The following is a 115,079-nucleotide window of genomic DNA, read 5'->3' on the forward strand; positions in this document are numbered from 1 at the left end:
TGACTGCCGCGGCATGCGGCCAGAATGGCGACGTTCCAGCCGATATGGCGAATATCACGGGCGCGCAGCCGCACTTCCCGCAAGAAATCCAGCAGCGCTGCGTCATCGTCGCGCACCCCGTCCAGACCCGCCATATAGCTGGCCAGCTCTTCCAGCGCGTGGCGGGCTGCGCGCATGTCCGCTTCCAGCTCGGTGCTGTCGAGGCCCGGGTAGATATGGTCGTTATTCCACTGTTGTTGATACATAGCTTCTCGCAAAGGCCTTTATCGGGAGGCGCAACAGACCTGCGGGCAGCAAGTCAGAGACCGGGCAACCCGAGGGCCAAAAAATGAAGAGAGGAAAAAGAGAAAATGGCCCGCAAGCTCGCTTATCCCTTGGCCGGGGCAAGACGGCTCACCAGCGTCATCACGGCAACCAGCAGCAGACCCGTCACCACACCGGCCACGGCGTTGAGCAGCGTCGGCGTCACCGCCGCCAGTACGGCCCCTACTGTTGGCAGGGTGGCGACAACTGCGGCTGCGCCTTCAATCAGGTGATGGGCAAAAGGCCAGCCATGCACCAGAATGCCACCACCCACCATAAACATGGCAATGGTGCCGACCAGTGCCAGCAGGTGCATCAGACGAGGAGCCGTCACCAGCAGTCCCTGCCCCACCGCGCGGCGCAAGGCGCTGCCATCGGTTTTTTGCAGCAGATGCAGACCGATGTCATCGAGCTTGACGATCAGCCCCACCAACCCGTATACCCCGATGGTCATCAGCAGGGCGATGCCCGCCACTACCGAGAGCTGCAGCGCGAGGCTTGCTCCCTGTACCGTGCCAAGGGCGATGACGATGATCTCGGCAGAGAGAATAAAATCGGTGCGGATCGCTCCCTTCACCTTCTGCTGCTCAAACGCGGCCAAATCATCGGGAATAGGAGCAGTGTGTGCCTCCCCCTCACTCGCCTCATGGGGCAGAAACTTGTGGGCCAGCTTCTCGGCCCCCTCAAAGCAGAGGTAAGCGCCTCCCAGCATCAAGAGAGGCGTGATAAGCCAGGGCACCAGGGCACTGATGGCGATGGCGGCGGGCACCAGAATCAGCTTGTTGCGAAATGACCCCTTGGCCACCGCCCACACCACCGGCAACTCCCGCTCGGCGCGCACCCCGGAGACCTGCTCCGCGTTGAGGGCCAGATCATCACCCAACACCCCGGCGGTCTTCTTGGCCGCCATCTTGGTCATCAGCGCCACGTCATCAAGCACGCTGGCGATATCATCGAGCAGGGCCAATAAACTGGTTCCGGCCATATCAAAGATTCCTTATATCAGTGAGAACAACCCCCGGGAGAGAGGTGTACGTCCCGATAACCACCAAGGTCAACAGGACCACCTCATGGCGATCGCAGGCCATCATCGGCCGAGCCAAAAATCCGGCGCTCGCCATCGGGGGTTACGTCTTTCGGGCAAAAGATGGCACAGTGTAACGAGAAGCCGCCGTTTCGGCAGCACCCCTGAGCCATTTGTTCCTGGTTCCCTCTGAATCACCTCAAGGAGTTCCCATGCAACCCTGGCAACCTCTGATCGATTTCTGGTTTGGCGACGAGGCCGATGATGTCCTGCGGGCCACACGGCAAGCCCCGCTCTGGTGGGGGAAAAGCAGCGAAATGGATGCCCTGCTGGCCAAGCAATTTGGCGCGCAAGCAGAGGCGGCCGCCAACGGGGAGCTGGCCGACTGGGCCGATCTGCACCACGGCAGGCTGGCGCTGATCCTGCTGCTCGACCAGCTGCCCCGCAATATCCAGCGCGGCACGCCTGCGGCCTTTGCCCAGGATCCGCTGGCAAGGGATCTCTGCCTGAAAGGGCTATCCATCGGGGCGGACAAATCCCTCTCACCACTGGAGCGGGTCTTCTTCTATCTGCCGCTGGAGCATGCCGAATCCCGCGAACAACAGGCCAGAAGTGTGGCCCTGTTCGAGGCACTCACTGCCGAGCAGGCTGGCACACCGGCGCAGGCGACCTTTGCCGGATTTGCCGACTTTGCCCGTCGTCATCAGGTGATCATCGAACGCTTTGGCCGCTTTCCCCACCGCAACGACATTCTGGGTCGCACCAGCACACCGGAAGAGGCGACATTTTTGCAGCAACCGGGCTCAGGCTTCTAAGCAAGCCATATAAAAAAATCCCCGCCAGCTGGCGGGGATAGCAGATGGATAACAACCGTCGGCGTTACTGAATGCGATAGCGGGATATCTGCTGGTGGATGCTCTCGGTGGTGACATTGAGCTCCTCGGCTGCGGCTGAGGTCTCCTCCGCTGTGCTGCTGGTTTGCTGCACGACCTGAGCAATCTGCTCCACCTGATGGGCAATCGACTCGGCGGCAGAGCTCTGCTCGCGGATGGCATTGGTGATCTCGCCCACCTGCTCCATCACCCGGTGCGACGCACTGCGGATCTCGGCAATAATGGCACCACTCTCTGTCGCCATGGTGACCCCCTGGCTCACCTTCTCCTCCACCAGATGCATGCGGGAGACCGTATTGTTCGACTCCTGCTGGATCGCCTCTACCGTGGCGGAGATCTCCTGGGTGGATTGGGCTGTGCGCTCAGCCAGTTTGCGCACTTCATCTGCCACCACCGCAAAGCCACGGCCGGACTCTCCGGCCCTCGCCGCCTCAATGGCCGCGTTCAAGGCCAGCAAGTTGGTCTGCCCCGCCACATCACGGATCACGTTGACCACACCGCCAATGCGCGAAATGCCCTCACCCAGCGCAATGACCTCGGCCGAGGCCTGCCGAATGGAGTCGGCGATCTCGTTGATGGCATGAACGGTGCGCTCGATGGTCCGGCCCCCCTCGGTCGCCAGTTGCCCCGACTCGTTGGTGATGCGGCTCGTCTCCTGAGTGCGCTGGGAGATATCTGTGATACTGACCGTCATCTCTTCCACACCGGCGGCAATCAGACTGGTAGCATCATTGGCCTGACTGGCCGAGCTGGCCAGGTGTTGCGCTGCCTGAGAGAGTGATTCGGCAGTGCTCTTGATCTGCAAGCTGCCGACGGAAAATTCGGTAAATGTCTGCTGCAGCGTATCGAGCAGCCGGTTGACCGCATTGAGGGTCAGGCCAATCTCATCCTGCTGTTTCACATCCGCTCTCAGGGTAAAGTTGAGGTCATGCTGGATCCGGGTCAGGGTATCCATGGCGGTGCGAAGGGGATTGGCCACCTGATTGAACAACCAGACAAACAGCCCCATCGTCAGTATGGTGGCACCACCGGCGATAAACAACAGGGTTTGCAGGCTGTTGTCGTAGTTCTCCTGGCCTTGCTTCTTGATCGCCAGTCCCAAATCCATATTGAAGTTGACGTGAAGCTCGATTGCCTTGGCAAACTGCTCAAACAGTCTAGAGGCCTCCGTCGCCAGCTCGTCTCTTGCTTCATCGTTCTTGTTTTGGCTGGAGAGCTGCAGAACCTTGTCTATCTCCTGATAATATTGCGCGATAATGCGTTGATCATCATCGGTCAGGCGCCGATCTTCATCATTGGAGAGCATCTCGGCTTTATATTTTTCCAGCAGCGAACTGATCTGTTTACGCTTATCGGCGATGTCCGTTTCGATCTGCTGCATCTTGCTATTGTCAGTGTTGAGGATATGAGTCTGTACATGCGAATGCAGCTCATAGAAATCGGCCTGTACTTCCTTAATCAGAGAAATACTGGGCACCGTATTATCCGTCACATAGCTCAAATCACGGTTGCCTGCCCCAAGGCGATTGATACTGAACCAACTGAGAAAGATGAGCGTCAGCATCACCAACAGAGCAATCAGTTGAAGTCGACGAGCAATATTCATAACCGTACACTCCAGATGGAAACTATCTAGCAGTGTAGACGAGCCATAAACAACAACGGCCCGCATTGGCGGGCCGTTGTTGTTTATTTTTCATGGCGTTGTGATCAGGCCTTGGCTGGCTCACTCTCGCCCAGCGCGACGGTTTCACCCAGACTGTCTTCGGTCTTGGCGACCACACTGGCGGCGATGGCGTTGCCCAGCACGTTGGTGGCTGAGCGGCCCATGTCGAGGAAGTGGTCGATCCCCAGCAGCAGCAGGATGCCCGCTTCCGGAATATGGAACTGATTCAGGGTGGCGGCAATCACCACCAGAGAGGCGCGCGGTACCCCGGCCATACCCTTGGAGGTGACCATCAGCAGCAGCAGCATGGTGATCTGCTGGGCCATGGAGAGCTCGATGCCATACGCCTGGGCGATGAACATTACCGCGAAGGTGCAGTACATCATGGAGCCGTCGAGGTTGAAGGAGTAACCCATCGGCAGCACGAAGCTGGCGATGCGCTTGTCACAACCGAACTTCTCCAGACGATCCAGGGTCTTCGGATAGGCGGCTTCAGAGCTGGCGGTCGAGAAGGCGAGCAGGATGGGTTCGCGGATCATCGCCAGCAGTTTGATGACGCGACCACGCAGGAATACGCTGCCCATGGCGATCAGCAGCAGCCAGAGACAGGCCAGCGCGATATAGAACTGAGCCATAAAGCTGCCATAGGTAACCAGAATACCCAGCCCCTCTTTGGCCACCATGGCGGCGATGGCGCCAAATACCGCGAACGGCGCAAAGTTCATCACGTAGCCGGTCACTTTCAGCATGATCTCGGCTGCGCTGGCCATCAACACCACTACCGGCTTGGCCAGATCGCCGAGCGCGGCGGCAGCCAGACCGAAGAAGAGGGAGAAGACCACGATCTGCAGGATCTCGTTGGTGGCCATCGCCTCGACCACGCTCTTGGGGATGGCGTGGGTCACAAAATCTTTCAGGGTAATGGCACCAGCAGCAATGCCCGAGCTGGCGGTGTCATTGGGCAGGGAGAGCGAGAGACCCACACCCGGCTGCATCAGGGTCACCATCACCAGACCCAGGCTCAGGGACATCAGGGAGGCCAGCATGAACCAGCCGAGGGTCTTGGCACCGATACGCCCCACGGTGCGGGTGTCGCCCATCTTGGCGATACCGACCACCAGGGTAGTGAAGACCAGGGGAGCGATGATCATCTTGATCAGGCGCAGGAAGATATCGGTCAGGATCGTGATGTTACTGGCGAAATCCGCAGCCTGATCTGCGGCAAACATCCGATAGCCCTGGCCGGTGAGGATGCCAAACATCATGGAGATGAGGATGGCGACCGTCAGTTTATTCATTTTCATGGGGGAGTCCCGGTTTTGATTGGTGCAAGCCGTAAACAGTGGCGTGGGAGCCACTACAGTCCGTTTTTGTGATCCGAGCCGTTGATTCCTGGCGGCTGGTATGCTGGGAGAATGCCTAAAAGCAGGGGGTAAATCTAGAGGCTTTATCCAGAATTTTATCCTGCCATTAGGTGTATGTGATATGGATCTTGCAAACCACCAATATTAATCACTGTTTATTTTGATTTCGGCGAGATATTTCGCATTCAGAGTTCGCTCATCGAGTGCCCGTGGCAACAGGCGAAAAGTGAGCAGCGCCGAGATGGTATGCTGCACCTGCATCTGGGCCATAAAGAGATCCGGCTCATCCTCGTCAAAGCCGAAGATCGGCCGTGATGGGGTCACCCTGACGGCATCGCGGTTAATGGTCAGCTCATCGACCTTGAGCCAGGAGTAACCCTCTGCCAGTGCCAGCTCCCCTGCCCGCTTGAGCACATATTTGCGGGCGGTCTCCCTGTCCACCAGATCGTTGCCGACAAACTCCAGTTGCCACTTGTCCGGGCCAAGCCGGGTCTGGGAAAAACCGGTCTGGCCGTTCCAGAACGACTTTTCACTCTCATAAGGGGTGGCGCAGCCCACCAGCAGCAGGGTGAGCATCAGCAGACAACAGGGTTTAGATACGGATGCAGACACGAGAGGCCCCGCCAGGCAAATGAGCAACAGAATCGTTACTACACCATAAAGCGCGGTAGCTGCACAATCCGCTCGCGCCAACAGCGACCAGCGTGCATCACCACTGGCTTCGCGCCTGTGCGGCAAATCGCAGGCAAAAGAAAAGGCCTTGTCGTTTGACAAGGCCTTTACCGGGGAATTTGGTCGGTGTGAGAGGATTCGAACCTCCGACCCTCTACACCCCATGCAGATGCGCTACCTGGCTGCGCTACACACCGACGGAGTCAGCTCGGCTGACGGGGGCAGAGTTTATGGAGATGACCCTGCCCTGTCAACAGGGAAACGCCGCCAATTCCTAAGCCATGGTGCGTTCGCCTGCTTTGCGAACAATCAGCGGTTAAAGGTCAGCCGCTTGCCCAGGATCTGGTCAGTCACCTGCCCGTTTTGCCAGGCGATCTGGCCGTTCACGAGCGTCATCTCCACCGTGCTGTGGAAGCGGTAGCCGTTGAAGGGCGACCAGCCACAGTGGTAGAGGATGTTGTCATCGTTGACCACATAGGGCTTGCCCAGATCCAACAGCACCAGATCGGCGAAGTAGCCCTCGCGGATATAACCGCGATCCTGCACCTGGAAGCGCTCGGCCACCGCATGGGAGGTCTTCTTGACGATAGTCTCCAAGGTAAACACGCCGTTGTGGTAGAGCTCCAGCAGCGCCTGCAAAGAGTGCTGCACCAGCGGCACACCGGACGGCGCCTTGAAGTAGCTGTTCTGCTTCTCTTCCCAGGTGTGGGGCGCGTGGTCGGTGGCGATGATGTCGAGCACATCGTTGCGTACCGCATCCAGCAGCGCCTGCTGGTCGGCAGCACTCTTCACCGCAGGGTTGCACTTGATCAGGCTGCCCTGAGTCTCGTAATCGGCTTCATTGAAGAAGAGGTGGTGAACGCACACCTCAGCGGTGATGTTCTTGTCCTTCAGTTCACTGAGATCGTGACTGGCGGTAAACAGCGACAGCTCCTTGGCCGAGGTCAGATGCAGCACGTGCAGCTTGGCACCGTATTTTTTCGCCAGCGCCACCGCCATGCTGGAGGATTTGTAGCACGCTTCGTCGCTGCGAATGCGGCCGTGCTCCCCCATCGGCACATTCTCGCCCCACTTGGCCCGCGCCGCCTCTTCGGCCTTGGCGATGGTCGGGGTGTCTTCGCAGTGGGTGACGATCATCACCGGACTTTCGCGGAAGATGGCCGCCAGGGTCTCCTGATTGTCCACCAGCATGTTGCCGGTCGAGGAGCCCATAAACACCTTGACCCCGCAGGACTGCTTGGGGTCGAGACGCTTGATCTCTTCAAGGTTGTCGTTGGTGGCACCGAGATAGAAGCTGTAGTTGGCGACGGAGGAGTTGGCGGCGATCTGGTATTTGGCTTCGAGGGCTTCGAGGGTGGTGGTCTGGGGATTGACGTTGGGCATTTCCATGAAACTGGTGGTGCCACCGGCGACGGCGGCGCGGGATTCGCTGGCGATGGTCCCCTTGTGGGTCAATCCCGGCTCCCGGAAGTGGACCTGATCATCGATCATTCCGGGGATGAGATGGCGACCTGCGGCATCGATCACCAGCGCATCGGGCGCCTCGATATCCGGGGCGATGCGGGCAATCCGTTCCCCCTCGATCAACACATCGGAGGCATAGATGCGGCCTTCGTTGACCAAGGTGGCATTCTTGATAAGCAGTTTGTTCATGGGGGGTTCCAGTTCCTTTGCCGATAATCGCGGGTCATAATAGCGCAAAACTGCCCTTTCTCTGTAGCAAGGCCTGACTGATGAAGTTATTTGTAAGAGATTTGACCGTGATCGACTCCAGCTACCTCTGCGAACGCCGCGGCATGGTGGGCGAGAGCTGGCTGGTAGATATCGAAATGAGCGGTGAGCTCAACGAAATGAGCATGCTGCTGGACTTTGGCCGGGTAAAGAAGCTGATCAAGTCGATCATTGATGAAGAGGTGGACCACAAGCTGCTGGTGCCGACCGAGTGCCCGCTGATCCACGTCGAGACACTGGATGGTGACGAAAGCACAGTGGATCTGCTGCGCCCGGGTCGCTCCATCCATCTACGCTGCCCATCCCAAGGCTTTGCCTTTATCCCGGCTCCGCAAGTTGATAAAGAGTCGGTGACCCGCTACCTGCTGGCGGTACTGGCCAAACGGCTGCCGGGCAATATCAAGGATCTCTCCCTGACCCTGCGTCAGGAGGCGATCACCGGTGCCTTCTACCACTACAGCCACGGCCTGAAAAAGCACGATGGCAACTGCCAGCGCATCGCCCACGGCCACCGCTCTCCCATCGAGATCCACGTCGATGGCGAGCGCGACCAGGAGATTGAGCTCAACTGGGCCGAACGCTGGGGCGATATCTACCTCGGCACCGAGGAGGACAAGGTGGCGCTGACCGAGCTCGCTTTGAGCCCCCGCGCCAATGCCCAGCTTGGCGAGCATCACTGCGGCTTCAAATATGTGGCGCCGCAAGGGCTGTTCCAGCTGGCCATCCCCAGCGCCGAGGTGGAGATGATCGACACCGACACCACGGTCGAGCTGCTGGCCTGCTATATCGCCCGCGAAGTGAAGAAGATGGTGGGCGACAAGTTTGTCAAGATTGTCGCCTATGAAGGGGTCGGCAAGGGTGCGATCGCCTACGCCTGATCCCCTTGTCACTACCGTAATAACAACAAGGCCCCGCATCTGCGGGGCCTTGTTGTTTCAACTCTCTACCATCAGGCACTGAGGCGGAAGCGCTTGACCAGGCTCTCCTGCTGCTCGGCAAGGGAGTCCAGCTGCTGGCTGGTCTCGGCTACCCGCTCAATCCCCTGATAGTTGAGATCCGAGATATCGGAGATGCGGTTGAGGTTGGTGGCGATATCGGCGCTGGTGGCCTGTTGCTGCTCGGCGGCAGAAGCGATCTGGCTCGACATGTCGCTGATCAGCACCACAATCCCCTGCACCTCCTCCATGGCATTGTTGGCATGAGAGCTCTGATCCACGCAGCTGTCCATCTCGCGAGAGCACTCCTGCATTACGGTCACGGCCTTGGCAACCCCCTGCTGCAGGTTCTCGATCATGGTCTGGATCTCGCTGGTGGACTGGGCGGTACGACCCGCCAGACTGCGCACCTCATCCGCCACCACCGCAAAACCGCGCCCCTGCTCGCCGGCCCGCGCCGCTTCGATGGCGGCGTTGAGGGCCAACAGGTTGGTCTGCTCGGCGATGCCGCGAATGACATCGAGGATGTTGCCGATCTGGCTGCTCATGGCACTCACATCACCAATCACCTTGCCGGTCTGTTGCAGCTTGCCCGCCAGTTGATGAGTGGTGGTGATATTGCCTGCCATCACCTTGCGTCCCATCTCGGAGGCCTTCTCCACATCCTGCACCCGCTCCAGGGTCTGGTTGGCAGCCTGCGCCACCTCCCGCACCGAGGCCTCCATCTGGGTCATGGCGGCGGCGACCGAGGCGGTCTCCTGCCGCTGTTTCTCCAGATCCGCCCGCACCGATTCGGTGGTGTGGCGATTGCCGTGGGCGGCATCGTTAAGCTGGGCAGACGCTTGTGAAAGCTGCGCCAGCACCTCCCCCATCTGGGCAATCAGCAGGTTGATCTGGCTGCCCAGCTGACCAAATTCATTCTTGCTCTGAAAACCGATGCGCTGGGTCATATCGCCCTGGGTTACTTCGGTCAGCACCCGCAGCAACTCCCTGAGCGGACGGCGAATTGCCTTGCCCAGGGTATAAGCCACCAGCATGGCGATCAGGATGGCGACGACGATGCTGGTTCCCTGGGTCAGAGTGCTCTGGCTCTGTGTGGCTTTGGCGTGCTGAATGCTCTGACTCATCAGCTGCTGACTCTGGCCGGTGATCCGCTCAAGCCGGTTCTGGATCTCGACGATCAGGGCGCTGGCCTGCTTGCTCTTCTCCCGCATCTGCTCCTGCTGCTTCATCAGCGCCAGATACTGGGAGAGCACGCCTTCGCTTGCGGTGGTGTCGCGCACAAAGCCGTGAACATAGTGGCCCATGTCGTTTTCGAAGTTCTTCAGCTCCCCCTGCAGATCCTTGATGGTGCTGTTGAACCCCTCGATCTGCATCTTGTTGCGCTTGAGCGCCCCTTCGATGGGGGCCGGAATGGTCTGATTGAGGGCGTCCATGGTGGAGAGTTCGATAGCAGAAAGCTTGGTGGTCAGGGTCTCGGAGAGCATCTTGATAAAGCTGTCGTCGATGGTGACCATCATGTCACCCAGACTCTTCTTGAACTGGGGCAGACTGACCTGAAACTGCCCCTTGGCCAGATTGACCTTGTGCAGTCGGGTGAGCAGCGCCTCGTGTTCGCCGGGCAGGGTATCGGTCAGTTGCAGGTAGCTGTCGACCTGCTGGCTGAGGCTGCTCATCTCCCCTTGCAGTTCGGGATGGTGGGCCACCTGCTGGCGCAAGACGTCGAGGCTCTTGCCCACCGCAGCCTTGGCCTGTTTCAGTTCGGCCACTTCGGCCGGCAGCTGTTTGGGATCCTGCTCGGTGAGCACATCCCCCAGCCACTTGTTGGCGCTGAGCAGGGTGATCTGGGTCTGACTGCTGGCAATCACCAGCGGCATAGACTGCTGGGTAACCTGCTCCAGTGCGTTCCCCAGAGTCTCCTGACTACGAAATGTGAGCAGTGAACTGGCCACCATCACGGCCACCAGGATCGCGAAGCCAAGGTAGACTCGCTGCAAGATGGAGAGATCCGACATTGTTTGTTTCATTATTGTCCCGCTGTATATGCAAAAGTCCCTTGCCTGAGTACCCCGTCCTTTTGATACCCTGCAGACCACCCTGAACAGGCGCTGCAGATGACGTCCCTCTGGCTATCGGTATTTTTAACAATAACTGAAGGGAATGGGACATCAGCTGTGTCAAATGTCGGCTTGTGTCACACTTGGCGTGCTGCTCGCCCCCCTTTCGGGAGCCGCTTGGGGTTCTAGTTCAATTTTCTGTTTCATATAAGGGAGTTAGCCATGGCGCAAGAAACCATTTTCAGCAAAATCATCCGTAAAGAGATCCCCGCCGACATCCTTTATCAAGACGATCTGGTCACCGCATTCCGGGATATCCAGCCCAAGGCCAAAACCCATATTCTGATCATCCCTAATGTGCTGATCCCCACCGTCAATGACGTGGAAGCCGAACATGAACTGGCCCTTGGCCGGATGTTCACCGTGGCCCGCAAGCTGGCAAGCGAGGAGGGCATCGCCGAAGATGGCTACCGCCTCATCATGAACTGCAACAGCCACGGCGGGCAGGAGGTCTACCACATCCACATGCATCTGGTCGGTGGCCAGCCGCTGGGACCGCTGCTCAGCCTGTAATGAATCGCCACGCCTCTACCTGCCGCAGCGCCCTGTTGCTCTGCGGCGCCCTGCTGTTGCTGGGAGGCTGCGCCTCCCGCTGGCAGGATATGTTCGTCTCCTACTCCGATCAGATGATGCCCCTGCGCAACCAGCTGCTGCTGGGCCACGCCGCCGAGGCGCTGCCCGAAGTGCGCGACTCCACCCTTGGGGATGACACCTTTGTGCTGGATCGGCTCGAACAGGGGCGCATTGCCTGGCTCGCCGGTCAGGATGCGGGCAGCAATCAGGCGTTCGCCGCCGCCGACAGCCGCCTTCAGTGGGAAGACAATCAGGCCGAATACCGGCTGAGCCACGGTCTGGATCAGGTGGGCAGTCTGCTCACCAACGACCAGTCGATGGCCTATCGTACTCCCGATTACGAACGCACCATGCTGCATCACTATCTGGCACTCAACTATCTGCAACGGGGTGATGCCGATGGCGCCCTAGTGGAGGTGCGCCGGGCCAATCAGGTGCAGGAGCAGGCGCTTAAACGGCGAGCCGATGAGGTGCGCAAGGCGAAGGATGAGAGCGAAGAGGCCGAAGCAGAAGGCGAGATGCGCCAGCTGATGTCGCGCGGCGCACCGGATCTCGACCGGTTGATCGGCAAGGTCAAAAACGGTTTTCAGAACGCCTACACCTTCTATTTTTCCGCCGTGCTCTATGAGGCGGCCGGGGATCTCAACGATGCCTGGGTCGACTATCAGCGCGGCTACCAGATAGCGCCGGACAACCGCAGCCTGCAAGATGCCTTGCTGCGTCTGGCGCGGCTGCGTGGCTCACCGGACGAGATCCGCGAGACCGAGAAAAAGATAGGCCGCAAAGCGCCGCCGCTTGCAAAAGATCAAGGCCAACTGGTGGTGCTGTTTGAAGATGGGCTGATCCCGGCACGGCGCGAACTGTTCCTGCCACTCCCCATCTCCACCTCCCGCGGCGATTTTCGCACCTTTACCGTCGCCATCCCCTATTACGATAATCGGGCCAGCGACACCGGCCCGCTGACGGTGGAAGTCGGCAAGCGGGTCGAGCAGACCAGCGAGCTGGTCAGGCTGGAAGCGCTGGCCGCCAAAGATCTGCAAGAGCGGCTGCCCGGCATGCTGACCCGCCAGGCGCTGCGACTGGTGACCAAGGAGCAGATGCGCCGCACCGCCGCCAAAGAGGGAGGGGATGTGGGCAATATTCTGGTGGGGATCTTCAACACCCTCTCGGAGCGGGCCGATACCCGCAGTTGGCTGACGCTGCCAGCTCAGGCATCGAGCTGGCAGGGAATGGTGCCGGCAGGTGACATCAATCTCACCCTGGGCGCGGGGGCAGCGCAGCGGCAATTGCCGCTCACCATCCACAAGGGACGCACCACCTTGGTCTGGGTACAGCGCCTCGGCGCCGGTCTGACCACCCGGGTGATGCCGCTCTGAGCAGACGGCGAAGAGAGATGAGCAAGACAATTAACCGGGCAGGCACACACGCGGCCCCACTCACCCCGATTAAGGAGAGCAAGATGAAAGCATACGGGTTGGCCCTCGGGCTCGCGCTACTGCTAAGCGGCTGCGCCACCAATACCTCCGGCATTGCGCTCTATGGCCCGGCGGGTGGCGCACCCACGCAGGAGCTGCACCAGAATGTCAATGTCACCCTGACCGAGCTGAGCCGCCGCCAGCAAAATGGCCTGCTGCAGGTCAATGTGGCCGCCGCCAGCACCCAGCGCGGCGATAACAAGCTGCAATATATCTTCTATTGGTATGATGAGGCCGGTCAGGAGGTCGCCAGCGATGGCCGCGGCTGGACCCCCATCAAGCTGCATGGCTATCAGACCCGCACCCTCTCGGCCCTGGCGCCCAGCCCGGCGGCGCAGGGTTACCGGATTTACGTACGCGAAGTGATTGAGGAATCCTACTGATGAAAATGAATCATGCCCTGCTGATATTGACCGGCGCGCTGCTGCTGGGCGGCTGCTCCAGCACCACCGTCAGCTATGGCGATCCGACCGAAACCGAAACCGTCACCGTCGATTATGGTTCCAGCGATCTGCAGGCCATCGCCGACAAGATGGCGGACTCCATGCTCGCCTCCCCTGCCACCAGCGAGATCACCGCCGGCGGCCGTCCGGTGATGTTCATGGACTCCATCCGCAACAAGACCTCCGAGCACATCGACACCGAGGCCATCACCGACACCATCCGCACCAAGCTGCTGCGCGCCGGCAAGTTCCGCTTCGTCGACATGAGCAAGGTGGCGGCGGTCAAGCAGCAGCTCGAATACCAGCAGAGCAGCGGCATGGTGGATCCTGCCTCCATGGTGCGCCTGGGCAAGCAGACCGGTGCCCGCTACATGGTTTATGGCAACCTCGCCAGCATCGTCAAGGACAATGGCAAGGTGAAGGATGTCTACTACCAGATGACCATGAACCTGATGGACCTGCAAAACGGCGAACTGCTGTGGGCCGATCAGAAAGAGATCCGCAAACAGGCGAAGAAATCCACCTTTGGCTGGTAACAGGCTCCCTCTGACGGGCAACTGTGCTCCGCTACTGGCCAGCCTGCCCGCCCCCTGGCGGGAGGGGCAGCTGGAACCACTCGGGTTAGGCCTGACCAACTGCAACTATCGACTGCGCCTCCCCTCGGGGCGCAGTTACTTTTTGCGTCAGGGCCACTCCGACCCGGTGCGCCTTGGTATCGACCGTCCCACCGAGTGGCAGCTTTATCAGGGGGCGATGGCCGAAGGGTTGGCGCTGCCTTGCCACTATGGCGATCCCGCCAGCGGTCTGATGCTGCTCGAATGGTGCGATGAGCCAAACTGGGTACACGCGGCGCCACCGGCAGTCGATCAGCCCCGTCTGCTGGCTGAGGTGCTGCGCAAGCTCCATCGCTTGCCGCTGCCTGCGGTGGTGATGGCGGTGCGAGCCCACGCCGCGGGCTATCGCGCCCGACTGGCCCACATTCCCTCCTGGCTGCCCGCCCTGGAGCGGGGCTTGCTCGCCAGCAGTGAGCCAAATGATTGCTGGCGCCCTTGCCACCATGATCTCAATCCGGCTAACTTGTTGGGAAGCAAACCCTGGGTCATCGACTGGGAGTATGGCGCGGCAGGTCACCCCGGCTTTGAGCTCGCCAGCATCCAGCGCACCCATGAGTGGCCCGCCGAGCGGCGCGACGAGCTGGAAGCGCACTATCTGCAGGCCCTGCCGCGCCACCAGTGGCCCGATTTTCAGAGCGAGGCATTTTTACCCTGGGTCGACTATATCGGCCTGCTCTGGGCCCTGCTGATGGCAGAGCAACAGCCCTCACTCGACTATGACACCCTGATCGCCATCAACCGGCAACGACTGGAGTAACAGATGATAAACAAGGTGCGCTGGCACAAGCCGAAAACCTGGGGTCTGCTGCTGATCGGCCTGCTGCTGACCGGCTGCTCCACCCGGGTGATCTACTACTGGCTCGATACCGCCATCATCTGGCAGCTGGATGACTACTTTGCCCTCTCCTATTCGCAGAAGGATCTGCTCAGCCGCGAAGTGAAGGGGCTGATGGCCTGGCACCGCCAGCACGAGCTGCCGCGCTACGCCAAGGATCTCGATGTACTGGCCAAGGCGGTGGCCAGCCCCATGACGCCGGAGCAGATCTCGACCAATCTCGATGCGGTGCAGCAGAGCCTGACCCGCACGCTGGAGAACACTATCCCCCGCGCGGTCAGGCTGGCGCGCACCCTGACCGACGAGCAGGTGGCCCGCTTTATGACCGATCGGGTCAAGCGGCAACAGGAGCGACAAAAGGACTTTGCCACTGAGCCCAAAGAGCAGATGCTGGCAGAGTTTCGCGACAAGATGAACAAGCGACTCGAGTTCTGGATTGGTGAGGTGAAACCGGCACAGGCGCCACTGGTGGCCCAGTGGGCCGAATGGCAATACGAGCTGATGCCCCCCTGGCTCGAGTTTCAGGAGTCCTGGACCCAGGAGCTGGACAGGCTGATGAAGCAGCGCCAGAGTCCCGACTTTACCCGTGAACTGACCGACCTGCTGGCCGAGGGGGATGGGCTGATGGATGGCCGCTTTACCGGCTATACCGAACAGTCGCGCCAGCGTACCGTCAACTGGCTGAGCGCCATGAGCCAGTCGCTGGATATCTCCCAGCGGGCTCATCTCTACTCCCTGCTCAAGGGTTATGCCCGCGACTTCAAGCAGATGAGCGGCAGCTGACAGCCAGCACCGAATGGTGCCATGCGCCCGGGGCAACCTTGTTCAAACCGGGCGCATGTGGTAGTTTGCCCTTTCTATTTATCGGGAATTAACTTTTTGCGCCTTATCGACAAAGTAAAACTGGTGCTGGTAACTCTGGTTATCGCCCTCACCCTGCTTTGTTCCATCGCCCGAATGGAAGGCCCGCTGCTACCCGCATCTCCCCAGAGTGAACAGCAGCAGACTCAGGTGTTCAATCAGCTTAGCGACAGCGATGATGGCATCATCAAGTTTGTCGGCAACCATCAGAATCACCTGCTGCGTCTCGAACAATCCCTGCGCAGTGACAACCAGCCCAAGAGTGTGGTCTACGAGCTGATCCAGAGCTGGTCGGCCCAAGCCATCCTGCTATTGCTGCTCGGCTGGCTGTTGCTGGCCACCCAGCTCTACCACAAGCAGCCCTTTCGCGATCCCTTCGCTACCATTCACCGCCACCGGCTGCAGCGCCAGTATCTGCAGTACCGCTTCACCCAGAGCTATCTGAGCGCCTGACCCCGAGGGGTTGGCACATCCACTGTTTGCTCATCTCCTCTTCCTGACGGATCCGGCAACTGCATGATCCGCATCTGATGCATCCCATTTTTTGCGCCTTGCCGAGCCTTGTTGCTATCGGCCCGGGCACCATTCTCCTGACAGAGGCTTGTTTGCCATGAGAAAGAGCAATCGCACCGTTCTCAACCGCATGAGCAAGTGGCAGTACGCACTGCTGCTGTTGATGCTGTTGACCTTTACCTTTTACTCCCTGCCCACCTTTTTTGAGCAGCCCTCCCTCGGCCTGCACGGACAGCAGCGCATGACGGCTCAGCAGCAGATGTTGCTGAGCGACAAACACCTGACCCCGATCAAGGTCATTGAGCAACCTGAGCGGGTCGAGCTGGTCTTTGCCAGTCAGGGCGAGCAGCAGCGAGCCAAGCAGTTGCTGGAGCAGCAAGGGGTCGACAGTGCCGCCCTGACCCTGGAGTTTCACTCCAACGCACCGGCCTGGATCACCCGCCTCGGCGCCGACCCCATCAAGCTGGGGCTCGATCTGCGTGGCGGCTCCCAGCTGCTGATCGGGGTGGACGTGGACTTTGTCATCGACAATCAGACCAAGAATCTGGTGGATACCCTGCGCACCCGCTTCCGTGAAGCCAACCTGCGCGGCGCCAGCGTCACGCGCAGCGCACAGGGCGCCGTAGCCGTCACCCTGCCGGAGGTGGCCGAACAGGAGAGCTGGCTCGCCATCATCAAGGAGAGTGCCGGTACCCGTCAGGATCAGTGGAAGCTGACCCGCTCCGGCAATGACCTGAAACTGGTACTGAGCGAGGCGGAGCGTACCCTGCTGGTCAACAACGCCGTGACCCAGAACCTGTCGATCCTGAAAAAACGGATCAATGAGCTCGGCATCGTCGAGGCCTCAGTGGTGCGTCAAGGTCAGGATGGCATCCGTATCGAACTGCCCGGAGTGCACAACCCCAAACAGGCGAAAGAGGTGATCGGCGCCACCGCCTCGCTGGCCTTCTACGAGGCCAAAGCCGACAGCCACTTCTATATCGCCGATCGCAACGGTCAGGCTGTTGGCATGGCGCGCAAGCCGGTACTGACCGGCGAGCACATCGTCGATGCCCGCGCCAATATGGGCGAGATGGGTCAACCCCAGGTCAATATCGTGCTCGACACCCTGGGTGGCAGCAAGATGAACCAGTTCAGCCGCCAGCATGTGGGCAAGCCGATGGCGACCGTCTTCACCGAGTACAAAACCAACGCCCAGGGCAAACTGCGCGCCCAGAGCGAGGTGATAAACGTCGCCACCATCCAGACCGCCCTTGGCAACCAGTTCCGTATCACCGGCATTGGCAGTCTGCCGGAAGCGCAAGAGCTGGCCATGCTGCTGCGTGCCGGCGCCCTCACCGCCCCGCTCAAGATCCTGGAAGAACGCAGTATTGGCCCGACGCTGGGGATGCAGAATATCGAGGCGGGCTTCACCGCGCTGGCTTTCGGCATGGCAGGCATGATGCTGTTCATGATGGCCTGGTACCGCAAGTTCGGCTGGGTTGCCATCACGGCGCTGGTCGCCAACCTGTTGATGCAGGTCGGCATGCTGGCAGTGCTGCCGGGCGCCGTGTTGACCCTGCCGGGGATCGCCGGTCTGGTGCTGACGGTGGGCATGGCGGTGGATACCCATGTGCTGATCTTCGAGCGGATCAGGGACCGTCTGCGAGAAGGGGGCTCACTGGCCAACGCCATCGACTTTGGCTATCGCTCCGCCTTCCACACCATTTTCGATGCCAATATCACTACGCTCATCTGCGCCGTGGTGCTCTATTCCATTGGCTCCGGGCCGCTGCAGGGCTTCTCCATCACCCTCATTCTGGGTCTGCTCTCCAGCATGATCACCGGGATCTGGGGGACGCGCGCCATCATCAATCCCCTCTGGGGACGCAGCAGCGAGCGCACGCTGAAGGTGTAACGGGACAGTTGTCCCTCTGATGAGCGGCTTTGGCTGCGCCATCGGCTATGGATATGGCCGGAGCGGCCAAAGCAGAACACTATTTTCCCGGCGTGTCGCGACACGTCGTGATGGGCCAACAGCCTGATGCTGGCTGGCCAAGGAGAGAATTATGTTGAGAATGATCGTTGCCATGGGGTTGACCCGTTGGCGTTATATCGGCCTGTGGGCTTCCATCCTGCTGACCGTGGCCAGCGTCGCCATCTTGCTGGTGAACGGCCTCACTCTGGGGCTCGATTTTACCGGCGGGATCCTGCTGGAGTTTCATATCCAGACCCTGAAAGAGGCCCATGAACTCAATGCCATGCTGGTCTCCCCGCTGGCGGGAGCCGTTGAGCTGAGCTCGGCCGGTATTCCCGGCGAGTGGCTGATCAAACTGCCCCCCCACGAACTGCCCTGGCCCGCGGCGGATCTCGCCACCATGCTGACCCAACAGCTGGGGATGCCGGTCGAGTTGCTGCGCACCACCATCGTCGGCCCTCAGGTGGGTGCCGAGCTGTTCCAGCAGGGGATGCTGGCCGTGCTGGTCGCTTCGCTGGCAATGTCGGCCTATCTGGCGTTTCGCTTCGAGTGGCGTCAGGCCATCGGCATCCTGCTCTCGGTGGTCCATGACGCCATCGTAGCGCTGGGGCTGCTGTCACTCTTTCAGATCGAATTCGATCTGAACATCATCGCCGGTTTGATGGCGGTGATCGGCTACTCCCTCAACGACAGCATCGTCATCTCAGACAGGCTGCGGGATCTGCTGAGCTCGCGTACCCAGATGGGGATCCACGAGTGCTCCGATGTGGCCATCAAGGCGACCTTCAGTCGCACCATGATCACTTCGGGCACCACCCTGTTTACCGTGGGCGCTCTGTTGCTGTTTGGCGGTGACGCTCTCTACGGCTTCTCCTTCACCCTGTTTGCCGGGATCCTGGTGGGCACCGTCTCCTCCATTACCGTCGCCTCGACCGTGCAGGAGCTGCTGGGCCTCACCCCGCAGGCCTACCAGAAGAAGAGCGAGGAGCCACTGGCCAACGCAGCCTGAACCTTGTTAACCAGGCCCGGCTTACCGGGTCTCAACAAACCGGGCCCCTGCCAACCATTGGCAGGGGCTTTTTCATCCCTCCTCTCGGTCTCTCGCCGTCCCTTTTGTTGCTCGGCTCGCTTCAATTGACAACTGACCATATTGAAAGCAATGACGGATCAACCCGTCATTTTTAATAACAAAAAGGTCATTTTATTACGTCAGAAACCATAAAATGTGACTGAAAGCACTTTCTTGAGGGCTCAAAGGAGGCAACATTGTAGTGATTTATCTACAAAGGGATATGAGATGTTGTTACAACCTGCCAATACAGCAAAATCCAGACAGTTGCTGAACGAGACCATGGCTTTGGTACTCGCAGGAGGGCGGGGTAGTCGCCTCAAACAGTTAACCGACAACCGTGCAAAACCTGCCGTTCATTTCGGCGGCAAATTCCGCATCATCGATTTCGTGCTCTCCAACTGCATCAACTCCGGCATTCGTCGGGTAGGTGTCGTGACCCAGTACAAATCCCACAGCCTGTTGCGCCATCTCCAATCGGGCTGGTCTTTCCTGCGCTACCAGATGAACGAGTTTATCGATCTGCTCCCTGCCCAGCAGCGGGTGGATGAGGTGAACTGGTATCGGGGTACCGCCGATGCGGTCTACCAGAATCTGGATATCATCCGCGATCACGCCCCCAAATATGTGGTGGTGCTGGCAGGCGATCACATCTACAAGATGGATTACGCCGCCATGCTGCTCGACCACGTCAATATGGGCGCCAAGGTGACCGTTGCCTGCATCGAGGTGCCACGCAGTGAAGCAAGCGCCTTCGGGGTAATGGCGGTGGATGATGATCGCAAGATCAATGCCTTCGTCGAAAAGCCTGCTAACCCGCCCGCCATGCCGGGCAAGGCCGACACCGCACTGGCCTCCATGGGCGTCTATATCTTCGATGCGGAGTATCTCTATCAGCTGCTGGAAGAGGACATTGCCAACGAGCAGTCCCATCACGATTTTGGCATGGACGTGATCCCCCGCGTGGTGAAAGAGGGCACCGCATTCGCTCACCCGTTTGGCATGTCCTGTGTCGGCTGCTGTCCGGATCGCCGCCCCTACTGGCGCGATGTGGGCACCGTGGACTCCTTCTGGGAAGCCAACATGGATCTCGCCTCCGTCACGCCGGAGCTCGATATCTACGATCAGGACTGGCCCATCTGGACTAGCCAGAACATGACTCCTCCCGCCAAGTTCGTGCAGGACCGAAACGGTCAGCACGGCATGACCATCAACTCCATGTTTGCCGGGGGCACCATCGTCAGTGGCTCTTTCATCCTGAGTTCGGTGCTCTTTACCAATGTGCGGGTCGACTCCTTCTGCACTCTGGATCAGGCCGTTATCTTCCCGGGTGTGGAGATTGGTGCCGGTTGCCGACTGCGCCGGGTGGTGATCGACAAGGGGTGCAAACTGCCGGAAGGCACGGTGATCGGTGAAAACGCCGATGAAGATGCACGTCGCTTCCACCGCTCCGAGCAGGGCATAGTGCTGGTCACCCAGGGGATGCTCACTCGCCTGAACAAAGAGCTGCAGGGAAAACAAAAGCGCTGATCCGCAGCCAGACGGGATCCCCCTTCCTACCGCAAAGGGAGCCATGATGGCTCCCTCTTTCTATGGCTGACCAGATAGCCACCTCACACCATCATTGCCATCGCGTTGCAGTCTCCCAGAGATACCATTTACTGTGGGTAAACAGCTGGGCAACGAAGCCTTTACGCCCTCAAGCCGTAAATATTATTTTACACAAAAGCCATTAACCCTCCGAAAAACCCTCTGTATTATTCCTGTTCGCGCTATATAGCAGCTCCTTTATCTGACTTTTTAGCGGTAAACCCACTAGTTTCACTTGATTGTTTGTTTTTCCTTGGTAAGGTGATGGCGGTTGCGTAACAAAGCAGGTACCAGTGTAAATATATGGGTACAACCGCTTTTGGCTTAATACAGTAGAGAGAATGAAATCATGCAAAGAGACCCCCTGAACAACATCCATATCCAGTCCGAACAAGTGATGATCACGCCTGCCCAGCTCAAGGAGAAGTTACCCATCTCCGACAAGGCGCTGGCATTCGTGCAAGGGGCCCGCAATACCATCGCCGATATCATTCACCGCCGCGATCACCGGCTGCTGGTGATCTGTGGTCCCTGCTCCATCCACGATATGGACGCCGCCAAAGAGTACGCAACCAGACTCAAAGCGCTGCATGATGCCTATCAGGACTCTCTCTACATTGTCATGCGGGTCTACTTTGAGAAGCCGCGCACCACGGTCGGCTGGAAAGGCTTTATCAACGACCCCAATCTGGATGGCACCTTCGATGTGGAGCTGGGGCTGCATCGTGCCCGCGAGCTGCTCTGCTGGCTGGCGGAGCTGGAGTTGCCGCTGGCCACAGAAGCGCTCGATCCCATCAGCCCGCAATACCTGGCGGAGCTCTTCTCCTGGTCGGCTATCGGCGCCCGTACCACCGAATCCCAGACCCACAGGGAGATGGCGTCCGGTCTCTCCATGCCGGTCGGCTTCAAGAACGGCACAGACGGCAACCTGGGGACCGCCATTAATGCGTTGCAGGCGGCCTCCTCCCCTCACGCCTTTATGGGGATCAACCAGCAGGGCCAGGTTGCGCTGCTGCAGACCCAGGGCAACCCGGATGGCCACGTGATCCTGCGCGGCGGCAAACATCCCAACTATGACTCGGTCAACGTGTCGCTGGCGGAAGAGGCGCTGGAGAAAGCGGGCCTGCTGCCGAGCCTTGTGGTGGATTGCAGCCACGGCAACTCCAGCAAGGATCACCGTTTGCAGCCCAAGGTAGCCGACAACGTCATCCACCAGATCCAGGAGGGCAACCGCTCCATCATCGGGGTTATGCTCGAATCCAACCTGTTTGAGGGTAACCAGTCCAGCGAGCAGCCCAAGCAGCAGATGCGCTACGGGGTCTCCATCACAGATGCCTGCATCGACTGGGACACCACCGCCACCCTGCTGGCCCGCTGCCACAAGCAGCTGGCTGACCCCCTCAAGGGCAGAACTGCACGATAAGCCGTGGTATCTTGTCGTAACCTATTGAACAATCTGGGTATCACCGCTGGTGGCATCAAACCGCTCATGCCGTGATACCTTGTTGCATCTTGATTTTCAGGGCGCCGCCGCTGCGGCGCCAGCAGGGACTGGATATGGCTGAAGAGTTGAATGTACTCAGGGACAAGATAGATGCGGTGGACAAGCAGCTGATCGATCTGCTGGCCGCCCGTCTGGCCCTGGTGGGAGAAGTGGGTGAGGTAAAGAGCCGCTACGGCCTGCCCATCTATGCACCGGATCGGGAAGCGAGCATGCTGGCCCGCCGCCGCGCCGAGGCCGAGCAGTTGGGAGTGCCCGGCGATCTCATCGAAGACGTACTGCGCCGGGTGATGCGCGAATCTTACGCCAGCGAGAAAGATACCGGCTTCAAATGCATAAAGCCGGACCTTGGCAAAGTGGTCATCATCGGTGGTCAGGGCCAGCTTGGCCGCTTGTTCGGCCATATGTTCAGCCTCTCAGGCTATCGGGTCGAGACGCTGGAACAAGCCGACTGGCCGCGCGCTGACGAGATCCTCGCCGGAGCCGGTCTGGTGATGGTGGCGGTGCCCATCGATATCACCTGCCAGATCATCGACCGCCTCAGCAACCTGCCCGCCCACTGCCTGCTGGTGGATGTCACCAGCGTGAAAGCGGCGCCGCTCGAACATATGCTGACGGTGCACCAAGGGCCGGTACTGGGACTGCACCCCATGTTCGGGCCGGATGTGGCGAGTCTCGCCAAGCAGGTGATCGTCTGTTGCCAGGGTCGTGACCCCGCCGCCAGCCAATGGCTGCTGGATCAGATGACCATCTGGGGCGCCCGCTTGCAACAGGTGGAAGCCAAGGCCCACGATGAGGCGATGACCCTCATTCAGGCACTGCGTCACTTCGCCACCTTTGCCTATGGCTGGCACCTCTCCCGGGAGCAGGCCAATCTGGATCGCCTGCTGAGTTTGAGCTCCCCCATCTACCGGCTGGAGCTGGCCATGGTGGGGCGGCTGTTTGCCAAGATCCCCACCTCTATGCCGACATCATTTTGTCGTCACCGCAGAATCTGGCGATGATCCGTCGCTACTACCAAAACTTCGGCGAAGCGCTGGGGCTGCTGGAGCGGGGGGACAGGGACGGTTTCATCGAGGCCTTCTCGCAAGTTTCCGGTTTCTTCGGCGAACACGCCGACCAGTTCCTGCGCGAAAGCCGCATGCTACTGGCCCAGGCCAACGACCGCCGCCAACACGGCTGATCCTGCAAAAGCAGTCACCGCTCATATCACCAAAAAGGGAAGATACTCAGGCATCTTCCCTTTTTTGTTTATTACCGATTTCAACGCTAACTCAGTCGCGAGCGGCGACACATCTCCTTTACGCCATACAGTCATTGCTCGCAGCAGCTTGGTTTGACCGTGAGTATCTGGCTGCCCTTGCAAGGGGCGGTGCTATTTGCGCGGATTGTGCGGATATTGAGGGGGCATACTTGGGATGTGATGCAGCACAGTAGGGGGAGATTGTGAGGTCAATCAGCGGTAGGTACGAGAGCAGTGCCCTCCCCATCGCAGGAAGCAGGAAGCAGGAAGCAGGAAGCAGGAAGCAGGAAGCAGGAAGCAGGAAGCAGGAGAGATTAATCGAGACAGATGGTTTGCCAAACATCACTTAACACAGCAATCCGGCGATTCATCATGGCGCCAATACGCTGTCGCCAAAAAGAAAATGGCCGAGATATCATCTCGGCCATTCGTAGCTTGGTCAAAGGCTCAAGCCACGATATTACTCTTGTTCAACTTATTAGAAGTTGTACTGCAGAGCAACAGTCCACTCGTCGTCTTGCTTGTCGATGCCCTGGATCTTGTACTCGGTGTAAGCTTTCAGCTTCGGAGTGAAGGCATACTGAACACCCAGCAGGGTCTCGTCAACCAGATCCTTGTAAGTAGAACCGGCAGCTTGAGCGTTAGCCTTGCCTTCTTTGAAGTTGTAGCCAGCCAGGAAGGTCCAAGCGTCTACGTTGTAAGAAGCAGCCAGCTCGTAACCACGGCCGTCATCTTTCATGCCCAAGCTCTTGTTCTTCACTTCGCCTTCAGTGTAAACACCAGCGAAGTAGAAACCATTGATAGCGTAGTGCGCGCCCACAGCCCACTCGTCTTTCTTACCAGTGTGGCCATTAACTTTGTTTTGCAGGTCAGAGTAGGCATAACCGGCATTAAAGCCCAGACCGAAGTCAAAGTCATAACCAGCAGCTACGCCGTAAGCTTTCTTACGCTTAACGTCTTTACCCCAAATAGCGTCTTCTTTGATCTTCTGACCAACGTCAGTGATTTTGACCGCTACGTCATCGTTGGTTTGGTAGGAAACTTTACCTTTGAAACCACCGAAGGTGTTGGAGTAGATGATTTGACCTTCTTGACGACCGTCATAGAAGTTACCGGCATCGCCCCACTCGTTGAAAATATCGGTCGGCTCGAGTACGTCGTAGAAAGCAGTGTCGGTCTGACCGAAGATGATTTTACCGTACTGGGAACCATCAAAACCGGCATAGATGTGACGCGGATCGATGTCGCTGGTATTGCTACCAGAGTTTTCAGCAGCTACTTGCCACTCGGTTTTAGCAATGGCAGACCAAGTGTTGTTCAGAGCAACTTTACCAGACCAGCCCAGACGGGTTGCACCAACCAGTTCTGCTGATTTGTCGTTAGCTTCGCCGTAGTAGTTAGCCTGAACACGGCCGTATACGTCGAAAGTGGTACCGTCTTTGTCATAGATCACTGCGGCGTTAGCGGCGGATGCAAACAGAGCCGGAATAGCAATAGCCAGAATTGTCTTTTTCATAGTTTCCAATGCCTACTGTAATTAAACACTAAGTTGTTGTTATTCCCTGTGTTAGCGATGTTCTTTGCATCACTATGCCGCCGAGACTAGCACCGGATTTTTTGAACCGCAATGAAAAAACTTGGAACTTTTTACGGAAACCATAGTCATGGAGGCAAAAATGTGAGCCAAGTCTCACCTGACGGCAAGACAAAAGGAAAACGTTTACAATGAATCCTGCTGATTATTTGGACTCAAATAGTCTATTTTGCATGCAAATGACGCTAACTACCTGATAAACAACCAAAGTGGTCTGATCAGCGTAAAACTGCCGTGATAATGGCTGTTGCCTCGACCTCACCAAGGGGTTGCGGGTATCCTTGTTCTTCGATTAACCCCTAACTGGCCTTCTCTTCATGCTCTCTACTCGCCTTAAAGCCACCATTCGTCAAACTTATCGCCAGATTTCGGATGGATTACCCGGTTTTGTGCCGCGCAAAGAGCAGAACTTTCTGGTGGCCGAGATAGCAAAAACCCTGACCGGCGAGTACGACAAACAGCGCCGTATTCTGGTGGCCGAAGCGGGCACCGGTATCGGCAAATCTCTTTCTTATGCGCAAGGAGCCATCCCGGTGGCGCGGCTCACCCAGAAGAAGCTGGTGATCTCCACCGCCACCGTGGCCCTGCAAGAGCAGCTGATCCACAAAGACCTCCCTTTTTACCATCGCCACAGCGAGCTGCCGTTTCGTTTTATGCTGGTCAAGGGGCGTCAGCGTTACTGCTGCGAACATCTGCTGGAACAGGCAGCCAGTGGCGCCGAGATGGCCAACTTCGAGCTCGACTTTGGCAGTCTGAGCAAGTCCAAACCATCTGACAGCGACAAAGATCGCTACCAGGCTCTGTGGCAGGCCTACACCAATGGCAAGTGGGACGGGGATCGGGACAACTGGCCGGAGCCCATTCCCGACACTTGCTGGGATCGCATCGCCGCCGACCGCCACACCTGCAACAAGGCGCTGAGCCATCACCAGCACTGCCCCTTTCATCGCGCCCGCAACGACATGGAGAGCGCCGATGTGCTGGTGGTGAACCATGCACTGCTGCTCTCCGATCTCACCATGGGCGGCGGCATCATTCTGCCCCCCCCCGATGAGTGCATCTATGTGCTGGATGAGGCCCATCACCTACCCACCATCGCCCGGGATCACGGCGCAGCATCGGCCAGCGTCAAAGGCTCGCGCCGCTGGCTGGAGAAGCTGGTACAAAGTGCAGGCAAGCTGGCGCGGACGCTTAATAAGGAGAGCCTGCTCGACCCCCAACTCAAACTGCAGGATGCACTGGCCTCCATCCAGCCCGACCTGAAGGCGGTCGAGCAGTGGCTCAGCGCCAACGATCGGCTGTTTGGCACGGAACCCCACTACCGCTTCGCCGAAGGGGTACTGCCGGATCCCCTGCCCATGCTGGCGGAGAATCTCAAGGAGTCGAGCAAGAAGGCGCTGCGAGCGCTGGATCGGATGCAAGGGGCCATCGGTGAAGCGCTGAAAGATGGCGAGATCCGCCGCAAGGAGGCCGAACCCCTGCTGGCAGAGAGCGGTTTTCATCTGCAGCGGCTGGAGAGTTTCTGCGCCCTGTGGGAGATGCTGGGGCGCCATGTGCCGACCGGTAAAACCCCACTCGCCCGCTGGATGGCCAAGAGCGATGACGGCGATATCTGGCTGCACGCCTCACCGATTGAGGTAGGCTATCTGCTGGAGGAGTGGCTCTGGTCGAAATGTCTGGGAGCCGTGCTGGTCTCCGCGACCCTCACCGCCCTCTCTTCCTTTAGCTATTTTCGCCATCAGGTGGGGCTCAAGGAGCACGACGGTACCCGCTATCTGCGCCTGCGCTCCCCCTTTGATTATCAGAGAGCCGAGCTCTATCTGCCCAAGATGGAGCACGAACCCAACTCGCCGGCCTTTACCAACGAACTCATCAGCGTGCTGCCACGCATTTTGGCGGGCAAGGAGGCGAGTCTGGTGCTCTTCTCCTCCTACCGCCAGATGAATGAGGTGGCTGTTGGCTTGCGAGCCAAGGGACTGTCACTGCTGGTGCAGGGGGAAGCCTCCCGCAATGCCCTGCTCACCCTGCACAAACAAAAGTGCGATGGCGGTCAGGCCAGCATCCTGTTTGGTACCGGCAGCTTCTCGGAGGGGCTGGATCTGCCGGGTCACTACCTTACCAATCTGGTGATCACCAAACTCCCCTTTGCCGTGCCCAACTCGCCGGTCGAGGAGGCCACCGCCGAGTGGGTGGAGCAGCGAGGCGGCAACCCTTTCCTGCAACTGACAGTGCCGGAGGCATCGCGCAAGCTTATCCAGGCCTGTGGCCGCCTCATCCGCAAAGAGGCAGATCGGGGGCGGGTCACCATTCTCGACCGGCGTCTGCTGACCAAGCGTTATGGCAAGGGGTTGCTCGACGCCCTCCCCCCGTTTACACGGCGGATCGAATAAATAAGTCGGTCGCTATTGACAAATAAACCAACAGCAGCGCGAACTTTGACCACCAGAAAGAGCCATTGCCGCAGTAGGCCAAACCTGTAAAAATGAGCCCCTGTTTTCAGTGGGCAATCGCCTGACTGTTCAAGGAGATGAAATGAAACTGACTGTTCTGGTACCGGCGCTGGCTGGTCTGTTGTGGGCCGGTAGCGCCCTTGCTGATGCCCAATTGGAAGTGACCACCCCGTATGTCGTCCAGCTGATCGATGGTCAATCCATCAACCCCAAGCTGCTCGACAAAACCAGCACCTTCCCCCTCTCTGCCGGCAAACACCAGTTGGTCGTCGCCTTTGAAGGCAACTACTCCAGCCGTAACGAAATCAAGCTGGTGACCGCCGAGCCGCTGGTGCTGAACTTCACTGCCGCCGACAATCAGCAGCTAGTGCTGGACTATAAAAAGCCCCGCAACGAAGCCGAAGCCAAGCAGTTTGTCAAAGATCAAAAAGTGGCGCTGAAAGACAAGGTCAGTGGTCAGCAAGTGAGCAGCGAGCAGTTCGTGATGCCGAAAGTAGAGGGCTTCCAGCTGACCCGTGACTATCAGCAAGAGCTGATCAACATGGGCAAAGCCTTCAACCAGCCCAAAGCAGTGGCCGTTTCTTCTGCTGCCGTGATGGCTGCCGCCAGCGCACCGGTTCAGGTTGCCCCCAGCAAGGCTCAAAGCAATCCGGAAGCGCTGACCCAGTTGCAAAACTGGTACAACCAGGCCGATGCGGAAACCCGCAAAGCCTTCCAGATCTGGGTTATCCAGCAGCAATAAGCCGGGCTGAGTGATTGACTGAAAGGGGAGCCAAGCTCCCCTTTTCCATTCCATATCCTGCGGTCTAACTCACGACGCGTCTTGATTTATGCGCTGCCACTTCCCCTTTATATAGGGAGTACATATATGGATTCATCTGCTGATTTCATATATAGAAAGCGCCACCTTGCCAGGGAGAATGGCACCATGTCGTTGCGCATTTTCTATCACCCCCTCTACTCCTCCCTGACGCTACCAGAGCGCCATCGCTTCCCGCTGGCCAAGTATCAAGGGCTGTTTGAACGCCTGCAGGTGCAGGGTTACCCCCTTGGCGAAGCGCCGGCCGCAACCTGTGAGCAAATCAGTCGCATTCACGATGCCGATTATGTCGCGGCGGCCCTGAGCGGCCAGCTTGAAGAGCGCGCCATCCGCAAGATCGGTTTTCCCTGGTCACCCATGCTGATGGAGCGCACCTTGCGCTCGGTGGGTGCCACTATTGCCGCCAGCCGCCATGCTCTAGAGCAGGGCTGCGGCTTGCAGATCTCCGGTGGCTACCACCACGCCCATCGGGATCACGGCAGCGGTTTTTGTCTGTTCAACGATCTGGTGATTGCTGCCCAGGCTTGCCTCGACGAGGGGCGCTGTGAACAGGTGCTGATCGTCGATCTCGATGTACATCAGGGAGATGGCAGTGCGACCCTGTGCGCCGGAAGGCGCGATATCATCACCCTCTCCCTCCATGGGGAGCACAACTTTCCCCATCACAAAGCCGCCTCTCACCTCGACTTTCCGCTGCCAAGCGGCATGACGGACGATGCCTATCTCACCACACTGCAACAGGCACTCTCGCTGGCACTGCGGCTCTATTCGCCGGATCTCATCCTCTATCAGGCGGGCGTCGATGTGCATCATGCCGACGAGCTTGGTTATCTCTCCTTGAGCGATGCAGGGGTTCGCCTGCGCGATGCCATGGTATTTGACTGTGCAATCAAGCATGGGTTGCCCATCGCGGCGGTGCCCGGTGGCGGCTATCGCCGCGACTGGCAGCAGCTGATCCCGCTTCATATGTCGCTGTTTGAGACGGCATGCCACCGTTTTGGCTGATGGCATGGCTTTATAGCGCGGACACCCCATCAGAAGTGGGCGGGCACTTCACCAGATAAAACAGAAGAGGCGACCCCTGGGGTCGCCTCTTCGTGTTTCGTCATCTGGGTCACACAAGCTCGCTCGTTGCCAGGCAAGCTCGGGACGCCTGAGTATAACTATTTCTGACGCTTGCGGGCGTACTTGCGACGGGCGCGGGCCTGACGCTCCTCTTCCCGCTCGGCCTTCTCTTTGGCTTTTTGCTCGGCTTCTGCGGCGGCTTCGACAATCTCGACGCTCACCATCTCCGGCGTCTCCAGCGAGATGCGGCCAAGCAAGCCGGAGCGGAACTCGTTGATCAGGATCTCGGACGCCTTGTGCAGGTCGGCCAGCCCCCCTTTACGCATAAACGCCCGCTGGCGGGCGATCATCTCCAGCAGTTCGATCTCGGTCTCGGGCAGCTCGTCAATCTGGTAGCGCGCCTTGATCCGCTCCGGATAGGCCTTGATGAAGTAATCGGTGGCGAACATGGCGATATCGGCATAGTCGAACACTGTGTCCTTGATGGCCGCTGTGATGGCCAGACGATAACCGCAGGAGGGCGGATTGAGCTTGGGCCAGAGGAAACCCGGGGTATCGGTCAGGATAACGTTGTTATCCAGCTTGATCCGCTGCTGGGACTTGGTCACCCCCGCCTCGTTGCCGGTGCGAGCGATGATGCGCCCCGCCAGGGTATTGATCAGAGTGGACTTGCCCACGTTGGGGATCCCCATGATCATCGCCCGCACGCCGCGTAGCTCAAAATTGCGCTCCGGCAGCATCTCGTGACAGAGAGTCAGCAGTTGCTTGATCTTCTCCGGTTCTTGTTGTGTCAACGGCAGCGCCTTGATCCCCTTCTCTTTTTCCATGTGCGCCACCCACAGATCGGTGATCGCCGGATCGGCCAGGTCCGCCTTGTTCAGCACCTTGATCACCGGGGTATCACCACGCAGCTCGGGCACCAGCGGGTTTTCGCTGGAGAAGGGGATGCGGGCATCGAGCATCTCGATGATCACATCGACCTGGGGCATGACCTCGGCAATCTCTTTGCGGGCCTTGTGCATGTGACCGGGGAACCAGTTGATGGACATATCCGTTACTCTCTGTGGGGGCTGCGGGCGCGCGCATGAAACAACAGGCGCTCTGCCGCGGGCATCGAACGAAGGGGGCGCATTTTACCTGCTGCGGGCCTCTTTTGACAGGTCATTCTAACCATCACCTCATCAAATCAGCAAACCGCCGAGGCGGAGCAACCTTGCCGGAAGCGACCGAACCAACTGGCTCAATTGATAGATAACACATTGATATAGTGTAACATTTTCATCACTTTTTCACACAACCGTCACCGATAGTCAGTAAAAGTGTCATCTGCCCCCTCTAGGCTGCGCTCAGGTTTTACAAGGAGCGAACCCCAATGAGAAAAATGGCAGGACTTGCAGTGATGATCGGCGCCGCCCTGGCTGCCGGCTGCAAATCAGACAATGACACGGTGGCGACCAAGCCCGCAGCCCAACCCACCAACGTCATCTTCTTCCTCGGTGACGGCATGGGCCTCAACACCCTGACGGCCGCCCGCATCTACGGTGTCGGCGAAGAGGGTGATCTCACCATCGATACCCTGCCAGAGACGGCCTTTATCAAGACCTTCTCCCACGATGCCCAGGTCACTGACTCGGCCCCCTCCATGGCGGCCTACATGACCGGGGTCAAGAGCAACAACGGCGTCATCAGCATGGACGGCGACGCCACCTATGAGAGCGACTGCAGCAAGAGCACCGGCAAGCCGGTGACAACCCTGCTGGAGCTGGCCAAAGCCGATGGCCGCGGTACCGGCGTGGTAACCAGTACCCGGGTAACCCACGCCACCCCTGCGGCTACCTATGCCCATATCTGCAACCGGGATCTGGAGGCAGATATCGCCGTCCAGCTGGTACCGGGCGGCAAAGGCTACAATAGCGCCCTCAAGGAGGGACTGGATGTGGTGCTCGGTGGCGGCAGCAGCTTCTTCCTGCCCAAAGCTGACAAGGGCAAGCGGGAGGATGGCCGCAACCTCATCAGCGAAATGCAGGCCAAGGGCTACCAGTTTGCCAGCAATCTGGATGAGCTGAACAAGGCCGATGCGGGCAAGCCGCTGCTGGGACTGTTTGGTTCCAGTCACATGAAATATGACCTGGACCGTCCCGCCAGCGAGCCGTCACTGGCCCAGATGACCCTGGCCGCCATCAAGCAGCTCAAGGGCAAAGAGAAGGGTTACTTCCTGATGGTGGAAGGGGGTCGCATCGACCACGCCCTGCACGACACCAACGCCAAGCGGGCGCTGCAGGACACCATCGCCTTCGACAACGCCATCAAAGCCGCCATCGACGAGGTGAAAAAGAGCGACCCCGAGCTGAAAAACACCCTGATCGTGGTCACCGCCGACCACGACCACACGCTCGTGCTCAACGGCTATGCCAAGCGCACCGGCAAGACCACCGCCGACAACCCCGGCGTACTCGGGCTGGTGAAGAACTACGAGACTGGCGAGCCAAGCAAGGATAGCGAGGGCATGCCCTACACCATCATAGGTTTTGGCAACGGCTACAACCGGGTGGATGGCCCGCGCAGCAGCGTCGCCCCGCTCGACGATGCCACCGTCTCCGCCAATGACTACCACCAGGAAGTGGTGGTCAAGGTAGGCGAGATCGGCAACGAGACCCACGGCGGCACCGATGTCTTCCTCGGCGCCATCGGCAAGGGGGCTGACAGCTTCCATGGCTCACTCGATAACACCGCCGTGTTCGGCAAGATCAAGGCTGCGGCCAAGCTGTAAGGAGCACTTTCATGAGCAAACAGATGAACACATCCATCAAGCACACGCTGGTCTGCGCCGCCCTGTTCAGTGCGCTGGGCGCAACCTCCCAGGCACAGGCCGGTGATGCCAAAAACGTCATTCTCTTTATCGGTGATGGCATGGGGCCTACCGTGCTCACCGCCACCCGCCTGTTCAAGGTGGGAGAAGAGGGCAATCTGGAGATGATGAAACTGCCGCGCAGTGCCCGCATCAAGACCTTCTCCAACGATGCCCAGACCACCGACTCGGCCCCCTCCATGGCGGCCTACACCACCGGGGTCAAGATGAACAACGAGGTGATCGCCATGAGCAGCGACACCAAAGCCGTCGCCCCCGGCAAAGACGTCAATGGCAACAAAACCGTCAACAATTGCAGCAGCGATAACGGTAAGCCCGTGCCCACCATTCTCGAACTGGCCAAGGCGGCAGGCAAATCGGTCGGGGCCGTCACCACCACCGAGCTGACCCACGCGACCCCAGCGGCTACCTACTCCCATATCTGCCATCGGGATGCCGCTTATGACATCGCCGCACAAGCTGTTCCGGGAGGAACTGGTTTCAATCAGGCGCTGGGGGATGGGGTCGATGTGCTGATGGGCGGTGGTGCCAACCACTGGACCCCCTACAGCGCCAACAACAAGGGCGGTCGCAATGACAACCGCGACCTGACCGCCGAGATGAAGGCGCAGGGATACAGCTATGTCACCACCCAAAGTGAACTGGCCAAGGTCACCAGTGGCAAGGTGCTCGGTCTGTTCAGCAGCAAATCCCACCTCGACTACGAGCTGGATCGGGTCGCCAAGGGGGCTGCCAATACCCAGCCGTCCCTCTCCGAAATGACCGCCAAGGCGATCGACCTGCTGAGCAAAAACAGTCAGGGTTACTTCCTGATGGTAGAAGGCGGCCGGATCGATCATGCCCTGCACGGCACCAATGCCAAGCGCTCGCTCACCGACGCGGTGGCACTGGATGAGGCGGTCAAGACGGCGCTGGGTAAAGTTGATCTCAGCAATACCCTGATCGTGGTCACAGCCGACCATGACCACACCATGACCATTAACGGCTACTCCGCCAAGGGCAATCCGGTGCTGGATCTGGTGAAAAATGGCGATGGCTCGACCCAGAACGATGCGGATGGCAAGCCCTTCACCACCCTGGTGTTCGGTAACGGCCCCAACCGCCCCGATGTGCGCCCGGTCCTCACCAGCGATCAGGTGATGGCCAATGACTACCTGCAGGAGACCGGCGTCAAACTGACATCGGAAACCCACGGCGGCGGCGATGTGATGCTGTTTGCCGATGGCGCCGGCAGCAACCGCTTCAAAGGCACGCTGGATAACACCAAGGTGTTTGGCAAACTGCGGGAGGCGCTCGGCCTGTAAGCAGCAGGGGCCCGGGTGCATCTGAGCAATTGACTCAGCGGCCCGGGCCCCGGCTCTTTCGAGCGACAGATGATGATGCGACTTTTGCTTTCGTTATGGCTGCTTGGCAGCACCCTCGCCTTTCCCCTGCATGCTGACGACACGCCCCCGGATCTCGCCGCCCGGATCAGCTATCACGACCGGAACACCGGCAGCGATGGCATCGCCAGAGAGAGTGTCTGGCAAGAGAAGTGGCTGCGGGTGGGCAATCAGGTGTGGAGCCAGCGGCTCATTCCCCTCCCCCTTGCCCGTGCCTATCACGCCACTCACGACGCCACACCCGGCCACAAGCACTTTACCCACCAGATGGCGGCCCGCTGGGTCAGCCGCAGTGATGAGGGTGAACTTCAGCTGCGCTATGCCGACAGCTGGCACAACCAGCTGGTTGAAGTGCCGGTGGAAGAGTATGGCCAGGTGGCCTTCAAGCCCGACTGGCCGCGGATCCGCCATCTCGTCAACCCCACGCTGATCGAGGGGATGACACCGCTGGATGAGGCCGCCCCCGAGCAGGCCCGCTGGTATGAAAAGCGCGAAGGGCAGCAACGAACCCGGATTCTCTGGTCGAGTCAGTGGCAGATCCCGCTGGTGGTCGAATCGGCCAGTCTCGACGGCTATCGCAGCTACCGGATGGAGGTGACCCTGCGCAAGCTGCCTGCTCAGCTCCCCTGGCAGCAACTCGCTGATTACGAAGTGCGCGATCTGCGGGATTTCTTCGACTGAGATCCCAACCCCTCAGCGGGCACAACGACAACGCAGGCAGGAATGTTACACTCTGCATATTCGACTCTGGCTCACGACCTTGATGCGCGCTCTCTGCCTGCCCTTTTTTGCCCTGCTGTTATTGCTGGTACACACCGGTGCCCAGGCTATTGTGCTGGTGGCGGCCGAGCTGCCCCCTTACGTCATTCAGTCCTCCCATGGTAAACCCAGCGGGGTGGGTATCGAGATCATGGAGGAAGCAGCCCGCCGTCTAGGCGAGCCGCTTACCATCGAGCTGATGCCACTTCCACGTGCACTGACCCAGACAATTCACCGTCCCGATGTATTGATGATACCGCCCGTGCGAAGCAGTCAGCGAGAGCACCTCTATCAGTGGGTAACGCCCATCCTCGATGAGCAGTTTTTGATCGTCAGCGATCGCCGGTTTCACCCAAAAGCACTGAAAAGCAGCGATTTGAAAAACCTTGATGTGGGCGTGCTGCGCTACTCGTTTGGTCAACACCTACTCAAACAACGCATCGGGATCCGGGGAGAGACAGTGGCAGATGAGCAACTAAACGCTCATAAACTCCATCGCGGTCGTATTGATGCCTGGGTCGCAGCATGGAATGTCATCCTGTATGCCCAACAACAAGACAAACGCTCATCACAACAGCTGGTTCGCGGGGAAGTGTTGATGAACACCCAACTGTTCCTGGCCGCTCACAAGGATTTCCCCTTCAAAGAGGCGCAGCGCTGGCAAGCCGTAATCGACGAGATGCGCCATGATGGCACACTGGCGCGGATCATCCGTCAGTACAACTATCAGGCTCCTGAGTAGTCACTCAATCACGGTTGCCAAGGCCGGCCAGAATGGTTATGGTAGCCCCATGAAAATACTCGCTATTTCCTCGCATTTGCTCACACCCTGCTGAGCCCCCGCCTCGCTCCTTCGGCCGCGAGTCGCTTGGGGGCATGGCATTTTCAATCGATTGAACCTGTTGAATCCATTTTTGTAACACCCAGTGTGATGGCAAACCTGCACCCGCCGGTATGGGCCTATCCGCTATTGATAAGGAATATCTTATGAAACAACCTCATCTGGTTATCTCCAGCCTTGATCTGGACCGTATTGAACAACTGCTCGGCAACCACCCGCAGCATCTGGCCCTGCAAGAGGAGCTGGACCGCGCCGAGATCCGTGAACCGGCCGACATGCCGCCGGACGTGGTCACCATGAACAGCAAGGTGCGCTTCAAGATGCAGAGCAGCGGCAACGAGTTCTGCCTCACCCTGGTCTATCCGCGCGATGCCAAGGGCGACGAGAGCAACATCTCGGTACTGGCGCCGGTAGGCAGCGCCCTGCTCGGCCTGAAAGTGGGCGACAGCATCGCCTGGCCGGGCCCGGCCGGTCGCACCATAGAGGTCGAAATTCTGGAAGTGGTCTATCAGCCGGAGCGCGCCGGCGAGCTGCACCGCTGAGTCCCCCGGGCTGGTCATCCCCCTGTTGATCAGCCCGCTTGCTCGCCCTTGCCAGCTGATCCCGATCAAGGTTTGCGCACCTTGCCCCCCGGTTTTTAGCCCCTTTTCCTGCTGCTGCTTGAGCCTGACTCGGGGGGCAGGTATCTTGTTGGCCGCGTCATGGTCATGACGCACCGAATTTCAGGCTGACATCATGATAAAAATTGCCCTCATCGACGATCACCAGATCGTCCGATCCGGTTTTGCCCAACTGCTCAATCTGGAGCCAGACCTGCAGGTGGTCGCCGAATTCGGCTCCGCCAGCGACGCCCTTGCCGGCCTGCCCGGCAGCGGGGCGCGCGTCTGCGTCTGCGACATCTCGATGCCCGACCAATCGGGGCTGGATCTGCTCAAGCAGCTCCCCTCCGGCCTGGCAGTAGTGATGCTCTCGGTACACGACAGCCCCGCCCTCATCGAGCAGGCACTGCAGACCGGTGCCAAGGGATTTCTCTCCAAGCGGTGCAGTCCGGACGAGCTGATCGCCGCCGTACGCACCGCCGCCCAGGGGGGGTGTTATCTGACGCCGGACATCGCCCAGAAACTGGCCAGCAGCAGCCGGGATCCCCTCACCAATCGGGAGCGGGAGATTGCCCAGTTGCTGGCGCAAGGGCTGGAGGTGAAGGCCATCGCCGAGCAGCTCGGTCTCTCCCCCAAAACGGTCCACGTCCATCGCGCCAACCTGATGGACAAGCTCAAGGTCAGCAACAACGTCGAGCTGGCCCACCGCATGCTGGATAGCTGGTGATCTCCCGTTTTGCCAGCTATGTCGCCATCGCGCTGGCGGCCTGCTTCATCTTTGCCGCCGGCTGGTTTTGCCTCTGGAGCATCAGCCTGCATCTGGCGGGTGGCCCGGCGCTGGCGGTGCTGCTGTTCCCTTTCGGTCTGCGCCTCGGCTTGCTGCTGCAAAGCCCGGGCCACTACTGGCCGCCGCTGTTGCTGTGCGAAGGACTGCTGCTCTACTGGCTCAATCTGGAGGTGGGGCTGCCCCACTGGCCTTGGCTGGTCGCGGGCAGTCTGCTGACCCTGCTACCGCTGCTGATTGCCCGTCGCCAACAGGTGCGCAACGACTGGCAGCAACTGTTGCTGCTGCTCGCCACCGTCACGGCGGCGGCGCTGCTGCAAGCCCTACTCTGGCATCTGGCGGGGGAAGATGGCCTCTCGGCACTGCTGCTCAGCCTCACCGGCGGGCTGACGCTGACCTCCACCTGCATGCTGATCTGGCACTACCTCACTCGCGCCACCTGGGTGCCGCTGGGGCCTGCGCTGGTGGATCAACCGGTGGAGTGGCGCTTTCGCCATCTGGTCTGGTATCTGCTGCTGTTCGTATTGAGCCTCTGGCTGCAACTGGGATTGCCCAACTCGCTGGTACGCTTTACCCCGTTTTGTCTGGCCATCCCCATCATCGCCATGGCGTGGCGCTACGGCTGGCAAGGGGCGCTGCTCGCCACCCTGATGAACACCATCGCCCTGCTGGCCAGTCAGGCCTGGCACGATCACCCCCTCGATCTGCTGCTCTCCCTGCTGGCCCAGAGCCTCACCGGCCTGCTGCTCGGCGCCGGGATCCAGCGCCAGCGCGAACTCAATCAGGCGCTGACCCGCCAGCTCGCCCATAATCGCCAACTCACCGAGCGGCTGCTGGAGACCGAGGAGAGTATCCGCAAGGAGGTGGCGCGCGAGCTGCACGACGACATCGGCCAGACCATCACCGCCATTCGTACCCAAGCCGGGATCGTGCGCCGCCTCGCCCCCGATAACGCCAGGGTGGGCCAGAGCAGCGCCCTGATCGACACACTATCGCTCGGGATCTATGACGCGGTGCGCGGTCTGCTCGGACGGCTTCGCCCGCGCCAGCTCGACGACATGACTCTGGAACAGGCGGTACGGGCACTGCTGAGGGAGCTGGAGCTGGAACGTCACGGCATCGTCACCCGGCTGGAGTGGCAGCTGGCGGATGGGGATCTCTCGGATGCCCAGCGGGTCACCCTGTTTCGGGTCTGTCAGGAGGGGCTCAACAACGTGGTCAAACATGCCAACGCCCACTCGGTCACCATTCGCGCTCGGACCAGCGGCGAGCAGTTGCAACTGGTGCTGGAAGATGATGGCCGCGGTCTGCCGGAAAGCCGCCCGCAACAGGGCTATGGCCTGCTCGGCATTCGCGAGCGGGTACAGGCGCTCGGGGGCAGTCTGCAACTCTCCTGCATCCACGGCACCCAGCTGACGGTCAACCTGCCCAGTCGCAGACGGGAAGAAAGTCATGGCTAATCACCACCAGAGGGCCTGCCTGTGCTGAGTTTTATGAGAAGCGCGCCGCCCCGGCCCCTTATCCGGGATCAGGCCGAGATCGATGCCACCTATCGCCACTGGCGGCTGCACCTGCTGCTGACCATGTATCTGGGCTACGCGGTCTTCTACTTCACCCGCAAGAGCTTCAACTTCGCCATGCCGGACATGCTGGCGAGCGGCATGCTGGACAAGTCCGACATCGGCATGCTCTGGACCCTGTTCTACATCACCTACGGCTGCTCCAAGTTCTTCTCCGGCATCATCAGTGACCGCGCCAACCCGCGCTACTTCATGGGTGTCGGACTGATGGCCACCGGCGTTATCAATATCCTGTTCGGCCTCTCGTCGGCACTCTGGATGTTTGCCGCCCTCTGGGTCGCCAACGCCTTCTTCCAAGGCTGGGGCTGGCCCCCCTGCTCCAAGCTGCTTACCAGCTGGTATTCGCGCACCGAGCGCGGCGTCTGGTGGTCGGCCTGGAACACTGCCCACAACGTCGGCGGCGCGCTCATCCCCCTTATCGTCAGCACCATCGCCCTGCAACATGGCTGGCGCTACGGCATGATAGTGCCCGGCCTTATCGCCATCATCGCGGGATTGTTCCTCTGCTGGCGGCTGCGGGATACCCCGAGTGCCATGGGACTGCCGACAGTAGGCGAGTGGCGCAAGGATGCGATGGAGCTGGCCCAGCAGACCCAGGATGCGGGCCTCTCCCACCGCCAGATCCTGCGCAAATATGTGCTGGGCAACCCCTATATCTGGCTGCTCGCCTGCTGTTACGTGCTGGTCTATGTGGTGCGCACCGCCATCAATGACTGGGGCAATCTCTACATGACCGAGCAGCGCGGCTTCAATCTGATGAGCGCCAACTCGGCTATCTCCATGTTCGAGGTGGGAGGCTTTATCGGTGCGCTGGTGGCGGGCTGGGGATCGGACAAGCTGTTCAACGGCAACCGTGGCCCGATGAACCTCATCTTTGCGGTGGGGATCCTGCTGGCGGTGGGGTCGCTCTGGCTGATGCCCTTCTTCAGCTACGTGATGCAGGCGGCCTGCTTCTTTACCATCGGCTTTTTCGTGTTTGGCCCCCAGATGCTGATCGGCATGGCGGCGGCGGAGTGCTCCCACAAAAATTCGGCGGGGGCGGCCACCGGCTTTGTCGGCCTCTTTGCCTACATGGGGGCGGCGCTGTCGGGTTATCCGCTGGCCAAGGTGATGGAGATCTGGCACTGGAACGGCTTCTTCGTAGTGATCTCGGTGGCAGCGGGTGTCTCGGCCCTGCTGCTGCTCCCCTTTCTCAAAGCGCAGGCACCGCGCCCCCAGCCTGCCGAGATAACGTAATACTGGACTGAACGGGAGTTACACCTCCCGACCAGCCTGACAGACCCGGTTCTTGCCTTGCCGCTTGGCGCTGTAGAGCGCATGGTCGGCCTGAGTGAACAGAGGGTCAAAGTGCCACTCCCCTTGCCAGTGGGAGAGTCCCATGCTGACCGTGATGGAGAGGCCGCCCATGTTGCGGTTCGCGACCTCCTCCAGCAATCCCTCGCAGCGCTGCAGGGCCAGCACGCCGGGCTGCGAGAAGAGCAGCACAAACTCCTCGCCACCGAAACGACTGCACACCAGATCGGGCTGACTACCCAGATAGGCACCGAGCTCGGCCAGCACCCGATCACCCACCTCATGGCCATGCTGGTCATTGATCTGCTTGAAATCATCGATGTCGAGCACGGCCAGCGCGCCACTGTCACCCCACTTTTGCTGCTTCAGCTGCTCCATAAAGCCACGCCGGTTGAGCAGACCGGTAAGAGGGTCATGGCTAGCCTGCTGGCGCAGCGCCAGCGCACGATACTGGGTACAGAGCAGCAGCACCCCGAAGGTGGAAAGATAGCTCCCCATCAACATGGAGAGGAAGGGCAGCACATTGACCCCGCTCTTATCCATCAGCATCTGTACGTTGTCCTGCCAGAGGAACCAGAGCCGCATCAGGTAGAAGGCGTAGAGCAGCACGTTGACCAGGGTAAAGACCATCACCGCCGGCAGATAGTGGGGGTAACCGTGGCGCCAGACCAGATAGACGATCACCGCACCCAGCATCATGTAACTCAGGCAAGCCAGCAACACCCGGGACGCCATCCCCCCCTCCACAATGCACCAGCTCAGAAGCAGCAGATAGACCAGCATGAAGAGCCCCCCGGCACGCCAGTTCGGGGGCTGTCCGAAAAAGCGCTGCAGCGCCGGCGGCATCAACACAATGCAGAGTGTGATCAGGGTATTGGCCAGCCAGATGCCGGAGGAGCTGGGGAAAAATGCCTGTAACGAGAAAAGTATCTGGGCCACCAGCGCACAGAGACTGGACCACCACCATAACCCGATGCCCGGGATCTCCCGGTGGGTCGACCAGATAATGGAGAGCGTGATAAACCCGAGGCTATATCCCCCCAATGCCATCACCATCAGGGTAAATACATCCAGCTTCAGCAACAACGAGACATCCATATCAAAACCAGGCAGAGGGAGGTAAGTGAGTATATGAGAACCGTTTGCCAAGACCCAGAGACCCTGACTGTTTTCACAATAAAAACATATTGTTCGTCTGTTTTTCACACCACCAGATAACTCACACCATTCCGCTATAGCAGGTTTGAGATATGCAAGAAAGATAAGCCCAACCAGAATAGAGCCACATACGAGCCCCTCTCTATGTAACAAAATGTCTTGGGGATAATTTGGGCTTGAACCCACCCCATTAGATAGATATGTTGTTTTCGTGTGATTTTATGAATGAAGCCATGAGCAATAAATGTCTCTAACCTGTTGAGTCTTCTGACACAATCTGTTTTTGGTACATTTTTCACTCAACCACTATTCATAGCATCTCATATGGGGCTTTTGTCCCGCTCAAGACATTCATCCTGTCTTGCCTGTTGCCGGATGCAGCAGTCTCTTGTGCCACGGAGTCGCACGGGATCAGGTTCAAGGCCGAACACACCACCGACAGAGACGTCACTTATGATCAAAAAACTGATTCTTTCTACCCTGCTGTTTTGCGGGATCGCCACGGCGGCCCCGACCCCAGCCCCTAGCTCCACCCTGGATGCCGTGCTCGAACGCGGCGTGCTGCGAGTCGGTTTCGACGCCGGCTATCAACCCTTCGAGATGACCAACAAGCAGGGCCAATACATCGGCTTCGACGTGGATCTGGCCAAGATGGTCGCCAAAGAGATGGGCGTGAAGGTCGAATTCGTCAACACCGCTTGGGATGGCATCATTCCGGCGCTGCTGACCAACAAGTTCGACGTCATCATGGGCGGCATGACCGTCACTCCCCAGCGCAACCTGCGGGTCAACTTTGCCGATCCTTACATCGTGGTCGGCCAGACCATCGTCCTGCGCAAAGAGAAGGCGGGCGAAATCAAATCCTTCACCGACCTCAACGACCCGAAATACAAGATCGCGGTCAAGCTCGGCACCACCGGCGAACAGGCAGTCAAGCGCCTCATCCCCAAAGCTACCCTGCTGCAGTTTGAAACCCAGGATGACGCCAAGCTGGAAGTGATCAACGGCAAGGTCGATGCGTTCGTCTATGACCTGCCCTACAACGCTATTTTCGCCTCCCAGAATCAGGGCGCCGTGGTGCACCTCGACAAGCCGTTCACCTTCGAACCGCTGGCCTGGGCCATCCGCAAAGGGGATCAGGACACCCTCAACTGGTTTAACAACTACCTGCGCCAGATCAAGGGCGATGGCAGCTACGACCGTCTCTACAAGAAGTGGTTCGAATCCAACGCCTGGCTGAACCAGCTCAAATAACCTCCGGGGGGCGGCACATGCCGCCCCTGCACCACGCAGCTCCCCACACAATAACGAGAAGAGGTTGTGACTGTGCACACACCCAAACCGACAAGACAGATGGAAAAGCAGCCCAATCAGCTACTCTGGCATGGGGTTTTCCTGCTGATGCTGCTGGTTGCCGTATTCGGCATCTACAAGGCTGTCCAGTCAGTGGATTACACCTGGCGCTGGGAACGCATTCCCCAGTACATCGCCTATCAGGCGGAGCAGAAGAATCTGGCCGAATTTGACGGCACCGTGATGGCTGGCACCAGCGAGGCCGAGAAGGGCAAGCTGTTCCTGCAAGACGATCTCGACCCCAATGTGCGGCAAGTCATCGCCAGTACCGGCGTACAAGTCGCCGAAGGGGATACCGTTTTTCGTGGCGATACCCTCGACACCCAACTGAGCTGGACCGCAGGCCCCATCGCCTGGGGCGTCTGGGTCACCGTCAAGCTCTCGCTGGTGGCAGGCATCTTCGCCATCCTGCTCGGCACCCTGGCCGGGCTGGCGCGCCTCTCCCCCAATCCGGCCCTGCGCAATCTGGCCATCACCTATGTGGAGCTCATCCGCGGCACGCCGCTGCTGGTGCAGATCTTCATCGTCTACTTCTTTATCGGCACCGTGCTGAACCTCGACCGCTTCACCGCCGGGGTCGCCGCGCTGGCGGTCTTTACCGGCGCCTATGTGGCGGAGATCGTCCGCGCCGGTATCAGCTCCATCCACAAGGGGCAGATGGAGGCGGGCCGCAGCCTGGGTATGACCTCCGCCCAGACCATGCGCTATGTCATCCTGCCGCAGGCGTTCAAGCGGGTACTGCCACCGCTGGCAGGCCAATTCATCAACCTGATCAAGGACTCCTCGCTGGTCTCGGTCATCTCCATCACCGATCTGACCAAGGCCGGTCGCGAGGTGGTGAGCTCCACCTTCAGTCCGTTCGAGGTGTGGTTTACCGTCGCCTTGCTCTATCTGGTGCTCACCGGCACCCTCTCTTTTCTGGTACGCCGTCTCGAGGTGAAATATGCGAAAAGCAACTGATCCCATCATCAAAGCGACCGGCGTAGAGAAGTTCTACGGTAGCGAAGTGCACGCCCTGAAAAATGTCAGCACCGAGGTGGCCGAAGGGGAAGTGGTGGTGATCGTCGGCCCCAGCGGCTCGGGCAAGTCCACCTTCCTGCGCACCCTCAACCAGCTGGAGACCATCAACGACGGCAATATCGTGGTCGATGGAATCAGCCTGACCGAACCGGGCGATGTCAACAAGCTGCGGGAAGAGGTGGGCATGGTGTTTCAGTCCTTCAACCTCTTCCCCCACCTGACGGTGCTGGATAATATCTGCCTCGCTCCGCAGAAGGTGCGTGGCCTGTCGCGCCGTGAGGCCGAAGACAGAGCCAAGGCGCTGCTGCTGAAAGTGGGGCTGTCGGTGAAAGCGGCCAGCTATCCCTCCCAACTCTCCGGCGGTCAGCAACAGCGGGTGGCCATCGCCCGGGCGCTCGCCATGCAGCCACGCATCATGCTGTTTGACGAGCCCACCAGTGCGCTCGACCCCGAAATGGTGGGGGAAGTGCTGGATGTGATGAAGGGGCTGGCCCGCGAAGGAATGACCATGGTGGTGGTGACCCACGAGATGGGCTTTGCCCGCGAGGTAGCGGATCGGGTGCTCTTTATGGAGAGTGGCGAACTGCTGGTGGATGAAAAACCTGCAGACTTCTTCGACAATCCCCCCTCCCCGCGTCTGCGCCAGTTCCTCAGTCAGGTGCTGTAGCCAACATGCTCTGCTGGATAAACGAAGAGGGACCGCAAGGTCCCTCTTCTTGTGTTTCACGCTGAGCAGACTCAACCCAGCTGAACCCGAGTGCCCATCTCATCGGCTCAGCGCGGGGACTTTCCCAGATAGCGCTCCACGATCACTTTCACCCCGTCACGTTTTTTGAGCTGATAGAGCTCCTTGTCAAACTGGTCGATAAAGGCCTGTTTGTAGGGGTACTCCCCCTTGCGGCTGTAGCCGAGAAACCCCTGCTCCTTGCTGAGTACCGGACCCTGTTTGAGCAGGGACATATCGGCCACTGCCAGCTGATCGGCCTTTATCATGTTGAGTAACTCATAGAGCAGGGAGAGGCGATCATTGATGGTGCAATCGACCCGGCCGCGGACAATCTTGAGCAGGTTCTCCCGATTGCTTTTCACCTCCTCCACGTCGATCTGCTTCTCCTTCACCGCCTGCCAGAAGGCATCGCCGCCAACGGCAAAGCCGGCGTTCATGCCAAAGCGCAAACCGTGATAGTCGAGCGGAAACCTGGACTGCGGGGTATTGGCTGCCACACTGGCGCCGCACATCACCACCAGCTCCTCATCCAGCATCGGCTGGGAGTAGGGCCACATATAAGGGCGGGTATCGGGCATGTAGTAGGGTGGAAAAATGGCGAAGGCGGTCCCCTGTTCCACCATGCTCAGACCGCGCCGCCACGGCATCGGCTTGAGCACCACCTCATAGTCAGGCATGGCAGAGGTTACCTCTTGGATGATGTCGGCATAGATCCCCCTGACCTCCTCCCCCTCCTGCCAGGAGTAGGGGGGATAAGCGGCATCCGCCAGGATCTCGACTCGGGTCTTGGCGTGCGCCATCATGCACAACCCCAGTAACAAGCAACACCAGACGCGCATAAGCCAGCACCTCCTGAAAAAGCCTGCATCAAGCATAGCCATCCGCCGCGCCTTCCTCTGCTGCCGAGCCATATTTCATGCCATCTCTTCGTTGGCTGAAAAAATGTTAATGAAATATTAAAACCATCCTTTATGCTGGAGAGCAATTGCTCTGAATGGATGGCCGCATATGGATGTGCAACTGCTTCTGCTCTACCTCTCCCCGGTTTTTCTGGCCTTTATCGGCTGGGAGATGCTCTACCTGCGCAAACATGGCGCGGCCTTTCCCACTGCCACCTACCAGTGGCGGGATCTGTTCGCCAACGCCGCCCTGGCCCTGATGCACCAAGGGGGCGATGCGCTGGCGGCCATTGCCATTGCTTATCTGTATGACACCCTCTGGGGCTGGCGACTGTTCGATATCGAGCTTAATCTCTGGAGTGTGCTACTGCTGTTCCTGCTGCAGGATCTCTGCTATTGGCTGTTCCACTTCACCAGCCACCATGTGCGCTGGCTGTGGGCCTCCCACGTGGTGCACCACAGCTCGGAGCGACTCAATCTCTCCACCGCCTTTCGCCAGAGCCTGATGTATCCCATCTCCGGCATGTGGCTGTTCTGGATCCCGATGATTGTCATCGGCTTCCCGCCCGAGGCGGTGGTCGCCACCGTGCTGCTGAGCCTGGGTTTTCAGTTTTTCGTCCACACCCAGGTGGTGGGCAAGCTCGGCTGGCTGGAGTGGATCTTCAACACCCCCTCCCACCACAGGGTGCACCACGCCAGCAACGCCAAGTACATAGACCGCAACTTCGCCGGGGTGCTGATCATCTGGGATCGGCTGTTCGGCACCTTTGTCGAAGAAGATCCGGCCGAGCCATGCCGCTTCGGCATCACCAAGCCGATCCACAGCTTCAACCCCCTCACCCTCACCTTCCACGAGTGGCGCGACATGCTGCATGACGCCCGTGGCCTACCCTGGCGACAAAAACTCGCGGTGCTGTTTGGCAAACCGGCCGGACCTGCCAGCCGCTGAGCCTTCGCATCGAATAGCAACTCCCGGATAGCAAGCCCCTGATAACCAGTCCCTGATAACAAGAGAGCGCCACAGTGGCGCTCTCTTATGGTCAGTCACCTCTTCGATGTCAGAGATGGGCGAACGACCAGACGGCGGGGATCAGGCTCAGCAAGGTCACTCCGGCCAACAGCCGCTCGCGGCCACTCAGGCAAAGATCTGCGCCCAGCTGACGACGGCTGTAGAGAAACAGCAGCAGACCCGGCCCGTAGAGCAACAACGACAGCAGCAGATACTCCACCCCGGCGGCATAGAGCAGCCAGAATCCGTAACCGCTCGACACCAGTGCCACTGCCCGCATCAGGCCTCGGCCCTGCCCACTCTCTCCCTCCTTGCTGAACGAAAGCTTGAGCAAAAACAGCCCGATCAGCAGGTAAGGCACCAAAATCATAGAGGTCGATATAAGCAGCAAACTGGTGTAGCCCTTGCCGAGCAGCCATACCAGCAGCAGGCAAGTCTGCACCGTCAGGCTGGTGAGCCAGAGCGAGGCGATAGGCGTCCCATTGCGGTTCTGGCGCCGGAAGATGGCGGGAAACGCACCGTGGCGGGCTGCGCTGAACGGTACCTCGGCCGAGAAGAGGGTCCAGCTCACGTAGGAGGCGAGCACCGAGACGATAAGGCCGACGCTGATGAACAGCTTGCCCCAGGATCCGGTCATCTGGGCCATCAGCCCTGCCATGGAGGGGTTGGGCAGCGCCGCCAGCTCGGGTCGGCTCAATATTCCGAGCGCCAGCACCGAGATAAGCACATAGAGCAGCAGTGCCAACACGACCCCCAGTACGGTGGCCGTGCCCACATCCCGCCGGTTTCTGGCGCGGGCCGACAACACCGCTGCCCCCTCGATACCGGTGAAGACCCAGAGAGTGATCAGCATGGTATTGCGCACCTGCTCGGAGACCGGTACCGCCAGGGTGCTGCCCTGCTGATCCGCCGCGAAGGTGACCGGATCGAACCAGTAGCAGGCGAACAGGATAAACAGCAGCAGCGGCAGGCTTTTGGCCAGGGTCGCCACCAGATTGAACAGCGCCGCCTGCTGCACGCCGCGGGCCACCAGCAGGTGCACCGCCCAGAGGATGCAGGACTCGCCGACAAACGCCGCCAGAGTGTTGCCCTCACCAAACCAGATCTGCTCGGGGGTGTCGACAAAGCTGCCCAGCGCGGCAAAGGCAATCACCAGATAGCCCACCACGCCGATGGTGGCGCAGAGCCAGTACCCCCAGGCGGAGAAGAATCCCACCAGCTCGCCAAAACCGGCGCGGGCGTAACTGTAGATGCCGCCGTCGAGATCGGGCCTTAACCGCGACAGATAGAGAAAACTCATGGCGAGCGCCAGGATGCCCACACCCGTCACGCCCCAGCCGATCAGCACGGCGCGGGCGCCTGCCACCTCGGCCATGTTCTGGGGCAGGCTAAAAATCCCCGCCCCCACCATGGAGCTGAATACCAGCGCGGTGAGGGACCAGAGCCCAATCTTGTTCTCTTTCATGGGGGCTCCTCCTTAGCGCAACCGGCTGCTCAGCGCCTGAATATGCTCGGGGCCTATGCCGCAGCAACCGCCGATGAGGTTTGCCCCGGCCGCGCGCCAGCGCTCGGCCCAGCCAAGGTAATCCAGCGGTCCCAGATCGGTGCGGATCTCGTCCAGCCCATCGTTGGCGGTGGCCTCTTTGGGTTGCGGCGGGAAGGCGTTGGCGTAAGCACCGAGGCGAATGTCTGCGCGGCCCAGCGCCTGCAATCGGGCGCGAGCAACCTCGAGGGCCCCCTCGATCACCTCGGGCTGACAGCAGTTGAACAGGATGGCATCGACCTCGGCCGCCACTAACGTGGTCACCGCATCAGCCACCTGCTCGCCGGAACGCAGTCGCGGTTCGTTGCCCGGCGCCTCATCTTCCAGCGTGAAGGAGACCCAGAACGGCTTGCCGTCATCAGGCAGCAGCGCTTTCAGGGCCAGTGGCTCGGCAATCAGGCTCATGGTCTCGGCCAGCCAGATATCCACATAAGGGGATAGCGCCCGAATAAGCGGCATCGCAAGCTCGCTCACCCGGTCCGCCTTGAACAGGTCGGCACGGTAGGAGCCAAACAGCGGTGGCAGAGAACCCGCCACCTGCACGGCGCCCTTCTGCTCGTCAGCCACTTCGCGGGCCAGTTGACCAGCCAGCGCTGCCAGCCCCTCCCCGTCGGCAAAGAAACGCTCATCGCCGATATGAAACGGCACCAGCGCATAGCTGTTGGTGGTAATGACCCTGGCCCCGCTCGCCACATAGGCCTGATGCACATCACGCACCGTCTCTGGGGCCTCCATCAAGGCCAACGCCGACCATTCGGGCTGACGAAACGGTGCCCCCCGCCGTGCCAGCTCGCGCCCCATGCCCCCATCCAGCACCCACAATTCCCTGGTTTCCATCTGTCGTGTCTCTTTGTTTTATGCGTTGTTTATTTGCGTATTTATCTGTTTGTTTTGTTGATCTGCGGTTTCGCATCGAATCGCTGCAGATCGTCCCGCTTCATCCTGGGAAGCCCTTTTATTATATAGCCATAAAAACATATGGATGTTTAGATGGCCAAAACAAGATAAAGCAAAGCGCCACGGGCGGCAATCAGTATCAGCAGAAATCAGCGTGCAAACGGCGAGGCAAACGCAGAAATGCAAGAGGCCACCCGAAGGTGGCCTCATCACTATCTTGATCTGCTGGTAACTTAACGCCCGGCCAGCACTCGCTTGATCTGTTTGACCCAGTCGGAGACCCGACCCTGCTGCGGCAAACCGCGCCAGATCTGCTCCCACTGGGCAGGGCTGAGCGGACGACCGAGGCGACGCTGCACACCCGCATAGAGGTAGTCATGGGCCGTGGTGGCCGCATGCTCGGAGGTGAGGAATTTGGAGACCGGATCGGTCAACCGCACATCCCGCATGCCGAGCAGCGGATAGTCGTTGTGCACCGCCGCCAGCATGGTCTCGCGCATGGCCGACTCGATGTAGCCACGGGCAAACAGAGCGGTCACCGACTCCAGCGATCCCTGATCCGGGCCGTGATACTGCTCGTCAAAGACCGGGCTCGGCTCTGCCATGCCACTTTGTACCACCGCATCGGGATCCGGCTGCGGCACGACCACGGCAGGCTTGGGGGCTACCGGCTTGGCTGCCACTGTGGCTTTGCGCGGCGCACTCTGACTACAGGCACCCAGTGCCAGGGCGAGCGCGACACAGGCCAGCGCACGGGAATGAGACTGCATCTTCATGACTCTTATGTCGCTCCTTTTACGATTCCTGAGCTGGCTTCTCGGCCACAGCCGGTTCGACCCGGGTAACCAGCAGCTGATCAATCTTGTAACTGTCGATATCGACCACTTCGAACTTGTAACCGGCGTATTTGACCGAGTCAGTGCGCTTGGGGATCTTGCGCAGCATGTACATGATAAAGCCGGCGATGGTCTCGTAGTTCTGGTTCTCGGGGAACTCTTCGATATCGAAGGCGCGCATCACGTCGGAGATGGGGGTGACCCCGTCCACCAGCCAGGAGTTCTCATCGCGCTGGACGATCTGCTCTTCCACCACGTGGGTCGCCCACTCGCCCATGACGGTGCTCATCAGGTCGTTCATGGTGACAATCCCCACCACCAGCGCGTACTCGTTCATCACCACGGCAAAGTCGCCACGATGATTCTTGAAGTACTCCATCGCCTCATAGAGGTTCAGGGTATCGGGGATGATGATGACGTTCTGCACCAGGTTGCCACCGATCAGGTCGATGCTCTGGCCGCCGATAACGCGGATCAGCAGCTCTTTGGCATCGACAAAGCCCTTGATGCTGTCGAGGTTGTGGTCACAGACCAGAAACTTGTTGTGGGGATGTTCGGCGATCTTCGCCTTGATGCTCTCTTCACTCTCTTGCAGGGTGAAGTAGATGAGGCTCTCGCGGGCCGTCATGGCAGAGGTGACACCAAGGGACTGCAACTCGAACACGTTCTCGATGAGCTGATGCTCCTCGCGCTGGATAACCCCCGCCTCGGCACCGGCATCCATCACCGCATAGATATCGTCGGAGGTGATCTCGTCGTTACGCACCGTGGAGACGCGCATCAGACGGAACAGGGAGTTGGCCAATCCGTTGAAGACCCACACCAGCGGCATCAGCACGGTGACGAAGAAGAGCATGGGGCGCACCACCACCACGGCAATCTGCTCGGGCATGGTCATAGCCAGACGCTTGGGCATCAGATCGGCGATCAGGATAAACATACCGGTGACGAACACGAAGGAGGCACCGGAGCTGATCTCGCCAAGCCAGGGCCCTTGGTAGAACTGGGAGACAATCCCCTTGATGGCGGGGTTGAGGGCAGACTCACCCAGAATACCGCCCAGAATGGCGACGGTATTGAGGCCAATCTGCACCACGGTGAAAAAGTTGCCCGGCTGGGCCTGCAGGGCCAGCACCTTTTCGGCCTGGCGATTACCTTCATCCGCCATCACCTGCAATTTGATTTTGCGAGACGCGGCGAGAGAGATCTCGGAGAGGGAGAAGAACACACTGCCGCCAACCAGCAGCATTAAAAAGAACAAACTATCGGCAAAACTCATGATTAACCTATTGCTACACCCGCCTTAGCACAAGACGGCAAACTGGGCCCGGGAGACCGGACCGTGAACCCATCCGGGACTCACACAGGGGGAGTATTCTATCAGAAAACAGCCAGTTGGGGGCTTTATCTTACTCCGACCAGTTATGCAACAAAAAAGGCGCTTCACGCGCCTTTTTATTCACTTCCGGTTAGCCCTTGCCCAGCAAGGTGCCCAGATCGTCCGCCTTGGTGTGGCGCACATCCTTACCTTTCACGTAGTAGACGATATACTCGCAGATGTGCTGGCAACGATCGCCGACCCGCTCGATGGCCCGCGCCGCCCACAGGACGTTGAGCACCTGGGGGATGGTGCGGGGATCTTCCATCATATAGGTCATCAGCTCACGGATGATGGACTCGTACTCGCGGTCTACCTTGTCATCTTCCTTGTAGACCGCCAGCGCCGCATCCAGATCCATGCGGGCGAAAGCGTCGAGTACATCGTGCAGCATCTTGATGGTGCGACGGCCCATGTTCTCCAGCGACACCAGCGGCGGCTGCGGCTTGTTGGCGTTGTCGGTCAGCATGCGGGCGATCTTGTCGGCCACGTCGCCAATGCGCTCCAGATCGGTGATGGTCTTGATGATGGCCATCACCAGTCGCAGGTCGGAGGCAGTCGGCTGACGCTTGGCGATGATGCGGGTGCACTCCTCGTCGATCGCCACTTCCATCGCGTTGACCTTGTGGTCGTTGGCCACGATTTTGCGCGCCGCATCGAGATCCTGATCGTGGATCGCCGCGATGGCGTCGGTGAGCTGCTGCTCCACCAGACCGCCCATCACCAGCACCTGGTTACGCACGCTCTCTAGCTCGGCATTGAACTGACCGGAGATGTGTTTATTGAGGTTCATATTGTCCATACAAATAATCCTTGATTGCTCCGATTATGCCTTAGCCGTTGAACCGACTGCCAATCTGTTTGCTGAGATTCATCCTCTCCTCTCCTTAGCCGTAACGACCGGTAATGTAATCTTCGGTCTTTTTCTTGGCCGGGGTGGTGAAAATGGTATTGGTATCCGAGTACTCGATAAGCTCGCCCATATACATGAAGGCGGTCTGATCCGACACGCGCGCAGCCTGTTGCATGTTGTGGGTCACGATCACCACGGTGAACTGGCTCTTGAGCTCGTTGATCAGCTCCTCGATGGTGAGGGTGGAGATGGGGTCGAGCGCCGAGGTCGGTTCATCGAGCAGCAACACTTCCGGCTCGATGGCGATGGCACGGGCAATCACCAGACGCTGCTGCTGACCACCGGAGAGACCGAAGGCGTTGTCGTGCAGACGATCCTTCACCTCGTCCCACAGGGCCGCACCACGCAGGGAGCGCTCGGCCGCTTCATCCAGAGTGCGACGATCGTTGATCCCCTGCAGGCGCAGACCATAGACCACGTTCTCGTAGATGGACTTGGGAAACGGGTTCGGGCGCTGGAACACCATGCCCACCTGACGGCGCAGGGCGGAAACATCAACGCTCTTGTCATAGATGTTGTGGCCGTGCAGTTGGATTTCCCCCTCGATGCGGCAGATCTCCACCAGATCGTTCATCCGGTTGATGCAGCGCAGCAGGGTCGATTTGCCACAGCCTGACGGGCCGATAAAGGCGGTCACCTGCCCTTTGGGGATCTTCATGTTGACGTTGAACAGCGCCTGCTTGCTGCCGTAGTACAGGTTGAGATCCTTCACCTCCAGCGCGGTCTGCTCCGGGGTCAGGTTGAGCAGGTCCAGCGCGGTGTGCTGGGTAGACGTGGTCGTTACGTTGATCATCTGTTACCTCAAAATCTATCTGGAGTGGCCGGACAGCTGCCGGCGCCCCTCACGTATTGGTGCAGAGAGATGGCGGCTCGCGCTCGGCCGCCCCTCTGTTATCTCACTCTTGTATCACTCAAGCGGCGCCGGATTAATGCTCCAGCGACCGGAATTTCTCGCGCAAGTGGTTACGAATACCGATAGCGGTCAGGTTCAGACCCACGATCACCGTCACCAGCAGGAAGGAGGTGGCGTAGACCAGCGGGCGGGCCGCCTCGACGTTGGGGCTCTGGAAGCCGACGTCATAGATGTGGAAGCCCAGGTGCATGAACTTGCGCTCCACATGCAGATACGGGAAGTTGCCATCCATCGGCAGGGTCGGTGCCAGTTTCACCACCCCCACCAGCATCAGCGGCGCCACTTCACCGGCTGCACGGGCAATCGCCAGAATAAGGCCGGTCATGATGGCCGGGCTCGCCATCGGCAGCACGATGCGCCACAGGGTCTCGGCCTGGGTGGCGCCCAGTGCCAACGAGCCCTGACGGATGGTGCTCGGGATCCGCGCCAACCCCTCTTCGGTGGAGACAATCACCACCGGTAGGGTCAGGATGGCCAGGGTCAGCGCCGACCAGATCACGCCGGGTGAGCCAAAGGTCGGGCTCGGCAGCGCTTCCGGGTAGAACAGCTGATCCAGCGAACCACCGAGCGTGTAGACGAAGAAGCCCAGACCAAACACGCCGTAGACGATGGAGGGCACGCCCGCCAGGTTGATCACCGCAATGCGGATGATCTTGGTCAGGCTGTTCTTGCCTGCGTATTCGTGCAGGTAGACTGCCGCCACCACCCCCAGCGGGGTCACGATGATCGCCATCAGGAACACCATGAACACAGTGCCGAAAATGGCCGGGAACACCCCGCCCTCGGTGTTGGCTTCACGGGGATCGTCAGAGACGAACTTGCCGATCTGGTGGAACCAGTGACCCACCTTGGCCAGCAGGCTCATGTCGTTGGGCCATACCACGTCCAGTACCTTGGACATCGGCATGGTCACCAGCTCGCCACGCATATCCTTGACGGTGATGGCGTCGCGGTCCGCTTGGCTACGCAGGGAGAAGAGCTCTTTTTCCAACACCTGATAGCGATCGTTGAGGGCCTGACGCTCGCTGGCCAGTTCGGCTTTGAGCTGATCGGTCAGCTTGTCATCCAGCTCGGCCTTGCGCTCTTTCAGGCGCAGCCGCTCCAGTTGATAGTTGATGCTGCCGATGTCCCCTTTTTGCAGATCGTTGGCCTGTTCTGAAAGGGCATTGGCTCGCGCCAGCACCCGCTGCAGGGCAGGATGCAGATCAGAGGTGAGCTCGCGGCCATCCTCTTTCACCCCGACGATATAGCCATAGAAGTTGCCGTTGGTGGCACGCTCAACCATGGCCAGCTCGGCTGGCTGACTCTGGGACTTGATGTCCGTCTCCAGCACCCAGCGAAAATCGAGGTCAACGAACTCACGGTTGCCGGTCTTGACCAGATAACGGGTCAGCAGCTCGCGCTCTTCCCCTTCCAGTGGCAGACCTGCGGCTCGCAGTCGCTCCACCGGAACCTGCTCGCGATCGTTGATCTCGCCGATCAGTACGCTCTTGCTGCCGCTGGCGTCTTCCAGCTGCCACTCATAGATGGGGTGCGGCCAGAAGTAGACCAGACCACGCCAGCCGATCAGCAGTAGCAGACCCAGTACCGCCACCAGACTCAGACTGACGGCACCGCCGGTCATCCAGATCCAGGGGGCCCCTGATTTAAACCACTTACCCATTGTCGATTCCTTGTCCATTACAGAGTCGCCCCTTACATCGAGCTGTATTTTTCACGCAACCGCTGACGGACAAACTCGGCCAGGGTGTTGAACAAAAAGGTGAACACAAACAGGACGAAGGCCGCGAGGAACAGTACCCGATAGTGGGAGCTGCCCACTTCCGATTCCGGCATCTCCACCGCGATGTTGGCGGCGAGGGTGCGCAGCCCCTGGAACATGGAGAAGTCCATGATGGGGGTGTTGCCGGTAGCCATCAGCACGATCATGGTCTCGCCCACGGCGCGGCCAAGACCCATCATCACCGCAGAGAAGATGCCCGGGCTGGCAGTGAGGATCACCACCCGGCTCAGGGTCTGCCACGGGGTGGCCCCCAGCGCCAGCGAGCCCTGGGTCAGGTGCTTGGGCACCGAGAAGACCGCATCTTCAGCGATGGAGAAGATGGTGGGGATGACCGCAAAGCCCATGGCGATACCGACCACCAGCGAGTTGCGCTGGTCAAACTTGATGCCCATTTCGTGAGTCAGCCAGATGCGCGAATCACCGTGCATAAAGGCATTCTCGATGAGCGGGCTCAGGGCGAAGGCACCCCAGCCAATCAGCAGCAGCACCGGGATCAGCAGGATGGCGTGCCACCCCTCCGGCAGCCAGGACTTGCCGCGCTCCGGCAGATAGTTCCAGAGCAATGCAGTCAGCAGCATCCCCATCGGCAGCAATATCAGCAGCAGGATCACCCCGGGCAAGGCCCCCTCGATGATCGGCGCCAGCCACAGACCCGCCAGGAAGCCCAAGATAACAGTCGGCAGCGCCGCCATGATCTCGACCGTCGGCTTGACGTATTTGCGCAGCCCCGCCGACATGAAGTAGGCGGTATAGATGGCACCAGCCACGCCGAGCGGCACAGCAAACACCATGGCGTAGAAAGAGGCTTTCAGCGTACCGAATACCAGCGGCACCAAACTCAGCTTGGCTTCAAAGTCATTGCTGGCGGAGGTGGATTGCCACACATACTGGGGCTCCGGATACCCTTCATACCACACCTGTTGCCAGAGGGCAGACCAGGTCACTTCGGGGTGCTCGTTCTCCACCGAGAAGAGCTTGAAGGTATTCCCTTGCTGCATCAGCAACAGGTTGTGACGGGGGGAGATGGCCAGGGCAGAGAGTTCGCCCCCTTCCACCGTCTCGGTCAGCAGCTTGGTCTCGCCAGTGGCATGGAAGAAACTGATGATGCCGTCCTTGTCGGCACTGATGAAGCCTTTGCGAAAGTGCTCGGGAGTCAGCAGATCTACCGCGCCATCGCCCTTGAAGTCACGAATTTGGGTGAACTGGCGTTTGCCATCCTTCGCCACTTCGAACCACTGGGAGATGACGCCGTTGTCATTACCCACCAGCAGCGAAGAGGCGCCGGAGAGCAGCTGAACCCGGGTCACATTGGCGTTGGGTGCATTGATCTCCAGCACGTTGCGCAGGGAGATTTCGCTCAGGTTATGAATGTCATAGACGGAGAGGCGATTGCCCTCGCGCACGAACAGGATCCGCAGATTGGGGGTCAGCAACATCTGATCCACATGGCGCGGCAGGGAGGGAATCGTGTAGTTTTCACTGCTCCACTCAATCTCCCCAGAGATGAAGTTCTCCTCACCGTTCATCACAGTCATCACACCACGACCATCTTCGGTCACGGCGGCGGTCGCCATCTTGTCCTTGGTGGCTTCGAACACCATCAGTTGCAGTGCCTTCCCTTGCGGGTCGATCACCACCGGCTCTTCGCCGAAGGGATATTGCAGGCTGGGTTCAATCACCCGCACATCGTTGGGATAGGAGACCTTGAACGCTGGCTGGACGACCTGCGCCTTACCATCGGCAAAGCCGTAGGCGATCAGCCGCTGACCAGGAGCAGGGGTCGCTACCGTGGTGATGTCACCAGCAACCTGGGTCTGACCCAGTGACTGGCCGACCTTGATCTTGTCATCTCCCTGCACCGCAAAGAAGTTGACCTGCCCTTTATCGCTGAAGCGATAGCCGATCTCGTTCTGCTCTTCCACGCCGAGCCAGGCGGTCTTCCCTGCGGCAGGCAGGGTAAACGAGGCTGTCGGCTCCATGGAGGCGCCATTGAAGATGGGTTTCACCACATAGAGCAGATAAAAGAAGATAAGCAGCAGCGCCACCAGTACCAGGGCTCCGCCTGTGGTGACGCCATATTTGGCCAATTTATCCTTGATCCGGCGTTTTCTACTGCCCGCCATGACCAGGTTTAACGATTCCGATGACATGCAAGACCTCAATGTAAGCTAGGCTTCGCGGCATTATATGGCGGTTGCATGACAGTTTTGTTACATCGAGAGCGCTTTAACCGAGGTTGTTAGGGGAAAAATGGGCGGGGATCCCTTCGAAGGCGGGCGAGCGTAATGTATTGTTTATAAAGGGATATTTATGCTTATAATCAGCAAGGGCAGCCTGCGCTGCCCCCGAATGATTCAGGAAAGGGTATCGTTTGATTGTTGCAACGCCAGTTTGGCCGCCTTTTTCTCGGCGCGGCGGCGCTTGAAGAAGGCCGACAACTGGGCCGAGCAGGCATCGGCCAGCACACCGCCGGTCAGCTCGACGCTGTGATTGTGGCGCGGGTCCTGCAAGATCTCGAACACCGACCCCGCGGCACCGGTCTTGAGATCTCGGGCGCCGTAAACCACCCGCTTGACCCGGCTATGGATCAGCGCACCGGCACACATACAGCAGGGCTCCAGCGTCACATAAAGAGTGGTGTCGAGCAGGCGGTAGTTCGCCAGCTGCTTGCCCGCCGCCCGGATTGCCATCACCTCGGCATGGGCACAGGCATCGTGTTCGCTGATGGAGCGGTTCCACCCCTCTCCCACCATCTGACCATCCAGCACCAGTACGGCACCGACCGGGATCTCGCCAATCCCTTCGGCCCGGGCGGCCAATGCCATGGCATGGCGCATCCACTGTTCGTCCTGCTCGGTCTGACTCGGTATTTCTGGGACCTCTGATGGTTTCACGCCCATCCCCTCTTTATATTGTTCAATTGTGCTGTTTACATTCCAGCTATCCACATCTGTCAGATAATTCCATAGATAGCAGGCATGATAGCTCGCGGTGACAGGGCGGCGATTATGCCAAATCTGCACGTCAGACCCAAGCCGCATCCCGACTGAGCAATAAAGAAGCAATCGGCATCTCTATGATAAAAAAGGAGTTGCACCCGTTTGGCCATGCTATTAGACTTCCTCCCCGTCAGCCGAGTCTGACTCCGTCGGTGTGTAGCGCAGCCAGGTAGCGCATCTGCATGGGGTGTAGAGGGTCGGAGGTTCGAATCCTCTCACACCGACCATTTTCCCCGAGAATAGCCCAGTCAAACGACTGGGCTATTTTTTTGCCTCCGATTTATCCTCCTGACAACGCCAGTCCACCAAGAACAAAAAACACTCGGAACCACTTGAATCTTTTTGCCGAACTCATTAAGATGCGCAACTTTCCGCCGGTAGACAACACAGGGAGGTGGAAACACGAGTGAAGGGATCACTGTCCGGCTTGCGTGCAACACAGGACTAGGCATGAACCAGAACACCGATTTCGCACCCGTCATTACGCTTTATTCCGTTCCTCACGACACCCCTTGCCACACCGAAAGCGAAAATGAACAGGTCATCCAGCTGGATGTGATCGATCTTGCCGAACCGGATGATGACTATTGAGCCCGGCCAGATGGCCGCTCAATCACTGGGGCATCGCCTGTTCAACACACTCAGTTTCACACCCTTGGCGAGAAATCTGCAAAAAACGACAAACTGCTAATTCTATCAAGGATGGCAGTATTATTGACTGATGTATCTCCCCCTTTCCTCCCCGGCATTCCCCCCGACAACTGATACAAACCTACGTTATTGCACTTCACTTTCCATCGCTGCAACCGCTGGTGCCAAGAGAGCCTGCATCACCACACCAAGTTTAAAACGCACGTTCACCAATCAGGTCTAGCATTAGCAAAACATTCATTGCCACATTCAAACGCGCTTTATACGGCTGTTTTGGCAAAGCCTGGAGTTAGGTCGGGATTTGTTTTTGCATTTGTAATTTTATTACGTAATAAGTTACAAAATGAGGGGCAGGGTAACAGCCCAAATTAGCCGTTGTCCGATGGGAAAAAGCAGGAGCATAACCATCTGCGTAGAGCTTTTATACCAATCCAATAAAGCAATAAAAAACATCAACTTAACTATATCCAAAAAACAAGTGTTTAAAAAAAACTGTTGACGTACTCAACAATATTTCGCACCTTATCAATCGTGTTATCCCGTTGTTGCGGGAACGTTTCAGGAACAGGGATTCTACTTTAGTCGTAGTTAGTAAGTTCAAAATGTAATTCTCAAAGGAGTGAACCTTATGTCGGCACCGGCTCAGACCCACTGCAGCGCCCGCCTTCGCATCCAGGGCGAGATGCTACCCGAATACGCGCAAATTCTGACGCCGGACGCGGTGGCTCTGGTCTCCGAACTGGTGGAACGTTTTGCTCCCCAAAGAGGGGAATTGCTGAAACAACGTGTGGCACGCCAGGCCCGTATCGATGGCGGCGAGCTGCCGGACTTCCTGCCGGAAACCGCCCACATCCGTGAAGGTGACTGGACCATTCGCGGCATTCCCGCCGACCTGCAAGACCGCCGTGTGGAGATCACCGGCCCGGTCGAGCGCAAGATGGTGATCAACGCCCTCAACGCCAACGTCAAGGTGTTCATGGCGGACTTCGAGGATTCGCTGGCCCCCGCCTGGAATAAGGTGATCGAGGGTCAAATCAACCTGCGCGATGCGGTCAACGGCACCATCTCTTACACCAATCCGGAAGGTAAGGCTTATACCCTGAACGCCGATCCGGCCGTCCTCATCTGCCGGGTGCGCGGTCTGCACCTGCCGGAAAAACATGTCACCTTTGATGGCGAGCCGATCCCCGGTGGCCTGTTCGATTTTGCTCTCTACTTCCTGCACAACTATCAGGCGCTGCTGGCCAAAGGCTCGGGCCCCTACTTCTACGTGCCCAAGTTGCAGAGCCATCTGGAAGGGCGCTGGTGGAGCGAGGTGTTCGCCTGGACCGAGGACAAGTTCGGTCTGCCCCGTGGCACCATCAAGGCCACCGTGCTGATTGAAACCCTGCCAGCCGTATTCGAGATGGATGAGCTGCTCTATCAGATGAAAGATCACATCGTCGCCCTCAACTGCGGCCGCTGGGACTACATCTTCAGCTACATCAAGACCTTGAAGAACCATCCGGATCGGGTACTGCCTGATCGTCAGGTGGTGACCATGGACAAGCCGTTCCTCTCCGCCTACTCGCGGCTGCTGATCAAAACCTGTCACAAGCGCGGTGCGCTGGCGATGGGTGGCATGGCCGCCTTTATTCCGGCCAAGGATGCGGCCGTCAACGAGCAGGTCTTCGCCAAGGTCAAGGCCGACAAGGAACGCGAAGCCAACAACGGCCACGACGGTACCTGGGTCGCCCACCCTGGCCTTGCCGACACCGCCATGGCGGTGTTCAACGCCACCATTGCGGCGGGTGCCAAGAACCAAATCGGCGTGCTGCGCGAGCAGGATGCCCCCATCACCGCCGCCGACCTGCTGGCACCCTGTGAGGGCGAGCGGACCGAGGCAGGGATGCGCACCAATATCCGGGTTGCCCTGCAATATCTGGAGGCCTGGATCAACGGCAACGGCTGCGTGCCTATCTACGGTCTGATGGAAGATGCCGCCACCGCCGAGATCTCCCGCACCTCCATCTGGCAGTGGATCCGCCACGGCAAGAGCCTGTCTAATGGCAAGGTAGTGACCAAGGAGCTGTTCCGCCAGATGCTGGCCGAGGAGCTGGAGGTGGTCAAAGCCGAGGTGGGTACTGCGCGCTGGCAGGCAGGACGCTTTGCCGAGGCAAGTGAGCTGATGGAAGAGATCACCTGCGCCGACACACTGATCGATTTTCTGACGCTGCCCGGTTACGAGCGGCTCTGAATCACGGGCCCCCAGCGGGGCTCGCCAATAACAAGTCAATGGAAACGTGAAATCAATGAAAGAGGGAACTGATATGGCACTGACCCGTGAGCAACAGATCCAGGCTATCGAGAAAGACTGGGCGGAAAACCCCCGCTGGAAAGGGATCAAGCGCGGCTACAGCGCCGAAGACGTGGTGAATCTGCGCGGCAGCTTGCAGCCGGTACACACTCTGGCCCAGCGTGGTGCCGACAAGCTGTGGGGTCTGATCCACGGCGACGCCAAGAAAGGCTATGTCAACTGCCTCGGCGCCCTGACCGGTGGTCAGGCAGTACAGCAAGCCAAGGCGGGGATCGAGGCGATCTACCTCTCCGGCTGGCAGGTGGCGGCGGACAACAACTTGTCCTCCACCATGTATCCGGATCAGTCCCTCTACCCGGCCAACTCCGTACCATCCGTGGTGGAGCGCATCAACAACTCCTTCGCCCGTGCCGACCAGATCCAGTGGGCCAACAAGGTAGGGCCGCAGGATGAGGGCTTTATCGACTACTTCCTGCCGATCGTGGCGGATGCGGAGGCCGGTTTCGGCGGTGTGCTTAACGCCTTCGAACTGATGAAAGGAATGATTGAAGCGGGCGCCGCTGGCGTGCACTTTGAAGATCAGCTGGCATCAGTGAAAAAATGCGGCCACATGGGCGGCAAGGTGCTGGTACCGACTCAGGAAGCGGTGCAGAAGCTGGTTGCCGCTCGTCTGGCAGCCGATGTATGCGGCACCACCACCCTGGTGATCGCCCGTACCGATGCCAACGCCGCTGACCTGCTGACCACCGACGCCGACCCGTACGATGCAGACTTCCTGACTGGCGAGCGCACAGCCGAAGGGTTCTACAAGGTTCGTGCCGGTATCGATCAGGCCATCGCTCGCGGTCTGGCTTACGCCCCCTACGCTGACATGGTGTGGTGTGAAACCGCCAAGCCGGATCTGGACGAAGCGCGCAAGTTTGCCGAAGCGATCAAGGCCAAGTTCCCGGATCGCATCCTGGCCTACAACTGCTCACCGAGCTTCAACTGGAAGAAAAATCTGGACGATGCCACCATCGCCCGCTTCCAGCAGGAGCTCTCCGACATGGGCTACAAGTATCAGTTCATCACCCTCGCGGGTATCCACAACATGTGGTTCCACATGTACGAACTGGCCTACCAGTACGCCCGTGGCGAAGGGATGAAGCACTACGTTGAGATGGTGCAGGAGCCGGAATTTGCCGCCGCCAGCCGTGGCTACACCTTCGTGGCACACCAGCAGGAGGTTGGTACCGGTTACTTCGACAAGGTGACCACCGTCATTCAGGGTGGCCAATCCTCGGTCACCGCCCTGACCGGCTCCACCGAAGAAGATCAGTTCCACTAAGCTAAGAGAGCTGCCTTGAAATAGCAAAACCCCGGCCTGAAGCCGGGGTTTCTTTTTATCTGTAATTCAAACGAAAGTCAGGCGCACAACCGCACACAGTCGAGAGGGTCAGAGCTCGAGGATCTCTTTGACAAAGGGAATGGTCAGCTTGCGCTTGGCGCGAAATGAGGCGTTGTCGAGCTGATTGAGAGTGGTAAGCAGAGTGCGCATATCGCGGGAGAGTCGGTTGAGCAGGAAGCGGCCCACATCGATGGGCAGTTTGAAGCCCCGCAGCTCGGCACGCAGCTGCAGGGCACTGAGCTTGCCTTCGTCATCCAGCTCTTCGAGATGGAAACTCACCCCCCAGTCAAGGCGCGAGGCGAGATCCGGCAGTTGTAGCCCCAGTTTGCGCGGTGCGCTGCAGCCGGTGACCACCAGCGTCCCCTCCCCCTTCTCCTGCCAGCGATTGTAAAAGTCAAACAGCGCCCGCTCCCACACGGCATTGCCGGCGATCGCCTCAAGGCTGTCGAGACAGACCAGCGGCAGGCTTTCGAGGGCATCGAGCATGCTGGGATCGAGCTGTTCAAATTGATCGAGGGAGAGATAAGCGGCTGCGGCGTCGCGGGCATTGACCTCGGCACAGGTGGCGTGGAGCAGATGCGAGCGTCCGGATCCCTTGGCTCCCCAGAAATAGAGGAAAGGTGATCCCTGACCGATGGCCGCGTTTTTGAGGGCGGTGATCAGATGAGCATTGGTGCCGGGATAAAAACTGACGAAGGTTTCATCATCCGGTAGTTGTACGGCTAAAGACAGTTGGGCCGGTTGCTTCACTCGTTGGGCTTTGACTGTGACATTTGTGGCTAAGTGTATCATCGCAAAGGCAGATAGAGAACCGCCCGGGCAAGCCGGGCGGTCTACAAAAGCCTTATAAAATCAGGGCTGCGACCATTGGTAACGCAAACCGCTGCCATTATCGTCAACCTTGCGCAAACGACTCTCAAGCTGCAGCGCCCGTACCAGCTCGCCCTGATCTCCTTGCAGGGTGAAGTTGAAGGTAACCTGGTCCCCCTCCAGCTTGCCGATCGCCACCTTGCTGACGTTTGCCATCCCCTGCAGCATCTTCTGCACGGCAATCATGCTGTCCACTTCGGAGAGGCCATCCACCACCAGGGTCTGGCTGGTTGCCGGACCCGAAATGCGGGCACCGTAGTTTTTCACCAGCCAGGCCGCCAGGCTATCAGCAAACCCTTGCGCCAGTTCGGCCTGAGTGCCGGTGCTATTGCCACGGGTCAGCTCGGCCACTTCACCGGCCGCTTTGGGGCCGTAGAGTCCCCAATCGATGCTCCACTTGTCACCTTCCGGTGTCAGCTTGCCCAGCACCACCATCTCGGCGCCATAGCGCTGGCTTGCCTGCAAAATCGGGTCGGCAAAGCGTCCCCAGACGTCGGTGGCACTGACCGCCATGTTGTCATCGAGATCCATCAGCGGAATGCTGATGGGCAGCCCCAGCGTCTGGGCCTGCTCGCGCAAGGCTTGCGCCCAACCATCGCTGGATTGATCCGCCAGCAAGCGACGCTCACCCTGATCCACCACCAGCCAGATGGCCATCTGGGGACGCGCCGGGCCAAGCAGGGCAAACTGGCTCTCGGAGACCAGGCTGTTGACCTTGTCACTCTTGAACTCGGCTTTCAGATACTTGACGGAGTCCTGATCCTGATAGCCATAGCTTTTGACATAGTCGCCCGGGGCCGCCAGCGCCTTGACCACCACAGGTTGGGTGAGGATGTCGCGCTTGCCGGTCACCTTGATCAGCACCTGACCCAGTGCCTGCCCTTGAGCGGCCACCATGTCGCCACTGGTCGGGGCCTTGCCCTGATAGAGGTCGGTCACCTGAGCGGCCGAAGCCATAAATGACAAGCCGCAGCAGAAGGCGGTCACAACACGTTTGAACATGAACAGAGTCTCGAAATGGGAGAGTGTGCTTATGGTAGCGGCAAGGCGCATCCTGCGGCAAGGCTGGCACAAGCGGCCACAAACAGCAGAGCCGGCGATGCGCCGGCTCCGATCACCCCTTCCACATGGGAAGCAGGTCAAGGCATAACTTATTTGGTACCGAAGATCTTGTCGCCTGCATCGCCCAGACCCGGCACGATGTAGCCTTTCTCGTTCAGCCCCTGGTCGACAGAAGCGCAATAGAGCTCTACGTCAGGGTGAGCCGCTTCCAGCGCCTTGATCCCTTCCGGCGCGGCAACCAGTACCAGCACCTTGATGGATTGGCAGCCTTTCTTCTTCAGCAGATCGATTGTGGCGATCATGGAGCCGCCGGTGGCCAGCATCGGATCGATGACCAGCGCCAGACGCTCTTCGATGTTGCTGACGATCTTTTCGAAATAGGGAACCGGTTGCAGGGTCTCTTCATCGCGGTAGATACCGACCACGCTGACGCGGGCACTCGGCATGTGCTCCAGCACGCCATCCATCATGCCAAGGCCGGCACGCAGGATGGGTACGACGGTTACCTTCTTGCCCTTGATCTGGTCAACTTCTACTGGCCCATTCCAGCCATCGATGATAACCTTCTCGGTTTCGAAGTCAGAGGTCGCTTCATAGGTCAACAAACTGCCCACTTCTTTGGCCAGTTCACGGAAACGCTTGGTGCTGATATCGCCTTCACGCATCAGACCGATCTTGTGTTTGACCAGGGGGTGTTTGACTTCAACGACTTTCATTATTATCTCCTCTAACCTGCCGCAAAAAAATCGCGGAATCATACAACAAAAGCCACCGTTTGTAGAGCATTTCCGCGCAAAAACGCGCAAACGATTTCCTTTCTGGTTTTTCACCGCCACTGTTAGAATACGCCCCGAATTTTACCCTCCACTTCTTTACATGACGGGGAATACTCGTGACTGACAAAACCTCACTGAGCTACAAGGATGCTGGCGTAGATATCGATGCCGGCAATGCACTGGTTGAACGTATCAAGGGCGTGTCAAAGCGCACTCGTCGTCCTGAAGTCCTTGGTGGTCTTGGCGGCTTTGGGGCCTTGTGTCAAATCCCTGCGGGCTACAAGGAGCCGGTACTGGTCTCCGGTACCGATGGTGTGGGCACCAAGCTGCGGCTGGCCATCGACCTGAAGAAGCACGACACCGTGGGCATCGATTTGGTGGCCATGTGCGTCAATGACCTGATCGTACAGGGCGCCGAGCCGCTGTTCTTCCTCGACTACTATGCGACCGGCAAGCTGGACGTGGACACCGCGGCCGCGGTGGTCACCGGGATCGGTGACGGTTGCGAGCAGTCAGGCTGTGCCCTGGTGGGCGGCGAGACCGCCGAGATGCCGGGTATGTATGAAGGGGAAGACTACGACATCGCCGGTTTCTGCGTCGGTGTGGTGGAGAAGAGCGAAATCATCGACGGCAGCAAGGTCGGTGAAGGGGATGCCCTGATCGCGCTGGCCGCCAGCGGCCCTCACTCCAACGGCTTCTCCCTGATCCGTAAAATTCTGGAAGTCTCCAAAGCCGACGTGCATCAGCCGCTGGGTGACACCACCCTGGCCAACGCCCTGCTGGAGCCGACCCGCATCTATGTGAAACCTGTGCTCAAGCTCATCAAGGAGTGCGAGATCCACGCCCTCTCCCACATCACCGGCGGTGGCTTCTGGGAGAACATCCCCCGCGTATTGCCTGCCAATACTCAAGCGGTGATCGACGAACAGAGCTGGCAGTGGCCGGCGGTGTTCAGCTGGCTGCAGCAGGCTGGCAACGTCACCCTTCACGAGATGTATCGCACCTTCAACTGCGGCGTCGGCATGATCATCGCCCTGCCCGCCAACCAGCTGGAGAAGGCGCTGACCCTGCTCAAGGCGGAAGGTGAGAACGCATGGCACATCGGTCATATCGCCAAGGCAGCAGACGGTGAGGAGCAGGTCGTCATCAAATGATGCGGATCCTCGTCCTAATCTCCGGCAGCGGCAGCAACCTGCAGGCGATCCTCGACCACTGCGCCAGCGGCAAGATCGCCGGTGAGGTGGTCGGCGTTATCAGCAACAAGGCCGATGCCTATGGTCTGGTTCGTGCCAAAGAAGCAGGCGTGGCGACCGCCATTCTGGCCCAGCAGCAGTTTGCCAGCCGGGAGGAGTACGACGCCGCCCTGCTGGCGCTGATGGCAGACTATCAGCCAGACTTGGTAGTGCTGGCAGGGTTTATGCGGATATTGAGCGGCGATCTGGTGCGCCATTTCGCCGGCAGAATGATCAATATCCACCCCTCCCTGCTGCCCAAGTATCAGGGCCTGCACACCCACCAGCGCGCCATAGATGCCGGTGACAGTGAACACGGCGCCAGTGTCCACTTTGTCACCGAAGAGCTGGACGGTGGCCCGGTTATCCTGCAGGCCCGCGTGCCCATCTTTGAAGGGGACACGGCGGACGAGGTGGCGGCACGGGTACAGGCGCAGGAGCACAGCATCTACCCGCTGGTGGTACGCTGGTTCTGCGAAGGCAGGCTGCAGATGGTGGACGGCGCTGTGCAACTGGATGGCGCCCTGCTGGGCCCCGCTGGCTACGCCTGCGAGTAACCGCCAACAACTGCATGTCAGAAACAACAAGGGAGGCTTAGGCCTCCCTTGTCATTTCTACCTACCACACGATGGCTTAGGTCAGGTCCGATTACGCCGCTACGCGGCCAAGCGACCCTACACCGGATTGTCGATATCGATAAAGGTAACATCCAACCCATGCACGGTCGCCAGCCACTCCCCCAGCGCCTTGACGCCGTAACGCTCGGTGGCGTGATGGCCCGCGGCGTAGAAGTGCATCCCCATCTCGCGGGCGGTGTGAATGGTCTGCTCTGAGGCTTCACCGGAGATAAAGGCATCGATGCCCTGCTCCGCCGCCAGATTGATGTAGCTCTGACCGCCGCCGGTGCACCAGGCCACGGAACGGATAAGCTCGGGGCCGGTATCGCCACAATAGAGTGGTTCACGGCCAAGGCGCTCGGCAATCAGCTTGGCAAAGTCGGCACCGCTCATCGGCTCTTCCAGCTTGCCCACCATGGCGACACTCTTGCTGTTCCACGGCTCCAGACCGCGACGCACCTTGATGTCGAGCAGCTTGGCGACCTGAGCGTTGTTACCCACCTCAGGATGGACATCCAGCGGCAAATGGTAGGCAAACAGGTTGATATCGTGGGTCAGCAGGGTCTTGAGCCGACGCTGCTTCATGCCGGTGATCTGGGCCGGTTCACCGCTCCAGAAGTAGCCGTGATGGACCAGAATGGCATCGGCCTCGGCAGCCACCGCCGCGTCGATAAGCGCCTGACTGGCGGTGACACCGGTCACTACCTTGCGAATACGCTCACGCCCCTCCACTTGCAAGCCGTTGGGGCAGTAATCCTTGATGGCGTGCGGTTCGAGCAGATGGTTCAGTACGGTTTCGAGTTTTCGATGAGAGATCATAGGGGTCCCTTATTAAGGCTCGGTCCCCTGCTTTACCAATAAAAACAGGGCCCAGGCTCAAAGCGCCAAGGGCCCCATGATAATCGAGCCGGGCCGTCAAGACCATGACAGCCCCCACACAGTGCGGTTTCCCTCCCGGCCTCAGGCTGGCAGATCGATCCCCGCCTCCCGCATCTGGGCCAGCTTGTAGCGCAGGGTGCGCGGGCTGATGCCGAGTCGGTCGGCCACCGCCTTGCGGCTGCCGTTACAATCTTGCAGGGTGTCGAGGATGATCTGGTGCTCCTGCTGCTTGAGCTCGCTGCCGAGGCGATCGCCGCCATAGCTGCGCTCCACGCTGACAAACTCCATCTCCTGCTCGTCCAGCTCCTCCAGAATGAGGTGGTCACAATCAATGACCCCGTCCGGGCTGAGGATCAGGGCGCGCTGTACCACGTTGTCCAGCTCCCGCACATTGCCGGGCCAGGGGTGGGCCAGCAGCCGATCCCGCGAGGCATCCGTCAACTGTGGTGTCGGTAACCCCTGCTGACTGGCATGAAGCGCCAGCAGGTGCTCCGCCAGCGGCAGAATGTCGCCGGGCCGCTCGCACAGGGCAGACCAGCGCAGCGGAAAGACGTTGAGGCGATAGTAGAGATCTTCGCGGAACAGGCCATCCTGCACCGCTTTTTTCAAATCCCGGTTGCTGGTGGCGATGACCCGCACATCCAGCGGGATCATCTTGCGACTGCCGAGCCGCTCCACCTCTTTCTCCTGCAACACCCGCAGCAATTTGGCTTGCAGCCCCTGATCCATCTCGGTGATCTCGTCAAGCAGCAGGGTGCCTCCCTGCGCCTGTTCGAACTTGCCCGGGCACCCCTGTACCGCACCGGTGAAAGCCCCCTTCTCGTAGCCAAACAGGGTCGCCTCCAGCATGTTTTCCGGAATGGCGGCGCAGTTGATGGCGACGAAAGGCTGCTCGGCGCGGCTGGAGTTGTCGTGAATGTAACGGGCCAGCACCTCTTTACCCGTCCCGCTCGGGCCGGTCACCATCACAGTCGCTTCGCTTCTGGCCACCCGGGTCGCCAGCTGGAACAGCTCGGCGGTCTTGGGATCCCCGTAGACCACGGCGCGCTTCTCCACCTTCTGGGCGGGCACGTAGCGGCTGACCTGATTGAGCAGCACCTCCGGCGAAAACGGCTTGGCCAGATAGTCGATGGCCCCTTCGCGCATGGCACGCACCGCGCCATCGATGTTGGCGTAGGCGGTCATCAGCAGCACAGGTATCTGCGGATATTGCTGGCGGATGGTGGCCAGCAAGGTGAGACCGTCCATCCCCCCCATCTGGATATCGGAGATCACCATGTCAAATGGCTGACGGGAGAGGGCCAGCAGAGCCCGCTCGCCGCTGTCCGCTTCACGGCACTCATAACCGCCGAGCAACAAGGTATCCACCAGCGCTTCGCGCAGGCCATTGTCATCTTCAACTACCAGGATCCTGGCCTGTGTCATGCTACACCTCCAAGCTGCACCGTTTGCTGGTGCAGGGGGAACGACAGAGTAAAGCAGGTGCCCTCACCGGGAACCGAGGCCACACCGACCTCCCCCTGATGGGCACGCACTACAGATTGCACCACCGCCAGCCCGAGACCTGTGCCTTGGGAGCGAGTGGTAAAGAAGGGTTCGAATACCTGACCGAGCTGATGGGAAGGAATCCCCTTGCCATTATCGATGACGCGCATCTCCACCCGGGCACCGCTGCGCACCGCGCTGACCAAGAGTGAGGTGGCCCCTGCCTGCTGGGCATTGGCAATCAGGTTGTTGATGGCCCCCGCCAGCGCACTGCTGTTGGCCAGCAGACAGAGATCTGGCTCCGGCGCCTCCATGTGCAGCTCGCAGCCCTGCTGCTGGCAGAAGGCCTCGGCACCAGCCTGCACTTCGGCCAGCAGCCCTTGTACCGAGATGGGGGTGACCACCTGATTGTCGCCATTGCGGGCGAACAGCAGGATGTCGTTGATCTGCTTTTCCAGATCCTGCAAACGGGCCATCAGCTTTTGCTGAAACTGAGTACGAGATTCCGGCTTGAGAGTGCGGTTGGCCAGATTGGCGGCATAGAGCATGGCGGCGGAGAGCGGCGTGCGGATCTGGTGGGCGAGCGAGGCCGCCATATTGCCCAGCGCCGACAGCCGCTTCATGTGGTTGATGCGGTCTTGCAGTTTACGGGTTTCGGTCAGGTCATTGATAAAAACCAGCTGGCCGGGCTGATCCGGCAGCGGTTGGGTCGAGAGCTGGACCCGGCGCCCGTCACGCAGGGAGATCTCGTGACCATCATCCTCGCGCGGCTCGAAGCAGCGGGCAATGATGTGACGCCAGAGCTCCCCTTCCAACGGCTCCCCCAGCAGGGAGATGGCCGCCGGATTCGCGCGGGTGACCACCCCTGCCCCGTCAAGCAGCAACACCCCGGTGGGGAGCGCCTTGAAGATGGCATAGAGCTGGCTCACTTCGTGGGACTGGAGTGGCATGTCCTGCTGCTGGATTGTCATAAACCTGACCTCAAACTGGCTATTGGGTCAGGTTATTCAATTTCCATGCCACTAAATTATATGAATTAAAACAATGAATTGTGCATTAGCGTCAAGGCTTTGACCCTCAGACGTCCTTGCTCATCCCGTACTTTTTCATCTTCTCCACCAAAGTGGTACGGCGCATACCGAGCAGATCGGCGGCGCGGGCCACCACACCGTCCTGAGACTCCAGCGCCTGACGGATCAGCTCCACTTCAAGGTCGGCCAGCATCTCTTTGAGGTTGACCCCCTCCTCCGGCAACTGCATGGTGCGGGCCGAAGCGAGGGAGTGCTCCAGCTCGGGCGGGTCCTGAAACACCGCCGCCAGCGCATCCCGTTCATCCATCTCGGTCAGCCGCTCATCCCGCGGCTCGCTCGGCAGCAGGCGATAACGGCTCGGCAGATCGGCCACATCGACGATCTGGTGCGGGTAGAGGATCAGCAGCCGCTCCAGCAGGTTGGAGAGCTCGCGTACGTTGCCGGGCCAGGGGTACTGCATCAGCGACTCCAGCGCACGCTGGGTCAACCGGATAAAGCCATGGTGCTGCTCGGCATGGCGGTTGAGCAGCTCCTGCAGCAGCAGCGGGATGTCATCGATGCGATCCCGCAGCGGCGGCGTCTCTATGGGGAAGACGTTGAGGCGGTAGTAGAGATCTTCGCGGAAACCCTGAGTGCGGATCATCGCCTCCAGATCCCGGTGGGTCGCCGCGATGATGCGCACATCGGCCTGAATGGGCTTGCCGCCACCGACCCTGTCGAACAGCCGCTCCTGCAATACCCGCAGCAGTTTGACCTGCATCGGCATCGGCATGTCGCCGATCTCGTCGAGGAACAGAGTGCCCCCCTGCGCCAGCTCGAAGCGACCGCGACGAGCCGCGATGGCGCCGGTAAACGCCCCCTTCTCGTGGCCAAACAGTTCGCTCTCCAGCAATTCGGCCGGAATAGCGCCGCAGTTGATGGGCACGAAGGGGCCATTGCTGCGGGAAGAGAGTTCGTGGATAGCGCGAGCCACCACCTCTTTACCGGTGCCGGACTCGCCGAGGATCAGCACGTTGGCATCGGTCTCGGCCACCTGGCTGATAAGGCGGCGTACCTCCTGGATCCCCTTCCCTTTGCCCACCAGCAAACGCAGCAGGGCCTGCCCCTTGTCATGGGTCTGCTGACGGGGATGCAAGGATACAAAGGCCTGACAGAAGTGCAGATGACGGGTAAGGGATTCATAGGTAAAGGGCGAGAGCGCGACCCCGATAAAGTTGCTGTTGGGCAGATCGGCCTCAACCAGCGAGAGGAAGGGGGTACGGGGGAAGGCAGCCAGCAGCTCTGACAAGGGACGGTCGGTCAGCTCACCCACCAGCACCCCTTGCAGCGGACCGGAGGATTCGATGGCCACATCCAGATCGCTTTGTGCCACCTCCTGCCACGGGATCCCCATAAACGAGAGCACGGTTCCCAACTGTTGGCGCCGCTGCGCATCGGCATCAACAATCAACACGCCCATCTCCACCATATCCATTCCTCGCGATGTCCTGAACTAACTTATTGTTTTATTTAATGATAAAACAGCTACCGACTGTCTTTTTGCAGGCACACAAAGTGCCAAAATTCCGACACATTGTCAAAAATTGTCGTATTCAGGCTAAGTGTATCGACAGAAACGGGAGATTAGATAAATTTTGCCGAGGAATTTTCTGCATTGGCGCCGTTAACAAACGCCGCCAATAGCGGAAAGAAAACTGCCCTCGTCAGAGGGCAGCATGGGACACGGTGAAGCGCATTCAGTGGCGATTATGGTGGTGCGGCGCCGCGTAACGGCACTCGGGAAAACGGCTGCAAGCCAGAAAGAGTCGACCGGCGTGGGGGCCTTTTTTCGCCTCCCGCTCCACCAGCGGCGCATCACAACGAGGGCAGTGGTGCACTTCATGCTCCTCGTCATCCTCTACATCGGTGAACAAGCCATCGACCAGCTCACCCTCACTCTGTGGCGTCTCCACCATCCCCTTGGCCTGGATGGCGGGCTCGTGAAATGGCGCGGGCGAGATCGCCTCTGCATGGGGAGTGCGGCCACGCATCCCGGCACCGACATCCACGCCGTCCAGCAACAGAGGGTTGAACGTCGGCTCGCGGCGCGCCCCGTGCGGCAGATCGTCGATCACCGGTTCGCTGGTTTTGACCAGCAGCGGCAGGATCTGTTCGCGCAGCTCTTCCACCAGATAGCTGGCACTTGCCGGGATCTGCAGCAACGGCAGACCGGCGCTGTCGCAGGCGGTTTTCAGAAAGAGATCCCGCGCCTTGCGCTTCTGATGGCGGTGGGAGCTGTCATCGAGTTCGATGGCACAGATAAAGGAGAGATCAGCGGGGTGGCAAAGCAGATAGTCGAAATGCTTGGCGCTGATCTTGTTGAAGTACTGCTGCCATTTGCTTTTGCCGATCCCGGCCTGTGGCGTCAGCACATCAGCCACCCGCACCTTGGCAAAGACCCGGGCCTTGTCACCCACCGCCAGATCCAGCACCCCGAGGAACGATCGTTCGGCGGGACTGAACAGGGTCTCCTGCATATCATAGGGCAGGCGCTTTTGCTGTCTGCCTCTGCTCCAGAAGATCGCCAGCACAAGCAGCGCCAGCAACAACAATCCCGATAGGACAAGGGTATTCATGAGAGCACGATCCAGTTCACGACACGAAAGGGGAATTACTTTACCACAGCCGCCACGGAGCAAGGCAGCAGACCAGTGTATGGAAAGTGAAAAGTCCCGTCTTTTTATCTATTTGTCAGCAGGCGGGGGTTCATATGACCAGCCCCAGCAGGCACAATAGGGATAGAGCAAGAAATCCCATTTCAAGGAGAGCAGGATGCAAAAGCAATTGGTGGTCACCGTGATCGGTGCAGACAAACCCGGGATCGTCGAGAGTCTGGCAGCAGTCATCAGCCGCGAGCAGGGCAACTGGCTGGGCAGCGCCATGAGCGAACTGGCAGGCCAGTTTGCCGGTATCCTCCATGTCTCTGTCCCCGATGAGCGCTATCGCAGCCTGTGCGAAGCACTGGCCCTGCTACCGGGCCTGACCATCAGCTTTGCCGAAGGGACACCTACCGCCGAGCCAGCCCATCAAGTCATGATGACGGTGACCGGCAACGACCGCCCCGGCATCGTCCATGAAGTAGCCAGCATCCTGCGCCAGCTCGAGATCAACGTGGCCGATCTCACCACCGGCTGTGAACCGGCTCCCCACTCCGGCGCCCCGCTCTTCTATGCCCATGCACTGGTTGCCCTGCCCGACGGGCTCGCGATGGATACGCTTATCACTGCGCTGGAATCCCTCTCCGACGATCTGGTGGTAGACATCGACGAAGCGTTCAGCGAGCAGTAACAACACTGTCATTTATTTGTCATATATTAACGCCATAACTGCCGCGCAGACGCGACCTGAAACAGAGGCACAAGATGAGCACCGACAAGCAGTATGAAGAGAAAGAGCTGAGCTGGCTCTCATTCAATGAACGGGTGTTGCAAGAGGCAATGGACAAGACGGTGCCCCTTATCGAGCGGGTTCGTTTTCTGGGGATCTTCTCCTCCAATCAGGATGAGTTCTTCAAGGTACGGGTATCGGACGTCAAGCGTCGCATCCTCATCAATGAAGTACATGGTGGCGACGATGAAGCAAAAGTGCTGCTGCGCGCCATCCAGCAAAAAGTGATGGCCCTTGGCGAGGCATTCGACAACACCTATAAAGAGCTGTTGATTGCGCTCGCTCGCCACAACATCTTCCTGGTCAACGAGAACCAGCTCTCCGATGCCATTCAGAAGTGGCTGCGGGTCTTCTTCAAGGAGAAGGTGCTGCGCCACATCATCCCGATCCTGCTCAACAAAGAGGTCAATCCGGTCAAATTCCTCAAGGATGAGTACACCTATCTGGCCATCGAGATGAAGAAGAACGGTCAGGTGATCCAGTACGCCCTGGTGGAAGTGCCGACCGACGACCTGCCCCGCTTCTTCCAGCTGCCGCCGGAAGGGACCCGCCGCAAGAAGCAGATCATCATTCTGGATAACGTCATCCGCTTCTGCCTCGACGAGATCTTCAAAGGCTTCTTCGACTACGACGAGATTGCCGCCTATGCGGTGAAGCTGACCCGGGATGCCGAATATGATCTCTCCGACCAGCTGGACTTGAGCCTGGTGGACAAGATGAGTGACGGCTTGAAGCAGCGCCTCACCGCCATGCCGGTGCGCTTCGTCTACGAGCGGGAGATGCCCGCAGCCATGATCAGCTTCCTCAAGCTCAAGCTGCAGATCAGCTCCTACGACGCCATCATGCCGGGTGGACGCTATCACAACTTCAAGGATTTCATTGGCTTCCCCAACGTGGGCCGTGACTATCTGGAGAACCCCAAGCTGCCGGCCCTCGATTGCCGCGATTTTGACGGTTTCGTCAACGCCTTCGATGCGATTACCAAGCAGGATATCCTGCTCTACTACCCGTACCACAAGTTCCACCACTTCACCGAGCTGGTGCGCCAGGCGGCGTTCGATCCGGCGGTCAGCGCCATTCGCATCAACATTTATCGGGTCGCCAAGAAGTCGCGGATCATCCACTCCCTCATCGATGCTGCCAACAATGGCAAGAAGGTGACCGTGGTGGTCGAACTGCGCGCCCGTTTCGACGAAGCGGCCAACATCGACTGGGCCAACATCCTCACCGATGCCGGGGTCAAGGTGGTGTTCGGGGTACCGAGCCTCAAGATCCACTCCAAGCTCTGCCTCATCACCCGCCACGAAAATGGCGAGGCGGTGCGCTACGCCCATATCGGCACCGGCAACTTCAACGAGAAGACCGCCAAGATCTACACCGACTTCTCGCTGCTGACCCGCAATCCGGATATCACCGCCGAAGTGGAAGGGGTGTTTGAATACATCGAGTACCCCTATAAGCGATACAAATTCAACCACCTGCTGGTCTCCCCCATCAACAGCCGCCGTCAGCTCTATCGCCTCATCGACAACGAGCTCTCCAACGCCAAGGCGGGCCAGCCGAGCGGTATCATCCTCAAGATCAACAATCTGGTGGACAAGGATCTCATCAACCGCCTCTATGCCGCTGGTCAGGCCGGGGTGCCGATTCAGATGATCATCCGTGGCATGTGCGCCCTGCGTCCGGGTGTGCCAGGTCTCAGTGACAACATCAAGGTGATCAGCATCATCGACCGCTTCCTCGAGCACCCGCGGGTGATGGTGTTCCACAACAAGGGCAACCCCCAGCTCTATATCTCCAGCGCCGACTGGATGAGCCGCAATATCGACGGCCGTATTGAGGTGGGCACCCCCATTTATGATGAGCGCCTCAAGCAGCGCATCATGGACATTCTCGAACTACAACTGAGTGATACCTGCAAGGCGCGGGTCATTGATGCCGACCAGCAGAACGAATATGTGAAGCGGGGCAACCGCCGCAAGATCCGCTCTCAGGTGGCGATTTACGACTATCTCAAACGTATCGAGTCAAACAATGGACAATAGTCTCTATGCCGCCGTGGATCTCGGCTCCAACAGTTTTCACATGGTGATCGCCCATCTGAGCGAAGGGCGTTTTCGTATCGTCGATCGCATCAAGGAGCGCGTGCGGCTGGCGGAAGGGATGGATGAGCAGAAACGAATGAGCCCGGAGGCGATGGAACGCGGCCTCGCCTGTCTGTCACTCTTTGCCGAGCGGCTCACCAACATCAAACCGGATCAGATCCGCATCGCCGGTACCTACACATTGCGCCGCGCCAGCAACGCCCGCGAATTTGTGAGTGAAGCGGCCAAGGTGCTCAACCACCCCATCGAGATCATCAGCGGGCAGGAAGAAGCACGCCTCATCTATCAGGGGGTTGCCCATACCCAGCATATCGAGGGCCAGGTACTGGTGATCGATATCGGCGGCGGCAGCACCGAGCTCATCATCGGTGAAGGGTTTGAACACAAGGCCCTCACCAGCCGCAAGATGGGCTGCGTCAGCTTTACCCAGAGCTTCTTCGCCAGCGGCAAGCTGAGCGACAAGCACTTCACCAATGCCGTGCTGGAGGCGCAGCACCAGCTCGCCCCCATCGTCAACCAGTACCGCAAGCTGGGCTGGCAGAGCTGCCTTGGCAGCTCAGGTTCCATTCGTACGGTACGGGATGTACTGCAGGGTGAAGGGCTGACTGACGGCAGCATTACGCTGGAGGCGCTGGAGCGGCTCAAGGCGCTGATGATTGAGCGCAAGCGAGTCGATAACCTCAAGCTGACAGGGCTGACCGAGGAGCGCCAGGAGGTGTTTGCCGCTGCGGTCGCCATCCTGCTCGGGCTGTTTACCTCGCTGCCCATCGAGCGGCTCGACTACTCCGACGGTGCCCTGCGCGAAGGGTTGCTTTATGAATTCGAGGAGCGCTTGCAGCACCACGATATTCGCGAGCGTACCGCACAGGCGCTCGGCACCCACTACCGGATGGACCGCAAACAAGCCGCCCGGGTGGAGCAGAGCGTGCTGACGCTGTTCGATGCCTTGCAAGAGCCCTGGCAGATGGAGATAGAGCCCTATCGCGCCATCCTAGGCTGGGCGGCGCGGCTGCACGAAATTGGCCTTGCCATCAACTACAGCGGCATTCACCGCCACTCCGCCTATATCCTGCAACACACCGACCTGCCCGGCTTCAACCAGGACGATCAGGCCCTGCTGGCGGCGCTGGTACGCTTTCAGCGCAAGGGGCTCAAGCTCTCCGAGCTGCCGCCCCTGCCCAACCACGACATGCAGACGGTGCTGCGCTGCATCCGCATCCTGCGCCTCGCGGTCGCCGCTCATCACAAGCGCCAGGACGACCTGCTGCCTGAGTGGAAAGTCGCGGTACAAGGGGATCAGCTGGTCGTGACCCTGCCGATCGACTGGTGCGAAGAGAACCGTCTCCTGATGCAGAATCTGGAGAAGGAGCACCGCTACTGTCAGGAGCAGGGCTGGCCACTGTTGTTCCAGCTCGGCTAAACCGGAAAGATAAATACAAAAGGCAGCCCAATGGCTGCCTTTTTCATATCAATCTACCCGTTACTGCAACTCGGGCAACAACCACTTGGCCATCTCGAAGTAGATGATAAGGCCGGTACCATCCACCAGCGTCGCGATGAATGGCGCAGAGACCACCGCCGGATCGATGCGGAAACGGCGCAGCACCATGGGAATAATGGACGCGACCGTGGCACTCCAGAGCACGATAGCGATGATGGTAAAGGTCACCACCATGCCAATCTGGGGACCGACGCCAAGACTCCATGCCCGTACCCAGGCCGCCATGGCAATGGCACCCGAGATGAGCAGACCGGTGGAGAGCTCCTTTTTCAGCACGGTGCCGAGATTGCGCAGACTCACCTCCCCGACCGCCATGGCTCGTACTATGGTGGTGGTGATCTGGGTGCCGCTGTTACCACCAGTACCGATCAGGAGCGGAATGAAGAAAGCCAGCGCGATGGCCGCTTCCAGCTGCTCCTCGAATGCCCGCAGCACGGTGCCGGTATAGGCTTCCGCCACGAACAGTATAAGCAGCCAGCCCACCCGTTTGCGCCACAGCTGCCAGGGGGTCGCCTGCAAGTAAGGGGTATCGAGCGGTGATGATCCTCCCTGCATCTCGGCATCCTCGGTGGATTCGAGCTCCAGAATATCCGCCGCATCATCGACGTGGAAAATACCGACCAGTCGCCCCTGATCCTCGACCGGCAATACCGACAGGTCGCGGTCGATGAGCAGGCGCGCTGCCAGCTCCTGATCGGCTCGGGCATTGATCCGCACAGTCTCCCGATCCATCAGGGTCGCGACACTGGCCAGCGGGTCGGCGATCAGCAAGGTCTTGAGGGAGAGGCTTCCTTGCAGACGACCATCCCCGTTGACCACATAGATATGACGAAACAGCTGGGCATTATCCCAGGCATCGTGGATCAGCTGTTTGGCGTGACCGACCGTGTCCTCCTCCCGCACCGCCAGATATTCGTGGCGCATGTTGGCCCCCACCGACTCGGTGGGCCAATCCAGCAGGGAGTAATACATGGCCTGCGCCTGGGTCGGGAAGCGAGCCAGCAACATGGTGCGATCCTGACGACTCAGTTTGCGCAGGATAGCGACCATCTCGCGACGAGGAATGGCCTCCTGCAACACGCTGACGATGCTGCCATGGAGCCGCAGCAACAGGCGCCCGGCACTCTCGGCCGAGAGTGAGCCGAGCAGTTCGGCACCTTGCGGAATTGGCAGGGTATCAAAGATGCAGTTGAGCTCTTCCGGACGCAGGGTCAGCAGTTGATCGGCGCGCTGAACCGGATCCAGATTATGTTCCAGCCAACCCTGCAGGGCGGCCAGATCGAGCAGTTGGTGACGGTTAAGAATGGTATGTGTTTTCTTCATCACAGATATCCTCATGTGATTTCAGGCGAGCCTGAATGCCTCCGGAAATAGCCGGAGGCAACGACAAGAAAACAGCAATTTGATTGACGAGTAATAGGCAGGAAATGACGCCGTTCGGCGTGTCATCATCCCCACGTACCAGCTTTAGCACTGTATAACGTATCCGGCATGCCGGAAGCCACTTGGGTTTACACCTTAATCCGATGAAAACTGTCCTGATCTTGGGCGTCTCTGGACGTCGTGAGATCAGTGGCCTGTGTTTATACAGGAGCCTCGCCTAACGAGATGCTGCAAATAATTCGCACAACCCTCTGTTGTGCGGGCGGCATGATTATCCAATCCCGCAGGGAGGTCAACCCCACAGCTCCCATTAAATGGACAACGGCAACAGCTTGTTACAATTGGCAGGAGATGACACGGAACCAATTTTCATAGTCTGGACAAAAGAAAAGGTCCCAAAGGGCCCCTTCTTTAATTAGCGAATATAGTCAAACAGTGTCAGACGGCTTATTTTGCTGAAAGAGAGTTGCGAGGCACTCAATGCCGCATCCTCTTTTGACAGCGCGGAGATCACTTCATAGAGATCCGCTTCCGACACCTTGGCTCTCGCCTCGGCGTTGAGGGTACTCAACCCCTCGTTAGAATCCATGACTGCCTCGAGACTGTTCATCCTGCCACCCAGCTCACCCAACCCATGATCGATATTCAAGCGAGCATTTTTCATATGGACGGTAGCATCGGCTACTTCCAGCGCAAAGTTGTCAGCGGTAATAGCGGGATCACGCAAGGCGGTAATAAAATCCGACATACCATTCAATATGTTGTCATTCTTCGGTGGATTAAGGTCAAACTGCTGAGCCGCACCACCTGCAGGTAAATCAAGGGTCAACTCCAGACCATTGAAGGGGATCTTGGTGCCAGCAGTGTAGTTACCCGTTTGCAACGTATTGCCACCAGCATCCTTGATATCATAGGTATCTGGCGGGCCTATGGTGGTTGATACGGTATAGGTGTTGCTGGGCAGTGCCGAGTTATAATTGGACTTATAGAAATTATCAAAGTTACCCTGATCGCCTATCCCAACCTTGATATTTGCTGTGGTTGCACTGGCGGTTCTTCTGGTCGCCACGATTTCAAACAGATCTTGCCCGGAATCATTGGCAGCAATTTGTACTGTGGGTGAGACCTGAATATTTCGCTGACCAGGGTCTCCCTGATAAATATATTTTCCGTTAGCGTCTTTTATATATGGCTGGGTCTTGCTCTGATTGCCGCCGAATATAAATTCACCCGAGGAGTTTTTGCTATTCATCAGGTCAAACATCTGCTGCTGCAACCCTTCCAGCTCGCTGGCTATGGCCTTGCGATCATCCATGCTGATAGCGCCATTATTTGACTTCTGGATCAGAGTCTGGGCACTAAGCATCGCATTATTAATCGACGTTAATACCGTCTCCTCATGCCCCAGGCTGTTTTCCAGCAAGCTGCCATTGACACTGTACTGCTTGAACAGGTCAATCTCCTTGGTCAGTGCCATCTTCTGGCTCATCCCCGCAGGATCTTCCCCGGCAGTCTGAAATTTATTGCCGGTTTGCAGCTGTTGATAGGCAGTATTCAACCGCTCGTTGGCACTGTTGAGGGAATAGATATTCCGGTCGTAGATCATGTTGGTGGTGATGCGCATGACGTTACCTCACGGAAGAGAGCAGTGTATCGAAAATGGTTTTGGCCGTGCTGACGATTTGCGCCGATGCCGCATAGGATTGCTGGAAGCGGATCAGATTGGCTGCCTCCTCCTCCAGATTGACCCCTGACACGCTTTCAAAGATGCCGGTGCTCTGGATAAGCTTGGACTCATTGGCCTTGAGCAGCGTTTTTGCCTGACTGGTATTGTTACCCACTTCCATCACCAACCCGGAATAGGCCTGATTGAAGGTCATCTTGTCGTTGGTCGTCCCACCATTGGTGCTCTTGCGCACCAGATCCTTGTTTTGCAGCTCGGCCAGAACCAGGCCATTGCTGTTATCGGCAAAGCCATTGCTGTTGTAACTGAGCTTGAAGCTGTCACCGGCATCCACCGTTCCGGTGATGCTGAACTCGTAGCCTGGCGCCTGTTTCGGGTTGGCATAGACTGCGGCTCCGGCGGGGAAAGGGTTGACGATCGCAGACATCAGGTTTTGCCCTTTGCTGCTCGCAGGGGCAGTGCCAATCAGGGTAGTGCCATCGGCTTGAAACACCTGATAGTTACCGTTGGCGTCAATCTTGACGACCTGAGGCGCTGTCGGGCTCAGACTATTGGTACCAAAACCTGACCCTGCACCTGTATTGAATACGCCACCCAGTTTGATATCTGCCCCGCCGCCATTATTGGTGGTCTTTTCCGCTTTAAGCGGAGAGGCCAGGGCCAAATCTTCCGGTCGGGTGATCAGCTGACCCAGACCGGCGGCCGCACTTTTGGTCGGTTGCAGCAACAGTCTGTCACCCGCAGCCGGCGTGCCGGTAAGATCGATCGAGATCCCGTGCCCGGGCAGCTCAAAGGTCGCTGGCGGCATGGTCCCCGTGCTCACAGAGGTACGATTGCCAGACTTGTCGAGCGAGAACACCTCATAACCGGTAGCGCTGCTAAATTGCACTTCGTAATCAAACGGGGTCACTGATGTCCCCTTGCCCGGTACGAAGCTGACATTCGCCCCGACCGTCCCGGTGTTATTGCCGTAGGGTAAGCCCTTGCTGGTAGGCAGGGTGAAGATATCGCCGCCAATCTCGTTATCCAGATCCATCCCGAGGCGGTTCTGCTGGTTCATCGCATCGGCCATCGCCACGGCCAGCTGCCCCAGTTCGCGCTTGGTAGGCTCAAGGTCGGTACGCGCCTTGAACAGCCCCCCCATGGCACCACCAAACGTATCGTGATCGATGGTTGCCTTGTTCGCCCCCAGGGTCAGCTGCAGCTCCTGATCCCGGGAGTCAGGATCTCCTGCAATCACCTTGAACTGGGCGACGCCCCCATCAAGGATCAACGAATGGCCAGTGCTCATATTGACCAGCATGCTGCCGTTGGGTTGGGCTACGGTGCGAATATCCATCTTCTCCGACAGCTGGCGGATCGCCTCATCCCGCTGATCAAACAGCATCAGGTTCTCTTCGGGTGACCCCTGGGTGCGGATGATGGCCTGATTAAGATCATTGATGCTGGTGAGCAGGCTGTTGACCTGCTTGGTTTCATCTTCAATACGGGTGTTGAGGGTATCGCTCTGCTTGTCGAGCTGCGCCGAAAGGGTATGAAAACGGTTGACCATGCCACTCAACTCCGTCATCACCACCTTGCGCCCACCGATCTCGGCAGGCGATTCATTGGCTGAGTGAAATGACTTGAAGTAGGAGGTGATGGCCGCCCCCACGCTGTTGCTGGTATTCCCCAGCAAGCTGTCAACGCCAGCCAACTGTTCATAATGGGTCAGGGAGGCATGATAGGCAGAGGTATCACGGCGCACCTCCCCCTGCATATAGTCGTTGATTACCCGCTGGGTCTTGATGTCACCGGTCCCCAGACCGATGGTATTGGTATACACCAGCGTACGCTCACGCACATAGCCCTGGCTATTGACGTTCACTATGTTGTTACTGGTGGTCTGCAGCAGGCGTTGCTGTGCCAGCACGCCCGATGAACCAATCCCAAGCAGGTCGCTTGCCATACGTTACAGCTCCATCTCGTTGTATTGGGCAATGGCGTCACTGCGCAATACCTGTTTCAATTTTCTGGCGTAGTGCGGGTCGGTGGCATAACCCGCCTGTTGCAGCGCCTCAAAGTAGCGATCGGGACTATCCACCTTCGCCAGGGCTCCCTTGTAGCGAGAGCCGGAAGTGAGGAAGTCCACATAGTCGTTGAAACTCTCTTCAAACGACTCATAGGAGCGAAATGCCGCTTTCTGGCGGGAGGCAACGCCTTGCTCATACTCGAGCGTGCTGACCACCGCCTTGGGCCCTTCCCAGCGCGGATCGGCCTTGATGCCAAACAGGTTATGGGTCACCTGCCCCTCGCCATCCTTGATCACCCGCTTGCCCCAACCGCTCTCCAGTGCCGCCTGAGCGACCAGTACCGCCGGGCTTAACCCCAGCTTGTCGGCCGCTTTCTTAGCCAGCGGCATAAGGCGATTAACGAACTCTTCCGGTGTATCGAACTCTTTGCCCCCACTACCGGTAGCACTGCCCTCTTCGCTGGCCATGCGTCCCATGGGCGGAATGCTGCGGTGCGGTCGACGGGGCATAGTGAGTGCGTGGCTCTCCTTGACCCCCTCGGTCATCTCTCTTTCAGCAAAATCTTTGCCAACTTTTGATGCCGCGATCAAATCATCTGCAGCCGCAGTGGGTGGCTGATAGGGTTTGTAGGTCCGTTCGGTGCGCTGCGGCATCTTGAGCACTCGCCCATCCTGATGGGTAAAGGTCTCGGGAGAGAGCTGTTTGGCCACCATGTCAGCCAATCCCAGCCCCCCCTTGCTGGACATGTCGGCAACCCGCTGCTCATCCAGCATCCCTTCATAGAACTGGGTATAGCTGCTATTCATCGGGTTGTCCTGAGTCAACACCCCGTTGGCCTGACGCATGCTCTGAAACAGCATCTGGGTAAAGATTGACTCGAACTGGCGTGACGCACTCTTGAGCGCTTCGGCCTGCCCTTCTTTGCTTTGGCTCATCTGGCGCAGACGGTCCAGGTTCTTGATGTCCTGTACCATCCCGAGATTCATGCCGCTGTTGCTGTCAAACTCCGCCATTTTGCTTACCTCATTGCCACCCGTGGCAACCACTTGCCGCTTGTTACAATATGACCAGTTGCCCCTCGATGGCGCCTGCCTGCTGCAGCGCCTCGAGGATGGCCATCAAATCACCGGGGGCGACCCCGACCTGATTGACCGCCCGGACCAGATCATCCAGGGTCGCACCGGTATCAAACTTGAACATCCGCCCCGGCTCCTGCTGGACATTGATGGTCGAGTTGTTTGTCACCGTCGTCTCTCCTCCCGCCAACGGGTTGGGCTGGGAGACCTGCTGGTTTTCGGCGATGGTCACCGTCAACCCGCCATGGCTGATGGCCGCCGGTTTGAGCTTGACCTGACTGCCGATCACTATGGTGCCGGTGCGGGAGTTAACGATGATCTTGGCCGCCTCGTTGGCCGGATCCACCTCCAGATTCTCGATGGTGGCGAGATAGGAGACGCGCTGACCCGGATCCCGCGGGGCATAGACCTTGACCGAGGTGGCATCGAGCGCCTGAGCGGTATTGGGCCCCACCAGATCGTTGACTACATCGGCCAGACGGCGCGCAGTGGTAAAGTCTGGGCGGTTAAGGTTGAAGGTGATGGTGTCCCCCTGACTGAAGGAGTTGGGCACCTCTCGCTCCACGGTTGCACCGTTAGCAATCCGCCCGACGGTCGGGGTATTGATCACCACCTTGGAACCATCAGCCCCCTCGGCCCCCAGACCACCGACCACCAGACTGCCCTGGGCGACCGCATAAACCCGCCCATCGAGCCCTTTCAGGAAGCTCTGCAGCAGAGTGCCGCCCCGCAGGCTCTTGGCCTCGCCAATGGCAGAGACCGTCACATCGATGGTCTGGCCCGGCTTGGAGAAGGGGGGCAGGTCGGCATGGATCGCCACCGGAGCCACATCCTTGATCTTGGGCTTGATGTTATCCGGCACCTTGATGCCAAAATTGTTGAGCATGGTACGGAAGGTCTGCTCGGTGAAGGCGTTGTTCTTCTCGCCAGTACCGGGCAACCCCACCACCAGACCGTAACCAATCAGCTGGTTGTTACGCACCCCTTCAACCGAGCTGATGTCCTTGATCCGGGCCGCATTGGCCACACCCAAGGGCAGCAGACAGCAAAGCAGAGTGACAAGACGGAGTGACTTCATAACATCTCCTAGAGCGGCCACCAGGGACCATTGAAAAAGCTGGTAAGCCACCCTTGCTCCTGGCTATTGGCCAGATCGCCGGTACCACCGTAGTAAATGCGGGCATTGGCCACTTTCTGGGACGAAACGCTGTTATCAGACGTCACATCCTCCGGGCGAATAAGGCCGGTGATCCGGATATATTCATTGCCATTGTTGAGCATGATCCACTTCTCACCGCGCACCACCAGATTGCCGTTGGGCAGTACCTTGGCCACGCTGACCGAAATATTGCCCTGCAGGCTGTTGCTCTGATCCGCCTTGGCCTGGCCCTTGAACGCGCTGTCTTGAGCAATGGAGGCTGAGAGATCATAGGGGCTGGCGGTCACGGGCACGCCACCCAACTTGACCGGGTCCAGATTGAACTTGTTATTCTTGCCACTCTGGGTATTGGCCTTTTTCGAGGCAGAGGTCGACTCCGACAACTCGATGGTAATGATGTCACCTACCTTGTGTGCCTTGATATCCGAATAGATGCCATTGACCTGATCCGGCTGGAAAATCGCCCCTGTCGGTCGCACCGACACCGGCTCCGACTCCCCGTAGACGGGGGAAAACTCGGGATCATCAGGCTTGGGCGCATTGGGAGTGCTGCTACACCCTCCCAGCACCAACAATCCCAGCATCCATACGGCTTTCATCATGCACCTCCTAATTAGGTACGCTGGATCAGGAAGGACATCATGCCGTCCACGGCGGAGAGCACCTTGGAGTTCATCTCGTAGACCCGCTGAGCCTGAATGAGGTTCACCAGCTCTTCGGTCACGTTGACGTTGGAAGTCTCCAGCATCCCCTGCTTGATCACCCCCAAGCCATCGGCACCGGCAGTCCCCTGAGCGGCAGCACCACTGGATTGGGTCTCGACAAACATGTTCTCCCCCATCGGCTGCAAGCCGCTGGCGTTGACGAAGTCGGAGATGTTGATCTGACCGACGACCTGAGAAGCGCCATCGCCCTTGAGCTGCACCGAGACCTGACCATCTTCACCCACCGTAACGCTCTGGGCGTTTTCCGGGATCTGGATTTCCGGTTGCAGCGGGTAGCCATTACCCGGGGTCACTATGGTCCCTTCATCGTTGAGGGTGAACTGACCGTTGCGGGTATAGGCCGCACTACCATCCGGCAGCTGAATTTCAAAGTAACCACGACCACTGATCATCAGGTCCAGCGAGTTGTCGGTGGTTTGCACGTTGCCCTGGCTGTGGTTTTTCTGGGTCGCCACCACCTTGGCACCCGCCCCCAGCATCAGGCCGGAGGGGAGCTCGGTATCGGCAGAGGAGCGGCCACCGGGCTGGTTGATGTTTTGATACAGCAGATCTTCAAAGATGGCCCGTGACTTTTTGAAGCCCACGGTGCTGGCGTTCGCCAGGTTGTTCGAAGTGACCGAAATATTGGTCTGCTGTGCATCCAACCCGGTCTTGCTGATCCAGAGTGCGGGATTCATAGGTAACTCCTTGATTAGCTGATTCGCAGCAGTTGGGTTTGAGCTTCATCATTCTCTTCGGCCGTCTTCATGATTTTGACCTGGGTTTCGAACTGGCGTTGCAGCCGGATCAGGTTGGTCATCTCATCCACCACATTGACGTTGCTCCCCTCAAGGGAGCCGGCAATCAGGCCGACATTGGCAGAGGCGGGTTCATTCTGGCCATCTTTGCGGCGAAACAGACCATCTTGCCCCTTCTCCACCGCATCGGCGGCCGGGTTGACCAGCTTGATCCGCTGAAAATCTTCCGGCAAGTTGGCGGCTGCCCCTTCCGGTCGACCGCTGATGGTGCCATCCCGATTAATCTCGAGTTTCTCCATCGGCATCGGCAACACGATTGGCTGACCACCGTCATCCACTACATTCAGGCCGGTCGAGGTTTGTAAGTTGCCGGTCGCATTGACCTGCAAATTCCCCATGCGGGTATAGGCCTCGCCGCCCTTTGGATCCTGCACGGCAATCCAGCCCGGCCCATCCACCGCCACGTCCAGATCCCGTCCGGTGGTCATCAGCATGCCATGCTGCAGGTTCTGACCCGGGCGCTCAGCCATGGCAAACACCCGGCTTGGCAAGCCCTCTCCGAACGCCTGCATGCTTCTGGCCTGCTCAAAATCGGACTTGAAGCCGGTTGTATTGGCATTGGCGAGGTTGTTGCCGCGAACAGCCAAGCTGTTCATGGTCTCTTTGGCCCCGGACATGGCGATATAAAGCAGGTGATCCATGGAATTCTCCGTCAAACAGATGACTCTGACAGGAGAAATGCAATTAGAGTGCCAACAGCAGAAATATGGGGGGGGAGAAGTAGGATGGGAATGAGACAGAAACAGAGAGGGGGCCAAGCCCCCTCTCATTATCATGTATTGCGCAATTAACGGATCTGCAGGATGGTCTGCTGCAGCGAACTGTTGACCTCCAGAGAACGGGAGTTGGCCTGGAAGTTACGCTGGGCAGTGATCAAGTCCACCAGCTCCGAGGTCAAATCCACGTTGGACTGCTCCAGCGCTGAAGATTTTATGCTACCAAACGTACCTGAATTAGGAGTACCAGGCAATGCATCCCCTGAGAGCAGGGACTGCCGCCAGGATGTATCACCAACCTGAGTCAATCCTTGCGAGTTCGCAAACTTGGCCAGCGCAACCATAGCCACTTTTAACGTCGTAGCATTACTGTACGTGGCAGACACAACACCGTCCGGCGTAATTTCAACCTTTGTTAGACGGCCTACTGTCGCACCATCCTGAGTCAATTTGTTGACTTCAAAAGGTGAGTTGTATTGGGTAACAGTCCCAAGACGAATTTCCAACGTCTGGGTCGGATCTGCACCATTGTTGATAATCCCTGCACCACCAGCGCCATTGCCCAACGCAACAGTCTTGATAGGTGCAACCGGTATTGTTGTATCCAGCTTACCCGAAGGAGTAAATGTCATCTGCAGACCAGTGGGAATACCTGCTCCTGGACTCGCCGTACCACCATTAATATTTATAGGCTTGTCCCCTTCATACATGAACATACTCCAAGTTCCCGGGTTCAGAGGCTGCCCCGCATTGGCCGGATCTTCATGGCGGACAAAATACTTCGTGATTGTATGGGGAGCACCAAGCGAATCATAAATAGTCACAGATGTTGAATGAGCATATGTTGACGAGTTAGTACGATCAAAATTAGCGGGCAAAGTAGGCTTTGTTTTACTATCAATACTCAAGTTAAAACTTGCCTCCACCAATGAAGTCATTTTAGGCTCACCAGCCCTATCAGGTATTTGAATAGGCTTGGTCGCATTAATACTGACTGCCTTGGGCGTACCATCAGGATTAATTTCATAGCCTTGCAGGTAATGGCCCTGATTATTGACCATATAGCTGTTTTCATTGAGCTTGAAGGCGCCGGCACGGGTATAGGTGCGATCCAGGTTGGTCAATCCATCGGAGGTCACAAAGAAGCCATTCCCCTGAATCGCCAAGTCCAGTGCGTTATTGGTAAATTGCAGCGCCCCCTGGTGGAACTGCTGGGCAACCGCGCCAGTCGCCACACCATTACCGACCTGGGTCTTGGCATTGACAAAGATGGAGTTGGCGTAGACATCCGCAAACTCGGCACGGGACTCTTTAAAGCCCATGGTGTTAACGTTGGCAATGTTGTTGGCGGTGACGTTCAAGTCTTTTTGTGCCGCGTTGACACCGCTCAAGGCATTGTTAAATGACATATCCAGCTCCTTAGATCGATGCTGTCGACGTGGTTTTTGACGGTGCAACCGTCGGATTTGAATTGGTGCCTGAAATTTGCAGAATATTGTTCAGATATTCGCTCCCCAGCCCTCTCAAGTTGAGGCGAGTCGGGTTAGTTGCATTGCCCAAGGCAACGCTATCCACTTTTGCATAAGCGTATGAAGCAATATTTTCCGACTTGCCATCAAGAGTACCGCTAGCTTTGACGACATACTTGCCTGCAGAAACTCGGTTACCAGCCTTGTCTGTACCATCCCAAGCAACTTCAACGTTACCTTTTTGCTCTCCTTCCAGAGGAAACTCTTTGATAACTTGTCCTTTTTCGTCTTCGATAGTGATTTTGATATTCGCATATTTATTAGTAGTACCAACCGCTACGACTGCTGATAGTGGCCCCTCTTTGTCTAAATAGCTTATATTGCTTGGCAGTAGCACATTTTGACCTACCAAAGAGGATGCTTGCAGGGCTTGACTGGAAATCATCTGGTCATTGAGTTTCCCCATCTGGGTAGACAAACTACTGATCCCCTCCGAAGTTGACATGGACGCCATTTGGGAAAGCATCTGGGCATTGTCGACAGGCTTGAAGGGGTCTTGATACGATAATTGCATTGTTAGCAGCTTCATAAATGAAGCCTGATCCAGCTCTTTCTTGGGCGTCGTGGTAGTGCCTGTCGTCTGGGTCGTGGTACGGCTTATACCGTTAGCACTGTTGGTTGTATCGACCATGCTGCATCCCTCCTAATCAGGACTTGCCAAGCTGGAGCGTCTGCTGCAGCATCTTTTTGGCCGAATCTGCAACCTGTACGTTGGTCTGGTAGCTGCGCGAGGCGTTGATCATGTCGGCCATCTCTTCAACCATGTTGACGTTGGGCTTGAAGATAAAACCGTCTTTATCCGCCATCGGGTGGTTGGGGTTGTACTCCTTGAGCAGTGGCGCCTTGCTCTCGACAATCCCTTTAACCTCAACCCCGACCGAGCCCTGCTTGTCAGACATCGCCTGATCGAGCTGGGCGGCAAAGACTGGCCGCCTGGCGTGGTAAGTATTTTCCACACTGGAGCTGACGCTGTCCGCGTTGGCCATGTTGCTGGCAACCGTGTTGAGGCGCACTGACTGTGCACTCATAGCCGAGCCTGCTATGTCAAAGACCTTGAACAAACTCATCACTGCTCTCCTTTCAGGGCCTTTAGCAGGCCACTGATCTTGCTATTCATAAATTCAAGGGAGGTTTGATACTCGAGGCTATTACGCAGAAATTCGCTGCGCTCCTGCTGCACATCGACTGTATTGCCGTCACCGGTATCCGGCTGCAACGGGTTGCGATATTGCACAGTACCCGGAGCGTCCATATTCAAGGCAAAGTGCTTTTCGCTGGTCGTTGCCAAACCAAAACCCTGATGCGACTGAGCCTCCTGCAATGCCTGAGCAAAATTGATATCCCTGGCTTTGAAGCCTGGGGTATCTGCGTTGGCAATATTGCTGGAAAGCACCTCAGCACGCTTGGCACGAACGCTTATGGTGTGTTGATGCACACCGAATGCCTTGTCAAATGAAAGAGCCATAGCACACCTCCTGCTTGGTATATTTTGTTAGCAAGAGGTGTGCCATAAGCAAATCACTCAGTTCGATGGTTTGGGTATGAGCACATTTCAGACCGAAAACGGCAGGAGCATCTCGCGCATTGAGTCAGACGGCATCATTTGGCCACCTTAAGGCTTCAACCACTTTTGCAGTGGCGAGATATGGTAGGTAAATAGAAAGACTGAGCTGTAGATAAAGAAAGAGGGAAGCTCGTAGCTTCCCTCTTTGTATGAACTGGCAATATCCGGCAGACCCCGAATATCAAGGCGGTCAGGCCTATTTGACCTTGTAGACAATCCCCGGATTGCAGCGGATCATCTCGAACCGGTCAGTCAACCCGGCCAGTGACTCCGACGCTCCCAACATCAGATATCCACCGGGGTTGAGACTGGCAGCAAACTGGTTGAGGATCTTCGACTTCACTTCCGGCGCAAAATAGATGAGCACGTTACGGCAAAAGATAATGTCAAACTTGCCGAGCAGACTATAACTCTCCAGCAAGTTGAGTGGCCGGAAGGTGGTCAATTTTCTGACTCGCTCGGCAACCCGCATCTTGTTGTCACCGTAAGGCTCAAAAAACATCTTCTTGCGCTCCGGTGACAAACCGCGCGCCAGAGCAAGGCTATCGTAAACGCCTTCCTTACACTGATTGAGCATGGTCGTCGAAATATCCGTCCCGACAATCTGCACGCCACCAGGCAAGGTACCCGGCTTTTTCATCTGCTGCTCCAGTGCCGTCATGGCAATGGAATAGGGCTCCTGACCTGACGAGGATGCAGCCGACCAGATCTTGATGGGGCGGCCACTTTTCCCCAACTCGGGGAAAATCTTGTCGGTAAGAAGCTGAAACGGATAGGTATCACGAAACCATAGGGTCTCGTTGGTTGTCATGGCATCTACCACAGCCATTTTCAGGTCACGCTCTCGCACACTCATTGCACGGGTAACCAGATCAGACAGACTCTCGATGCCAAACTGAGCCATCAAAGGTGAAAGACGGCTCTTCACCAGATACTGTTTGTTATCCCCCAGCACAATTCCGCTCTGTACCGCCAGAAAGTTGCTGAACTGTTTGTATAAGTCGTCCGAAAGTGTCTTCATGCAGCTGTTCTTCTTTATTAGAGTGCGTTTTGTACGGCCTTGGCCAATTCATCAGGCTGGAACTTGGCGATAAAATTGTTCGCACCAACTTTCTGCACCATTGCCTGGTTGAATACTCCACTGAGCGAGGTATGCAGAATAACATGCAAATCCTTGAGATTGGGATTATTCCGGATCTCGGCAGTGAAGGTATAGCCATCCATTTCCGGCATTTCGATATCCGAAATAACCAGCGCAACCTGATCCTTGATAGGACCATTTTTGGTCATTTCCAGCAGCATGTTCAATGCTTCGCGACCATCTTTTGCCAACACACACTCGACGCCGATGGCCTCAAGCGCACGTTGTACCTGTTTGCGTGCCACTGAGGAGTCATCCGCAACAAGAACAGGACGCCCCAGAGTCGGATGGTCGACACTGGCCTGAACCAACTCCTCACTAACATCCGTTGCAACCGGAGAAATTTCGTTCAATATCCGCTCAACATCAAGAATTTCGACCAACTCACCGTCGACTTCAGTCACGGCTGTCATGTAGTTGATGCGACCCGCACCTTTGGGCGGAGGCAGGATGGATTCCCAGTTCATATTGATGATGCGCTCGACCGAATGCACCAGAAATCCCTGAATAGAGCGGTTGTACTCGGAGATGATAATGAAGCATTTGCTCAGATCATCAATCGGGCGTTTGCCAACCGCCATGCTGAGGTCGATGACCGAGATAGTCTGGCCACGAATATGTGCTACCCCGCGGATGCAGGAGTTCAGTTTGGGCATCACGGTCAAGGGGGGACACTGCAACACTTCACGCACTTTGAATACGTTGATGCCAAATCTTTGACGTCCATTGAGACGAAACAACAACAACTCCAGCCGGTTTTGCCCCACTAGCTGGGTACGTTGGTTGACCGAGTCCAGGATACTGGCCATAAACACTCCCTAAAAACGCTTGGCATTAATCATGCATGCGTGATGGATTGCGTCAGACTATCGATGTGACAACGAACAGATTCTGAAGCAATCATAGTTAAATATGGTGATATGCGTGAACAACTTATCGACCAACGAGCGAAAATGATTAACCGACTTTTACTCATCAGCCTCTTTTTTGGCAGCATATCTTCCAGCTACGCCTCGGACGTCACTACTTATCTGCAAGAAAAGGCACAAGAGTTCGTTTACAGCCAGCTGGATATTCCGTTGGATGCCAGAGCCGAGGTCACCTCTGCCACACTGGATGAACGGCTCCCACTGACCCGCTGCGAAGATCTGCTCACTATCAGCTTACCAGCAAAAATGGAAATTCGCCGTAATACAACAGTTTACCTTAAGTGTGAAGAAGAGAGGCCCTGGGACGTCTATCTCCCGGTGCGGGTCAGTATTCAAAAGCCCTATGTCACTGTGACCAACCCCATCGCCAAGGGGGACCTGCTGAGTGAAAGCCAGCTGGTGTTGGCCTATCAGGATCAGACCCTGATCCGCGGCGACTACCTGACTGACACAGCCCCTCTTGTCGGAGTACGCAGCAAGCGGGAGTTAAAACCGGGGCAACCCATCCGTTTGAGCCAGGTTTGTGTCGTGTGCAAAGGGGATCAGGTCACCCTGACGGCAGAAAACAGCAACTTCCAGATCAAAACCATGGCCCGAGCCTTGCAAGATGGCAGCTTCGGAGAGATCATCAAACTCGTCAATATTCGCTCCGGCAAAACCGTTGAGGGTAAAGTCAGTGCGGTAGGTGCCGTATCGGTCACTTTTTAAATCCGGATCCTTGACAACTTTTTTCTAAAGTTTTGATCTGCCGCACCGATAAACAGGTAAGCAAACCTTAAAGCAGACGAAGGTAACTAAAATGGCCATCAACAATATCAACAACTTGGCGAATAATCGGTTGCAAAATACCGCTAATAGCCAGGGGACAGGCAGCAAGTCAGTCACCTCATCGCCCGAAAACAAAGCGGCTACTGTCAAGCTGGACTCCGTCTCCTTGACCAGTGAGGCGCAACAATTGCAAAAGATGCAACAAAACCTCAATACCGCCTCGACCGGCAATGAGAGCAAGGTCGAACGGCTGAAAAAAGCCGTCGCGAGTGGCGAATATCAGGTTAACAGCGACGCTGTGGCCAAGAAGATGTTCAGTTTCGAGGCCAATCTGGACAAAGTTCTGGGATGATGGATTTACCTTCGTTACTGCACACCCAAGATGATTACCTCAGCCAGATGCAAGGCATTCTGGAAGAGGAGTTCAGCTTGCTCGAACAGCATCAGGCACTGGCCCTGCCCGCACTGACCGAGCGCAAACAGCAGTTGCTTGCTGCGATAGAAACCCTGGACAAGGCTCTGGCAGAGATGCCGGAACTGGCACTGCAGCTGGCAGCCTATCCCGACGAGATGGCACAGCTTCGTGCAAAACTGGATGCCTGCCAGGCACAAAATGATATCAACGGTCGCTTGCTTGAATTGAGCATCGTCTCAAACCGTCGTCTGGCAACCTTTCTGAGTCAGCTGCGCGATCGCAACAGCCTGACCTATGACGCCAAGGGCAACACTCGCTCTGGCACCCGCTCCTACGGTATCAAGGCCTGACATCTCTTATCAGGCCTTGCATTTTTGCTCTCCGTTTTAAAGCACCAGTCGCAACAACTCTCGCCCGTCCTCACACGCATTGACGCGCAGTACCCCGTCCTCATAGCACCCGTAACTGGCCGGCAGCTCACCGCGCGGGAAACAGATTGACCCCGGGTTCATCAATACCCGCTCCCCCTGCCACTCCAGCACCGGCACATGGGTGTGACCGCTCAGGAACAGACTCCCCACAGGCAGCTGTACCTCGTCCGGGCGATAAAGATGGCCATGGCTGACAAACCAGCGCCGCTCATCGATCAGTAACTGGTTGTAGGGGGCGGTGATGGGAAAGCGCAACAGCATCTGATCTACTTCGGAATCACAGTTGCCCCGCACCGCGATGATTTGCGGAGCCAACTCGTTGAGCCGATCGGCCACAGCGGCCGGGTTATACCCTTCCGGCAGAGGATTGCGCGGGCCATGGTTGAGCAGATCGCCGAGCAGCAGATAGTGATCCGGCTGCCAGGGCTCAAGTTGGGTCAGCACCCGCTCCAGCGCAATGATGCTGCCGTGGATGTCGGAAATGATGGCAAGTTTCATGAAATGCTCCTCACTGCGGGCTGAAGTAGAGATCCTTGGTGGCAATCGTCCCTTTCAAATTCTGGCTGGGCAGCCCCCGCAGCGCGGGATCGACCAGTCTCATCTGATTGTAATGATACACGGGGAGGATCGGCGCCTCCTCAAGCAGCAACTGTTCGGCATGCCGGTAGAGTTCAACCCGGCTCGCGCTGTCCAGCGTATTGGCAGCCTGCTCCAGCAACAGATCAAAGTCGGGATTGCAGTAGCTGCTCTCGTTACGCAGATCCTGACAACGGAAGCTGCCCAGCATGGCTGAAGGCTCCACGTAATCGCCAAACAGGAAGCTTCTGGCCACCTGAAAATCACCGCTATCCTTGGCCACCTGATAGGCGCCCCACTCCAGACTGTTGAGGGTGACCTGCACCCCCAGCTTCTGCCACATGGCGGCAATGGCCATCGCCATCTGCTTGTGGGTTTCGGCGCTGTTGTAGGTAATGCTCAGCTTGAGTGGATTGGCACTGTTATACCCGGCCGCTGACAGCAACGCTGCCGCTTTGGCCTGGCGGGTTGGCATATCTTCAAGCGCCACAGGCAATATCACCCGGGGGTAACCCGGCATCTCCGGCAACAGCGACCATGCCGCCTGTTCATCCTGACCGCTCACCGATTCAATAAGCTGCTGTCGATCAACCGCCATGGAGAGTGCCTGACGCACCCGTGCATCCTGCAGTTCGGGGCGCTTCAAATTGAACGCATAGATATAGGTGCCAAACAGCGGCAAGCCCCAGAGCCGCTCCGGAGATTCGCGCTTCATCTTCTGGTAATAGCCGAGGGAGACCTTGTTGGTGAGCTGGATTTCACCAGCCTCATAGCGCAGCCGTTCGGCATGTTGCGAGGTGATAGGCAAATAGGTGACCCGTCCGATACGGGTGTGAAGGTCATCCCAGTAGTGGATATTGCGCTCGGCTTCGATCCGCTCGTTCGGCGTCCAGCTTGCCAACCGATAAGCACCATTGCTCACCAGCTTGCCGGGCTCGGTCCACTGCTTGCCAAATTTGGCTATCGCCTTCTGATTGACTGGCACAAAGGGGCGCTGACTGATGAGCTGCAGGAAATAGGGAGCCGGCCGCTCCAGAGTGATTTTTAGGATCTGATCGCTTTGCGCTTCAATGCCAAGATTGCCGAGCTCCAGCGCACCGGCATAGATGGATTGCGCATTGTTGATCCCCGTCGCCAGCAGCAATCCGGCAGAAGGGGAGTTGATGGCCGGATCGAGCAGACGGCGCCAGGCATAGACGAAATCAGCGGCCACCAGCGGCTCGCCATTGGACCACTTCAGTTGAGGGCGCAGGAAAAATCGCCACTCCAGCCCATCGTCACTCACCTCCCAGCGCAGCGCCTGAGCAGGTACGATATGCCCCTGCTCATCTTCGCTGACCAGCCCTTCAAACAGATCGACCAGTACCGCCTCACCCGGAAAACCGGAGCGCACCAGCGCAGGATCCAGCGACTCCGGCTCGGCACCGTTGCCCTTGACCAGGGTTTGCCGATCGGCAAGCAAAGGCTGCTGCTCAACGGTGGTGGCATGGGCCAGGGGCCCTGCCAGCACGGCAAGCAATAGCGGGGAGAGCCAGCGTTGCGCCAGCTTGGGGAAGAAACCATACCTCATGACAAAACCTCGAATAAAACCACTGCAGGAGGGGAAGGCCGACGGCGCGCCTGATGAATGCCTGATACCGCTCTTGTTATCCCCGAAAACGCCCCGTATTGTATCGGGCTTGCCCGGGAGATGGAGTCCTTCGGGTTAATTTTTTCAGGAGTTTTTATGGGTTATGAGTGGCTGGCCCTCGCGTCGGCCAGTTTATGGGCAGTTGCAGCGCTAATTTCGGTCAAACCGGCCCGTCATCTCGGCGCATTTGCCTACAGCCGCTGGCGCATGTTTCTGGTCAGCCTGATGCTCGGCACCATGAGTCTGCTCACCGGTGGCTGGCAAACCCTCACCGCAAGCGCCCTGCCCCTGCTCGCCATCTCGGGGCTGGTCGGCATCTTCGTGGGCGATACCGCGCTGTTTGCCTGCATGAACCGGCTGGGGCCAAGACGCAGTGCCCTGCTCTTCTCCTGCCATGCGCTGTTTTCCGCCCTGCTTGGGCTCTGGCTCTTTAATGAACAGCTGACAGGCTGGCGACTGCTGGGGGCCATGCTGGTCTTTGCCGGCGTGATGCTGGCGATCCTGTTTGGCAGACGCAGTAGCAGCAACGAGTGGGAGCAGATCCGTGGCAATCTGGCGCTGGGAATTGGCCTTGGCCTGACGGCGGCACTGTGTCAGAGCGTGGGAGCCATCATCGCCAAGCCGGTGATGATGAGTGGTGAGGTGGATGCGGTGAGTGCATCGGGTATCCGGATGGGCAGTGCCCTGCTGGCCCACTGCGTCCTGCGGCTTGGGCGCTTGCCGCTGGCCATGCCGCTCAAACCGGTCAATCGCCATATCCTCGCCATGATTGCCACCAACGGTTTTCTAGCGATGGGGCTGGGGATGACGCTGATCCTGATGGCGCTGCGGCAGGGCGAGGTGGGCATGGTGGCCATTCTCTCCTCCACCACGCCGGTACTGCTGCTGCCGCTATTGTGGTGGCACTCGGGGGAGCGGCCATCCGTTGCCGCCTGGGCGGGTGCACTGATTGCAACCCTGGGCACCGCACTGGTGCTGGGTTTCAGCACTCACTGACCCCCGGCACCATCCCTGATCAGAACAGGGCAATCTCCTCAGCGGTCAGCTCGCGGTATTCACCGGGTGCCAGCTCTTCGTCAAGCGTCAGGCCACCCACCCGCTCGCGATGCAAGCCAACGACCTTGTTGCCGATGGAGGCAAACATCCGTTTGACCTGATGGTACTTGCCTTCGTGAATGGTCAGGCGGGCCTCGCACTCGCCGAGAATTTCCAGCTGGGCAGGACGGGTTTTATCGGTCTCGTTACGCAGGTAGACCCCTTCGGCGAACAGCGCGATCGCATCCGGGTTCACCGGATCGGCCAGCCAGACGTGATAGGTCTTGGAACACTCGTGGCGCGGCGAGGTGATGCGGTGGGACCATTGACCGTCGTCGGTCACCAGCACCAGACCCGTGGTATCGAGGTCGAGGCGACCCACTACGTGCAGCTTGCCCATCGCCGGTTCATCCATCAGGAAGAAGACCGTCGGGTGATCCGGATCCTCGTTGGAGCAGACGTAACCTTCCGGCTTGTGCAGCATGAAATAGCGGTTGCGCTGCTCCAGCGTCAGCAGCACGCCGTCAAACTCGATCTGGCTCTGCTCATTGATATGAAAGGCGGGCTGCTTGACCACAATGCCATCCACCATGACCTCGCCCTGACGGATCAGTTTGCCTGCCAGCGAGCGGGTCAAATCGGAACAATCGCACAGAAATTTATCAAGCCGCATTCACAACCTCGGAGTCCAACAAGTAAAGGGGCGTCATTATATCGGGCGGGGGCGACAACGCCACTGTTAAGGGGTTGCCAATTATGACGAACTGGTCATCCGATGTTACACTTCTCCGGTGTGACCCATCCGAACGATACTCATAATAATAAGAGTCAGGAAGCCTTCATGAAGTCTCAAGCATCCTATCCCGTCATTCCCGTCAACCAGCTGAAACCCGGCATGTATGTCATTGCTATCGCCAGCCAGACAGGTGGGATGGAGATCGCCCAGATGGGCTTGGTGACCAGCGTGGCGCAAATTGCCAATTTGGTACGTCAGGGGGTGCTCACGGTACGCATCGATCTGGCCCGCAGCAAGCTGGGCAGTGCCGAGAGTGACGCCGTTACCTCCCCCGACCTCAATGCCAACAGCGCCCAGGTAGGGCGCCGTGCCAGTGCCAACGGTGAAGGGCGGGAGCTTAAAATCCGCCGCCTTTATCAGGAAGCGCGCGAGCTGCAAGGCAAGTTCATTCGCCACCTCAAAGCGGGTGAGCCCATCGACATCACCCCGCTGGCCGAAGTCGCCGAAGAGATGGTGGACACCATGTTCACCCACGGCGATGCCATGCTCTGTCTGGCCCGTATTCGCGCCAAGGATGCCTACCTGATGGAACACTCCATGAACGTGGCCATTCTGCTGGCCAACTTCGGCCGCTATCTGGGGCTTGAGCGCAGCGTACTCAAGGAGCTGACCCTGGGTGGCCTGCTGCACGACGTGGGCAAGATCATGACCCCGGACGAGGTGCTCCACAAACCGGGCAAGCTGACCGATGAGGAGTTCGCCATCATGCGCCAGCATGTGGTACACAGTTACGAGATCCTCAGCAATACCCCTGGCATTACCCCCACCATGCTGGAGGTGGCCGCCAACCACCACGAGCGGCTCGATGGCTCCGGCTACCCGCAGCGACTCAAGGGGGAGCAGCTCTCTCTCTATACCCGGATGAGCGGCATCGTCGATGTCTATGATGCCATCACCGCGGATCGGGTCTACAAAGCAGGTATGCAGCCGACCCAGGCCTTCCGCATTCTGCTCAAGGGGATCAATCAGCACTTCGATGCCGAGCTGGTCACCAAGTTCATCAAATGCATGGGGGTCTATCCGGTGGGTACGCTAGTGCAGCTCTCAAACCAGCGCCTGGCTATCGTGATGCAGCGCAACGAGCAGCAGCCGCTCAAGCCGGTGGTCAAGGTGATCTATCACGCCACCCAGCGTCACTACCTCGACGTACAGTGGCTGGATCTGGCAAAGTCAGGGGTTCAGGAGAGCATCGAAAACACGGTCGACCCCAAAGAGTTTGGCATCAACCTCGCCAACTTCTTCTAAATCTCTCACCTCAGATATTCATGATTGGCGCTGGCTGTCGAGCCAGTGCCGGATCAGAAACTCCTCATCCAGCGGCGAGAGATCAAAACGCAGGCTGGCCTCTTCAATGGCAGAGATATCGTGCTGGTGGTGCTCACTGAGCCAAAGCACCGCACGACGCAAATCTTCACCATGGGGGAGTAGCAGATGGTCGCTCATGGGATACCTCCGGTAGACTGCAGGGCGGCCCGCGAATGTAGCCACCTCTTTCCAGTCTAGTCGGTCAATCCCCATCACCCGCGCTTCTTCACCCTCCCCCCTCAATCACGGCAATCAGCTTGCCACCGGGATCAGCGACCGAAAGCGCGCTGCCAATCCTGATCGAACTTCACCAGCGCCGCATCCACCGCAGGCACGTTCAGCAGCTGCTCCGCCACATCGAGCGGCAAGGTGATCGATTGGCAACCGGCCAGCAGACAGTCGAGCGCTTGACGGGGAGTGCGGAATGACGCCGCCAGCACCTTGCTGTTCGGCGCGTGCAGCGCAAGCAGCTGTTGCAGCTCCTGCACGGTGGCGATGCCATCGCCCCCCTGAGCATCCAGCCGGTTAACGTAGGGCGCGACATATTCCGCCCCCGCCACCGCCGCCAGCCAGCCCTGCAGCGGGGTATAGACAGCGGTGCCCAGGGTCGGCACACCGTTGGCTGTCAGGCTCTTGATGGCAGCCAGCCCTTCTGCGCACACCGGGATCTTGATCACCAGATCAGGGTCCAGCTCACGCAGGGCAAATGCCTCGCGTACCATCTCGGTTTCGGTTTTGGCCATCACCTGGGCAAACAGGCGCGCCTTGGGCCCCAGCACGTCGCGCAGGGCGGGCAGCAGCTCACAGAGCGGCAATCCCCCGGCGGCGGTAATGGAAGGATTGGTGGTGACACCGGCCAACGGCAGGATCCGTGACCAGCGACGCACTGCCGCCACATCGGCGGTATCGAGATACAGCTCCATCTCTAACTCCTTAACGGGATGTTCAATATATCGCCATTCTAGCGAGAAAACATCTGCAAATAGCTTGATCGAAATCAAATCAACTTTCGAATGAAAGCAAATAGAATGCAAATACAAAAGGAGGCGGTATGATTTTCGACCTGCAACGATATTCAACTCACGATGGCCCCGGCATTCGCACCCTGGTGTTTCTCAAGGGGTGCTCACTGGCCTGTCTGTGGTGTCAAAACCCGGAAAGCCGCTCTCCCAAGCCGGACATACTACTCGACCGGCGCCAGTGCATCGAGGGATGCCAGCTCTGCAGCCAGGCCTGTCCGGCAATCTTGCGTGACAGCCAGGGTGTCCAGCTCGTCCGCTCAGCCCTCAAGGCCGATGATATGGAACGGCTGCGCGGCCTCTGCCCCAGCGAAGCGCTGCAGGTGTGCGGCCGCGATGAAACCCTGGACACCCTGATGGACACCATCTTGCGGGATCGTCCCTTCTTCGAGCGCAGCGGCGGTGGCGTCACCCTCTCCGGTGGCGAACCGTTTATGCAGCCCGAATTTGCAGCCAACCTGCTGGCCCGCTGCAAGGCCGCAGGGCTGCACACCGCAGTCGAGAGCTGCCTCCATGTGCCCTGGCACCAGATTGAGCCAAGCCTCCCCTCACTGGATCTAGTGCTGGCGGATCTCAAACACGTGGATAAAGAACGTTTCTTCCACTGGACCCGCGGCAAGGTGGAGCTGCCCATCGCGAACCTCAAGCGCCTCGCCGAGCACGGCGTGCCGATGCAGATCCGGGTGCCGCTTATTCCCGGCTTCAATGCCGACCGCGCATCGATCAGCGCCATCACCGACACCGCCGCCAGCCTCGGCACGGTGCAGGAGATCCACTTCCTCCCCTACCACACCCTGGGGATGGGCAAATATGCCCTGCTGGATCTGCCCTATCAGGCGCCGGACACACCGCTCGACGATCCCGATTTACTCAGCTTTGCCCATGCATACGCCCAACGTCAGGGGCTGACCCCTGTGACCAGAGGATAAGATCATGACCCAGCTCGACCTCAATACCCTCAGCCCGCGGATCCGCGCCCACAAAGAGAGCCTGATCCACATCGTTCAGCCGCCGGTCTGCACCGAGCGTGCCCGCCACTACACCGAAGCTTATCAGGCTCACCTCGCCCGGCCGCTGCCGGTGCGCCGCGCTCTGGCGTTGGCCCATCACCTCAAGGAGCGCACCATCTGGATCAAGCACGACGAGCTTATCGTCGGCAATCAGGCCAGTCAGGTGCGGGCGGCGCCGCTCTTTCCCGAATACACGGTGAGCTGGATTGAGAAGGAGATCGACGAGCTGGCGGACAGACCCGGCGCCGGTTTTGCAGTCAGCGAAACCGACAAAGAGATCATCCACGCCCTCACCCCCTTCTGGCGCGGTCAGACGGTGCAGGATCGCTGCTTCGGCCTCTTTACCGACGAGCAAAAAGCGCTGCTGGAGAGCGGCATCATAAAGGCGGAGGGCAACATGACCTCGGGGGATGCCCACCTCGCGGTCAACTATGAGGAGCTGCTCACGCTGGGGCTCGATGGCTTCAAGGCCAAGGTGGCCGAGCGGCGCAGTCGGCTGGATCTGGCGGATTGGGCCGACCTGCAGCGCGAGCAGTTCCTGCAAGCCGTCGCCATCACCCTGGATGCGGTCAGCGATCACATCGGGCGCTACGCCACCCTTGCCCACAAGATGGCCAGTGACATGGCCGCGCAAGAGCCGCGCCCCGAGCGCCGAAACGAGCTTAAGACCATCGCGCTCAACTGCGCCCACATCGCCCACCAGCCCCCCGAGACCTTCTGGCAGGCGCTGCAGCTCTGCTACTTTATTCAGCTCATCCTGCAGATCGAGTCCAACGGCCACTCGGTGTCGTTTGGCCGGATGGATCAGTACCTCTATCCCTGGTATCGCCGCGAAGTTGAGCTGTCGGAATCCCTGCCACGCGAGCGTGCCATCGAACTGCTGCAAGGGTGCTGGCTCAAGTTGCTGGAGGTGAACAAGATCCGCTCCGGCACCCACTCCAAGGCCTCCGCCGGCAGCCCGCTCTATCAGAACGTCACCATCGGTGGCCAGAACTGGCGGGATGGCGCGGCCCATGACGCGGTCAACGGCCTCTCCTACGCGATTCTGGAGTCCTGCGGCCAGCTGCGATCCACCCAACCCAACCTCTCGGTGCGCTACCACGCAGGAATGAGCGAGGATTTTCTCGACGCCTGCATTCAGGTGATCCGCTGCGGCTTTGGCATGCCCGCCTTCAACAATGATGAGGTGGTGGTCCCCGAGTTCATCCAGCTCGGGGTAAGCGTGGAGGATGCCCACCATTACGCCGCCATCGGCTGCATCGAGACCGCCGTGCCCGGCAAATGGGGCTACCGCTGCACCGGCATGAGCTTTATCAACTTCGCCCGCATCCTGCTGGCGGCACTGGATGGCGGCCGCGATGCCACCACAGGCAAGGTATTCCTGCCCCAACCCCAGTCGCTGCGAGACGGAAGCTTTGGCAACTTTGACGAGGTGATGGCCCGCTGGGATGAGCAGGTGCGCTACTTCACCCGCAAATCCATCGAGATCGACTGCGTGGTCGACAGCGTGCTGGAGGCCCAAGCCCACGACATCCTCTGCAGCACCCTGGTGGATGACTGCATCGAGCGCGGCAAGACCATCAAGGAGGGGGGCGCTGTCTATGACTGGGTCTCCGGTCTGCAGGTAGGAATTGCCAACCTCGGTAACAGCCTGGCGGCCCTGAAGAAACTGGTGTTCGAGCAGGGGATTGTGGATCAGCAAGAGCTGGCCGAAGCACTCGAGCAAGATTTTGCCGGACTAGCGGGGGAGCAGCTGCGCCAGCGCCTCACCAACGCCGCCCCCAAATATGGCAACGATCTGGACGAGGTTGACCTGCTGCTGGTGCAGGCCTACCAGAGCTACATCGACGAGCTCAAGGGGTTGCACAACACCCGCTTCGGCCGTGGCCCCATCGGCGGCACCTACTATGCCGGCACCTCCTCCATCTCGGCCAATGTGCCCTTCGGTGCCTCCACCATGGCTACCCCGGATGGCCGCCACGCCCGCACGCCGCTGGCGGAAGGGGCCAGCCCCTCGTCGGGTTCGGATCGTCTCGGTCCGACAGCGGTATTCAACTCCATCGGCAAGCTGCCCACGGCGGCCATTCTCGGCGGGGTGCTGCTAAACCAGAAGCTGAGTCCGGCGAGCCTTGAGAACGAGCGGGACAAGGCCAAGCTGATGAGCCTGCTGCGCACCTTCTTCGAAGTGCACAAGGGGTGGCATGTGCAGTACAACATCGTCTCGCGCGAGACCCTGCTGGCAGCCAAGGCCAATCCGGATCAATACCGGGATCTGGTGGTGCGGGTGGCGGGCTATTCGGCCTTCTTCACCGCCTTATCCCCGGATGCGCAAGATGATATCATCGCCCGCACCGAACACAGTCTCTGACGGGGCGCACCCATGGCGCCAGTGACGTCATATGATTGGCAAGCCACCCCACGGGTGGCTTGCCGCTATCCACCACCTTGCATGTGAGCGCACCATGAATCCACGCCACCAACTGATCCTCACTCTGGTCCATCAGGCTCGCAAGATGAGCGTGAGTGAACTCTCCCGACATACCGGCGTGTCTGAGGTGACGGTGCGCAACGACCTCACCGCGCTGGAGAAGCAGGGACTGCTCAGACGGGTACACGGCTCGGCCATGGCGCTGGAGACCGATGACCCGGATGCCCGGATGAACATCAACTACCTGCTCAAGGAGCGCCTCGCCGAGCGGGCCGCCCAGCTGGTGGAAGATGGCGAAACGGTCTTTATCGAAGGGGGCAGCGCCAACGCCATGCTGGCGCGCCATCTGGCCCTGCACAAACGGGTCACCATCATCACCATCAGCAGCTATATCGCCCATCTGCTCAAAGACACCCCGGCTCAGGTGGTGCTGCTCGGCGGGCTGTTCCAGCATCAGAGCGAGAGCGTGGTAGGGCCGCTCACTCGCCTCTGCATCGAGCAGGTGCACTTCTCCAAGGCCTTTATCGGGGTCGACGGTTTTCATCCCGAGATGGGTTTCACCGGCCGCGACATGATGCGGGCCGACGTGGTCAACAGCGTGCTGGCCAAGGGGATGACCAATGTGGTCATCACCGACAGCAGCAAATTTGGCGCCATCCACCCGAGCCAGCTTGGCGCGCCGGGCCAGATCAACGTGCTGGTTACCGACGATGCCCTGCCCGCCCCTATGCGGGCAGCCATCGCGGCCAAGGGGATCATCCTGCACAGCGTTGCGGCCTAGGTCACCCGCTAATTCACGCTATTTCATTGACCTGACAGGATAAAATTTTCATGATGAGCCAGTCCCCATCGGGACTGACATCACCAGTGCGTGATCTGCAGGAAGCAGACTTCAGGAGAGCAAGGACATGCCATCGACCATCACCGCCGGGGAGCGCCGACTCTCCCCCTATCATTCGCGCCACCGCCATCACCCTGGCCCTGTGCTGGAGCCCGTTTGGCTGGAGTGCCACGCTGCCTGCCGACTTGAAGTGGGAGAGCAACAACCAGGATCCTCTCTATGCCGATCCGGCCGCCAAACGCGGCGGCACCTTTCGCACCTTTATGACCAGCTTCCCCCTGACCCTGCGCAAATATGGCCCCGACTCCAACGGCGGCTTTGCCGGTTACGTGCGGGAAACCAACCTGCCACTGCTGAGCACTCATCCCGTCACAGGCAACCCCATGCCGATGCTGGCAAACGAGTGGGCCTTCGGCGCCGACAACAAGACCCTCTATTTTCGCATCAATCCCAAAGCGCGCTGGTCAGACGGCCAGCCGGTCACCGCCGATGACTGGCTATTTACCCTCAAGATGATGCGCAGCAAGGAGATCAACGACCCCTGGTACAACAACTACTACAGCACCCAAATAGCAGACATCACCAAGTTTGATGATCACACTCTGGCCATCACCAGCGGCACCGAAAAGAGCCGCCAGGATCTGCTCGAGTCACTGCCCATCAGCCCGGAGCCGAGCCACGCCATCAAGCTCACCGCCAACTGGGTCAAGGAGTACAACTGGAAGGTGTTGCCAGTCACCGGCCCCTATCAGATCGATCAGGTGAAAAAGGGCAAATCGGTCACCTTCAAACGGATTGAACACTGGTGGGGGGATGACGAGCGCTACTTCCAGCATCGCTTCAATCCTGCGCGGATCGAGATCAAGGTGCTCAGAGATCTGAACATCGCCTGGCAGCACTTCCTGCGCGGCGATCTCGACACCTTCCCGCTGGTGATGCCCAACTGGTGGCACGACAAGACCAAAACCGCCGAGTTCGAGAAGGGGTATATCGCGCGCACCTGGTTCTTCAACCAGACCCCGCAATCGCCGATGGGGCTCTATCTCAACACCGCCGATCCGCTGCTGAATAATCTCGATGTGCGGCTCGGGATCCAGCATGCCCTCAACCTCGACAAGATGCTCACCACCCTGCTGCGAGGGGATTACCAGCGACTCAACAGTTATGGCTCAGGTCAGGGTGAGTTTACCAACAGCGAGATCAAGGCCCGTCCGTTCGATCCCAAACTGGCACGGGAATACTTTGCCAAGGCAGGCTTTAACAAAGTGGGGCCACAGGGGATTTTGCAAAACGACAAGGGGCAGTCACTGACCCTCGCCATCACCTACACCACCGCAGAGCACGCCCAGCGGCTCACCTTGCTACGGGAAGAGGCCAAGAAGGCGGGGCTTAATCTGGAGCTCAACCTGATGGATGCCTCGGCCGGTTTCAAATCGATGCTGGAGAAAAAGCACCAGAGCGCCTGGATGGCCTGGGCGGGCAGCCGCTATCCCGCCTATTGGGAGTTCTTCCACAAGGTCAACGCCAACAAACCCCAGACCAACAACATCATGAACATCGATGACGATGCCATCACAGCGCTGGTGGAGCAGTATGACAAGGAGTTCGACTTTGCCAAAAAGGCGGCCCTGTCACGGCAAATCCAGCAGCGGCTCTATGAGCTGGCGAGCTTCGTCCCCGCCTATCAGGTGCCCTACACCCGGGAAGGCGCCTGGCGCTGGATAAAACTGCCAAAAGTACCTGCAACGCCCAAGAGCGAGCAACTCTACTGGCCCCTCGGTGGCGACAACAGCGGTTTCAGCTATGGCGGTTTGCTGTGGATCGATGAAGAGCTAAAATCCGAGACCAGGGCAGCCATCAAGAGCGGCAAGACCTTCCCGGCCGAGCCCATCATCAACACCACCTATCGCCAGCCCTGATAGCCACAACTCGTTTGGCAAACAGACCAAAAACAAAGACCCCGCCAGATAGCGGGGTCTTTGTTGGCAACCGGTGTTGCGAATAGCTCGGTGATCAGCCGCGCTTGGCCTGCTTCTCGGCAATGGCGTCAGCCACGTCAGCCGGCTCCAGTACGATGCCTTCCTGATCCGGGGTCGGGAACACGGCAACACACAGCTCGTCCTGCTCCATACCGTCAACCCAGCGCTCCAGCCATACCTTCAGGGTGATGGACTGCGGCTTGCAATCGGCCCACTCGCCTTCAGCCCACGCCTTGGCGTACTCCGGGTGCGGCCATACCGGGATGCAATCTTCATCGTCGGTGGTCAGCATCATGACGCCATGCTCGTCAGTCAGGACGAACAGCTCTTCATGCTCGACCAGCTTGCTGATGAAGTGATCGTAACGGTAATCAGCGTTCAGTTGCAGCGCGGCATTGCGCTCGGTGTCGCTCAGTTCATAGCTCATTGGCCAAGTCTCTCTCTCGATAAAGGGCGCCATGTTCACATCTTGTCGTCAGCTTGTCCAGCTTGCAGCCCCTTGGCACCGGATGGGGAGGACAATGACGCCAATAAGGATAGAGCAGCCTCCTCGATAGCGAGACCGCCAGCCATCATAATGCCCCTTTTACAGCGCAGGGGTGATCAGCTCCACATCAGGCTGCTCGCTCAGCTTTTGCCGCAGCCAGTAGGCGGACTCCACTTCGACAAAGCAGAGCAGATCCCGGCCATTGGCCGCCATCGTCATCAATTGTTCAAAACGCTGCTGTTGCTGTTGCTCCCAGGCGGAAGCGAGTTTGGCACCGTGGGCTTCATCCACCACTTCGCGACGCAACTCGAACAGGTTATCGGTGATCGGGCTGTTGATCTTGGCGGCGCTGTGCCAGTACATCAGCAGGTTATCCATCATCTCGCTGTCGTAGTTGGCCAGTGCATCCAGCTCGGGTGTATCACCGCTATCGCTGGCGACAAAATCGCACCAGCCCGCATCGAGTGACGCCAGCTCATGAGCCCCCTTGGCATGCTTGCGCAACAGTGCAATGTCGGCCCCCTTGCGTGCAGGCAACCAGACCTCGCCCTGATGGGCATCCAACAGGGACGTCAACGAAGCAGCGGGGTAAACCGGAAAGCGGGTACAAAGTGAATGCAGCAGGGATACCAGAGTGATCTTGACCATGAGCGATACCTTGAACAGGGCGAACAGCCACCAATAGACCGTCCGATATAAAGAAGTACCCTATCCTACCACGTTTGGTCCGGCTCGGCCCTTGGCGAAGCTGTCAGCCAACCATCTGATTACGCCGAAAAAAACAGCATTTGAAACGCAGCATCCAGCCAAAGATCAATAATTTGAGCCAGCGCCCACTAAAGTGGATCCGGGGATGCTAGTTTGCATACATCTTTAGCGTAAGGAGTAAATCCATGATTGGGATCGACCAGGTTTCTAACGAATTCGTGAACGATTTGAAAATACTGGCATGCTTTGATCCGGCCAACATGAGCCTGGGGATTAAATTACGCAGCGATATGTCTGAAGAGTTGTGCCAGGCGGCAGCCCGTCTGCATCAACAGGGGCTCATCAGCGCAGAAGATGGCGGCTATCTCACCCCGTTTGGCATGACCATGGTTGAACACCTGCAACATCTGTTGGTCGCACTCAAACCGCTTTGACCGGCTGTGGTGCCCAGAGCGAAAAGTTGAGTAGCTCCCAGCGCTCCCCTTGGTGAAGATGACAGGCAAACAGCAAAGGACCTTCGGGTCCTTTTACTTTGCCATCCACCAGCCACTCCCCCTCCCTTTCAGGCACCAGTCGCGCATTCACCTCATCGGGTTGCTGTGCAGTGCCCATCCGGACCTGGACAAATTGCTGGCAGATCACCTGCGCTTCCATCGCGGATTGAACCGGTACCGGCGCATCGGACGTCGAAGTCAAGGTGGCAGCAAGCAGGAGCGATAGCAGCATGATTCAGCACATGGGAGTCAGTAGCAGAAGCCAGATAAACAAAAAGCCGTGGCACCAGAGGTACCACGGCTTTCTTAAATTCTGTAAGAATTACAGAGCGGTTACGTTCTCAGCCTGCGGGCCTTTCTGACCTTGGGTCACAGAGAACTGTACGCGCTGACCTTCAGCCAGGGTACGGAAACCGTTACCTTGAATGGCGCTGAAGTGAACGAAAACGTCCGGGCCGTTTTCTTGCTGGATGAAGCCAAAACCTTTGGTTTCGTTGAAAAACTTAACGGTACCGGTGATCATGTTAGACATATCTTTTAAACCTGTATTCAAAATAATTACTTATGCTTTTCAGCGGGTAAAGCTCAAAAAACGGGATTAACTTATGAACAACAGGACAAGATGTGAAACATCGTATTCATTGACATAACTATCGCCCTTTCAAGCTGGTTTGGATTATACGTGGCTTTGTAGATTACGCAAACAAATTTGTGCCCTGCCAACGGCAGGGCACAATCCGTTATAAGGTGGCTGCTTCCAACGCTTCGACCAGCGCTCTGAGAAAACGAGCCGCCTCCCCGCCAGTACAGGCTCTGTGGTCAAATGTCATCGACAGCGGCAATGCCCTGACGGGACGCGCTTCACCATGGATGAACACCACTTTTTCGAACAGTTTGCCCGCCCCTATGATGGCCACCTGCGGCGGCGTGACGATGGGGCTGGCATAGCGGCCTGCGATAGCACCGAAGTTGGTGAGCGTGATGGTCGCCCCCTGCAGCATCTCGCGCGGCACGGCACGCGCCTTCACATCGGCGATCATCCGATCCAGCCCCTGCCGGATATCTGCCCCCTCCCGCTCGGCCACGTTCTCCATCACCGGCACATAGAGGCCATGCTTTGAATCCACCGCGATGGCTACATTGACCTCTTTAAACAGGCGCCGTGACAGGGTTTCGCCATCGAACCAGGCGTTCATCGAGGGCTCGGCGCGGCACGCCACGCCAATGGCCTTGATAAGGCGCACCGTCACATCCTCATCAGGCCGCCAGTGACGCAAATCCACCTCGTCGGTGATGCTGACCGGCACCACAGTCTGATGAGAGAGCTCCATCGCCTTGGCCATGGCCCGCCGCGACCCTTTGAGGAATTCGTTGCCACTGCTCTGCTGGGCCTCGAATGCCTGCTGCACATCCAGCTCGGTCACCATGCCGCCGCTGCCACTCCCCTTGATCCGCTCGATATCCAGACCCAGTTTTTGTGCCAGCAGGCGCACGGCAGGCATGGCTTGCACCAGCGATCCCCCCGGGGCAATGGCCCCCACCACGAAGTGATCCTCGATATGTTGCTGATGGGCGCTCACCTTGCCCACCACGGTGCCATCATCTTCGCCCCCCTCGAACTCCACCAGCGGTGCACCGATATGGAGGATATCCCCCTCGGCGCCGCAGAGACGGGCAATCACCCCGGCTACCGGAGAGGGTACATCCACCAGCGCCTTGGCCGTTTCCACCGACAACAGCACCTGATCGACCGCAACGGTATCACCGGCACTCACCTTCCACTCGACGATCTCGGCTTCGGCCAACCCTTCACCCAGATCCGGTAATTTGAAAAATTTCATAGCCACTGGTTCTCCATCAGCTGGTGAGCGGCATCGGCGATATCCTGCTCGGTGATGAGGTAATACGCCTCGTTGCGATAGTAGGGGACGGCGGCATCCACGCCGGTCAGCCGCTTGGGTGGCGCCTTGAGGCTGGGAAGTGCCTGCTCGGTCACCCGCGCCACGATTTCGGCTCCGACCCCGAAGCTGCCACACGCCTCGTGTACCACCAGCAAGCGACCGGTCTTGCGCACCGAGGTGAGGATGGTCTCCATATCCAGCGGCTTGATGGTGGCCAGATCCAGCACCTCGCACTGGATATCCTGCTCGGCCAGCAGATTCGCCGCCCGCATCACCTCCTGAATGCAGGCCCCCCAGGCCACTACCGTGATATCCCGGCCCGGGCGCAGAGTGAAGCAGACATCCAGCGGCAGGCCGACACCGTCATCCACCACCTCGGATTTCATCGAGCGATAGATGCGGTCCGGTTCGAAAAACATCACGGGATCCGGATCGCGGATGGCCGAGAGCAGCAGGCCATAGGCGCGTCTCGGGCTGGAGGGGATAACCACCCGCAGCCCCGGAATATGGGCAAACAGCGCCTCGACACTCTCGCTGTGATGTTCAGGCGAATGAATGCCCGCGCCATACGGGGAGCGATAGACGAGAGGACAGGAGAGGCGGCCACGGGTGCGGTTTCGCATCCGCGCCGCCTGACAGATGATCTGCTCCATCCCGGGGAAAATGAAACCCTGAAACTGGAACTCCGCCACCGGCTTGAGCCCCTGGGTGGCCATGCCAACCGCCACCCCGGCGATCAGCCCCTCGGCCAGCGGCGTGTCGATCACCCGCTTGAAACCGAACTTGTCGCGAAGGCCCACGGTGGCGCGAAACACCCCGCCGTTGACCCCCACATCCTCGCCCAGTACCACCACATCCGGGTCGTGTTCCATCTCGTAGTGAAGGGCCATGTTGACCGCTTCCAGCAAACTGATCTCACTCATGGCCAACCTCCTGCTTCATCCCCTTGGCAATCACTCGCTCACGCTGGGGCAAGAGTTCGGCGGGCAGGCCGGCATAGTGATAATCGAGCATCGCCTCCGGCGGCTGGGGCGCCATCGCCTCATAACGGGCGACCGCCTGTTCTACCTCTCGGGCGGCGTCCGCCAGCAGGCTCTGCTCCTGCTCCTCATCCCACCAGCCCTGGCTGTGCATAAACTGGCGCAACCGCTTGACCGGCTCTTTCGCCCAGGCGGCCTCGACCTCGGCCCCGTCGCGATAGCGAGTGGCATCGTCGGCCGTGGTGTGATCGCCGAGGCGATAACTGACCGCCTCGATCAGGGTCGGCCCCTTGCCGCTGCGGGCCCGTTCGACGGCACTGCGAGCGGCATCGTAGACCGCGACCACATCGTTGCCATCCACTTGCAGGCTGCGTACCCCTGCGCCAATTCCCTTCTGAGCCAGCGTAGGAGCGCTCGATTGCAGCTTGCGTGGCACCGAGATAGCCCACTGGTTGTTGTTAACGATGATGACCATCGGCAGGTGCCAGACACCGGCGCAGTTGAGCCCCTCCAGAAAATCCCCCTTGGAGGTGCCGCCATCGCCGATAGTGACTACGGCGACACGCGGTTGATTACGCAGTTTGAAGGCCGAGGCAATGCCACAGGCATGAGTGATCTGGGTGGCGATGGGGACGCAGATGGGGAGATCTTCAGAGGGAGTCCCATCGGGTTTGAGAAAATAACTGCCCCGCTCGTCACCGCCCCAATATTGCAAGTTCTTCTCCATCGGTACGCCCCGCACATAGAGGGTGGGCATGTCCCGATAGTAGGGAACGTAGACATCCTGCGGCTGCATGGCGAGACCAATGCCAATCCCCACGGCTTCTGCGCCGAGATGGGAGGGAAAAGTACCGAGTTTGCCGGTTCGTTGCAGCGCTATCGCTTTTTTGTCATAGCTGCGCACCATCACCATATTGCGGTAGAAGGTGTGCAGTATCGCCTTGTCCAGCCAGGTCGGTAAGGTGGCGACCGGGCACCCTTCCGCATCGAGGTAACGAAGGAAAGGGATGTCGACATGGGTCATAACTGGCTCCTTGCCGTTGTAGGCGTCACCGATGCTGGTGACACTTAGATGTAAATACCTTGTTAAATAAAAAGCAAAGGGATTTACTCAGGTAAGACCAGTAGAAACTTCTTTAAAGTAGCGAAGGAGCTGAATTTTCGGCGATTAGCGGCAAGGTATGCCGTAAATGGTGCAACTTTGCAGCACTGAACGCAGGATGCCAAATGTGAAAAAGGGGAGCCTGGCTCCCCCATTGAGTTGTTTCAGTTAGCTGTTACTTCTGTCAGGGGTGACTCCAACCAGCAGTTACGCCAACCAGTGTTGCATCTGGCGGGCCATACCAGCTGGCAGCAAGTGAGCGCGACTCAACAAGCGGCTGCGCCAGGGCTCGGCCAGCAAGGTGGGGCAAATTCGCATCTCCCGTCCCCGGTCAGCCACGCGCACCAACCGATCGATGAGGGTCTCCAGCGGCGGATGCTCCGGCCAGTGAGGATAGAGGTCAGCAGTTGTGATATCGGCCAACTCGCACACCCGCTCCTCTTCCTCCTCTCCCTTTCCATCAGCCATTGGCCAGGGGTGAAGCACCTGTAGCCAACCCGGCCGTGCTGCCTCCAGCAACTGGCCCAGCGTCGGCTGCGCAAAGTGGGGATCCCCAGCGACTTTGAGCAGATGACGCGCCCCCGCCAGCACCACCACGCCGCGGGCGGGAAGTGCAAGAAGATAGTCGGCCAGCGCCTGATCCCGCCCCCTGTTGTGTTGCTGCCACCGCTCCGGAGTCAACTCTTGCCACTCGAATGAAGGCTCGCAGAGATGCACCCGCAGCCGCATATGTTCAGTACGCGCCAGATTGCTCTGGCGCAGAGCGGAAAAGAGAGCCGGAAACTCGGGGGCCATCCAGGCGGGAAAGGCACAGGAGTCGAGCCAGACCGGATAGAGTCGTGCCAGCGTCAGCGGCGCCCCCTGCCAGCTCTCCTCCCCCGCCAGCCAGGCATCGAGCAAGCCCTGATGATGGCGATTACCGCACTCCAGCACCAGATCAGTCATGACTCCCCAGAGCGCCGGATCACACAGCCAGGCGTGCTGGCGCCGGATAAAATCGGGGTGCCAATGCGGCTCCCCCAGCCCCACCAACTTGCCCGCCAGCAAGGCTTCCCGGATGGCGGCAACCGGGGTCATGCGTCCCCCTCCTGCCGGATGTGCGGTTGTTGCCCGACCCCATAGACCCGCTCACAAATAAGGGCGCCGATCTTTGCCAGCCAGTCGGGATGCACCATCTCCTGATGCAGGCAGGGGAAGCGCTCATAGCTGATTTCCCCTTTTGTCAGCGACGCCCAGCCACGTCCATCCAGCCAGGGCTGGCGGGAAGCTGATGCTTCGATAAAGATCACCTCCCCGTGGTAGCAGTAGTCGACCGGCTCACGGATCAGCCGGTTGTTGTGGCCCACCAGCTCAATCATGGCGCTCACCACCTGCTCGTCGAGCATGGCCAGCGCACTCCCCTCTGCACCCAGTCGGGCCACCACTTCATCGCGAGTGAGGGAATCGAGCGCCTCGTCCGCCACCGCAATCCCCCCCATCCGCAGCAACGCATCAAGCATCCGCTGCTCGTCGGGCAACGGCTGGGTCTGCCACTGCTGACAGGGGTAGGCATCGAGCAGCAGCACCATGGCCACCTCTTGTCCCTGCTCCTGCAGCATGGCGGCCATCCGGTGCACCAGCATGCCCCCGAGCGACCAGCCGAGCAGCCAGTAGGGCCCCTCGCTCTGCTGACGACGCAGCTCGGTCACATAATCGAGGGCCAACTCGTCGAAGCTGGCAGGCAGCGGCGCATCCGGTTGGCAGAGCGCCCGCGCCTGCAGGGCATAGACCGCCATGTCGGTCGGCAGATGGGGCACCAGCGGCGCATAACACCAGCCGAGCCCCCCTGCGGGGTGGACGCAAAAGATAGTGCGGCCTGATGCGCCCGACTGCGCACCGGGCGCCCGCAGGGGCAACAGCATGGGCATCGCCTCCCGCTCACCACCAAGACGGCGCGCCAGCTGGGCGGGGCTCGGTGCTTCGAACAGGCTGGCCAAGGTGAGAGTCTGTCCTATTGATTCCTCAATACGCACCACCAGCTGCGCCGCCAGCAGGGAGTGGCCACCGAGGGCAAAGAAGTTATCGTCGGCGCCGACTCGCGCCAACCCCAGCACCTCGGCGAAGAGGCGACAGAGCCGCTCCTCCAGCAGAGTTTTCGGCAGCGACTGACCCACTGCCGATGCCATATCGGGCAGCGGCAATCCCTTGCGATCAAGCTTGCCATTGGGGGTAAGCGGCAGCTCAGCCAGGTTTACCAGGAGCCCCGGCACCATGTAGTCAGGCAAGGCAGCGCCAAGGGTGGGTACCAACTCGGCCAGCGTCAACTCGCTGCTATCTGCGGCCACCACATAGGCCACCAGACGGCGATCGCCGGGGGCAAATTCGGGGGCCAGCACCACCGCCTGCGCCACTCGGGGATGGCGCAGCAGCACCTGCTCGATCTCCTCCAGTTCGATGCGTTGACCACGGATCTTCACCTGAAAATCGAGTCGCCCAAGATACTCGATGGCACCATCCTCGCGCCAGGCGGCCAGATCGCCGCTGCGATAGAGCCGCCCCGCGCCGAAGGGGTTGGCAATAAAGCGCTCGGCGGTGAGCTCGGGCTGGCCAAAGTAGCCATCCGCCACCTGCACGCCGCCGATCCAGAGCTCCCCCGCTACACCGGGGGGCACCGGCTGCAACCAGGGATCGAGAATGTGGATGCAGGTATTCCAGACCGGATAGCCGATGGGCACGCTGGTCACCGCCTCGTCTGCCCGGCAGGGATACCAGGTGACATCCACCGCTGCCTCGGTCGGGCCATAGAGGTTGTGCAGGGGGGCTGAAAATGTTCCATACCAGCGCTGCACCAGATCGGCGGGAAGCGCCTCGCCGGAGCAAAATACCTGCCGCAGGGCGCGGCAACGGGCAGGCTCGGCCTGAGTAACAAAGATCTGCAGCATGGAGGGAACAAAGTGCAAGGTGGTGATCCCGGCCTGCTCAATCAGCTCGGCAAGGTAGGCGGGATCCTTGTGGCCACCCGGTTTGGCGAGCACGAGCCGCGCCCCGGTCATAAAGGGCCAGAAAAACTCCCAGATGGAGACATCGAAACCGGCCGGGGTCTTTTGCAGCACCCGATCCGCCGGGCCAATGGGATACATGTGCTGCATCCAGAGCAGCCGGTTGACGATGGCGCCATGGCTCACCACCACCCCTTTGGGCCGACCGGTCGAACCTGAGGTGTAGATGATGTAGGCCGCATCTTCCGGTTTGGGGGCTGGCAGCTCACAAGGTGCTATCGCCGCCACGTCTATCGTCGCCAGCTGCTCTGCCACTCCGGGGGCATCGAGGCAGACAAGTGGCGCGGCCACATCAAGCGGCATCCGCAAGGTGCGACTGGTCAGCACCAGCGCAGGGGCGCTGCTGGCGAGAATGTAGCCGATCCGCTCCGCCGGATAGTCCGGATCAACGGGTACATAGACGGCCCCCACCGCCATGATGGCCTGCTGGGCGAGAATAAGCTCGGGAGAGCGCGGGATCACCACAGCCACCCGACAACCGGGGCCCACGCCCCTTCCCGCCAGATAGCTGGCCAGCTGGCGGGTACGCTGGCGCAGCTCGGCAACACTCCAGCGTTCGGCGCCACACTCCAGCGCGATGGCACTCTGATCCGCGGCCGCCAGCCCCCCGGCCAGCAGTGCACTCAGGGTGGTGGTCGGCAACGGATGGTCGGTTTGGTTCCAGCGCGCCAGCTCAGCCTGCTCGCAGTGCAGCAGCAGCGGCAAACGCACTGCCAGGGCCTCGTCACCCGCCTCACTCCAGGCCGCCAGATAAGCTACCAGCCGGGCCAGATGACGTTCACTCTCCTGTTGGCTGAAGCGCCCCTGATGTGCTTCAAGGGTCAGGGTCATAGCGCCTGCCTCCTCGGCAAAGTAGAAGGCGCACTCCTCCACCGGCCCCGCCGCCAGCACCTGCACCTCGCCACGAACCTGGTTGTGCCCTTCACCAACGCTGAGGGTGCGGGCAAAGGGCATCAAATTGACCTGAGGGCCAAATAGCGACTGGCCCGGCTGACGCTGTTGCAACCACTCCTGACGGCAGCCCTGATGGCGGCGCAGGGCGGCAAATTGCCGCTCGACCTGTGCCAGCAACGCCCCTACCCGGCTGGTGCCGCTCAGCTCGATGTGCAGGGGCACTACATTGACCTTCATGCAGGGGGTATCGGTAGCCACTGAGCCCAGCCGCCCCATCAGCGGAATACCCAGCACCACCTCGCCAGCGCCGCTCATTCGCTGCACATAGCTGGCCACTGCCGCCAGCAGCAAGCTGTAGGGGTGACA

101 protein-coding genes, 2 tRNA genes, 2 pseudogenes and 1 riboswitch (2 of these 106 only partly in view) are annotated in these 115,079 nt (G+C 58.8%); of the genes and pseudogenes, 48 read left to right on the forward strand and 57 right to left on the reverse strand.

Annotated elements, in window-relative coordinates; genetic code table 11:
- Positions 1-245, reverse strand: the 5' end (the start) of a protein-coding gene (locus tag ACTG2T_RS01515) for a M3 family oligoendopeptidase (RefSeq protein ID WP_330125168.1). The gene continues 1,552 nt to the left of window position 1, outside the view; only the first 245 of its 1,797 coding nucleotides appear in the window; the start codon lies at positions 243-245; its stop codon lies off the left edge, out of view.
- A gap of 122 nt (positions 246-367) precedes the next feature.
- A complete protein-coding gene (locus ACTG2T_RS01520; protein WP_330125169.1) occupies positions 368-1,288 on the reverse strand; it encodes a DUF808 domain-containing protein in 921 nt (306 codons plus the stop codon).
- Between the two features lie 251 nt (positions 1,289-1,539).
- On the opposite strand from ACTG2T_RS01520, the gene ACTG2T_RS01525 reads away from it, so the two are divergent.
- Positions 1,540-2,142 carry a DUF924 family protein gene (locus ACTG2T_RS01525; RefSeq protein ID WP_330125170.1) on the forward strand — a complete coding sequence of 201 codons (603 nt, stop codon included), beginning with the start codon at positions 1,540-1,542 and terminating at the stop codon, positions 2,140-2,142.
- A 64-nt stretch (positions 2,143-2,206) separates the two neighbouring features.
- Here ACTG2T_RS01525 and ACTG2T_RS01530 read toward each other — a convergent pair whose 3' ends face one another.
- The 5 genes from ACTG2T_RS01530 to ACTG2T_RS01550 all read right to left on the reverse strand — a co-directional run bounded on the left by ACTG2T_RS01530 (position 2,207) and on the right by ACTG2T_RS01550 (position 7,575).
- On the reverse strand, positions 2,207-3,826 hold the full coding sequence (locus ACTG2T_RS01530) for a methyl-accepting chemotaxis protein (protein WP_330125171.1): 1,620 nt from the start codon (positions 3,824-3,826) through the stop codon (positions 2,207-2,209).
- A gap of 104 nt (positions 3,827-3,930) precedes the next feature.
- On the reverse strand, positions 3,931-5,190 hold the full coding sequence (locus ACTG2T_RS01535) for a dicarboxylate/amino acid:cation symporter (RefSeq protein ID WP_043819404.1): 1,260 nt from the start codon (positions 5,188-5,190) through the stop codon (positions 3,931-3,933).
- A gap of 204 nt (positions 5,191-5,394) precedes the next feature.
- A complete protein-coding gene (locus tag ACTG2T_RS01540) occupies positions 5,395-5,826 on the reverse strand; it encodes a CC0125/CC1285 family lipoprotein (RefSeq protein ID WP_041235087.1) in 432 nt (143 codons plus the stop codon).
- Between the two features lie 216 nt (positions 5,827-6,042).
- A tRNA-Pro gene (locus ACTG2T_RS01545) sits at positions 6,043-6,119 on the reverse strand.
- A gap of 112 nt (positions 6,120-6,231) precedes the next feature.
- A complete protein-coding gene (locus tag ACTG2T_RS01550; protein ID WP_330125172.1) occupies positions 6,232-7,575 on the reverse strand; it encodes a dihydroorotase in 1,344 nt (447 codons plus the stop codon).
- Between the two features lie 80 nt (positions 7,576-7,655).
- Here ACTG2T_RS01550 and ACTG2T_RS01555 point away from each other — a divergent pair, with 80 nt between their 5' ends.
- Positions 7,656-8,531, forward strand: coding sequence for a 6-carboxytetrahydropterin synthase (locus ACTG2T_RS01555; protein WP_164537128.1), 876 nt, complete (start codon positions 7,656-7,658; stop codon positions 8,529-8,531).
- A gap of 71 nt (positions 8,532-8,602) precedes the next feature.
- Here ACTG2T_RS01555 and ACTG2T_RS01560 read toward each other — a convergent pair whose 3' ends face one another.
- Entirely contained in the window at positions 8,603-10,615 is a 2,013-nt protein-coding gene (locus ACTG2T_RS01560) for a methyl-accepting chemotaxis protein (protein ID WP_100646263.1), read from the reverse strand.
- Between the two features lie 252 nt (positions 10,616-10,867).
- Between ACTG2T_RS01560 and hinT the strand changes: the two genes are divergently transcribed.
- The 12 genes and pseudogenes from hinT to tyrA all read left to right on the forward strand — a co-directional run bounded on the left by hinT (position 10,868) and on the right by tyrA (position 23,319).
- Positions 10,868-11,218 carry a purine nucleoside phosphoramidase gene (gene hinT / locus ACTG2T_RS01565; protein ID WP_330125173.1) on the forward strand — a complete coding sequence of 117 codons (351 nt, stop codon included), beginning with the start codon at positions 10,868-10,870 and terminating at the stop codon, positions 11,216-11,218.
- Positions 11,218-12,654 (forward strand): COG3014 family protein, encoded by a 1,437-nt coding sequence (locus tag ACTG2T_RS01570; RefSeq protein WP_330125174.1) that lies wholly within the window; start codon positions 11,218-11,220, stop codon positions 12,652-12,654. The genes hinT and ACTG2T_RS01570 overlap by 1 nt, the downstream gene beginning before the upstream one ends.
- 83 nt (positions 12,655-12,737) lie before the next feature.
- Positions 12,738-13,136 (forward strand): YcfL family protein, encoded by a 399-nt coding sequence (locus ACTG2T_RS01575; RefSeq protein WP_330125175.1) that lies wholly within the window; start codon positions 12,738-12,740, stop codon positions 13,134-13,136.
- Positions 13,136-13,732 (forward strand): penicillin-binding protein activator LpoB, encoded by a 597-nt coding sequence (lpoB, locus tag ACTG2T_RS01580; RefSeq protein WP_005302153.1) that lies wholly within the window; start codon positions 13,136-13,138, stop codon positions 13,730-13,732. The genes ACTG2T_RS01575 and lpoB overlap by 1 nt, the downstream gene beginning before the upstream one ends.
- Entirely contained in the window at positions 13,722-14,567 is an 846-nt protein-coding gene (locus ACTG2T_RS01585) for a phosphotransferase (RefSeq protein ID WP_330125176.1), read from the forward strand. Before lpoB ends, ACTG2T_RS01585 begins: the two co-directional genes overlap by 11 nt.
- 3 nt (positions 14,568-14,570) lie before the next feature.
- The gene (locus ACTG2T_RS01590) at positions 14,571-15,428 is read left to right on the forward strand and encodes a DUF6279 family lipoprotein (protein WP_160881458.1); all 858 of its coding nucleotides are present in this window, start codon (positions 14,571-14,573) and stop codon (positions 15,426-15,428) included.
- Between the two features lie 96 nt (positions 15,429-15,524).
- The gene (locus ACTG2T_RS01595) at positions 15,525-15,959 is read left to right on the forward strand and encodes a hypothetical protein (protein ID WP_330125177.1); all 435 of its coding nucleotides are present in this window, start codon (positions 15,525-15,527) and stop codon (positions 15,957-15,959) included.
- A 157-nt stretch (positions 15,960-16,116) separates the two neighbouring features.
- Positions 16,117-17,916 carry a protein translocase subunit SecD gene (secD, locus tag ACTG2T_RS01600; protein WP_439973771.1) on the forward strand — a complete coding sequence of 600 codons (1,800 nt, stop codon included), beginning with the start codon at positions 16,117-16,119 and terminating at the stop codon, positions 17,914-17,916.
- A gap of 151 nt (positions 17,917-18,067) precedes the next feature.
- Positions 18,068-18,985, forward strand: a complete 918-nt coding sequence (gene secF / locus ACTG2T_RS01605) for a protein translocase subunit SecF (protein ID WP_005334046.1) — start codon at positions 18,068-18,070, stop codon at positions 18,983-18,985.
- A gap of 288 nt (positions 18,986-19,273) precedes the next feature.
- Positions 19,274-20,575, forward strand: a complete 1,302-nt coding sequence (gene glgC, locus ACTG2T_RS01610) for a glucose-1-phosphate adenylyltransferase (RefSeq protein ID WP_005334047.1) — start codon at positions 19,274-19,276, stop codon at positions 20,573-20,575.
- 409 nt (positions 20,576-20,984) lie between these two features.
- Positions 20,985-22,058 carry a 3-deoxy-7-phosphoheptulonate synthase gene (locus ACTG2T_RS01615; RefSeq protein WP_330125179.1) on the forward strand — a complete coding sequence of 358 codons (1,074 nt, stop codon included), beginning with the start codon at positions 20,985-20,987 and terminating at the stop codon, positions 22,056-22,058.
- 134 nt (positions 22,059-22,192) lie between these two features.
- Positions 22,193-23,319 (forward strand): annotated as a pseudogene (gene tyrA / locus ACTG2T_RS01620) (bifunctional chorismate mutase/prephenate dehydrogenase).
- A gap of 538 nt (positions 23,320-23,857) precedes the next feature.
- On the opposite strand, the gene ACTG2T_RS01625 reads toward tyrA, so the two are convergent.
- A complete protein-coding gene (locus ACTG2T_RS01625; RefSeq protein ID WP_021231018.1) occupies positions 23,858-24,895 on the reverse strand; it encodes a porin in 1,038 nt (345 codons plus the stop codon).
- Positions 24,896-25,290: 395 nt separating this feature from the next.
- On the opposite strand from ACTG2T_RS01625, the gene dinG reads away from it, so the two are divergent.
- From dinG to ACTG2T_RS01640, 3 genes are all read left to right on the forward strand, one after another.
- Complete coding sequence (gene dinG, locus ACTG2T_RS01630) at positions 25,291-27,363, forward strand: ATP-dependent DNA helicase DinG (RefSeq protein ID WP_123173324.1); 2,073 nt, start codon at positions 25,291-25,293, stop codon at positions 27,361-27,363.
- A 142-nt stretch (positions 27,364-27,505) separates the two neighbouring features.
- Positions 27,506-28,165, forward strand: a complete 660-nt coding sequence (locus ACTG2T_RS01635; RefSeq protein WP_330125181.1) for a YccT family protein — start codon at positions 27,506-27,508, stop codon at positions 28,163-28,165.
- 186 nt (positions 28,166-28,351) lie between these two features.
- On the forward strand, positions 28,352-29,248 hold the full coding sequence (locus ACTG2T_RS01640) for a histone deacetylase family protein (protein WP_330125182.1): 897 nt from the start codon (positions 28,352-28,354) through the stop codon (positions 29,246-29,248).
- Positions 29,249-29,406: 158 nt separating this feature from the next.
- On the opposite strand, the gene ylqF is transcribed toward ACTG2T_RS01640, so the two are convergent.
- Positions 29,407-30,357, reverse strand: a complete 951-nt coding sequence (gene ylqF / locus ACTG2T_RS01645) for a ribosome biogenesis GTPase YlqF (protein WP_330125183.1) — start codon at positions 30,355-30,357, stop codon at positions 29,407-29,409.
- A 323-nt stretch (positions 30,358-30,680) separates the two neighbouring features.
- On the opposite strand from ylqF, the gene ACTG2T_RS01650 reads away from it, so the two are divergent.
- The 8 genes from ACTG2T_RS01650 (at position 30,681) to ACTG2T_RS01685 (ending at position 39,358) form a co-directional block, all read left to right on the forward strand.
- Entirely contained in the window at positions 30,681-32,078 is a 1,398-nt protein-coding gene (locus ACTG2T_RS01650) for an alkaline phosphatase (RefSeq protein ID WP_236271138.1), read from the forward strand.
- 11 nt (positions 32,079-32,089) lie between these two features.
- Entirely contained in the window at positions 32,090-33,481 is a 1,392-nt protein-coding gene (locus ACTG2T_RS01655; protein WP_257690218.1) for an alkaline phosphatase, read from the forward strand.
- 72 nt (positions 33,482-33,553) lie between these two features.
- The gene (locus ACTG2T_RS01660) at positions 33,554-34,240 is read left to right on the forward strand and encodes a hypothetical protein (RefSeq protein ID WP_005350756.1); all 687 of its coding nucleotides are present in this window, start codon (positions 33,554-33,556) and stop codon (positions 34,238-34,240) included.
- An 82-nt stretch (positions 34,241-34,322) separates the two neighbouring features.
- A complete protein-coding gene (locus ACTG2T_RS01665; RefSeq protein ID WP_201936676.1) occupies positions 34,323-35,060 on the forward strand; it encodes a substrate-binding periplasmic protein in 738 nt (245 codons plus the stop codon).
- A gap of 245 nt (positions 35,061-35,305) precedes the next feature.
- Positions 35,306-35,701 carry a nucleoside diphosphate kinase regulator gene (gene rnk, locus ACTG2T_RS01670; protein WP_005334070.1) on the forward strand — a complete coding sequence of 132 codons (396 nt, stop codon included), beginning with the start codon at positions 35,306-35,308 and terminating at the stop codon, positions 35,699-35,701.
- A 193-nt stretch (positions 35,702-35,894) separates the two neighbouring features.
- Positions 35,895-36,485: a transcriptional regulator UhpA gene (gene uhpA, locus ACTG2T_RS01675; RefSeq protein ID WP_005334071.1), complete on the forward strand. Its 591-nt coding sequence runs from the start codon at positions 35,895-35,897 to the stop codon at positions 36,483-36,485.
- Complete coding sequence (uhpB, locus tag ACTG2T_RS01680) at positions 36,482-38,002, forward strand: signal transduction histidine-protein kinase/phosphatase UhpB (protein WP_204379607.1); 1,521 nt, start codon at positions 36,482-36,484, stop codon at positions 38,000-38,002. The genes uhpA and uhpB overlap by 4 nt, the downstream gene beginning before the upstream one ends.
- A 21-nt stretch (positions 38,003-38,023) precedes the next feature.
- Positions 38,024-39,358 (forward strand): MFS transporter, encoded by a 1,335-nt coding sequence (locus tag ACTG2T_RS01685; RefSeq protein ID WP_047439233.1) that lies wholly within the window; start codon positions 38,024-38,026, stop codon positions 39,356-39,358.
- 18 nt (positions 39,359-39,376) lie between these two features.
- On the opposite strand, the gene ACTG2T_RS01690 is transcribed toward ACTG2T_RS01685, so the two are convergent.
- Positions 39,377-40,513 carry a GGDEF domain-containing protein gene (locus ACTG2T_RS01690; RefSeq protein ID WP_101529763.1) on the reverse strand — a complete coding sequence of 379 codons (1,137 nt, stop codon included), beginning with the start codon at positions 40,511-40,513 and terminating at the stop codon, positions 39,377-39,379.
- Between the two features lie 513 nt (positions 40,514-41,026).
- Between ACTG2T_RS01690 and ACTG2T_RS01695 the strand changes: the two genes are divergently transcribed.
- From ACTG2T_RS01695 to ACTG2T_RS01705, 3 genes are all read left to right on the forward strand, one after another.
- The gene (locus ACTG2T_RS01695) at positions 41,027-41,827 is read left to right on the forward strand and encodes a transporter substrate-binding domain-containing protein (protein WP_162516040.1); all 801 of its coding nucleotides are present in this window, start codon (positions 41,027-41,029) and stop codon (positions 41,825-41,827) included.
- A gap of 99 nt (positions 41,828-41,926) precedes the next feature.
- Complete coding sequence (locus tag ACTG2T_RS01700) at positions 41,927-42,886, forward strand: amino acid ABC transporter permease (protein WP_139730531.1); 960 nt, start codon at positions 41,927-41,929, stop codon at positions 42,884-42,886.
- Positions 42,870-43,613 (forward strand): amino acid ABC transporter ATP-binding protein, encoded by a 744-nt coding sequence (locus ACTG2T_RS01705; protein ID WP_021231032.1) that lies wholly within the window; start codon positions 42,870-42,872, stop codon positions 43,611-43,613. Before ACTG2T_RS01700 ends, ACTG2T_RS01705 begins: the two co-directional genes overlap by 17 nt.
- Before the next feature lie 107 nt (positions 43,614-43,720).
- On the opposite strand, the gene ACTG2T_RS01710 is transcribed toward ACTG2T_RS01705, so the two are convergent.
- Positions 43,721-44,512 carry a substrate-binding periplasmic protein gene (locus tag ACTG2T_RS01710; protein WP_330125184.1) on the reverse strand — a complete coding sequence of 264 codons (792 nt, stop codon included), beginning with the start codon at positions 44,510-44,512 and terminating at the stop codon, positions 43,721-43,723.
- 169 nt (positions 44,513-44,681) lie between these two features.
- On the opposite strand from ACTG2T_RS01710, the gene ACTG2T_RS01715 reads away from it, so the two are divergent.
- On the forward strand, positions 44,682-45,521 hold the full coding sequence (locus ACTG2T_RS01715) for a sterol desaturase family protein (protein ID WP_107685196.1): 840 nt from the start codon (positions 44,682-44,684) through the stop codon (positions 45,519-45,521).
- Between the two features lie 109 nt (positions 45,522-45,630).
- On the opposite strand, the gene ACTG2T_RS01720 is transcribed toward ACTG2T_RS01715, so the two are convergent.
- The 9 genes from ACTG2T_RS01720 to tadA all read right to left on the reverse strand — a co-directional run bounded on the left by ACTG2T_RS01720 (position 45,631) and on the right by tadA (position 56,744).
- Positions 45,631-47,046 carry a basic amino acid/polyamine antiporter gene (locus ACTG2T_RS01720; protein ID WP_330125185.1) on the reverse strand — a complete coding sequence of 472 codons (1,416 nt, stop codon included), beginning with the start codon at positions 47,044-47,046 and terminating at the stop codon, positions 45,631-45,633.
- A 12-nt stretch (positions 47,047-47,058) separates the two neighbouring features.
- Entirely contained in the window at positions 47,059-47,961 is a 903-nt protein-coding gene (locus ACTG2T_RS01725; protein ID WP_330125186.1) for a homocysteine S-methyltransferase family protein, read from the reverse strand.
- A gap of 293 nt (positions 47,962-48,254) precedes the next feature.
- Positions 48,255-48,797, reverse strand: a complete 543-nt coding sequence (locus ACTG2T_RS01730; protein ID WP_069555291.1) for a hypothetical protein — start codon at positions 48,795-48,797, stop codon at positions 48,255-48,257.
- A gap of 19 nt (positions 48,798-48,816) precedes the next feature.
- Complete coding sequence (locus tag ACTG2T_RS01735; RefSeq protein ID WP_005334094.1) at positions 48,817-50,136, reverse strand: hemolysin family protein; 1,320 nt, start codon at positions 50,134-50,136, stop codon at positions 48,817-48,819.
- Positions 50,137-50,326: 190 nt separating this feature from the next.
- A complete protein-coding gene (phoU, locus tag ACTG2T_RS01740) occupies positions 50,327-51,037 on the reverse strand; it encodes a phosphate signaling complex protein PhoU (RefSeq protein WP_005334097.1) in 711 nt (236 codons plus the stop codon).
- Between the two features lie 85 nt (positions 51,038-51,122).
- Positions 51,123-51,941, reverse strand: coding sequence for a phosphate ABC transporter ATP-binding protein PstB (pstB, locus tag ACTG2T_RS01745; RefSeq protein ID WP_005334102.1), 819 nt, complete (start codon positions 51,939-51,941; stop codon positions 51,123-51,125).
- Positions 51,942-52,074: 133 nt separating this feature from the next.
- The gene (pstA, locus tag ACTG2T_RS01750; protein WP_330125187.1) at positions 52,075-53,724 is read right to left on the reverse strand and encodes a phosphate ABC transporter permease PstA; all 1,650 of its coding nucleotides are present in this window, start codon (positions 53,722-53,724) and stop codon (positions 52,075-52,077) included.
- 32 nt (positions 53,725-53,756) lie between these two features.
- A complete protein-coding gene (locus ACTG2T_RS01755; RefSeq protein WP_330125188.1) occupies positions 53,757-55,994 on the reverse strand; it encodes a phosphate ABC transporter permease in 2,238 nt (745 codons plus the stop codon).
- A gap of 204 nt (positions 55,995-56,198) precedes the next feature.
- Entirely contained in the window at positions 56,199-56,744 is a 546-nt protein-coding gene (gene tadA, locus ACTG2T_RS01760) for a tRNA adenosine(34) deaminase TadA (RefSeq protein WP_394817975.1), read from the reverse strand.
- Between the two features lie 249 nt (positions 56,745-56,993).
- Here tadA and ACTG2T_RS01765 point away from each other — a divergent pair.
- From ACTG2T_RS01765 to aceA, 4 genes are all read left to right on the forward strand, one after another.
- Positions 56,994-57,070: transfer RNA gene (locus ACTG2T_RS01765), tRNA-Pro, on the forward strand.
- Positions 57,071-57,293: 223 nt separating this feature from the next.
- On the forward strand, positions 57,294-57,434 hold the full coding sequence (locus ACTG2T_RS01770) for a hypothetical protein (protein ID WP_162850464.1): 141 nt from the start codon (positions 57,294-57,296) through the stop codon (positions 57,432-57,434).
- Positions 57,435-58,122: 688 nt separating this feature from the next.
- Positions 58,123-59,730: a malate synthase A gene (aceB, locus tag ACTG2T_RS01775; protein WP_330125189.1), complete on the forward strand. Its 1,608-nt coding sequence runs from the start codon at positions 58,123-58,125 to the stop codon at positions 59,728-59,730.
- A 73-nt stretch (positions 59,731-59,803) separates the two neighbouring features.
- Positions 59,804-61,117: an isocitrate lyase gene (gene aceA / locus ACTG2T_RS01780; protein ID WP_005344572.1), complete on the forward strand. Its 1,314-nt coding sequence runs from the start codon at positions 59,804-59,806 to the stop codon at positions 61,115-61,117.
- A gap of 108 nt (positions 61,118-61,225) precedes the next feature.
- Here aceA and hda read toward each other — a convergent pair whose 3' ends face one another.
- The 3 genes from hda to upp all read right to left on the reverse strand — a co-directional run bounded on the left by hda (position 61,226) and on the right by upp (position 63,825).
- A complete protein-coding gene (gene hda, locus ACTG2T_RS01785) occupies positions 61,226-61,927 on the reverse strand; it encodes a DnaA inactivator Hda (RefSeq protein ID WP_021231044.1) in 702 nt (233 codons plus the stop codon).
- A gap of 102 nt (positions 61,928-62,029) precedes the next feature.
- Complete coding sequence (locus ACTG2T_RS01790; protein ID WP_330125190.1) at positions 62,030-63,049, reverse strand: DUF2066 domain-containing protein; 1,020 nt, start codon at positions 63,047-63,049, stop codon at positions 62,030-62,032.
- Positions 63,050-63,198: 149 nt separating this feature from the next.
- Positions 63,199-63,825 carry a uracil phosphoribosyltransferase gene (gene upp, locus ACTG2T_RS01795; RefSeq protein ID WP_005334115.1) on the reverse strand — a complete coding sequence of 209 codons (627 nt, stop codon included), beginning with the start codon at positions 63,823-63,825 and terminating at the stop codon, positions 63,199-63,201.
- A gap of 176 nt (positions 63,826-64,001) precedes the next feature.
- Between upp and purM the strand changes: the two genes are divergently transcribed.
- Together purM and purN are read left to right on the forward strand one after the other, a co-directional pair.
- Positions 64,002-65,039: a phosphoribosylformylglycinamidine cyclo-ligase gene (gene purM / locus ACTG2T_RS01800; RefSeq protein ID WP_330125191.1), complete on the forward strand. Its 1,038-nt coding sequence runs from the start codon at positions 64,002-64,004 to the stop codon at positions 65,037-65,039.
- Positions 65,036-65,674, forward strand: a complete 639-nt coding sequence (gene purN / locus ACTG2T_RS01805) for a phosphoribosylglycinamide formyltransferase (protein ID WP_167558044.1) — start codon at positions 65,036-65,038, stop codon at positions 65,672-65,674. Before purM ends, purN begins: the two co-directional genes overlap by 4 nt.
- Before the next feature lie 117 nt (positions 65,675-65,791).
- On the opposite strand, the gene ACTG2T_RS01810 is transcribed toward purN, so the two are convergent.
- From ACTG2T_RS01810 to ACTG2T_RS01830, 5 genes are all read right to left on the reverse strand, one after another.
- Complete coding sequence (locus ACTG2T_RS01810; protein WP_136501269.1) at positions 65,792-66,553, reverse strand: Nif3-like dinuclear metal center hexameric protein; 762 nt, start codon at positions 66,551-66,553, stop codon at positions 65,792-65,794.
- Positions 66,554-66,694: 141 nt separating this feature from the next.
- Positions 66,695-68,038 (reverse strand): sigma-54-dependent transcriptional regulator, encoded by a 1,344-nt coding sequence (locus ACTG2T_RS01815; RefSeq protein ID WP_110302912.1) that lies wholly within the window; start codon positions 68,036-68,038, stop codon positions 66,695-66,697.
- Positions 68,035-69,069: a sensor histidine kinase gene (locus ACTG2T_RS01820; protein WP_118853617.1), complete on the reverse strand. Its 1,035-nt coding sequence runs from the start codon at positions 69,067-69,069 to the stop codon at positions 68,035-68,037. Before ACTG2T_RS01820 ends, ACTG2T_RS01815 begins: the two co-directional genes overlap by 4 nt.
- A 106-nt stretch (positions 69,070-69,175) precedes the next feature.
- Positions 69,176-70,597, reverse strand: coding sequence for a sigma-54 dependent transcriptional regulator (locus tag ACTG2T_RS01825; RefSeq protein ID WP_330125192.1), 1,422 nt, complete (start codon positions 70,595-70,597; stop codon positions 69,176-69,178).
- A gap of 268 nt (positions 70,598-70,865) precedes the next feature.
- Entirely contained in the window at positions 70,866-71,744 is an 879-nt protein-coding gene (locus ACTG2T_RS01830; protein WP_330125193.1) for a DUF2726 domain-containing protein, read from the reverse strand.
- A 196-nt stretch (positions 71,745-71,940) separates the two neighbouring features.
- Here ACTG2T_RS01830 and ACTG2T_RS01835 point away from each other — a divergent pair, with 196 nt between their 5' ends.
- From ACTG2T_RS01835 to ppx, 3 genes are all read left to right on the forward strand, one after another.
- Positions 71,941-72,456, forward strand: coding sequence for a glycine cleavage system protein R (locus ACTG2T_RS01835; RefSeq protein ID WP_330125194.1), 516 nt, complete (start codon positions 71,941-71,943; stop codon positions 72,454-72,456).
- A gap of 74 nt (positions 72,457-72,530) precedes the next feature.
- On the forward strand, positions 72,531-74,600 hold the full coding sequence (ppk1, locus tag ACTG2T_RS01840; protein ID WP_005350671.1) for a polyphosphate kinase 1: 2,070 nt from the start codon (positions 72,531-72,533) through the stop codon (positions 74,598-74,600).
- Positions 74,590-76,080, forward strand: a complete 1,491-nt coding sequence (gene ppx, locus ACTG2T_RS01845; protein WP_110302910.1) for an exopolyphosphatase — start codon at positions 74,590-74,592, stop codon at positions 76,078-76,080. The genes ppk1 and ppx overlap by 11 nt, the downstream gene beginning before the upstream one ends.
- Before the next feature lie 60 nt (positions 76,081-76,140).
- Here the strand turns inward: ppx and mgtE are convergent, their stop codons facing one another.
- The 14 genes from mgtE to ACTG2T_RS01915 all read right to left on the reverse strand — a co-directional run bounded on the left by mgtE (position 76,141) and on the right by ACTG2T_RS01915 (position 90,756).
- On the reverse strand, positions 76,141-77,484 hold the full coding sequence (gene mgtE / locus ACTG2T_RS01850; protein WP_139730539.1) for a magnesium transporter: 1,344 nt from the start codon (positions 77,482-77,484) through the stop codon (positions 76,141-76,143).
- A 122-nt stretch (positions 77,485-77,606) separates the two neighbouring features.
- Positions 77,607-77,776, reverse strand: a riboswitch (M-box (ykoK) riboswitch).
- Between the two features lie 183 nt (positions 77,777-77,959).
- The gene (gene flgL / locus ACTG2T_RS01855) at positions 77,960-79,168 is read right to left on the reverse strand and encodes a flagellar hook-associated protein FlgL (protein ID WP_330125195.1); all 1,209 of its coding nucleotides are present in this window, start codon (positions 79,166-79,168) and stop codon (positions 77,960-77,962) included.
- A 4-nt stretch (positions 79,169-79,172) separates the two neighbouring features.
- Positions 79,173-81,176: a FlgK family flagellar hook-associated protein gene (locus ACTG2T_RS01860; RefSeq protein WP_330125196.1), complete on the reverse strand. Its 2,004-nt coding sequence runs from the start codon at positions 81,174-81,176 to the stop codon at positions 79,173-79,175.
- 3 nt (positions 81,177-81,179) lie between these two features.
- A complete protein-coding gene (gene flgJ / locus ACTG2T_RS01865; protein ID WP_069527143.1) occupies positions 81,180-82,253 on the reverse strand; it encodes a flagellar assembly peptidoglycan hydrolase FlgJ in 1,074 nt (357 codons plus the stop codon).
- A gap of 43 nt (positions 82,254-82,296) precedes the next feature.
- Positions 82,297-83,394: a flagellar basal body P-ring protein FlgI gene (locus tag ACTG2T_RS01870; protein ID WP_005350664.1), complete on the reverse strand. Its 1,098-nt coding sequence runs from the start codon at positions 83,392-83,394 to the stop codon at positions 82,297-82,299.
- An 8-nt stretch (positions 83,395-83,402) separates the two neighbouring features.
- Positions 83,403-84,074, reverse strand: coding sequence for a flagellar basal body L-ring protein FlgH (gene flgH, locus ACTG2T_RS01875; RefSeq protein ID WP_330125215.1), 672 nt, complete (start codon positions 84,072-84,074; stop codon positions 83,403-83,405).
- 14 nt (positions 84,075-84,088) lie between these two features.
- Complete coding sequence (gene flgG, locus ACTG2T_RS01880) at positions 84,089-84,877, reverse strand: flagellar basal-body rod protein FlgG (RefSeq protein WP_005334158.1); 789 nt, start codon at positions 84,875-84,877, stop codon at positions 84,089-84,091.
- 14 nt (positions 84,878-84,891) lie between these two features.
- Positions 84,892-85,638: a flagellar basal-body rod protein FlgF gene (gene flgF, locus ACTG2T_RS01885; protein WP_005334159.1), complete on the reverse strand. Its 747-nt coding sequence runs from the start codon at positions 85,636-85,638 to the stop codon at positions 84,892-84,894.
- Positions 85,639-85,784: 146 nt separating this feature from the next.
- Complete coding sequence (gene flgE / locus ACTG2T_RS01890; protein ID WP_021231059.1) at positions 85,785-87,122, reverse strand: flagellar hook protein FlgE; 1,338 nt, start codon at positions 87,120-87,122, stop codon at positions 85,785-85,787.
- A gap of 10 nt (positions 87,123-87,132) precedes the next feature.
- The gene (locus ACTG2T_RS01895) at positions 87,133-87,873 is read right to left on the reverse strand and encodes a flagellar hook assembly protein FlgD (protein ID WP_330125197.1); all 741 of its coding nucleotides are present in this window, start codon (positions 87,871-87,873) and stop codon (positions 87,133-87,135) included.
- A 16-nt stretch (positions 87,874-87,889) separates the two neighbouring features.
- Positions 87,890-88,309, reverse strand: coding sequence for a flagellar basal body rod protein FlgC (flgC, locus tag ACTG2T_RS01900; protein ID WP_005350658.1), 420 nt, complete (start codon positions 88,307-88,309; stop codon positions 87,890-87,892).
- Positions 88,309-88,707 carry a flagellar basal body rod protein FlgB gene (flgB, locus tag ACTG2T_RS01905; RefSeq protein WP_005334169.1) on the reverse strand — a complete coding sequence of 133 codons (399 nt, stop codon included), beginning with the start codon at positions 88,705-88,707 and terminating at the stop codon, positions 88,309-88,311. Before flgB ends, flgC begins: the two co-directional genes overlap by 1 nt.
- Before the next feature lie 295 nt (positions 88,708-89,002).
- Positions 89,003-89,827: a CheR family methyltransferase gene (locus ACTG2T_RS01910; RefSeq protein ID WP_005350656.1), complete on the reverse strand. Its 825-nt coding sequence runs from the start codon at positions 89,825-89,827 to the stop codon at positions 89,003-89,005.
- 17 nt (positions 89,828-89,844) lie between these two features.
- Positions 89,845-90,756 carry a chemotaxis protein CheV gene (locus tag ACTG2T_RS01915; RefSeq protein ID WP_005334174.1) on the reverse strand — a complete coding sequence of 304 codons (912 nt, stop codon included), beginning with the start codon at positions 90,754-90,756 and terminating at the stop codon, positions 89,845-89,847.
- A 144-nt stretch (positions 90,757-90,900) separates the two neighbouring features.
- On the opposite strand from ACTG2T_RS01915, the gene flgA reads away from it, so the two are divergent.
- The 3 genes from flgA to ACTG2T_RS01930 all read left to right on the forward strand — a co-directional run bounded on the left by flgA (position 90,901) and on the right by ACTG2T_RS01930 (position 92,409).
- Complete coding sequence (gene flgA / locus ACTG2T_RS01920; protein WP_005334175.1) at positions 90,901-91,584, forward strand: flagellar basal body P-ring formation chaperone FlgA; 684 nt, start codon at positions 90,901-90,903, stop codon at positions 91,582-91,584.
- A 91-nt stretch (positions 91,585-91,675) separates the two neighbouring features.
- Entirely contained in the window at positions 91,676-91,996 is a 321-nt protein-coding gene (flgM, locus tag ACTG2T_RS01925) for a flagellar biosynthesis anti-sigma factor FlgM (RefSeq protein ID WP_005334177.1), read from the forward strand.
- Positions 91,993-92,409 (forward strand): flagella synthesis protein FlgN, encoded by a 417-nt coding sequence (locus ACTG2T_RS01930; RefSeq protein ID WP_162895324.1) that lies wholly within the window; start codon positions 91,993-91,995, stop codon positions 92,407-92,409. The genes flgM and ACTG2T_RS01930 overlap by 4 nt, the downstream gene beginning before the upstream one ends.
- A 36-nt stretch (positions 92,410-92,445) precedes the next feature.
- Here ACTG2T_RS01930 and yfcE read toward each other — a convergent pair whose 3' ends face one another.
- Together yfcE and ACTG2T_RS01940 are read right to left on the reverse strand one after the other, a co-directional pair.
- Entirely contained in the window at positions 92,446-92,988 is a 543-nt protein-coding gene (gene yfcE / locus ACTG2T_RS01935; RefSeq protein ID WP_111899692.1) for a phosphodiesterase, read from the reverse strand.
- Positions 92,989-92,998: 10 nt separating this feature from the next.
- Positions 92,999-94,636, reverse strand: coding sequence for a peptide ABC transporter substrate-binding protein (locus ACTG2T_RS01940; RefSeq protein WP_330125198.1), 1,638 nt, complete (start codon positions 94,634-94,636; stop codon positions 92,999-93,001).
- Positions 94,637-94,792: 156 nt separating this feature from the next.
- Between ACTG2T_RS01940 and ACTG2T_RS01945 the strand changes: the two genes are divergently transcribed.
- Positions 94,793-95,692 carry a DMT family transporter gene (locus ACTG2T_RS01945; protein ID WP_115520927.1) on the forward strand — a complete coding sequence of 300 codons (900 nt, stop codon included), beginning with the start codon at positions 94,793-94,795 and terminating at the stop codon, positions 95,690-95,692.
- Positions 95,693-95,711: 19 nt separating this feature from the next.
- On the opposite strand, the gene rsuA is transcribed toward ACTG2T_RS01945, so the two are convergent.
- Positions 95,712-96,404 carry a 16S rRNA pseudouridine(516) synthase RsuA gene (gene rsuA / locus ACTG2T_RS01950; RefSeq protein ID WP_330125199.1) on the reverse strand — a complete coding sequence of 231 codons (693 nt, stop codon included), beginning with the start codon at positions 96,402-96,404 and terminating at the stop codon, positions 95,712-95,714.
- Positions 96,405-96,572: 168 nt separating this feature from the next.
- Between rsuA and ACTG2T_RS01955 the strand changes: the two genes are divergently transcribed.
- Positions 96,573-97,772, forward strand: a complete 1,200-nt coding sequence (locus ACTG2T_RS01955; RefSeq protein ID WP_005350638.1) for an HD-GYP domain-containing protein — start codon at positions 96,573-96,575, stop codon at positions 97,770-97,772.
- Positions 97,773-97,790: 18 nt separating this feature from the next.
- On the opposite strand, the gene ACTG2T_RS01960 is transcribed toward ACTG2T_RS01955, so the two are convergent.
- Together ACTG2T_RS01960 and fsa are read right to left on the reverse strand one after the other, a co-directional pair.
- Complete coding sequence (locus ACTG2T_RS01960; protein WP_005359499.1) at positions 97,791-97,970, reverse strand: hypothetical protein; 180 nt, start codon at positions 97,968-97,970, stop codon at positions 97,791-97,793.
- A gap of 131 nt (positions 97,971-98,101) precedes the next feature.
- The gene (gene fsa, locus ACTG2T_RS01965) at positions 98,102-98,755 is read right to left on the reverse strand and encodes a fructose-6-phosphate aldolase (RefSeq protein WP_005334193.1); all 654 of its coding nucleotides are present in this window, start codon (positions 98,753-98,755) and stop codon (positions 98,102-98,104) included.
- Positions 98,756-98,883: 128 nt separating this feature from the next.
- Between fsa and ACTG2T_RS01970 the strand changes: the two genes are divergently transcribed.
- The 4 genes and pseudogenes from ACTG2T_RS01970 (at position 98,884) to ACTG2T_RS01985 (ending at position 105,049) form a co-directional block, all read left to right on the forward strand.
- On the forward strand, positions 98,884-99,780 hold the full coding sequence (locus ACTG2T_RS01970) for a glycyl-radical enzyme activating protein (protein WP_330125200.1): 897 nt from the start codon (positions 98,884-98,886) through the stop codon (positions 99,778-99,780).
- Positions 99,781-99,784: 4 nt separating this feature from the next.
- Positions 99,785-102,229 (forward strand): formate C-acetyltransferase/glycerol dehydratase family glycyl radical enzyme, encoded by a 2,445-nt coding sequence (locus tag ACTG2T_RS01975; protein WP_330125201.1) that lies wholly within the window; start codon positions 99,785-99,787, stop codon positions 102,227-102,229.
- A gap of 94 nt (positions 102,230-102,323) precedes the next feature.
- The gene (locus ACTG2T_RS01980) at positions 102,324-103,070 is read left to right on the forward strand and encodes a DeoR family transcriptional regulator (protein ID WP_330125202.1); all 747 of its coding nucleotides are present in this window, start codon (positions 102,324-102,326) and stop codon (positions 103,068-103,070) included.
- 127 nt (positions 103,071-103,197) lie between these two features.
- Positions 103,198-105,049 (forward strand): annotated as a pseudogene (locus ACTG2T_RS01985) (extracellular solute-binding protein).
- A gap of 94 nt (positions 105,050-105,143) precedes the next feature.
- On the opposite strand, the gene ACTG2T_RS01990 reads toward ACTG2T_RS01985, so the two are convergent.
- Together ACTG2T_RS01990 and ACTG2T_RS01995 are read right to left on the reverse strand one after the other, a co-directional pair.
- Complete coding sequence (locus ACTG2T_RS01990; protein WP_005334204.1) at positions 105,144-105,536, reverse strand: DUF2750 domain-containing protein; 393 nt, start codon at positions 105,534-105,536, stop codon at positions 105,144-105,146.
- Between the two features lie 159 nt (positions 105,537-105,695).
- A complete protein-coding gene (locus ACTG2T_RS01995; RefSeq protein ID WP_330125203.1) occupies positions 105,696-106,244 on the reverse strand; it encodes a hypothetical protein in 549 nt (182 codons plus the stop codon).
- A 245-nt stretch (positions 106,245-106,489) separates the two neighbouring features.
- Here ACTG2T_RS01995 and ACTG2T_RS02000 point away from each other — a divergent pair, with 245 nt between their 5' ends.
- On the forward strand, positions 106,490-106,738 hold the full coding sequence (locus ACTG2T_RS02000; protein ID WP_005334209.1) for a TIGR02647 family protein: 249 nt from the start codon (positions 106,490-106,492) through the stop codon (positions 106,736-106,738).
- Here ACTG2T_RS02000 and ACTG2T_RS02005 read toward each other — a convergent pair.
- From ACTG2T_RS02005 to ACTG2T_RS02035, 7 genes are all read right to left on the reverse strand, one after another.
- Entirely contained in the window at positions 106,725-107,030 is a 306-nt protein-coding gene (locus ACTG2T_RS02005; RefSeq protein WP_139411259.1) for a hypothetical protein, read from the reverse strand. The two genes, ACTG2T_RS02000 and ACTG2T_RS02005, sit on opposite strands and share 14 nt — an antisense overlap.
- Positions 107,031-107,120: 90 nt before the next feature.
- Complete coding sequence (locus tag ACTG2T_RS02010; RefSeq protein ID WP_005302803.1) at positions 107,121-107,330, reverse strand: cold-shock protein; 210 nt, start codon at positions 107,328-107,330, stop codon at positions 107,121-107,123.
- Between the two features lie 208 nt (positions 107,331-107,538).
- On the reverse strand, positions 107,539-108,639 hold the full coding sequence (locus tag ACTG2T_RS02015; RefSeq protein ID WP_124929756.1) for a dihydrolipoamide acetyltransferase family protein: 1,101 nt from the start codon (positions 108,637-108,639) through the stop codon (positions 107,539-107,541).
- Entirely contained in the window at positions 108,636-109,622 is a 987-nt protein-coding gene (locus tag ACTG2T_RS02020; protein WP_021231077.1) for an alpha-ketoacid dehydrogenase subunit beta, read from the reverse strand. The genes ACTG2T_RS02015 and ACTG2T_RS02020 overlap by 4 nt, the downstream gene beginning before the upstream one ends.
- Positions 109,615-110,703, reverse strand: coding sequence for a pyruvate dehydrogenase (acetyl-transferring) E1 component subunit alpha (gene pdhA / locus ACTG2T_RS02025; protein ID WP_330125204.1), 1,089 nt, complete (start codon positions 110,701-110,703; stop codon positions 109,615-109,617). The genes ACTG2T_RS02020 and pdhA overlap by 8 nt, the downstream gene beginning before the upstream one ends.
- Positions 110,704-110,988: 285 nt before the next feature.
- Positions 110,989-111,858: a hypothetical protein gene (locus ACTG2T_RS02030; RefSeq protein WP_330125205.1), complete on the reverse strand. Its 870-nt coding sequence runs from the start codon at positions 111,856-111,858 to the stop codon at positions 110,989-110,991.
- On the reverse strand, positions 111,855-115,079 hold the 3' portion of the coding sequence (locus ACTG2T_RS02035; RefSeq protein ID WP_330125206.1) for an amino acid adenylation domain-containing protein. It continues 765 nt past the right edge of the window; the window shows 3,225 of its 3,990 coding nt (coding positions 766-3,990); the start codon falls outside the window, past its right edge; the stop codon is at positions 111,855-111,857. The genes ACTG2T_RS02030 and ACTG2T_RS02035 overlap by 4 nt, the downstream gene beginning before the upstream one ends.

Origin of the sequence: Aeromonas sp. 75A (assembly GCF_051919425.1) — a bacterium.
GTDB classification, from domain to species: Bacteria; Pseudomonadota; Gammaproteobacteria; order Enterobacterales; family Aeromonadaceae; genus Aeromonas; species Aeromonas veronii.

What these genes read in the sequence shown, in the direction of transcription:
- ACTG2T_RS01550 (WP_330125172.1), bottom strand. Translation starts at nt 7,575, where the DNA reads ATGAACAAACTGCTTATCAAGAATGCCACCTTGGTCAACGAAGGCCGC.
- ACTG2T_RS01970 (WP_330125200.1), top strand. Translation starts at nt 98,884, where the DNA reads ATGATTTTCGACCTGCAACGATATTCAACTCACGATGGCCCCGGCATT.
- ACTG2T_RS01955 (WP_005350638.1), top strand. Translation starts at nt 96,573, where the DNA reads ATGAAGTCTCAAGCATCCTATCCCGTCATTCCCGTCAACCAGCTGAAA.
- ACTG2T_RS01835 (WP_330125194.1), top strand. Translation starts at nt 71,941, where the DNA reads ATGCAAAAGCAATTGGTGGTCACCGTGATCGGTGCAGACAAACCCGGG.
- ACTG2T_RS01615 (WP_330125179.1), top strand. Translation starts at nt 20,985, where the DNA reads ATGCAAAGAGACCCCCTGAACAACATCCATATCCAGTCCGAACAAGTG.
- ACTG2T_RS01700 (WP_139730531.1), top strand. Translation starts at nt 41,927, where the DNA reads ATGGAAAAGCAGCCCAATCAGCTACTCTGGCATGGGGTTTTCCTGCTG.
- ACTG2T_RS01995 (WP_330125203.1), bottom strand. Translation starts at nt 106,244, where the DNA reads ATGGTCAAGATCACTCTGGTATCCCTGCTGCATTCACTTTGTACCCGC.
- ACTG2T_RS01590 (WP_160881458.1), top strand. Translation starts at nt 14,571, where the DNA reads ATGATAAACAAGGTGCGCTGGCACAAGCCGAAAACCTGGGGTCTGCTG.
- flgL (WP_330125195.1), bottom strand. Translation starts at nt 79,168, where the DNA reads ATGCGCATCACCACCAACATGATCTACGACCGGAATATCTATTCCCTC.
- ACTG2T_RS01705 (WP_021231032.1), top strand. Translation starts at nt 42,870, where the DNA reads ATGCGAAAAGCAACTGATCCCATCATCAAAGCGACCGGCGTAGAGAAG.
- ACTG2T_RS01820 (WP_118853617.1), bottom strand. Translation starts at nt 69,069, where the DNA reads ATGACAATCCAGCAGCAGGACATGCCACTCCAGTCCCACGAAGTGAGC.
- ACTG2T_RS01535 (WP_043819404.1), bottom strand. Translation starts at nt 5,190, where the DNA reads ATGAAAATGAATAAACTGACGGTCGCCATCCTCATCTCCATGATGTTT.
- ACTG2T_RS01640 (WP_330125182.1), top strand. Translation starts at nt 28,352, where the DNA reads ATGTCGTTGCGCATTTTCTATCACCCCCTCTACTCCTCCCTGACGCTA.
- ACTG2T_RS01655 (WP_257690218.1), top strand. Translation starts at nt 32,090, where the DNA reads ATGAGCAAACAGATGAACACATCCATCAAGCACACGCTGGTCTGCGCC.
- ACTG2T_RS01930 (WP_162895324.1), top strand. Translation starts at nt 91,993, where the DNA reads ATGATGGATTTACCTTCGTTACTGCACACCCAAGATGATTACCTCAGC.
- flgB (WP_005334169.1), bottom strand. Translation starts at nt 88,707, where the DNA reads ATGGCTCTTTCATTTGACAAGGCATTCGGTGTGCATCAACACACCATA.
- ACTG2T_RS01650 (WP_236271138.1), top strand. Translation starts at nt 30,681, where the DNA reads ATGAGAAAAATGGCAGGACTTGCAGTGATGATCGGCGCCGCCCTGGCT.
- hinT (WP_330125173.1), top strand. Translation starts at nt 10,868, where the DNA reads ATGGCGCAAGAAACCATTTTCAGCAAAATCATCCGTAAAGAGATCCCC.
- ACTG2T_RS01790 (WP_330125190.1), bottom strand. Translation starts at nt 63,049, where the DNA reads ATGTTCAAACGTGTTGTGACCGCCTTCTGCTGCGGCTTGTCATTTATG.
- tadA (WP_394817975.1), bottom strand. Translation starts at nt 56,744, where the DNA reads ATGGGCGTGAAACCATCAGAGGTCCCAGAAATACCGAGTCAGACCGAG.
- ACTG2T_RS01895 (WP_330125197.1), bottom strand. Translation starts at nt 87,873, where the DNA reads ATGGTCGATACAACCAACAGTGCTAACGGTATAAGCCGTACCACGACC.
- ACTG2T_RS01540 (WP_041235087.1), bottom strand. Translation starts at nt 5,826, where the DNA reads ATGCTCACCCTGCTGCTGGTGGGCTGCGCCACCCCTTATGAGAGTGAA.
- ACTG2T_RS02015 (WP_124929756.1), bottom strand. Translation starts at nt 108,639, where the DNA reads ATGAAATTTTTCAAATTACCGGATCTGGGTGAAGGGTTGGCCGAAGCC.
- secD (WP_439973771.1), top strand. Translation starts at nt 16,117, where the DNA reads ATGAGAAAGAGCAATCGCACCGTTCTCAACCGCATGAGCAAGTGGCAG.
- flgF (WP_005334159.1), bottom strand. Translation starts at nt 85,638, where the DNA reads ATGGATCACCTGCTTTATATCGCCATGTCCGGGGCCAAAGAGACCATG.
- ACTG2T_RS01725 (WP_330125186.1), bottom strand. Translation starts at nt 47,961, where the DNA reads ATGGAAACCAGGGAATTGTGGGTGCTGGATGGGGGCATGGGGCGCGAG.
- lpoB (WP_005302153.1), top strand. Translation starts at nt 13,136, where the DNA reads ATGAAAATGAATCATGCCCTGCTGATATTGACCGGCGCGCTGCTGCTG.
- ACTG2T_RS01735 (WP_005334094.1), bottom strand. Translation starts at nt 50,136, where the DNA reads ATGAGTTTTGCCGATAGTTTGTTCTTTTTAATGCTGCTGGTTGGCGGC.
- ACTG2T_RS01530 (WP_330125171.1), bottom strand. Translation starts at nt 3,826, where the DNA reads ATGAATATTGCTCGTCGACTTCAACTGATTGCTCTGTTGGTGATGCTG.
- ACTG2T_RS01560 (WP_100646263.1), bottom strand. Translation starts at nt 10,615, where the DNA reads ATGAAACAAACAATGTCGGATCTCTCCATCTTGCAGCGAGTCTACCTT.
- ACTG2T_RS01660 (WP_005350756.1), top strand. Translation starts at nt 33,554, where the DNA reads ATGATGCGACTTTTGCTTTCGTTATGGCTGCTTGGCAGCACCCTCGCC.
- upp (WP_005334115.1), bottom strand. Translation starts at nt 63,825, where the DNA reads ATGAAAGTCGTTGAAGTCAAACACCCCCTGGTCAAACACAAGATCGGT.
- pstB (WP_005334102.1), bottom strand. Translation starts at nt 51,941, where the DNA reads ATGATCAACGTAACGACCACGTCTACCCAGCACACCGCGCTGGACCTG.
- purN (WP_167558044.1), top strand. Translation starts at nt 65,036, where the DNA reads ATGATGCGGATCCTCGTCCTAATCTCCGGCAGCGGCAGCAACCTGCAG.
- yfcE (WP_111899692.1), bottom strand. Translation starts at nt 92,988, where the DNA reads ATGAAACTTGCCATCATTTCCGACATCCACGGCAGCATCATTGCGCTG.
- ACTG2T_RS01730 (WP_069555291.1), bottom strand. Translation starts at nt 48,797, where the DNA reads ATGAAGATGCAGTCTCATTCCCGTGCGCTGGCCTGTGTCGCGCTCGCC.
- flgJ (WP_069527143.1), bottom strand. Translation starts at nt 82,253, where the DNA reads ATGGCGGAGTTTGACAGCAACAGCGGCATGAATCTCGGGATGGTACAG.
- ACTG2T_RS01860 (WP_330125196.1), bottom strand. Translation starts at nt 81,176, where the DNA reads ATGGCAAGCGACCTGCTTGGGATTGGTTCATCGGGCGTGCTGGCACAG.
- mgtE (WP_139730539.1), bottom strand. Translation starts at nt 77,484, where the DNA reads ATGAAGAAAACACATACCATTCTTAACCGTCACCAACTGCTCGATCTG.
- aceA (WP_005344572.1), top strand. Translation starts at nt 59,804, where the DNA reads ATGGCACTGACCCGTGAGCAACAGATCCAGGCTATCGAGAAAGACTGG.
- ACTG2T_RS01980 (WP_330125202.1), top strand. Translation starts at nt 102,324, where the DNA reads ATGAATCCACGCCACCAACTGATCCTCACTCTGGTCCATCAGGCTCGC.
- ACTG2T_RS02020 (WP_021231077.1), bottom strand. Translation starts at nt 109,622, where the DNA reads ATGAGTGAGATCAGTTTGCTGGAAGCGGTCAACATGGCCCTTCACTAC.
- ACTG2T_RS01570 (WP_330125174.1), top strand. Translation starts at nt 11,218, where the DNA reads ATGAATCGCCACGCCTCTACCTGCCGCAGCGCCCTGTTGCTCTGCGGC.
- ACTG2T_RS01525 (WP_330125170.1), top strand. Translation starts at nt 1,540, where the DNA reads ATGCAACCCTGGCAACCTCTGATCGATTTCTGGTTTGGCGACGAGGCC.
- secF (WP_005334046.1), top strand. Translation starts at nt 18,068, where the DNA reads ATGTTGAGAATGATCGTTGCCATGGGGTTGACCCGTTGGCGTTATATC.
- flgG (WP_005334158.1), bottom strand. Translation starts at nt 84,877, where the DNA reads ATGAATCCCGCACTCTGGATCAGCAAGACCGGGTTGGATGCACAGCAG.
- flgA (WP_005334175.1), top strand. Translation starts at nt 90,901, where the DNA reads ATGATTAACCGACTTTTACTCATCAGCCTCTTTTTTGGCAGCATATCT.
- glgC (WP_005334047.1), top strand. Translation starts at nt 19,274, where the DNA reads ATGTTGTTACAACCTGCCAATACAGCAAAATCCAGACAGTTGCTGAAC.
- ACTG2T_RS01770 (WP_162850464.1), top strand. Translation starts at nt 57,294, where the DNA reads ATGAACCAGAACACCGATTTCGCACCCGTCATTACGCTTTATTCCGTT.
- pdhA (WP_330125204.1), bottom strand. Translation starts at nt 110,703, where the DNA reads ATGACCCATGTCGACATCCCTTTCCTTCGTTACCTCGATGCGGAAGGG.
- ACTG2T_RS01815 (WP_110302912.1), bottom strand. Translation starts at nt 68,038, where the DNA reads ATGACACAGGCCAGGATCCTGGTAGTTGAAGATGACAATGGCCTGCGC.
- ACTG2T_RS01575 (WP_330125175.1), top strand. Translation starts at nt 12,738, where the DNA reads ATGAAAGCATACGGGTTGGCCCTCGGGCTCGCGCTACTGCTAAGCGGC.
- ylqF (WP_330125183.1), bottom strand. Translation starts at nt 30,357, where the DNA reads ATGTCCATCAACTGGTTCCCCGGTCACATGCACAAGGCCCGCAAAGAG.
- ACTG2T_RS01830 (WP_330125193.1), bottom strand. Translation starts at nt 71,744, where the DNA reads ATGAATACCCTTGTCCTATCGGGATTGTTGTTGCTGGCGCTGCTTGTG.
- ACTG2T_RS01870 (WP_005350664.1), bottom strand. Translation starts at nt 83,394, where the DNA reads ATGAAGTCACTCCGTCTTGTCACTCTGCTTTGCTGTCTGCTGCCCTTG.
- flgH (WP_330125215.1), bottom strand. Translation starts at nt 84,074, where the DNA reads ATGAAAGCCGTATGGATGCTGGGATTGTTGGTGCTGGGAGGGTGTAGC.
- ppx (WP_110302910.1), top strand. Translation starts at nt 74,590, where the DNA reads ATGGACAATAGTCTCTATGCCGCCGTGGATCTCGGCTCCAACAGTTTT.
- ACTG2T_RS01945 (WP_115520927.1), top strand. Translation starts at nt 94,793, where the DNA reads ATGGGTTATGAGTGGCTGGCCCTCGCGTCGGCCAGTTTATGGGCAGTT.
- ACTG2T_RS02030 (WP_330125205.1), bottom strand. Translation starts at nt 111,858, where the DNA reads ATGACCCCGGTTGCCGCCATCCGGGAAGCCTTGCTGGCGGGCAAGTTG.
- phoU (WP_005334097.1), bottom strand. Translation starts at nt 51,037, where the DNA reads ATGGACAATATGAACCTCAATAAACACATCTCCGGTCAGTTCAATGCC.
- flgM (WP_005334177.1), top strand. Translation starts at nt 91,676, where the DNA reads ATGGCCATCAACAATATCAACAACTTGGCGAATAATCGGTTGCAAAAT.
- ACTG2T_RS01715 (WP_107685196.1), top strand. Translation starts at nt 44,682, where the DNA reads ATGGATGTGCAACTGCTTCTGCTCTACCTCTCCCCGGTTTTTCTGGCC.
- ACTG2T_RS01690 (WP_101529763.1), bottom strand. Translation starts at nt 40,513, where the DNA reads ATGGATGTCTCGTTGTTGCTGAAGCTGGATGTATTTACCCTGATGGTG.
- flgC (WP_005350658.1), bottom strand. Translation starts at nt 88,309, where the DNA reads ATGAGTTTGTTCAAGGTCTTTGACATAGCAGGCTCGGCTATGAGTGCA.
- ACTG2T_RS01810 (WP_136501269.1), bottom strand. Translation starts at nt 66,553, where the DNA reads ATGATCTCTCATCGAAAACTCGAAACCGTACTGAACCATCTGCTCGAA.
- ACTG2T_RS02010 (WP_005302803.1), bottom strand. Translation starts at nt 107,330, where the DNA reads ATGTCTAACATGATCACCGGTACCGTTAAGTTTTTCAACGAAACCAAA.
- ACTG2T_RS01990 (WP_005334204.1), bottom strand. Translation starts at nt 105,536, where the DNA reads ATGAGCTATGAACTGAGCGACACCGAGCGCAATGCCGCGCTGCAACTG.
- ACTG2T_RS01710 (WP_330125184.1), bottom strand. Translation starts at nt 44,512, where the DNA reads ATGCGCGTCTGGTGTTGCTTGTTACTGGGGTTGTGCATGATGGCGCAC.
- ACTG2T_RS01520 (WP_330125169.1), bottom strand. Translation starts at nt 1,288, where the DNA reads ATGGCCGGAACCAGTTTATTGGCCCTGCTCGATGATATCGCCAGCGTG.
- dinG (WP_123173324.1), top strand. Translation starts at nt 25,291, where the DNA reads ATGCTCTCTACTCGCCTTAAAGCCACCATTCGTCAAACTTATCGCCAG.
- ACTG2T_RS01755 (WP_330125188.1), bottom strand. Translation starts at nt 55,994, where the DNA reads ATGTCATCGGAATCGTTAAACCTGGTCATGGCGGGCAGTAGAAAACGC.
- aceB (WP_330125189.1), top strand. Translation starts at nt 58,123, where the DNA reads ATGTCGGCACCGGCTCAGACCCACTGCAGCGCCCGCCTTCGCATCCAG.
- ACTG2T_RS02000 (WP_005334209.1), top strand. Translation starts at nt 106,490, where the DNA reads ATGATTGGGATCGACCAGGTTTCTAACGAATTCGTGAACGATTTGAAA.
- ACTG2T_RS01625 (WP_021231018.1), bottom strand. Translation starts at nt 24,895, where the DNA reads ATGAAAAAGACAATTCTGGCTATTGCTATTCCGGCTCTGTTTGCATCC.
- ACTG2T_RS01720 (WP_330125185.1), bottom strand. Translation starts at nt 47,046, where the DNA reads ATGAAAGAGAACAAGATTGGGCTCTGGTCCCTCACCGCGCTGGTATTC.
- rsuA (WP_330125199.1), bottom strand. Translation starts at nt 96,404, where the DNA reads ATGCGGCTTGATAAATTTCTGTGCGATTGTTCCGATTTGACCCGCTCG.
- ACTG2T_RS01915 (WP_005334174.1), bottom strand. Translation starts at nt 90,756, where the DNA reads ATGGCCAGTATCCTGGACTCGGTCAACCAACGTACCCAGCTAGTGGGG.
- ppk1 (WP_005350671.1), top strand. Translation starts at nt 72,531, where the DNA reads ATGAGCACCGACAAGCAGTATGAAGAGAAAGAGCTGAGCTGGCTCTCA.
- ACTG2T_RS01940 (WP_330125198.1), bottom strand. Translation starts at nt 94,636, where the DNA reads ATGAGGTATGGTTTCTTCCCCAAGCTGGCGCAACGCTGGCTCTCCCCG.
- ACTG2T_RS01665 (WP_201936676.1), top strand. Translation starts at nt 34,323, where the DNA reads ATGCGCGCTCTCTGCCTGCCCTTTTTTGCCCTGCTGTTATTGCTGGTA.
- uhpA (WP_005334071.1), top strand. Translation starts at nt 35,895, where the DNA reads ATGATAAAAATTGCCCTCATCGACGATCACCAGATCGTCCGATCCGGT.
- ACTG2T_RS02005 (WP_139411259.1), bottom strand. Translation starts at nt 107,030, where the DNA reads ATGCTGCTATCGCTCCTGCTTGCTGCCACCTTGACTTCGACGTCCGAT.
- ACTG2T_RS01975 (WP_330125201.1), top strand. Translation starts at nt 99,785, where the DNA reads ATGACCCAGCTCGACCTCAATACCCTCAGCCCGCGGATCCGCGCCCAC.
- ACTG2T_RS01555 (WP_164537128.1), top strand. Translation starts at nt 7,656, where the DNA reads ATGAAGTTATTTGTAAGAGATTTGACCGTGATCGACTCCAGCTACCTC.
- ACTG2T_RS01635 (WP_330125181.1), top strand. Translation starts at nt 27,506, where the DNA reads ATGAAACTGACTGTTCTGGTACCGGCGCTGGCTGGTCTGTTGTGGGCC.
- pstA (WP_330125187.1), bottom strand. Translation starts at nt 53,724, where the DNA reads ATGGGTAAGTGGTTTAAATCAGGGGCCCCCTGGATCTGGATGACCGGC.
- ACTG2T_RS01910 (WP_005350656.1), bottom strand. Translation starts at nt 89,827, where the DNA reads ATGAAGACACTTTCGGACGACTTATACAAACAGTTCAGCAACTTTCTG.
- ACTG2T_RS01825 (WP_330125192.1), bottom strand. Translation starts at nt 70,597, where the DNA reads ATGGTGGAGATGGGCGTGTTGATTGTTGATGCCGATGCGCAGCGGCGC.
- ACTG2T_RS01695 (WP_162516040.1), top strand. Translation starts at nt 41,027, where the DNA reads ATGATCAAAAAACTGATTCTTTCTACCCTGCTGTTTTGCGGGATCGCC.
- rnk (WP_005334070.1), top strand. Translation starts at nt 35,306, where the DNA reads ATGAAACAACCTCATCTGGTTATCTCCAGCCTTGATCTGGACCGTATT.
- ACTG2T_RS01960 (WP_005359499.1), bottom strand. Translation starts at nt 97,970, where the DNA reads ATGAGCGACCATCTGCTACTCCCCCATGGTGAAGATTTGCGTCGTGCG.
- fsa (WP_005334193.1), bottom strand. Translation starts at nt 98,755, where the DNA reads ATGGAGCTGTATCTCGATACCGCCGATGTGGCGGCAGTGCGTCGCTGG.
- flgE (WP_021231059.1), bottom strand. Translation starts at nt 87,122, where the DNA reads ATGTCATTTAACAATGCCTTGAGCGGTGTCAACGCGGCACAAAAAGAC.